The following is a 90,086-nucleotide window of genomic DNA, read 5'->3' on the forward strand; positions in this document are numbered from 1 at the left end:
TTGGAGCGTGCACGAGGGCGTGGTGAACTTGATCGCATAGAACAGGCAGGAATTGCATTTTTTGAGCGTACGCGAGCTCGTTATCTCGCTTTAGCTGAGGCTGATGAAAGTATTATTGTTGTAGATGCAATGCAGCCTATGGCCATGGTACACAGCGATGTGTCGAAAGTCATCGCAGGATATATAGCCTAATGCTACCGTGGTTCTCGACTATAAAGCGCCAGCTAGAACAGCGTGCTAGCCAGAGCTCGTTGCATCACGCACTGTTGTTTTCGGGCGCAGCCGGTATCGGGAAGCACGTGTTTGCAAATAGCGTGGCGACAAGTTTGTTGTGCAAATCCCTCGGTGACCAAGGGGCTTGTGGAGAGTGTCAAAGTTGTGAACTGATTACAGCAGGAAGCCACCCTGATTTTCATATCATAGAAAGTGAAAAACAAATTGGGGTCGACAGTATCCGAAACGCGATTCAGAAGCTCAGCGGTACAGCACAACTCGGTCACAACAAAGTGTTGATTGTTGTTGCGGCTGATACTATGACGGAAGCTGCAGCAAACGCATTACTTAAAACCTTAGAAGAGCCAACCGCGAATACCTATTTAATCTTACTCACAGAATCCCTTAATCGATTGTTACCAACTATCCTGAGTCGTTGTGAGAAGATAAAATTACCCACACCATCACATAGTGAATCAATGGCGTGGTTGACAACACAAGGACATTCAAGTGTCGATGACGAACAGTTATCAGCGTACGGTAGTGCTCCATTCAAGGTAAAAGCTGCATTAGAAGAAGGCGAAGGACTCACATTCTCGGACTTTTCTGAAAAAATGTCAGAACTCACTTCACAACAAACCGATGCATTGACCCTTGCCAATAAATGGCAAAGTGATGCACAACATGTAGTAAGTTGGTGCCAACAGCTTGCACATAAAAATTACGTAGCAAGCCAAACCAAAAATAGTTTCACCCAGTATCAAGCCTGCACTGAAGCGCAAAAGCATTTGTTACATCCCGGTGTGAACAAAACGTTAGTATTAGTCACCGTTTTAAAATTGTTTTCGTAACTTGTCATTGAAATTGTTGAGAATTTTGAGAGCGGGGCGAGGTAACACTTGAAACACGCTTTGAACCCATCCATGGGCGCTCTGCAGCGGCATCCATGCCGCTGAAGGTTTCAAGTGTTACCTCGCCCCGCTCACGTTAGATATCATTTTACATAATGAATTAGAGGTTGTTGAAAAGCGTGTTTGTAGATTCACATTGTCACTTAGATCGATTGAAACAGTCACCAGAGGAATTGGCAGAGACACTGGCGTTTGCTCGCAAGCGTGGGGTAGAACACTTTTTATGTGTGGCAGTGTCGGTGAAAGAATATGATGACATGTTAGCCACGGTAAAGGATTTTCCGGATGTTTCTGTGTCTTGTGGCGTGCATCCTTTGCATCAAGACGATGCGTGTAGTTACGATGAGCTACTCGAAAAAGCTCAGCGTGATGAGGTAGTCGCGGTGGGTGAAACTGGACTGGATTATTTTTACAGCCCAGAGAGTAAATCAGTGCAGTTAACCTCGTTTGTCGATCACATTAAAGTGGCTAACGAAACGGGTAAACCTTTGATTATCCATACTCGTGATGCCCGTGAAGATACAATTGCATTGCTAAAAGAGCACAAAGCAGAACACACGATTGGTGTACTTCATTGTTTTACCGAAAGTTTGGAAATGGCTCAAGCAGCAATAGAGATGGGTTTTTACGTCAGTATTTCGGGCATTGTTACTTTTAATTCTGCCGACGAATTACGTGAAGTGGTTAAAGCTATTCCATTGGAGAAACTCCTGATTGAGACGGACTCTCCATGGCTGGCTCCTGTGCCCCATCGAGGTAAACAAAACCAACCTGGATATGTGGTGGAAGTGGCAGAGTTTATCGCCAATCTGAAAGGTGTTTCGGTCGCAGAGCTGGCTAGGCAAACCACTGAAAACTTTTATCGTTTATTTTCTCTGGCAAAACACGCATAGTAGAGAAAATATCGCACCAAAATACTGAGCAGTATATGGATTCATCAACCCTCCAAATACCCGTAGTTGCCCCTTGGCGGCAGCTTCTACTCGCCAGTTTACAGCGAACCAAAGACATACCTGAAAGCCGTTATTTCCAATTAGCAAGTGTAGATAATACGGGAGCGCCGCGCTGCCGAACACTCGTGTTCCGGGAGTTACATCAAGACAATGAAATCATTATTATCTCAGATACACGCACTGAAAAATTCACCGAATTTTCGTCGAATCCCCGCGGTCAAATATGTTGGTATTTTGCTCATACCCGTGAGCAATATCGATTTGACGTGACAGCGCAAGTCACCACGTTTATCGACAACGAATTATGGCTCACAGAGCATTGGTCCCGATTATCGGATGCGGGTTAAAAAACAATTTCTCTGGGGCACACCAGGCACACCTAGGCGTGACCTTTACCCTTTAGAAAGTATTGAACCGGATAATGTAGTGCCTAGCCATTTCTGTGTAATATCGCTGGCCGTTTCAAAAGTCGATTATCTCAATTTGCGCGGCAACCCGCAGAACCGTATTGTGTTTGATAAACGAAGTGACGGGAGTTGGGGTACATCAGAAGTTATCCCGTAACTTTGTAAGTAATAATGAACTTAGTATAGGTTTAGTACCTGTGATTGTTTGCAAAGTTGTTTTTCTGAACGCTGTTAATCTTTGCAAATTCAATAACGCCGACGTATCGTTACTCTCTATAACTAACTCAGAAGTATAAGCAAAAAAGGGAATTTAGATGCACATTGTTTTAGGGATTTTGGGGACTCTCGTGACCCTTCTTATCTTAGTGAATCGACTTCAAGAAAACGGTGTAGATATTGGTTGGCTCAATCCATTCAGTTGGCATCGTCGCAGAAAGTTTAGAAAGGCTTACCATTTACCGGCGTCATACAGCTTAGACTCACCCATGGATGTTGCTGCATTGTTTATGCTTGCAGTGGCAAAAGCGGACGGTGATATAACGAAAAAACAAAAAGACACCATTTTAGATATCTTCCAGACAGATTTTAAGTTATCTGCATCTGAAGCTAACAATTTGCTTGGTTCAAGTGCGCATATTTTAGGGAATGGCGCTGATGTGAAAGATAGTCCCAAATCTGTAGTGGCTAAAAGTGAGGATAGCTTCACAACGGCCCAGGTCGACTCGACACTTAATCTGATTCAACGTGTTGCCAGTATTGAGGGAGCACCTAGTGATGCTCAACAAAAATTGGTTTCAGCTATTACTGCGGCGTTACCTAAAAAAGAAAATCAACGCTGGTAGGTAATATCAATGTAGTTGTACACGACCGGATTTCGGTTACAGGGGAACAGTAATGAGTATGTTTTTACTAGCAATTTTTCTCGTCACAGTTGGCACTATAAGCTTAGCATCTGACAAAACCAACATTATTGGCTGGGTGGCTTTTGTTGTTGGGTTTCTGCTATTGCTCGTAAAACTCTCGCGGTATTCAAAACGTTCAGGTAACGATAGTCACGTTTACTTTGTTGGTTCATCAAAAGACTCTCATTCAGATTCATCAGGAAGTGATGGTGGCGGTGGTGGTGAATAGATGATTTCGCTTAGAGATTTTAAGCACAATGATGCTAATCGATTGGTCGAAGTGCTGAACGATAGCAGCGTGAACCAATATTTATCAACGAAAATTCCCACGCCTTATACACAAGACGATGCGCTTTGGTGGATTGAAGAAGGGAGTCGCGGCGAGCTCATTAAAGCTATTACTTTCGACAACGTAATTGTGGGCTGTATTGGCGTAAACCGCGGTGATTTTGAGTATCAAAAGTCGGGCGAGATCGGCTATTGGCTCGACAGTCAGTATTGGCGTAAAGGCATTATGCTGCAAGCGATTGAAATGATGACCGAACAGGTGTTTTCTACTACGGATATTTGCCGTATTTTTGCTTGTGTATTTTCCTCTAACACCCCGTCTAAACAGTTATTGCTCAAGGCGGGCTTTTACGAAGAAGCAGTGCTAAAGAACGCGATATTCAAAGGTGGACAATTTTACGACAATCATATTCTTGCAAGATTGAAGTAGTTGAATACAGGAGTAAATATGCTCACTTATAGAGAAGCAAATCTTAGTGACATTGACATGCTAAAAACACTTGAGCAATGTGTCATTGAAGCTGAACGCCCTTTTAATGAGAGTATTAAAACAGAGGGTGCATTTTACTACGACCTAGTTGACCTTATCACTCAGGAACGTTCGGCTGTAATGGTTGGCGAATCAGAGGGAAAGATAGTAGCAACTGGCTATATTCAAATTAGAGCTTCTAAGCCTTCTCTTGACCATGATGAGCACGGATATTTGGGTTTTATGTATGTAAAGCCAGAGTTTAGAGGGCAGGGAATTAATAAGATCATGCTTGAAAGCCTTATAAATTGGGGTAATGCAAAAGGTATTTCTGACTTTTACCTTGATGTTTATGCCGAAAACGCCTCAGCAATTTCCGCTTATGAAAAAGCAGGATTTACGTCTTCTATCATCGAGATGAAACTCAACACTAGCGATTAGTTGTATTCATAGTTGGCTTCATATTGCTTTGTTGCTAGTGTTACCCCTACCTAAGAAAGCAGCGTTATGAACGTTTTCAGCCTTTCAAAATTAAATGGATGTATCGATGTATAAATTGTTTATTACGTGTGTTTTGTCGTTTTTCTCTTTCTTCGCTGTTTCCAGTGATGAAGCCATCGATTTAGATAAACTCGCTCAGGGCTATTTCTCGGCTATGGTGGCTTCCCAAGCACCAGATGCCAATCAGGAAGCGCTTGAAGCTTATCTTATCTTTTTAACTGATGATGTGGGGCATACCCATTTACCGTGGTTTGCTGATGACACCCGAGATCCAGAAGGCAAAGCACGTATGCGTGAAGGCATGACGTTCTATTTGGGAGCGCACACTGAGTATTCTGCCACTATGCTTAACACCTTTACTTTTAATCAATCGGCAATCGCCATTCGATACGAACACAGTGCAAAGGGAATACACCCAGAAAGTAAGCAGGCCATTGAGTACACAGAAGTAATTATGGAAGTCCTGGAGATAGAAGACGGTAAGGTTGCAGTAATCAGGAAGTACCACCAATGAAACTTAAAATAAATGTTGTTGATGCTTTTACTGAAGAGCGTTTTAAGGGGAACTCTGCTGCGGTTATCATCACTGAAAGTTGGCTTTCAGATGACTTGATGCAGTTGATTGCTATGGAGAACAATCTCTCTGAAACGGCCTATTTAGTGAAGAGTAGTGATGGTAGCTATGAAATTCGTTGGTTTTCACCATTGAGCGAAATCGAGTTTTGTGGCCACGCTACCTTGGCTGCAGCATCTGTTATTTTCCAACAAGAACCAACTGCGCAAGCGATAACCTTTACCGCCGATGCCGTTGGGTCCATGGTAGTGGTGCAATCGTCAGAGGGTTACATTGAAATGGACTTTCCCTCAAGAGTGCCAACGCCCGTAGACGATATACCAGAGCACTTAATGAATGGGTTATCCATTCCTCCAGTTAAGGTGTTAAAGAATCAACAGGCGTACTTTGTGGTTTATGAGAATGAAGATCAGATTCACAATGTGGAACAAGATCCCAAGCTAATCGCAGAGTTAGGACCATTGGATGTGGTTGTTACTGCTAAAGGCGAGCACTATGATTTCGTATCTCGCTATTTTTGGCCTGCTAACGGTGGAGATGAAGATCCAGTGACTGGTTCTATTCATACGGGACTTGCGCCCTATTGGGCAGGTGTTTTGAATAAGCAGGTTTTGTTCGCCCACCAAGCGTCAAAACGTGGCGGTGTATTGCGCTGTGAGGTGAGAGAAAACAGAGTCATTGTTGCCGGTAAAGCAGTGCATTACTTAGAAGGCGAAATAACCGTATAGTGCCGTAAAAATGGGTTCCTCGACGAATGAACATCGCCATCAGCGTCGAGGAACCTCACTATTTATTTAAAATCTAGTGAATGAGATGCCTTCTCCCAATCAAATTTTACATAAGTTAGCTTGTTATCTGCATCGTAAAAAATCCCTTGATTCTGCCCAGCTAGCTTATCTATTGACGATACCCTAGCAAGAGTCTGAGTATCAAAAGTAACTTCCGTTTTATCCCAATTGTGAAGTACTAGCGTGATCGAACGTGACTCTGGTTTCCCTTGATAATCAAACCCTGCTCGATTAAAGGTAAATTGAGCTGTGTCGTTTACAACAGCACTAAACTCCAGTAATTCGTACGCTTGTTGTTCTATGCTACCAAAGGTTTTGCCATCATCCTCAAACATCTCACCGCTAGCATGCGTCACACTGTCATCGTGATAATAATGTACTTTGAGAGACTCAGAGCTGTAGGCTTGCGTCGTCATGAAGGTATCAACCATAGGCACGAAGGCACCAGCTTTCACTAACACAGGAATAGTATTGAGATCTACGGGAAGGCTATGGTGCATTCCACCTTCATAACGGGTTTCTCTCCAGTAGTCGAACCAAACCCCTTTAGGTACAAAAACCTCTTGTTCTGAAGTACCCGAATCTGTGACTGGCGATACAAGGAAGGCATCTCCCCAAAGGTAAGCCTCTTTATTGTCGATGAGTTCCATATTCGACTCATCAGTGAAGAACAACGGACGCATCAAAGGCATACCGGACGTAGTGTTTTGATAAGCTAAGGTGTAGTTATAAGGCATTAGCTGGTATCGCAAGCGGATATAGTCACCGACAATTTGTTGCACTTGTTCATCGTGAAAAACAGGCTCAGGAGCGACTTGCTCTTGGGCATGAGGACGATAGATGGGTTGAAACACGCCATACTGCAGCCAGCGAATGTACATTTCTTTGTCCCAATTATCACCGGCAAATCCACCTAAATCCGAATGAGTATACGCCATACCCAATAAGCCCATTTGCAACGACAGTTCAACTTGTGGCTTTAAACCTCCCCATGAGCGGCTAACATCTCCTGTCCAAGGAACTAAACCGTAACGTTGTGAGCCTGCAAATCCTGAGCGCATAAGTATAAAAGGGCGTTCATTGGGTGCAATTTTACGATGGTTTTCATACACCATTTGAGCCCACACATGGCCGTAAACATTGTGTATTTCGTCGGCTGTACCCACCGCATGTAACATATCATGAGGATGAACCTCAGGCTCGCCCAAATCTCCCCACCAACCAGCGATGCCTTGTTCGTGAAGCTTAGCGTAGTACTGCCAAAACCATGCTTTGGCGTTTTCATCAAACACATCAACTAATCCGGTTTCACCGAAATAAAAGTCAAAAACCCTAGGCTCACCGGCAAGGTTAGTGGCAAGGGCATTAGCGTCTACCGCACTTTGCCATTGCTTTGAAGAAGTTAAAATGAATGGTTCAGTGATCACGATAGTGTTTACACCTTCTTTGGCGAAATCACTAATCATGGTTTCTGGAGTGGGGAATGTTTCTGGATCCCACGCAAGATTACCCATGTGACCTTGAATGTCTTTGCCAAACCAAAAGAGATCAAAAATAATCGCATCGAGTGGAATGTTGGCAGCCTGGAACTTTGCAACAACGTCACGAGCCTCTGCTTCGCTGTGATAGCCGAAACGAGATGCAAAATTACCTAATGTCCATCTCGCAGGGAGAGGCTGTCTTCCCGTCACTTCCGTATATGATTCTATGATTTGAGGGTAGGTATCGCCAGTGGTGACAATATACGCTGTGCGCCCGCCAATGGCCTCAAACTGCATAACGTCTGCTTGGGTATGACCCAAATCCATAGCTCCTTTCGCCGTATTATCAAATAACAACAGATACTTGTTACTAGAAAGTACTGCAGGCATGGAGTAATTCATCTGATTAGATTCTGTGGTGTAACCATAGTGAGCACGATTGTACAAAGGCATACGGTGCCCGCGACGATCCATGCCGAGTACGCGTTCTCCGCCGCCAATGAGTTTTTCATTATCTTGTAGTTTGAACCGAAAACCCACAAGCGCTTGATGGCCAAAATAGCCGCTCTCTTCCTCAAGAATGAGAATGTCGTTCCTAAAATATCGAATATTCAACGACGCCTTATCGATCACAGCAACTAAATCACCATTGATCAACCTTAGCTCTTTGTCACTCTCTATGAGTGTCACCTCCGCTCCGGGAGCATCGTTGGAAATAGCATAGGAGGGGAGTTGTTTAATGCCATTCATTTTGTAATGGACTTCGAAAACGTTTTCCGCCAGTGCCGAGATACGGAGGTCTCCCGAGTCTGTGACTATCGTTACTTGGTTGTCGCTGGTGAAGTGGCTTTGGTAATCAACTGCAAGTATTTCTAGACTTGCAAGAAGTGTAATTACGCCGAAAAGTATCGGTCTCAAATTCATAGTAGTATTGTTCTCGTTATTATTGCTGCATTAACGCGAAAGTGAGCGAGTGTAGCGTAATTGTTACGAAGTATCACCATCGAGTAAGTACGAAACTTAATATCCAAATAGGCGGACTACTTACAAAATACATCGACGTGGTTTAACGATGTTCGAAGTAACACATAGGGAAATAATTGGATATGGCTAACGCTTTAATTAAATGCTTTTTCTTTGTTGTAATGACGATATTATTCAGTGTCACCAAGTATGCCTGCGCTGACACTGCGCCTCTCGAATTCGACCAATGGGTCGTCAAGGTATCAAATGGGCGTATTCAGACCATACAATTTTCATCGCACCCTATGGGGGAGGCACTGGAGAGCAGAGTTCAATCTGAACGAGGCCAGCCAGTCAATTTTGCAGGGCGCTATCATCTATTCTCCTTTGGGTGCGGTACTATGTGCCAGTCGTTCACTGCGGTAGATGTCTATTCAGGAAAGATTATTGATAGCGTAACCGCAAGCGCTGGAGCCTGCTATTTCCCCGGCAGTAGTATGATTGTCGTCAACCCAGAAATTTATCAAATGTACGATGGGCAGCTCCCAGATTGGGCATCTACTCGATATTATCGAATGACACCTGAGGGATTCGTAGAGCTCTATGAGTCAAAGGAGCCCTACACTGGTAGATGCAATAACTAGAGGCTTTTTATTGCTGAGCATTGATCCTACCGTTCGATTTCTTCAACTCAGCTAAAAATGTGTCCCAAGCCAAAGGTTGTGAAAAGTAAAAGCCTTGAACTTTGTCACAACCGTGCTCGCGCAAATAACTAAGTTGGTCAAAAGATTCAACACCCTCAGCAACGGTTTCCAACTTGTAAGATCTCGCGATAGACAAAATGGCATTTATAGTGGTTTTTGGCGTATCAGAGTCTTGCGAAAGACTATCAATAAAAGACTTATCTATTTTCAAACAGTCTACGGGGTAGCGAGTAAGTTGACTAAACGCCGTGTAGCCAGTCCCAAAATCATCCAAAGCGATGGATACCCCAGTCTTTTTTAACTCGTATAAGATCGTTATGCTCGTTTCCCCGACTTCTACTAGGCTAGTCTCCGTAATCTCAAGTATGAGCGCGGATGGTCGCACATGGTATTTCTTAAGTAAGTTGAGCAACATTTTTGGAAACTGTTTATTGTGAAGTTCTGTGGCTGAAATATTGACGTTAAATGTAGGCAATTGACTCTGTAGTGAGTGTTCAACTCTTGAAATAGTCTGTAACGTTGTTTCAATCACCCACAAATCGATATCCTGAATAAGGTCATATTGTTCGGCTATGGGAATAAAAACGTCCGGTCTTGTGTCTTGCAAATCATGTGACTTACAGCGAATCAGTACTTCGCATCCTGTGATTTGTTCTGACTGGCAATGGTAAATAGGCATGAAGACAAGATTGAATAAGTTTTCTTGAATTGCTCTTTTTAGTTTTCTGCGACTTGCTTTCGAAAAAATATCTCTCGAGCTGCCCGGTCATCAAAAATTTTAAACTGGTTCTTTCCCTGTTTTTTCGCCAGATACATCGCAGAGTCTGCCCGCATCATTAAATCAGAAAAAGGTTGTTTGCCATCCTGACTATTAGCGACACCCAGACTAACTTTTAGTGGGATTTTATGGCTAGTCAGTGAGAGCGGGTTTACTAATGATGTCATCATAGATTGTGCGATAGGAGAGACCAAATTAGCCGGAAGGTTTTTGACGATGAGCGCAAACTCATCTCCCGCTAGACGAGAAAAACCATATTTGTATTTACCTTTAAAGGTTTGCTGAGCGACTTCGTTTACTCTGCCACAAAAACCACACAATAGTTCGTCGCCAACTAGGTGACCAAAGGTATCGTTAATCTTTTTGAAGTCATCAATATCAAAGTAGAACATGGTTAGCGTGCTGCTTGACGATAAGTAGCTTTTTGATTTAGTTACCCAATCACTGAGGCCTCTACGATTTAAAAGCCCGGTAAGTGCGTCTGTGTTTGAAATGGCTTTTAATTTGTGACGTTGTATCGAGACCCATCCTATGATTATTAGTGCCCACGCAACCAGTAATGCTCTGAGCAGTGCGGCCTCTGAGATGAGTTCGCCGACTAAAACGACTTTTTTTATGTCGATTTCGTAAGCGCCTGCTTGCGGCATGGAATTGGATAATATTTCTATGTATGCAACATTGCTAAAGTCGAGCTGAGCATTCGAAAAATCCACCTCAAATTGTTCAACCCACCATGATTCAACATAAAACGCGTTTAGCGGCACATTGATAACACTCGGGTGACTCGCCGGTTCATAAGTAATGCTGTTAAACTTAAGAGAAACGTCGTCGTCAACTGTGGAGTAGAGTGGATTAAAGTTTCTAAAGGACACTCTCAACCGCGGATTATCGAGCGGCGCACGATATGACGCACTTAATGAAATAGTGTGAAAGGCACTGAGATCTTCTCCATTGGCGATATCTTCTGTGAGATGGAAACCAATGCCGCATACACTGTAGCCTACCGTGTTTTCTAAGGTACACCTAACGAGATAATTGTCATTCAATCGCTCTATATTCCCTTGAGCATGCTCCCCAAGGATTACGCCAATGATAGGAACGGAATCATCAAGTATCAAATTGCGCTGAATGTTCATCGCACCAAACTTGTGTGCACAAAAAACTGACACGGTGATGAGCAACATGATGGCAATGACTTTTACATTAGAGTCAGAAATTGGTGTCTCCTGATTACCAATCAATTAATACCGCTGAGGTAATTAATCTTTCATCTCACTATCGTTAAGAACGCGAAGAGATGAGCGTCTCTCACAGAGTGCTATGAAACCTCTAACGCAGTGGGAGCAAGCTTTTAAACACGACGACTACAACTTAAGAATAGCTGGTTTTCACCAGTGCACCATGATGAAAATATTTTAATAGGAGAGTGGTTATACTAAGTTGATGCGAGAGAACATGTAAATGCATAGAGGTTGTTATAATGCGAATGAAGACTCGAGAAAAAAAGCCCAGCAAAAGCTGGGCTTAAATAGTTTTCAATTATGAGTTACCAGCCACACATGCGATCTTTGTTTTGCTCATCCAACCATGTTTTTAGCGGCGCAAAATAGGCAGCAATAGTGCTCGCGTCCATATCTGGTGAACCGGTAAGTGTTGTCATAGCGTTTTGCCAAGGCTCACTCATTCCCATTTCTAGCATTTTGTTAAGTGCTGTACCGGCTTCTTCGCTGCCATAAATAGAGCAGCGGTTTAGCGGGCCTTCGTCACCAGCAATATCACACAATGCCTTGTGGAATTGGAACTGAAGGATATGGGCTAAGAAGTAGCGTGTGTAAGGCACATTGGCAGGTACGTGATATTTTGCGCCTGGGTCAAAAGCATCGTCATCACGGTCTACGGGTGCTTGAACACCTTGATATTTTTCGCGCAGCTCCCACCAAAGCTTGTTGTAATCTTCAGGTGCAACCTCGCCAGACATTACCTTCCAGCGCCACTGATCCACCATTAATCCAAACGGGATGAAAGCAATTTTATCAAGGGCTACTTGCATTAGCATGCCAATGTCGTTTGACGCATCTGGGATCTCGTCGATTAATCCAATTTGCTTCAAGTATTTGGGGGTAATTGATAAAGCAATGGTATCGCCAATGGCTTCATGGAATCCGTCGTTGGCAGAACCGCGATAAAGCAAAGGTTGGTCTTTATAAGCGCGCTGATAATAGTTGTGACCAAGTTCATGGTGAATAACGTTAAATTCTTCACCAGTCTTCTGAATACACATCTTAATGCGTAAGTCTTCTTGGTCATCTAAGTTCCAGGCCGAGGCATGACACTGCACATCTCTTCCTTCTGGTTTTTGAAACATCGAACGTTCCCAAAAGGTTTCAGGAAGTTGCTCAAAGCCCAACGAAGAGAAGAAAGACTCGGCTTGCTTAACCATGGCTAATTCGTCGTAACCCTGTGCTTTGAGCGCCGCCGTCACGTCTGGTACTTGCATTTCTTGTTCTGGCTTCACTACGTCGTAAATGTTACCCCAGGTTTGTGCCCACATATTGCCTAAAAGATGCGCCGGTATAGGCTGATCTTGAGGAACGGTATCTTCACCATAGTGCTCGCCAAGTTTGGCGCGAACATGGCAATGAAGCGATTCGTAAAAAGGTTCAACTTGAGACCATAAGCGGTCAAGCTCTTTAGGGAATTCATCGGCCGGCATGTCGTACTTGCCTCGCCATAATTCGCTAACGTTTGAGAAGCCAAGGCTTTGTGCACCTTCGTTTCCCAATCCTACTTGTTCTACATATAAAGGTTTCATTGGCACTGCCACTTCGCGCCAACCTTCCCAATATACGAGAAGTAAGTCGGCATCACGAGATGTCGCCATTTGCGCACTCACTTCAACCAAACTTAAACAGGTACCGTCTTCACGGCAATACTGGCCAGAACCGTACATCGAGCTTAGCTCAGAGCCTATTTGAGCCAAGCGAGCTGCTTTTTCCCTGTTTGCTGGCGGAGGAATAGTCAAACCGCCTTTCAACAACTCAAGTTGACGACGAGTATCCGCATCGACTTCTACATCATTGAACATAGCGGCCTCTTTGGCGAGGCTCGCCACTCTCGTTGATAGTATTTCGCTAAAATAGGCGCTTACTGCAGCTGTGTCATAGGTAATATTGGTTGCATAGCTCCACTGTGCATGGGCAGCAGGCGTCTACATTTTGGCGATTTCAGCCTGCGCTTGGGCTAGAAAAGCTTTTGCATCAGCTTGTGTCAGTGTTGGTTGAGTGGCCTGTGAATTCTCACTCTGGTTATCGTTAGAGCAGCCGACGAGCGTAAGCCCCACTATTGCGGCTACTAAAGTGCGTTTAGCGTTGAACATGTATTGTCCTTATTGTTGTGGATGGCCGGCAAAAACAGCACCAGCCGTTGATAACTGTATTAGTGTGATAGGCGAATGGTGAATTGTAAAATAACACCCGCCTTATACTGTAAAAATAGCTGTACTCAGAATAGTCAGAACTACTTTATGTCTGACGCACGAAATGCGTGGGGCATTAACTCACCGATGGTTGTGGTATGAGTTTCGTCTTGTTGGGTGACCATAATTACGGGTACATCATCGGTAGCAAATTCAACAATTTTTTGCCTACAGCCACCACATGGAAAACAAAAATCGTCATTAGGGCTGGCAATAACAATGGCTGTAATTCGTTTGTGCCCTTGTGTCACCATGTTGCCAATAGCACTCGCCTCAGCGCATTGTCCTAGTGGGTATGCCGCGCTCTCCACATTACAACCACCGAGAATTTCGCTACTAGATGTTAATACTGCAGCACCAACATGAAATCCGGAGTAGGGGGCGTGTGAGTGTTTTTGCGCGTCTTTCGCAGTGGAAATGAGGGCGTCGAGAGTTTTTTTATCCATATTAACCTTCGTGTGGCAATGTGCTGCTCTTTACTTTTATGTACAAATGAGAGAAGGTTGCGAGTCTACTCATCGCGTTCTAGAGTTTTCAGAGAGCGTCATTTTTTTAATTGTGAAATCTTTTTATCATGCACAGAACAGTTCGTCCTCTCTTTTTTCTGATGTTCGTGGCAATCCTAGGTGGATGTGCGCAAACAACCGATGTCTCACAGCGCCCACAAATGGGTAATCTGTTACTCGCGGAGCCCGCACCTATAAACCCCCGTTCTGAAATGGCAATTGCTCGCTACAATCAGGTGATCATGAATGACGGATTAAGTGAAGAAGATCGCGCAGAGCTGCATTTTCAGCGTGGCATGCTGTACGACAGTGTGGGGCTGAGCGGGTTAGCTCAGTACGATTACAGTCGTGCAATTCAGCTTAACCCAACACTGGCTGAAGCCTACAACTCTATTGGAATTCATTTCATACAACAGTTGGATTTTATGCAGGCGTATGATGCCTTCGACTCCACGTTGGATATCGACCCCGAGTATGACTTTGCGTTTCTCAACCGAGGTATAGCACTTTATTACGGTGGCCGCGCAGAGTTAGCGGTGGAAGACCTCGATACTTTTTACGTCAAAGACGACAAAGACCCTTTCAGAGCGCTATGGGCTTACTTTGCAAACTATGAAGTTTCACCTGAACAAGGCCAACTATATTTGGCTAGAATTCGACCCGAATTAGCCAAGAATCACTGGGCGACGTCGCTGGTAGATTTATTTATGGGCACCGTTGGTGAGACTGACGTGCTGAATGAACTTCTTGTTGGTGTGCAGAGCCAAAAGGCGCTTACCGACCGACTGTGTGAAGCTTATTTTTATCTTGGTAAATACCACCGACAACAAGGTAACCGAGGTATTGCGTCTAATTACTTCAAGCTCGCTCTTAGTACAAATGTTTACGACTATGTCGAACACCGCTATGCACGCTTAGAATTAAACATCCTACGTGAAGCTAGCGCTCGAGCAGCGGCACAACCTAACTAAGTAATGCGTGGTTTAATTCTTGCCTTGCTATCACTACTTTTTATAAGTGGCGACTCGGGGCAATATCTCCCTCAACTGTTAGCAAACGCATCATCAATTATTCAGCGTGAGGGGCCAGCTAATAGGGTTTATCCATTATTGTGGAATGGCGTGAGTCAAGATTCCATAGAGGCGAAGGAAACCTTTGTTGGCTACGCTAAACAACAAGAACAATCCGCACAAACAGCTTATTGGTTAAACAAGCTAGTAGAGCAAGATGCGCCAGAAGCAGCTTGGGCACTCTACCAACAAAACAGACACATACCGTCCTATGTAAAGTATTTGCAAGTTGCTGCTAAAGGCGGTGTACCAGAAGCTCAGCTGATATACGCCATGAGCTTAAACGAACCTGCACAACGAGAATTTTGGCTCAAAGAAGCAGCCGAAAAAGGTTTTGTCGCCGCCCAAACGGCGTTGGCTGATTGGTATCTTTTGCAGCAACAACCTCAAAAAGCAAAACCTTGGCTGGCAAAGACAGCGTCGCTTGATACCCAGAGTGCTTTTAAATACGGTAGGCTGCTATGGAGTGAGCAGTCTTTTGACGAAGCTCGAGAATGGTTGAATCGCTCTGCGCTAGAGGGTAACACTCAAGCTAAGAGATTCGTTAGTCTGATCAATTCATATCAGATAAACACGCCTGAGCAGGTAGGGGCATACACCTGGCCTGAGGACAAACAATGTCATCAGAGGATTCAACTGTTTGCTACTTCGTTATCAACCCTCGCTCGGGCTGATGACCTTTACAACAAGTACCAAAACGACCCGCGTTTAGTTAGTCTCTCCCTATGCGTGGCGCCCCCTGTTTGGCTGGAACAAGATATTCTCTCATGCTCTGATAATTTCCAAGGTCAGGGACGGCTGGGGTGCGATATAACGCCCTTAGCCCCCGCAATTGATCAACGAAATATAAGTCACGCGGTTGTCGTCGCTGACCAAGGAAAAGCCAACATCAACAACGGCGTTATGTACTTAGATTTAAGTGATGCTTATTCTGTGTTTGTGCATGAGCTTGCTCACTTTGCCGGCTTCATCGATGAATACCCACTGAGTCGAATGGCGGCTAGACGTTATTGCAGTGATGGCTTCGGCATTCAAAATTTACCTATACAACCACCCAATATTGTTTTCGATGGGCAACTTACCTATATGCCTCAGTCGACGCTAAACCAATGGGTGACGCTACGGCCCTCAGTCGTGATCGCAGAGAGCAAAACCTGCGATGCAATTGGTATAAAAGCATATAAACCTAGCGGCGAGATTACGTTCATGGAGCACCATGACAGTGGAGTGATACCTCCTTTGTATTTAGCGTTGTGGGAAGCGCAATTAGCGATACCAGAGGTTCAAAGACCCATATCAATGAATCTCTTTCAAAGTTTTCATGCCAAGGGCCAGCAGGTGGAAGCGGGGTATTGGCTTGGGCGCTATCAAATCGCGACCAAGCCAATCACAGATGAAGAGCACACAGCGGGAATAGAGTCCGCTATTTAGTTCTGCGTTGTGCTCATCAAGGCATCTTTTTTGAGTTCGTCCACCCACATTGCGGTAGCACCACAAATGGCTACAGGCATCACGATAAAGTTAACGATGGGGATAAGCGAAAATATATTCACCATGATACCAAATGGCATCACTAGCCCTTTGCGCGTTGCCAAATGAGTGCGCATCTTCTTGAAGTCGACTTTGTGATTATCATAAGGGTAGTCACAGTATTGAATCGACATCATCCATGCTGAAAACAAAAACCAGATGACTTGCCCGATAACAGGAAGAAAGAAAAACATCAGTAAAAATAGAATAGCGCGAGGTAAGTACCAAATGAATTTCGCGAGTTCCCGTTTGAGCATACGTGGTACATCTTTAATTAAAGACATAAGCCCATCATCACCCAATGATTGACCCGTAAGATGACGTTCAACTTTCTCAGATAAGATGCCGTTAAATGGTGCCGCAATCCAGTTGGCTAAGGTGCCGAATATAAGCGCAAACATCAACAACACACTGATCACAGCCAATGGCCAAAGAAAATAAAGCAACACCGTTTTGAGTCCGCCAAGCCAGTCAGGGACAAAACCCACCAAATATTCGATACCTGCCGAGATTTGACCAAACAGTAAATAAAATGCCGCAGCAAACAAAACTAAGTTTATCGCTAGCGGAACAAATACAAAGCGCTTTAGCCCTTTAGTACGGATTAGCGTAAACCCTTCAGTAAAATAGTAAATGCCACTGCGTGACGACATGCTAACTCCTTAGCTATTCAAACAAGACTCGCCCAGTATACCCGTGGTGAGTTTAAGAGGTGAAATGGTAATTGTTACAAGCTATTAGATTTGATAGAGTCAAAAATAACAATAACAATTATTAGAACACGCGCGGCATGTACATTGCCAAATTTGCGAGAACTCCGTTTCCAAATAGTAACTTATCAATAAGCCTTCAATGCTTGCTTTTTTTCTTTGGTAATAGCAGGAGACTACCTTGCGCCTGAAGAAAATTAAGCTCGCCGGCTTTAAGTCTTTTGTAGAACCCACTTCTATTCCATTTCCAGGTGAAATGACAGCCATTGTGGGTCCAAACGGGTGCGGAAAATCCAATGTTATCGATGCCGTGCGTTGGGTTTTAGGCGAAAGCTCGGCTAAAAACCTCCGTGGTGACGCAATGACCGACGTTATTTTTAACGGATCGTCTTCTCGCAAACCAGTAGGGCAATGTTCGGTTGAGCTTGTCTTTGATAATTCATCCGGACGTATCGCCGGAGAATTTGCCGGATACAATGAATTAGCGGTTAAACGCTTGGTGACTCGTGATGCGACGTCTACCTATTTTCTCAACGGGACTAAGTGCCGTCGTCGAGATGTTACTGATTTGTTCCTTGGCACGGGTTTAGGTCCTCGCTCATACGCAATTATCGAACAGGGAATGATTTCTCGATTAATTGAATCTAAACCACAAGAGCTTCGCGTATTTATTGAGGAAGCGGCGGGTATTTCAAAATACAAAGAACGTCGACGAGAAACAGAAAATCGCATTAGGCACACTGTCGATAATTTAGACAGGCTCAATGATGTTCGTGAGGAGCTTGGTCAGCAAATAGAAAAACTGCGCCGCCAGGCGGCTGCTGCGACCCGTTATAAAACCCTTCGCGCGTCCGCTCGTGAGCTGAAAGGCCAACTCACTGCACTTAAATTCTTAAAGAATAGTGAACACATTGAGACGTTGCAAAAGCAGCAACAATCTCAGCAACAAGAATTAGACACACTGATTGCAAAACAACAGGGCGATGAGGCTGGACTTCACTCTTATCGAGAGCAACAAAATCTGCTTAAAGTTTCCATCGATGAAATTCAGCAAAAGATCTTTTCGTTAAGCACTTCAATTACTCGTATAGAACAAGATACGCTGCATGGTCAGCAGCGCAAAAAAGATATCAATACTGAGCTCGATGGATTGTCTTCGCAGTTACAGGCACTGTTAGCATCCATGGAAGAGGCTGAACAAGCATTGAATGTGTCGAACGAACAACTCGAACTCATAGAGCCAGAACTCGCTCTGAAGGAAGCTCAGTTAGAACAGAGCAAGGATAACTTGGAAGACGCTGAAGAGTCTCTTAGGCATTACAATACAGAGGCTCGGGAAAGAGAACAAACCTTTCATCGTTTAAAACAAGAAGTACAGCAGTATCACAGTAAAATCCAGTCGATAATGAGCATGCAGTTACGCACAACTCAACGTATCAGCGAGCTTAAAGAAGAACAACGTTCTGTATCTGATGATACGTTATTAATGCAGATAGAAGAGGCCCAAGCACTAAAAGAGAGTGCACAGGAACAGTATGAAATGGCCCGTCAGTCCCTTGCCGAGAGCGAGGAAGCAGAGCGCCTTGCTAAAGCTTCTCTTGAGCATGTTTCGCAACAGTATCAATCGACAAATGGCGAACTTCAGGGAATCAACTCCACACTAAAAGCCTTAGAAGCCCTGCAGCAAGATGCATCGCAAAATAGTAAACCGCTACACGACGACTTGTCGTTAATATGGACACATTTAGGGGTACCAGAAGAGTGGGCCTTTGCTACCGAGGTCGTTTTAAACCATTTGCATCAGCCTTACATGGCTTCGTCATTAACTACACCAGAGTTGGCTGATTTAAATAATCAGCTTCCAACGGGGCGACCCGTTTTTTCAGCAGTGTCATTTACCAACGTAAAACAAGCAGGCACCTTAGCATCTGTAATGACGGCTGATAATATTCCTGCGTTCTTTAATCGTATCTGGCTTAGTGAAAACCTTGATGAGGCTAAGCAAAAAGTCACTTCTTTTTCACCGCAGCATCAAGAGCGAAGCGCTATTACTCGTCAGGGGGAATGGTTCAATAGTGACTGGATAGTCTGTGGGCAAGAGTCGCAGGGCGAGGGCGTACTGCAGCGAGCGGCTAAGATTAGAGAGTTGCAAGCAGAGCAAGCCGTGGCTGAGGAGCGCTTATCACATTTACATGATGAAAAAGCGCTAAGCACCGAAATGTTAGATAACGCGAGCGCAGTAAAAAATTCAGTCTTTAAAAGCAGTCAAGACGCGCAGTATGCAGTTCAGCAAGCGTCTCATAGTGTAGGGTTATTAGAGCACCAGCTCAAGCAACAAACCGCACGTCTTACGAATATTGAAGAATCATTAATCAAACAAGAAGCGCAACTTGAAGAAGAGAAAGAGCAGCTAGAAATCTTGTCTGAAACTCTTGAGATTCAAGAAGCGGAGTTGATGGAGCATCAAGAACTAGTAGAGTCCTCGCTTAATCAACGAACTGAGCTCGAACAAAAAGTTGCGAACTACCGTGGAATTGTTGAAAACACCACACAAGAAAATCATACGCTGGCATTGAAGTGTCAACAGCTTGAGAATCAACGTTTGTTGTATCAACAGCAAATAACTCGAAACCAACGACAAAAAGACGAATACCTCGCTCGCCAAACAACCTTGTCAAAAGAGTTAGAAGCGCTAAATGCGCCTCAAGCTTCACAGCAGGAACAGTTGCAACAACTGCTAGAGGACAAAGCGATTGAAGAGGAAAACCGCGCAGAGCTTCAAATACAACAAGAAGAGATTGGTAATCTATTGCGCCAAACCCAAAGCGATCATCAAATAATCGCAAAGGACATACAAGCAAGAAGCGCGCAGCTGGAAAAATTGAATATTGATATTGAAGGCTACCGTGTTCGCGGTACCACTATCCTTGAGCAACTCGAAGAAACCAAACAGTCTCTTCGCAGTGTCCTCGATACATTACCCGAAAACGCCGAAGAAGACGCGTGGCAGCAAGAATTAGACAAAGTGCAAGCCGGCCTGGCTAGATTAGGTGCTGTAAACCTAGCCGCAGTAGAAGAATTTGAAGTTCAATCGGAGCGTAAAAACCATCTAGATACTCAGCATAATGACTTGAGTGAAGCTCTGGATACATTGCAAACGGCTATTCGCAAAATAGACAAAGAAACTCGTTCACGGTTCTCAAACACGTTTGAACAAGTTAATGAAGACCTTAAGAACTTGTTTCCGAAAGTCTTCGGCGGTGGTTCAGCTTACCTGGCATTAACTGATGACGACCTTTTAGAAACCGGCGTAACTATCATGGCTCGTCCTCCGGGTAAGAAAAATAGCACAATTCATTTGTTAAGCGGTGGAGAAAAAGCGTTAACCGCTTTATCATTGGTATTCGCGATTTTTAGACTGAATCCGGCACCCTTTTGTTTGCTCGATGAAGTTGACGCTCCATTGGATGACGCTAACGTGGGGCGCTTCTGTAAGCTTGTGTCTGAAATGTCACAAACCGTACAGTTTATCTATATAACCCATAATAAAATAGCGATGGAAATGGCAAGTCACTTAACTGGGGTTACCATGGCAGAACCTGGTGTGTCACGTATGGTAGCAGTTGATGTGGACGAGGCTATAGCCTTCGCAGAAGCATAAAAAAGGGCATAAAAGCTAAATGGAAGATGAATTACGTTTGTCACTCTTGTTTATCGGTGCATGTTTTATTGTTGCCGTGTTGGCGCACGGGATGTGGAAAATCAGAAAAAATGCTGCGCAAGAACGACAATCTAGAATAGAACCCAAAGATCTTTCTAGTGATGAATATGCGTCTGAAGATACAGAATCGCTAGATGAGACTGAAAAGCCTCAATTTGATGATTTAGGTATAGGTGCGGTGCGAGTTGTCTCGCAAGAAACAGTGCTTGAACCTGAGATCGAAGAAGAAAGTGAGGCATCAGTGGTAGATACACCACCACTAGATGATATTCCTTCAATTGACGATGAGTCACTCGCCTCATCAATTGATGAAGAGAAAACTGCTGATACTGAAATCAAGGAAACGGTAGCTGAACCCAAGCTATATGGTTCGGTAGTTTCCAACCCAAAACCTCATATGCGCGGTCAATCAGAGAATGTTGACTCGTCTAACGTAGCACAGTTTCCTGAACCACCAGGCTATCTGCTTAAAGAAGAAGCATCGGCTCCCATTGAAACACCGCCAGAGCCAATAATTGAAACTATTGAAGACGATTTTAGCCTAGACGCACAGTCAGCAAAACCTGCAGAGCGTACCCCAGATGGCTTGGGCGAAAGAGCAAAACGATTGGTGAAAGGTAAGCGTCAAAAGGCAACGTCACGTCAAAGACAGGAGCCGTCATTGGGTGACGATCAAATGAACATGTTTGAACAAGCAGAAGAGCAAACAGAGCACGCGAAGCGAGCGAATAGCGCTCCTTCAAAAGCGCCAAGTGCACCTGTTGCAGACCAAGAAGTCTTGGTGCTCAATGTAAGAGCGCCAGACGGCGAGGCAATCGCAGGCGCAGCTCTGTTACCCATGCTACTCACGCTAGGCTTAAAGTTTGGAGATCAAGACATCTTTCATCGACATGCAAATGCTAATGGAAAAGGTCCTGTATTGTTTAGTTTGGCCAATATGTTCAAACCTGGCGTGTTCGACATAGACAATCTTGAAAACTTTTCAACACAAGGCGTGTCGTTGTTCATGATTTTGCCTATTGAAGGCGATCCACATCAAGTATTTAACATGATGCACAATGCGGCGCGAAAACTCGCTGATGAATTCGGCGCTCAAGTCCTTGACGGCAGGCGTAGTGTGCTAACGAAGCAAGGTTTACAGCAATACGTAGAGAAAATTCGTGAGTTTGAACGAAAGCGAATGATAGCTAAGCACTAGCTGGTTCTATTAGCACGTATAATAATCGTACGTGCTATCGTATTCTTCGTTATCAAAGGTTCAGACCTGAATAGGAATAGGGTAAAATTACTTAAGCAATAATTTTTACTCGGTTCATCACGCCTACATGTCTGACTTTCATTTCAATTCAACCCAACTTAGCATTATCGAAAAGTTTGGGTTTACACCTGAATCACTTTCATCTGTACTGGTTACTCTACCCACGATTGTTGACGAGTTAGTAGCGCTCTTAGAAGTTACTAATGGACTTTACAGAGCTGGGTTTCCAGTCATTGATGACCAGAAGTACGACGCCATTAGACAGTCTCTGATTGACTTGGAACCGAGTCACCCGTTTGTGAATAGCGTTGAACCTGAATTGGTGGTCGATAGCAAAACTGTTGCACTTCCACAAAAGATGTTATCCACCGATAAAGCATATTCCTTTGAAGAAATAGGTCGCTGGATCAACCGTCTTAAAAAAGCAGCATCGGAAATCGACGTGGACGACGGCGAAATAGAAATTCGCGTAACACCTAAGTTAGATGGGTACGCAGCATATGATGATGGAACCCGTCTTTATACCCGTGGTGATGGTGTTCGTGGTCAAGATATTACACGAGCGTTTGAGAGAGGGTTACAGGTTGCCAATAATGCGGGGCGAGGGTTAGGCGCTGGTGAAATTGTAATTAAAAAAGCTACTTTGATGAGGTGCTTAGTGAGCACTTCGAAAATTCACGGAACATTCAAGCGGCTATCATTGCTGAGAAAAAAGTAGACAAAAATGTAAAGAAAGCTATTGAAGACGGCGCTTGTGTCTTTTACCCATTCTCAGCTATCGAGAACTGGACTGGTCATTATTCAGAAATTCTCGCTGACTTTGACAACATTGTTGAACGCATTTGGAATGCGGTGGATTTTGACATAGATGGCGTAATTTTGGAGACGACTCAAGACGCTATAAAAGCACACATGGGCGCCACTCGACATCACCATAAGTGGCAAATTGCGTTTAAAGTGAATGATGAAACTGCTGATGTTGAAGTGGTAGACGTTATTCCGCAAACTTCCCGCACAGGCAGAGTATCACCTGTGGCGGAGCTGGTACCCACCAAATTAAGTGGAGCAACCATTAGCCGTGTTACCGTGCACCATTACAATATGGTTAAAAGTAATGGCGTTGGGCCAGGAGCAATTGTTCAGCTTGTACGCAGTGGCTTGGTGATTCCCAAGATAGAAAAAGTGGTAAAAGAAGCGGAGCCAAAACTGCCAGAAAACTGCCCGAGTTGCGAGTCCCATCTAATTTGGGAAGCCGATCACCTAATGTGCCCCAATAAAAGTGATTGCCCAGCGCAGACCGAAAATACCTTGATTCACTTTTTTAAAACTTTGGGTAACAACGACGGTTTTGGTCCAAAGGTTATTGAAAAACTGAGTCAGAATGGTATTCGGCACATTCACGAGATATATAACATCCAAGTGAGTGAGTTTGTAAGCTTCGGCTTTGGTGACAAAACATCACAGAACTTGTTTGACCAACTTATTGCAAGTAAAGAAATTGAAATAGAGGATTGGCGATTTTTATCCGCATTTGGCGTAAGCCGCTTGGGTGGAGGGAATTGTGAAAAGTTACTTCAACATCATGATTTACCGGCGCTATTTGATATTTCGGTAGAGCAAATGGTGCAAATTGACGGCTTCGCACAGATTAGTGCAGAAGCTATTGTAGAAGGCCTTAAAAACATCAAAGAAGAGTTTTTCAAAGTGTATGAGCTGGGTTTTAATCTGGCAGCCACTACTAAACTTTCAGAGCAAGGCGAGGGCGACTCACCTATTGCAGGTAAAACCGTTGTTTTCACGGGTAGTATGGTGCAAGGCTCTCGTGGTGACATGGAAAAACAGGCGAAAGCGCTCGGTGCTAAGGTTGCGAAATCGGTTACCGGCAAAACTGATTACCTAGTAGCTGGTGAAAAAGTAGGAGAAACAAAAATTACTGCAGCGCTAGCCAAAGGCGTCGAAGTGATTTCTGAGCAGGATTATTTGCAGTTAATCGCCTAATGAATTGAGAGAGTGGTGCGTTTTGATGACGTTAAAAAGGTTTAACCTGCGCAGGTTGAGTCATCATCAAAATGCACTTGCTTAGAACGAAATTTATACTCTATAGTGGGGGGTTGAGGAATTCCATTAACGGGATTTTAACACACTGAAGTGAGAGTAAACAATGAAGTTTAACCAACCCAACAAAACCACCTTTGCTTTTTTAGTAACCTTATTACTTACCCTAGCTTACGCAGCAAAAGCGTCAGCCTCTATTGTCACATTACCTACTGGGATCGCCGCTGGTGATTCATATCGTCTTATGTTCGTCACGTCACTGACCACTACTGCGAGTGATTGGGGACAAGAGTCGTCTCGTACTCGTATGAATAGCTTTGTGACAAGTATTGCCAATACTCAAGCACAATTAGTCGCATTGAATACCACGTGGAATGCAGTTTGGAGTACGCCTACTGTTAGTGCAAAAGACAATACTGAGACTAATGAGACAAATGCGTCGCACGAGAGTGCACCTATATACCTTCTTGACGGCACTACGATCGTAGCAGACGACAACGCTGATTTATGGGACGGTTCTGTCGATAACTTTATTAATATCACAGAGACAGGCTCAACAATTAGCGCATGGGTGTGGACGGCAACTGACCGTGGCTCCGATGTCTTTGCGGGGTATGGCGGTCTGGTTGAATTTGGTTTAACTAACAACACGACTGGTTATTGGGTCGAAAGAAATGTACGACCACGCACTGAGTCGTATCATGTTTATGCTATTTCAGATGTTATTACTGTCGCTCAAGTACCTACACCAGCAACGTTTACTATGATTTTTGCGGCACTACTTGGCATCTTTATCAGAAGAAGCTGTTAATGTTTATAGTTTAGATAATCGACTGGGCGCATGATTACATGTGCCCACAGGATTATGAAATTTGTCTGGCAAACATCTCTATATTCAGAGTCTCATGCTCAATGAAACTTTGCTGACAATGAAGCGCGCCACCATACTTAATACCCAGATAATCGAATGTCCGTTCAAAAATACTCACAAAAGTGGCATCTATTGATATTTGGCTGGAGGTTGTAACCAGATAGGCCGTCTTATTTCTTAAAAGCTTTCCTTTTTCTTTCAGGCTGGGAATATCTAAAAAGTCGGTAAATCTGTCCAAGAGAGTTTTCATTTGTGATGTTGGAGAGTACCAGTAGATCGGAGAAGCGAAAATTAAGTTGTCACAGCGTAACATTCTATCGAGAACACGCTGAAAGTCATCATTTGTGTTCTTATAGTCGTAGTCATACGGAAGCAGGTTGAGCGCATTTAAATAAACAACGTCGAGTGGTGTTTGCTTTTCAATTGCATTAAGTAACCTGCGTGTATTCCCTTGTTCTCGTGCGCTACTGAATAACACTAAATTGTTTGGCATGATTACATTCTCCTATTTGTTGCTCATCGTGTGGTTAAAGATATTGATAAGCATGACCACGAAAGGTCTACGTTGAATTTCTAACTCTCGATTTCTACTAGCCATATTTTCTTGTTGCATATCTTTCGTCCTTTTTGATAGTTTCAAATACATCATAAAACCTCAAGTTAACTTGAGGTAAAGGGCTTTTTTCAGGAATATTTATGGGTGACAGAGAATTAAGTGTTGGTAGAGTGGCAGAACGATGCGGTGTTAAGGTATCGACCCTACATTTTTATGAACAAAAAGGGTTGATAAAAAGCTTGCGTAATCAGGGCAATCAGCGCCGTTACAAACCTGATGTATTGCGCAGGGTATCAATTATCAAAGCGGCCCAAAAAATGGGAATTACGCTAGACGAAATCAAAGAAGCACTATCTGCTTTACCCAATAATAGAACACCAAACAAGAATGATTGGGAACGAATGGCGATGTCTTGGCAAGCAGCGTTAACGCTTAGAATCGATAAGCTGACACGGTTAAAAGACAGTATGACGGGTTGTATTGGGTGTGGATGTTTGTCTATGGACGTGTGTCCAATATATAACCCAGGCGATAGAGTCGGACAACAACACACTGGGCCAGTTTTCTTGGACAATTCAGGCGAGTAAAACTGTGAATCAGTACGTAGGCTGAGATAGACCTTTAAAAATAAAGTACATACCCTTGAGTTGTCCTTCGGTGGGGGATTTGGCTTTCGCTAATCTGTCGAGTACAACAAAACTGTCAGAGTTCTCTGTATTAATGTCCACGTTGACCATAGACCATACTCCAAACTCATAGTCGCTCAATACCTTGTTTGAAAGTATCCTCAATTCGCTATGTCTTGTGTCGTTTTCAACACGAGTCATTAACTCACTTATGTTTTTAGAGGGGCCTTCAACGACCTGAAAAAAGTATTCAGGTAGTACTAATAACACCCCTTTTATTCCGCACTTGTCATTATTTTTGCGAGATATCTCTAGAATGGATCGAGCTTCTGAATCGTCAACAGCACTGCTGCGCTTACTTACATAGATGAGTTGGGTGAGATGATGTTGGTTACTTGTCGAGGCCATTCTTTATGTGATGATTTATTTAAACTTCACATAACTATAGTCACGCTATACTACATTGCACAAAAATTGTTGCTTACTGTTGTGCTCTCAGGCGCGATAGTCTTCTTTTATCCCACGCTCGTTTGACTTGTAAACGCCAGAGCCAATTTAAAGAGATATAGCCAAGTGCACTAAAAACAATTGAGCAAATCGCACAGCCAACAAGAAATGCTGGGCCTATGGTAGTTAAACTTTCCACGACCCAATGCCAACTAAATTGAAATTCAAAATGCCTCGGCGTGGACCCTAGTACAGTGGTTCCTACTTTGTAGGCGCCGTAAAATATCGGAGGAATTGTAAATGGATTTGTTATCCAAACTGTTGCTACCGATACTGGCAAATTAGCGCGAAAGGGTATTGCTACTGCGGCGGAAAGCCACATTTGAAAAGGGACTGGCCAGAATGCGAAAAACAGTCCAATACCGAAGGCTCCTGCTGCAGAACGACGATTTAAATGCCATAGGTTAGGTTCGTGAAGTACCTTACCAAAAACACGCAGCAACTTGTTATTTTTGACTTTTTGATGGTCTGGAAGGACCCGTCTAATAAACTTCTTTGGCATAAATAGTGTTTCTAAACCAATCTCTAATGGCTGATGTCAATCATGGCAGACTCGCAGAAAATTAACCTCGCTGCCAGACTGTTCATCGTCTTTTGCTACGGCTATTGTTTAAGCTGTCTTAGTGCTTATTTCTGGCCTAGCTTACCATGTCCACAAATCTTACGTTACTCAATTGCGACACTTTGCATATTATTGCTGTTTAATCAGAACATCTGCCTTCGTTGGAGTTGTGTACGGAGAAAGTGGTTTTTCACCTCAACTCTATTATTCACGATTGGCTTGCTATGCGGCGCATTACAGGTCGCGAGTGTAGGGTATAGCTACCTGTCTTGGCAACTCCCTTCGAGCAAAATTCAACAAGATGTCACATTGACTGGACAGGTAATATCCAGTCAATGTGATTTTCAGCAAAGAAAGCTTGGCGAAATTGATGGTGAGGTATCTCGCTTTTTCCATCGCTATGTAGTGGGAAACTTTGTTTTGGACGATCTTATTGCTGAAAAACAGTGGAAGCTCTCGGTAAGTGAGTCCACATCGCTGCATTGTTTCCAGCCGGGGGATACTATTGAGGCGTTAGTGCGAATAAAACCCTCTTATGCCACTGCAAATCCTGTTGGTTTTAGTGGTCAGCGCTTTTACGCGAGCAAGGGAATTGTGGCTACCGGTTATATAAAACGCCGCGATACTGAACCTCTAGAAGGTACTTGGGGTCATCGAACACGCATTTCCCGTTTTCTCGACGACTTGGATTTAAGTGAGAATGCGATTTTTCAAGCCTTGCTACTGGGCAACCGACAATATCTAACACCTGAACACTGGAGTGTGCTTCAAAAAACCGGCACGTCACATGTATTTAGCATTTCTGGTATGCATTTGGGAATAGTGGCGATGGGCATTGGACTTCTATGTGGAGTTTTTTTGGTGCTTTTTCGATTCCTTAGGTTTCCAATTGTTGAGTCCTCCCTTTCAAAAACCAACATTTTCATCGTTGTCGTTCTAACATCAGGTGCTTACGCCTGGCTTAGTGGGTTAGGTATACCTGTTATTCGTGCATGGTGTTTGTTGCTTATCGCGGTGATGTTGGCTTTTGCACGCGCAACATGGAGACCTCATCAAATAGGCGTAGTCATGCTGGGGTTTTGCATAACTATGAACCCACTGTCGGTGCTCGATAGTAGCTTATACCTGAGTGTTATCGCGGTTTTCTTAGTGTGGCTATTATATTGGCGCTTTGCGTTGCGTCGTTTTAATTGGTTGATTAGTCTGGTGATACTTCAGTTGGCGCTCAGTGTGATGATTGTGCCAATTACGCTACTTTGGTTTGGTACGTTTAGTGTTTACTCCATTATCGCTAATTTGGTGGTTGTTCCACTTGTTACCTTGTTTCTTCCCCTAGGTTTATTCGTGTTTCTCACATTTTATTGGTTGAGGGAAACAGCTCTGAGTGGCCTTTTTTCTGATGCTATGAGTTTGCTAAATTGGGGGGTGACACACGTTATGACATTCTTACAGTATTTGTCTGACGTAGAAGGCAACTCATTTTCAATCGCTACTTTTACACCACCGCTTTTAAGTTTAATTGCTTTCTTAGTTGTGATTGTATTAATGCCAAACCTGCGACGATGGTGGGTGGCATTACCGTTACTTGCACCCTTTGCCGCAATAGATTTACCTAGCGCACCGACGAACTGGTATATCCATGTGCTAGACGTAGGGCAGGGAACGGCTGTCGTTGTTAATCGAGGCAGTCAAGCAATTCTGGTCGATACAGGGCCGTCGTATAACCAAAACCCAGTCATAGCTAACATCATTCCCACACTATTTGACAGGTTAAATATAAACAAAATGGATTATGTGATTGTCAGTCATGATGATTTAGATCATTCTGGAGGCAGTGATTTTTTAAGGGAATGGTTTGATTCACACCATTACACATCAAGGTGGATATCACCAGTCAATGGTTGCGAACAGGGGCGTGAAATCCAATGGAACGGCCTTACAATCCGTTTTTTATGGCCATTACCGCAGAACCGAGACAACGACAACGCCTCATCGTGTGTAGTGCATATATCTGACGGTAACCATAGCGTACTTTTTCCAGGCGACATTGGAAAAACAAGCGAATATGCAATCCTCACTAGAAAGGTTAATGTTAGAGCCAACGTTATGCTCTCAGCTCATCATGGTAGTTCTACTTCTTCCACCAATATTTGGGTGAAGCGAGTTGCTCCTGACGCGGTAATTCATACGCAAGGTTATGAAAATAGATGGCAATTCCCTCACCAAAATGTAGTAGAGACCTTCCAACAAAATGATGTGAAACAGTATCTAATGAGTGAGTCTGGATATATTCGGGTGTCTTTTAAACCACAAAGCTATAGCATAGAGACGTTACGCAATGACTTATTACCGCGCTGGTATTTAAGAGCTCTTGCGCCACGTCATTTATCTCTTGGTGACTTGAAAAAGTAATCCATCGTTGCCACATTTGCGCTACAATAAGCCCGAAAATTAATTACTAGCATTAACAGGTTAATCAATTTCAATGCAACAAACCGATACGTCGGCGACACAGGTAAAACGTTTTTTCGTTACCTCCGCGATTTCAAGTTCCCTTTTTTCATCGCCGTCATTGGCATGATTGGCTATTCTGCAGTAGATACGTTCGTCTTTGCTCAACTTCAACCTATGATTGATGAGTCTCTTGGGAACAACGATCACGATTATCTGAGATTGGCTGCATACGCTATTGTTCCATTGTTTTTATTGCGAGGTTTTTTCAACTTTTTAGGCTCGTACACGCTTAACTGGATTGGTGCGCAAGTCGTCATGAAAATGCGACAACAGTTATTCGATAAGTACATTCATTTACCTGTCTCATTCCACGACACTCACTCTGTGGGTAGCCTCATAAGTAAAGTAACTTACGATACAGAACAAGTTGCCAATGCTTCAGGTAAAGCCTTACTCACCTTGGTAAGAGAGGGGGCTCTGGTGGTTGGCTTGCTTGCAGTAATGTTTTACTACTCTTGGCAGCTGTCGTTGATCTTTTTGTTGATTGGCCCTTTGGTTGCTGTGATTGTGTCGTTAGTGAGTAAACGTTTTAGACATGTCAGTCGCAATATTCAACAAGCCATGGGTAACCTTACCTCTGCTGTAGAGCAGGCAGTGAAGGGACATAAAGTTGTCATTATGTTTGGCGGTCAAGACAAAGAGCAAGCGCGCTTTGCCAAGAAAAACAACCACAACCGACAACAAACCATGAAGCTATCAGTAACACAAATATTGAGTGTGTCCTCTATTCAAGTCATTGCCTCCATAGCATTGGCCGTGGTGCTATTTATAGCGAGCAATCCAACCATGCTTGAAAGCTTGAGTGCTGGTGTGTTCATCAATGTAGTGTTTTGTATGGTGATGTTGCTGAAACCCTTAAAACAGCTCACTACTATCAACAACGAATTTCAAAAAGGCATGGCAGCATGCACCAGTATTTTTGACATTCTAGACCAGCATAACGAAGTTGACGACGGTGCAGTTACTATTGACAGAGCCAAAGGCAAGATAGAGTTTAGCGACGTTACTTTTACCTATGCAGGGAAGAATACTCCTGCGTTATCCAATGTTTCGTTTGTGGCGCAGCCTGGACAAACCGTCGCATTAGTCGGTCGTTCAGGGAGTGGTAAATCGACGATTTCTTCCTTGTTAACCCGTTTCTATCGCCCTGATAGTGGTGAAGTAAGACTAGATGATAAAGCACTAAACACCATTGGTTTGAAATCGCTCAGAGAACAGATTGCCGTGGTATCTCAGCATGTCACTTTGTTTAACGACACCATAGCGAACAATATCGCTTACGGGGCAAAAACCAAAGTCACTGAAGAAGCACTCGCTCAAGCAGTTAAAATAGCACATGTTGATGAATTTCTAGATCAGCTACCCAATGGTTTAGACACTGTCATCGGTGAAAACGGGCTAATGCTGTCGGGTGGGCAGCGCCAGCGCATAGCGATTGCTCGCGCCATTGTCTCTGACGCGCCTATTCTGATCCTCGATGAGGCTACTTCGGCGCTTGATACCGAGTCAGAAAAGCTCATCCAAGATGCCTTAGAAACATTGCAGCAACGATGTACTAGCTTGGTCGTCGCACATAGACTATCGACCATTGAGAGTGCAGACAAAATCATGGTCGTAGATCAAGGTCGTATTATTGAGCAGGGAAAGCACGAAGAACTTCTTCAACAAGGTGGACAATACGCTCAGTTGCACGCGTTGCAATTTGGAGAAAGTTAGGTGGATTCATTTCTGCGCGCCTGGTATCGCGGTCATGTTGGCTTTTACCTTGTAGCCCCGCTAACCTTGTTGTTTTACCTGCTGTCAACGCTCAGGCGAAAGCTATACAAAGCAGGAGTGTTAAAGAGTACTAGTTGTAGTGCGAAGGTCATCGTTGTTGGTAATATTTCGGTAGGCGGTAATGGTAAAACACCTGTGGTGCTCGCACTAGCATCCTATTATCAAAACAAAGGTTTGGATGTGGGGATTTTAAGTCGTGGCTACGGCGGAAAATCGCCAAGTTATCCTAAAGAAGTGACATTAGCGACACCTGCGAGTGAAGTCGGGGACGAACCAAAGTTATTAAAATCTAGAGCAAACGTTACGGTAGTTGTGGACCCAGTAAGAGCAAGAGGAGCAGAGTTTCTGGCTTCTGAATTGGGGTGCGACATCATTATTTGTGACGACGGAATGCAGCACTATGCACTTCAACGAGATGTTGAAATAGTGGTGATGGATGAACGGCGTTTAGGCAGTGGACTATTGCTGCCAATGGGTCCTCTGAGAGAAGGGCGTTGGCGATTGGATACAGTCGATGCGATTATTCACAATACGTCATCAGTTTTTGAGGAAATCTCCCCCCGTACTAAAGAATTCGGAATGGTACTCGAGGGAAATGAGTTTGTCTCGGTGGCGTGTCCAGAACGGGTGAAAAGTGTTGACAGCTTTGTTGGTGGGACTCTTTCCGCTATCGCGGGTATTGGTTATCCTCAACGCTTTTTTGACACGCTCAAATCGATGGGCTTAACCATTAAGCAAGCGATCCCCTTTGTTGACCACCATAGTTTTGAACCGAGTGATATACCTTCTGGTACTGTGCTCATGACTGAAAAAGATGCGGTAAAGGTGACAGATTTTGCTCACGAGGATTGTTGGTATTTGCCAGTGACCGCAACAATAGCTCCAGAATTTTACGAACACATAGATAATTTATTGGCGTTTTCGGCCAATGAGGTTAAGGAATAGAAATGGCATTTGATAACAAACTACTCGATGTAATTGCCTGCCCGGTATGTAAAGGAAAGCTTGTACTAAATAGTGACAGAACAGAGTTGTTGTGTCGGTTCGATAGGTTAGCCTTTACTATTGATGAAGGAATTCCCGTACTTATCGAAGCCAAAGCGAGAAGTTTATCATTAGAAGAAGTCGAAGCGAGTCGGTAGGGGGAGTTATGGCATTTACCGTAGTCATCCCAGCACGATTTGGATCTACTCGTTTTCCCGGCAAACCATTAGCCAGTATTCAAGGTAAACCCATGATTCAACATGTGGTTAACCGCGCCAACGAAGCAGGTGCCCAGCGCGTTATCGTTGCAACTGATGATACGAGAATAGCTGACATAGCATCAAAATTTACTTCGGTGTGTATGACTTCAGCATCTCACCAGTCGGGTACCGAACGCATCGCTGAAGTTATTCAGAATGAAAACCTGAACGACGATACCATCATTGTGAACGTCCAAGGTGATGAACCTTTCATTCCTGCAGAGAACATTCGACAGGTAGCGACAAACCTAGAGCGTTGCAGCGAGAGTGCGATGGCAACCTTGTCTACGCCTATTCTAGAGGTTGAAGACGTTTTTAATCCAAATATTGTTAAAGTTGTGACTAACGCCCAACAGCATGCACTGTATTTTTCTCGATCTACTATCCCATTTGACAGAGACAAAATGATGGATGGCGCGAAAGAAGCGGATATTGCACTGTACCAACGGCATATTGGTATCTATGCTTACCACGCTCGATATGTAAAACAGTATGTGGCCTATGCACCAAGCCAACTTGAACATATAGAGTCATTGGAACAGCTTCGTGCCCTTTGGTACGGCGATAAAATTCATTGTGAGCAAGCCAAAGGCCAGCCACCTATCGGAATCGATACGCCTGAAGACCTTGAGCGACTGCTCAGCACGCTAGACTAAGATGATCAACTTACTGGATTGAAGGAATCACTATGAATGTTGTGATTACAGGTGGTAATCGTGGAATTGGGTTGGCCCTCGCAAAGCAATATTTGGCAAGAGGGGCGAAAGTTTTTGTAACCTGTAGAAATGCATGCGATGACCTCAACAAGTTGCCCGTGACTGTAGTGAAAGGCGTTGACGTTTCTAATCCTGATATGTTGGCCGATACGTTAATGCCACTCTTGAGTACTAAGATAGACCTTTTAATAAACAATGCAGGGGTTCTAGGTAGGGAAGGCGTCGAAGACTGGGACCCAAATACTATTGATTATCAATTTCGAGTCAATGCGCTAGGGCCACTGTTAGTAACGCAAATTTTACTCCCAGCATTAGCAACTAACGCAAAAATTGCCATGATCACCAGTCGAATGGGATCAATGGAAGACAACACATCTGGCGGCTACTATGGCTATAGAATGTCAAAAGCTGCGCTTAACGCGGTCGGAGTATCATTAGCGAACGACCTCAAACCAAAAGGTATCGCTGTGGGGTTATTCCACCCAGGTTTTGTACAAACTGATATGGTAAACGGAAATGGTGATATTGATGCCGATACATCCGCAAGTCGCTTAGTATCTCGTATCGATGAACTAACACTCAAGAACACAGGAAGTTTTGTTCACTCCAATGGCGAATTGCTTCCTTGGTAGTTTTGTAACTGACTGAAAAAGGTCGTTGTCGACCTGTGCCTATCATCTTTTATCAAGTGATTTTGTCGGCATCCCAGTGAGGGTAGGCAACGACTCTTTACCGCACGCCGTGAACACGTCCGTGTGGGCTCGGCTTCGGCATCCATGCCTCAGACGGCTGTAAACAGTCATTGTCTACCCTCACATCTCTAAAACCAATCGCGCTAGCCTAGCCATTGGCATAAGTCGACAACAATTTTTTGATTCTTTACTGTTGTTCTTCGGAGTCATCTTGTTCTTCGCTAAGTACGGCCCACACATCATGTTCGTTAGCGTGAATCACTTCAGCCCAAACCCTGTCACCGGGTTTAACGTCGTATACGCCATTGAGGTGAACAACACCGTCAACTTCTGGTGCATCGGCGTAAGTACGGCCTACGGCCCCTTCGCTGTCTACGCTATCAATCACTACTTGATACTCGTTGCCAATACGGGCTTTTAATCGCGCAGCGCTAATTTCACCTTGCACTTGCATAAAACGAGCGAGTCGTTCTTGCTTTATGTCTTCTGGTACCGGATCAGGCAAATCATTGGCTCGAGCTCCTTCAACCGGAGAGTACGCAAATGCACCAACCCTATCTAACTGAGCTTCACGTATGAAGTCGAGTAGTTCCTCAAACTCTTCTTCTGTCTCACCAGGAAAGCCAACGATAAAGGTTGAGCGAATAATCAGAGTGGGGCAGATTTCACGCCATTTTTTGATGCGCTCAAGGGTTCTATCGGCGCTACCGGGGCGTTTCATTAATCGCAGAATACGTTTATTCGCGTGCTGAAACGGAATATCTAAGTAAGGCAGCACCTTGCCTTCATTCATCAACGGGATAAGGTCATCTACGTGCGGGTAAGGGTATACATAGTGTAGGCGTACCCATATGCCCATCTCACCAAGCTTTTCACATAGTTGCTGCATGTGCGCTTTTACTGGCATGCCATTCCAGAAGCCAGTGCGGTGTTTAACATCCACGCCAAACGCACTGGTGTCTTGGGATATGACAAGTAATTCTTTTACACCAGCCGCTTGTAATCGTTTGGCTTCATCTAAAATTTCTCCGACTGGACGGCTCACTAGGTCGCCACGCATTGAGGGGATAATGCAGAAAGTACATCTGTGGTTGCAGCCTTCAGATATTTTCAAGTATGCGTAATGACGAGGCGTAAGTTTTACACCATGGTCGGGAATTAAGTGTTCAAAAGGATTATGCTGAGGTTTAGGCAAATGGCTGTGTACTTGCTCTACAACGCTCTCGTAGGCGTGAGGGCCTGTTATTGCGAGTACATTGGGGTGTACTTCGCGAATTTCATCTTCTTTAATACCCAGGCAGCCGGTAACGATCACTTTACCGTTCTCTTTTAGTGCCTCACCAATGGTATCTAAAGACTCTTGCACGGCAGCATCGATGAATCCGCAGGTGTTAACAATAACGAGATCGGCGTCATTGTACGTAGGCACCACGTCATAACCTTCAGTTCTAAGCTGGGTAAGAATACGCTCGGAGTCAACGAGATTTTTGGGGCAGCCTAAGGATACAAAACCTATTCTGGTCCCGTTACTGCTACTAGTATTGAGTTCCTTTGACTGCTGCTCTAACACCTTGCTGGGTGTTTCCATTGTGGTAGTTTGGTTTGGATCAAATGTTTCAACAGCCATGGCGCTAATAAATCCTACGTAATAAATGAGCTGGTGTAATTTCGCGGGTGCGGATTATACAGAAATGCTGCTGCATCTGCACTAGGTAAACTTAGTCGTCTAATTGGACGAAAGCACGATAAACATCGTTAAATTTTGCCCGACTAATCGGTATGGCAGTGTTATTCGTTAAAATCGCTTCCCCTTGACGGCCAAGTTTCTTGATATCAGCAATATATTGAGTAGCCACCCAATGAGAGCGGTGTGTTTGAATGCCTAAGTCGTCAGGCAGCTCGTCAATTGCCGTAGCGAGAGAATACAAAACAAGATGCTTTTTATCTCTCGTCGCTACCTCTAAATAATGTAATTGAGCTGACAGACTCATCACATCAGAGAGCGTTGTTATGGGTGTATTCATCAAAAACGCTGGTAGTTGGTGTAAGCGGTTTTTTGACTCATCTTTCGGCGTTTGAATTTCTGGATCATTACTAGCCTTCTTCTGGTATTCCAAGCCGACGAGCCAAGGTAGATTGATCAACATCCAAAATACCGTTACGGGAGGTATTACCGCGGCAGCCTCATCACCTAATTCATACCAAAAATCTGCTGGGAAGCCCTCACCGACAATAAAAATATCAATCGTAAGTGCCACAGGAGCGAAGGCAATACTGCCAGTAATACCCGACACCAATAGCTGAATCCACTGATGTTGCTTGCAGAATACTTGTGTTTTCAATAGCGAGATATGCGCAACAATAATCAGTGAAATGGGTATAAATGCTTGTAGTTGCCAGTTGAATATGTGCAACAAAAAGGGAATGTTCTCTACTGGTGCAATAAGTGCAAATAGCACTCCGGTTACCGATGCAACCAGATAAAAATACTTAATTGGGTTGATATCACCTAAAGGAAAGTGACTGTTCATGAATATTATAAAGCCCACTGATGTATTGGGTTGCCCATTCGTACATTATGATGCCAGTTCGTACATAAAAGTCTAATAAATAACGCTTTAATAAAATCCGCTGCGTATAGAGAAGTACTTTTAACTACGAGTATATTCTAAATGAAAAAACTAAATCACATGGGTATCAAGCTTCTATTAACGGTTTCATTGGTGGCATCAATGTCATGTTTTGCTGAAGGGTGGTACATCAAGCCCTATGTTGGACTGAGTAGTATGTCTGATGTTGCAGGGAAAGCTGAAAACATTGAAATGGTATCTGGGAGTACAGATGTTAAGTTGGGTGAAGGATTTAACGCTGGCTTGAGTACAGGATTTTACTACAACGAAAATGTTGGTGTAGAACTCGGCTGGGAATATCGAACCAACAGCTCAGAAACATTGATAGCAAGTAATATGATTTATCCCGAGGGGAACTATGCGTCTAATACCTTCTTCCTAAATGGGCTCTATCAATTTGACGTCAATCAACGTTGGAAGCCATATGTAGGTGCAGGGGTAGTGTGGGTTCAAGAGATCGATATTGACTTGGAGTCAAATGGCAACGAACTGTCCTATTCGGGAGATAGTGATATCGGTTATCAAGCCATGCTTGGCGTTAACTACCACATGAGTGATACTTGGAGCGCACAATTTGAAGCACGCTATCTAAGTCTGAGTGATGTTGAACTTAGTGGAGAAACCACGGTGGGAGCTATTAGTGGTTTAGACTACGAGCCGATTACATTGCAATTGGGTTTGGTGTACAAATTTTAGTAAGTAACTTACGAATGAATGAAAACACACAAAGCTCAAAAGCTAAGTGTGTTTTTCATTAAATTATCGTTTTCAGTTTAATTTTCACAACTCACCCCGATATACAAAGCAGCCGCTTAAAAATTTCTTAATCATGCTCAAATTGCCCCTAAATTGCTACGATGAATCAGGCCGAATACTTCCACCTAAATGGTTTTATTGGCTTTGTGGTTTTTTGTGTATTGATTGGTTGGTGTTTGTTTTTTCTCTAGCGTCTCGAGAGCACACTACCGAGCTATTGTCGTTTTTTTATCCGAACCGTTCAGGTTTGATAGTGTCGTTACTGACCTCTATGCCAATCTTAATGTCTCTACTTTTGGTGAGTCAGCGAGAACGCCTTTGGAAAAAGTCGTGGCTAAAGTGGTCGTCTGCTGTTATCCCTTTCGTGGTTTTAGGGGCTGCAGGACTAATGACTGCTCAGCTGTACCACTTGTCTATGGCACATTGGGACTTTGAGTGGGTGAGCGCCATTCGTATTGTAGGCGCCGCACTATGCATTTATGTTGTTCTCAAGAGCCGTCACATACGCTACATGAAAAGTGACTGGTTAACGCTTTGACTAAAAAGATTTAATTACTATTGGCGGTGATTAGACAGCGCGTTATCGAAGTAGGATTTTACGCTGACTTGGCTATCGTTCACTAGGCGCTCGTAACAAATACCTGCAAAGGCGTAAGAATTAGCGCCTATGACCAATAAAACATAGGGAGCATCTGGGTTACTTTGGTCGTAAAGCCATTCACCACCTAAGGTCTCTCTGCAAATTTCTCCGATATAAGCACCGAAGATATTACAGATGGTAAATACAGCTTCATTCTCAAGCACTTGATCATGATATTTGTCTACAAAACTCAACAGAATGTCGTCGACTAAAGTGACGCTCTCTGCCGAGTGATCTAACTCAATATTGAATTCTTGCTTAGCAGCTTCAACGGCATCGTTAGCACATTCACTCATCAACGTCTTAAGTTCAGAAGGGGTCATGAGGGGTCCTTTTTATGGTGTGATACAATAGCGCTAAGCAATTGAATTCAATTAATTAACATTCATTGCCTACAATACTACGCAAGGCTATGTAAATTGTCTAATTAGCGTCAGTGAGTTTATTGATAATTGACGCTGCGGCAAACATGCCAAAGGTGGCCGTTACTGCCATACTTGCGCCAAATCCACCTGCGCAATCCAGCCTGGTGCCATTTTCCATCGCAGATTTGTTATAGCATACACTGCCATCAGGCTGGGGATAACGAAGTTGCTCTAATGAGTATATACATTCAACCCCAAAGCGTCTTTTGGGGTTTTTACTAAAGTTATGAAATCTACGAAGTTCACTTCGTAGTTTGGCAGCGAGGGGATCTTGTGTCGTTTTAGCCAAATCTCCACGAGTAATTTGAGTCGGGTCAATCTGCCCTCCAGCACCACCAATAGTGACTATTCGAATTTTATTGCGCTTACAATGCGCTACCATTGCAGCTTTCGCTTTTATGCTGTCAGTGGCATCTACAACGGCATCAAATTCCGGTGTAATCAATGAGGTAACGTTTTCTGGTAGGACAAAGTCTTCGATACAATGCACGATACAGTCTGGGTTAATTTGTTTTATTCGTTGAGCCATTGCATCTACTTTGGGCTCGCCGATAGTCTTCTCAGTTGCGTGTATCTGTCTATTGGTATTGGTTATGCAAACATCATCAAGGTCAATAAGTGTTACAGTTCCAACACCCGAGCGAGCTAAGGCCTCTGCGCACCAACTCCCCACACCTCCAATTCCGGCGACAGCCACATGACTCTGTTGTAACTTTTCCATCGCGTGGGCGCCATAGAGTCGTTGAATTCCGCCGAAACGAGGGTTATCACTCATACCTTTTGATTCTCTGAAGTAACGTGTTGATGTCAAAGACGCGCATCATCCCAGACCCCCATAAGATTGCAAGTTCTTTGCGCCTCGAATACCATACCACCCAAAATATAAAAACACATTTCGCGCGAATTTTACCCTTAAGGACGCGTGGCAATACGAATTTTAAAGGAATACACATTAATGATAAGTATTGATTGCTTTAAAGCTTACGATATTCGTGGTGAGCTAAACAGTCAGCTGGATGAGTCTATTGCATATCGTATTGGGTATGCTTTCGCTAAAGAGCTGTCGGCAAAAACCGTAGTGGTAGGCAGTGATGTTAGATTAACGTCAGTGCCTTTAAAGTTAGCGCTGAGTGCGGGGCTTATCGATGGCGGTGCTACAGTTACAGATATCGGTATGGCGGGCACAGAAGAGATATATTTTGCCACTAAGCATCTTGGTGTAGACGGCGGGATAGAAGTCACTGCTAGTCACAACCCGAAAAACTACAACGGCATGAAATTAGTTAAAGCAGGTTCAGTACCGATTAGCGGTGACACTGGATTGTTTGCTATAAAAGCTAACGCTGAACAGTTGGATAATAAATGGGTTGCGGAACGTCTGGCACATTATTGTAACGAGCAGAGCATTGATGCTGAGGCGTTTTACAATGGTAAAGCTCATGTCGAATCATCTAAACTTGAAGGTACTGGGCAGTACAATGAACAAAGTTGCATGCCCGAGTATATCTCACATATTCTCTCTTATATCGATACTGCCAACCTAACTCCGCTTAAACTCGTTGTTAACGCGGGGAATGGCGCTGCTGGCCATGTGGTTGATGCCATGGAAAATGCTTTCAAGAAGAGCAGTATTCCCGTCGAGTTCATCAAAGTGCATCACCAACCTGATGGTACTTTTCCTAATGGCATTCCGAACCCATTATTGCCAGAAAATCGTGCAGATACAGCCGAAGCTGTTAAAGCCCATGGTGCTGATTTTGGTATTGCTTGGGACGGTGATTTCGATCGCTGTTTTTTGTTCGACGCAGATGGCGAATTCATTGAAGGATATTACATCGTAGGATTGCTCGCCGAAGCGTTTATTGAAAAAAACAATGACTGCAAAGTGATTTATGATCCACGTGTGTATTGGAATACTGAAGACATCGTAGCACGTGCTGGTGGTACGCCGATTAAATCAAAGACAGGTCATGCATTTATCAAAGAGCGTATGCGTAAAGAAGATGCCGTATATGGCGGTGAAATGAGTGCACATCACTATTTCCGCGACTTCGCGTATTGCGATTCGGGCATGATCCCTTGGTTATTGATCGCTGAGCTAGTATGTACCAAGAAAATGCCGTTGGCCGATATGGTATCTGAACGTATTAAAGCCTTCCCATCTTCGGGCGAGATAAACAGTAAACTAAAGGATGCAGATGCTGCGTTGGCCCGTGTTAAAGCTAAATACGAGCCAATGGCTGAAGTCATCGATACCACAGACGGTTTGGGTTTGGAATTTGGAAACTGGCGCTTTAATTTGCGCAAATCAAATACCGAGCCTGTAATTCGTCTAAACGTTGAGACTAAAAACGATATTCCATTGATGGAAGAAAAAACTGCTGAGTTACTTGCAGCCATTCGCGATGAATAAAATAGCCTAGACGCTTGAAAGGCTCACTACCAATGTAGTGGGCCTTTTGTTTTAAGTGTTTGTTTGATATTGAGATGCTTTTTAAGCTTTGATGTTAACCTGCAACGAGAAATATCATCCAAGCGTGGGTAATGACCACCACACTGGTGAGCAACATTCTTAAACTTATGTAACTTACGATTTGTGATTTGGGCAACGAGAGCGCGTATTTATCATAAAAAAGAACAGCGACATAAGTCGCAGATAATATACCTAATACTTTCACGTCGCCTGCAAACACTAAACATAACCACCCAATAATGGTTGGTAGCATTCCAACATACATTTTTGTGCCATAGTCTTGCTTACTTATGGCATCCCACCAATATATACCACCGAAGAACGATAATAAAACTGCAGAATACGCAGTAAAATAACGTGCAGATTCGCTGATAGGAAGCCAATTGAATATATATGCAAGAGGCATAGCCACAAAGGGTATGAGTCCAGCTAAACCAAGAATCACCGCAGAGTAGGGCATATGTTTTCCTTAAAAAAATAGCGCCGAGGGGCGCTATTTATACTGTTTGTTTAGCAACGGGGATTACTTCTTGTTGATTGGCTCGTATTTACGCTGGCTTTCACCGGTGTAAAGCTGACGAGGACGACCGATTTTTTGCTTCGGATCGCTCATCATTTCGTGCCAGTGTGATATCCAACCCACGGTACGAGACAAGGCAAATATACACGTAAACATGTTTGTTGGAATACCAATCGCTTTGAGCACGATACCAGAGTAGAAATCAACGTTCGGGAAGAGTTTCTTCTCAGCAAAATACGGGTCGCTTAGTGCAATACGCTCTAATTCCATTGCAACGTCAAGAAGCGGATCTTGAACGTTAAGTTCTGCTAGCACTTCGTGACAGCTTTCACGCATTACTGTTGCGCGCGGGTCGTGGTTTTTGTATACACGGTGACCGAAGCCCATTAGGCGGAATGGGTCAGCTTTGTCTTTCGCACGATTAATAAACTCTGGGATACGATCAACCGAGCCGATTTCCTCGAGCATTGTTAGGCATGCTTCGTTAGCACCACCGTGAGCAGGGCCCCACAAAGAAGCAACACCAGCTGCGATGCACGCATAAGGGTTTGCACCAGAAGATCCCGCTAAGCGAACGGTTGATGTTGAAGCATTTTGCTCATGGTCAGCGTGAAGCGTAAATATACGATCCATTGCTCGCTCAACAGCGGGGCTGATCTTGTACTCTTCAGCAGGTACAGAGAACATCATGTTCAAAAAGTTCGCCGCGTAGCTTAAGTCGTTACGTGGATAAACGAACGGCTGACCGATGTTATATTTGTAGCACATAGCTACCAGCGTCGGCATTTTCGCAATAAGGCGGTGAGCACTGCGCTTGCGCTGAGCTTCGTTAGAAACGTCAAGATCACTGTGGTAGAAAGATGACATAGCACCAACGGTGCCGCAAAGCATTGCCATTGGGTGAGCGTCATTACGGAAACCGTGGAAGAACATATTAATTTGTTCGTGGACCATGGTGTGACGAGTGATTGTAGACTTGAACTCTTCATATTGTTCTTGAGTCGGTGCATCGCCATGAAGCAGCATGTAGCAAACTTCTAAGTAATCAGCGTCACGTGCTAATTCTTCGATAGGGAAACCGCGGTGAAGTAACACACCCTCAGCACCGTCAATGTAGGTAATTGCCGACTCGCAAGATCCAGTCGCCATAAAGCCAGGGTCATAAGTGAAGTAACCGTGTTGGCCAAGTGTGCGTACATCGATTACGTCTTGTCCTTCTGTGCCAGACAATATAGGAAGTTCGATTTCCTTATCACCAGCTTTAAGAATGGCTTTCTGATCTGCCATAAAATGCTCTCCTCAGAATGATACTGTTTGCAGCGAAAACGGCTAGAATTGACCGTCTCGTTGGGAAAAGTGGCGTATTTGTACTTTATTATGCACCTATAAGTCAATTTAATTGCATATATGCACAATAAATATTCTAAATTTTACACAGTGATATTTGTGATTTTTAACAAAAAAGATCACTCACTCAGTGTGAATTTAATATATATTACCAATTGTTTGCCAATTTTGTTACCAAATGGCAGAATAAGTTATTACCAAATTCAAATGTGAGCGGGTTAAAAATCAGACTGTTATTCGGGCGTTAAGCTTAAAATGCATTAAAAGCCCTTAATTTACGCGACTAAAGCGTAGTTATTCTGTAACAGTACTGCTACACTCAGATGCCCTTTGGATGTCGTGGTTATTGAGATGGCGTCACAGCAGATTTAGCCGTTTATTGTCTTCAATACTTAGTTATATCGCTAAAGACTAAAGTCTTATCGCCGCACAAAAAATTGTAATTGTATACTGTGCTGGATATACTCAGCGCTGCTTTTTAACTGGAATAATTATTCTGTTAATGGCATTAAAATATAATTCACAAATAGTTAACATCTCATTGGACGAGGCACTTAACAGGTAATAAACGAATTAACTTACTCAGGACATAAAAATAGTAAGTAATTCATTATCCCTACGGATTAAACAGGCATACATTGTGAAAAAGCAAAGACCAGTAAATTTAGAACTCAATACTATTAAATTTCCGCCTTCTGCTATTTCTTCAATTCTCCACCGTGTTACCGGCGTGGCAATGTTCTTCGCACTTCTTTTCGTTATTTGGGCGTGGGCAGTTTCTGTCTCGTCTGCGGAAGGTTTTGCTAATGTTCAAATGCTAATGGACGGTATCATTGGAAAATTGATAGCTATCGGCACCGCATCTGCACTTACTTACCACATTCTTGGTGGCGTAAGGCATGCCATTATGGACATGGGTCATTTTGAAGAGTTGAAGTCAGGCAACGTAAGCGCGCAGGTTGTTATCGCACTATGGGTTGTACTGACAGTAGTATTGGGAGTTGCACTATGGTAACTAATGAAGCTAGCATCAAGCGTAACGGAGTCCAAGATTACGTTTCTCTGCGCGCTACCGCGTTAATTATTCTCGCTTATTCTCTTTTCATGGCGTGGTTCTTTATTACCACCGACAGTATTACCTACACCGTTTGGAGTGAGCTTTTCTCCGGACTGGCAATGAAAGTTTTCACATTGGCTGCACTTGTCGCAGTAATGATTCACGTGCGAATTGGTCTTTGGCAAGTCCTTACTGACTATGTGAAGGCGGCAGGTCTACGCGCTGTTTTGCAATATGTTTTGAACATTATTGCGTTCGGCTACGTAGCTGTTGGACTGTTTGTATTGTGGGGAGTGTAATATGAGTTTACCCGTTCATGAGTTTGACGCAGTAGTTATTGGTGCAGGTGGCGCGGGTATGCGTGCCGCGCTTCAGATTTCACAATCAGGTAAGTCCTGTGCGCTACTGTCAAAAGTATTTCCAACCCGTTCTCACACTGTTTCAGCGCAGGGTGGTATCACGGTAGCATTAGGTAATTCCCACGAAGATAACTGGGAATGGCACATGTACGATACAGTTAAAGGTTCTGATTACATCGGTGACCAAGACGCTATCGAGTACATGTGTAAAACCGGCCCTGAAGCAATTATCGAAATGGAAAACATGGGTTTGCCATTCTCACGCTTCGAAAACGGAAAGATCTATCAGCGTCCTTTCGGTGGCCAGTCAAAAAACTTCGGTGGAGAGCAGGGCGCTCGTACGGCAGCTGCTGCAGACCGTACAGGCCACGCGCTACTTCACTTGCTTTATCAGCAAAACGTAAAGAACAAAACCAAAGTATTTTCAGAGTGGTACGCACTGGACTTAGTGAAAAACCAAGACGGTGATGTTGTAGGTTGTACTGCCATAGATATCGAGACTGGTGAAGTCGTGTACTTCAAGTCGAAAGCTGTTGTGCTCGCAACCGGCGGTGCTGGTCGAATCTATGCGTCAACCACTAATGCGCACATCAACACAGGTGATGGTGTTGGTATGGCACTACGTGCTGGTGTCGCAGTACAAGATATGGAGATGTGGCAGTTCCACCCAACAGGTATCGCAGGCGCGGGTACATTGGTTACAGAAGGTTGTCGTGGTGAAGGTGGTTATCTTCTCAATAAAGACGGCGAGCGTTTCATGGAGCGCTACGCGCCAAACGCCAAAGACCTTGCAGGCCGTGACGTTGTTGCTCGCTCGATGATGACCGAAATCCGCGAAGGTCGTGGTTGCGATGGTCCATGGGGTCCGCACATCAAGCTTAAACTAGATCACCTTGGAAAAGACGTACTTGAGTCTCGTCTACCAGGTATTCTTGAGCTTTCACGTACTTTTGCTCACGTTGATCCAGTGAAAGAACCTATTCCAGTTATCCCAACCTGTCATTATATGATGGGTGGTATTCCAACTAATGTTGACGGTCAATGTCTAACTGTAGATGCAGACGGCAATGACAAGGTGGTTAATGGTTTGTTTGCTTGTGGTGAGATCGCATGTGTATCTGTACACGGAGCAAACCGCTTAGGTGGAAATTCACTTCTTGACTTGGTTGTATTCGGTCGTGCAACTGGACTACACCTTGGTGAATCACTTTCTGAAATGGGCCCATCTCGCGATGCGTCTGAGTCAGACATTGACGCAGCGATGGCTCGTTTCAATCGCTGGGAAAATTCAGAAAAAGGCAAGGGCGAAGACCCTGTTCAAATTAAGAAAGACTTGCAGGAATGCATGCAGCTTAACTTCTCAGTATTCCGTGAAGGTGAGGCTATGGCCGAAGGTCTTAAGCAGCTTGGCGAAATCCGCGAGCGCCTACAGAACGCACGCCTAGACGACAAGAGCTCTGATTTTAATACTCAACGTATTGAATGTTTAGAACTTGATAACCTAATGGAAACCGCGTACAGCACAGCAGTAGCAGCGAACTTCAGAACTGAAAGCCGTGGCGCACACAGCCGCTTCGACTTCCCGGATCGCGATGATGAAAACTGGTTATGCCACAGTATCTATCGTCCAGAGTCTGAAACTATGCTTAAACGTGATGTAAATATGGCGCCTAAGCTCAGGGAAGCTTTCCCTCCTAAAGTGCGTTCATATTAAGGGGCAAAAGACATGCAATTATCTTTTTCAATTTATCGCTATAACCCAGACGTGGATAATGCGCCACGCATGCAGGATTACACTCTAGAAGTAGAGGGTGAACGTGACATGATGGTATTGGACGCCTTGCTAGCACTTAAAGAGCAAGATCCAACTCTGTCGTTCCGCCGCTCTTGTCGCGAAGGGGTTTGTGGTTCTGATGGTGTAAACATGAACGGCAAAAACGGCCTTGCATGTATTACTCCATTGTCTGCTTTGGGCAAAGGAAAGATTGTGGTACGTCCATTACCGGGCCTACCTGTTGTTCGTGACTTAGTAGTAGACATGACTCAGTTCTACACACAGTACGAGAAAATTAAACCTTTCTTGATAAACGACAACAAACAGCCACCAGCGCGCGAACATCTTCAGTCACCTGAAGAGCGAGCGAAGCTGGATGGCCTTTACGAGTGTATTTTGTGTGCATGTTGTTCAACATCATGCCCATCTTTCTGGTGGAATCCAGACAAGTTCATTGGTCCAGCTGGTTTGCTTCATGCTTACCGTTTTCTCATCGATAGCCGTGACACGGCGACAGATGAGCGTTTGAACGACCTCGATGACGCATTTAGCGTGTTCCGTTGTCACGGAATCATGAACTGTGTGAGTGTTTGCCCGAAAGGACTAAACCCGACAAAAGCCATTGGCCAGATTAAGTCAATGCTTCTACAGCGGGCTGTTTAATATACTATCTCTGTTTACTTTTTGTGACAGTTAGTAATGATTTAAATGGCCATCCCCTTTGGATGGCTATTTTTTTGTGTATTCATTGGCTCAAAGCTTGGTTATGCCAAGAATAGCCTTATAATACAAATCGATGGTAAATACTTTTTACGAAACGTAGCAAGGCAAAATAATGCAAGAAAGCGTGATGAAAGCGTGGTGGGATTCCTCGCACATGGCTGGTGCCAACGCTGCCTATGTTGAGGAATTGTACGAGGCGTATTTGGAAGACTCGCAAAGTGTTTCAGATACGTGGCGTCAAATCTTTGATAACCTTCCCAAGGTTGATGGCGTTGAGCTAGAAACAAATCATACAGCAATAAAAGAACAATTTAGGAAACTTGCTTCGCTAGGCCCTACAGCCAGAATGACAAGTGCTCCGGCGCAAGCTAATACAGTTAGTGATGACCGTCAGGTCAAAGTGCTACAGCTAATAAATGCATATCGTTTTCGTGGACATCAACATGCCAATCTTGACCCACTTGGGTTGTGGAAACAGGCACGTGTTCGCGACCTAGAACTTTCGCATCACAATCTTTCCGAATCTGACTTTGATGCTGTTTTTAACGTTGGTTCATACGCCATCGGGAAAGACGCTATGTCTTTGGGCGAGTTGTATAAGTCACTTAATCGCACGTATTGTGGTTCTATCGGTGCTGAGTACATGCATATTACCGATACGGACCAAAAGCGCTGGCTACAAAACAAGATAGAATCTGTTCAGGCCAAACCAACTTTTTCTAAAGATGAAAAGCTAAGCATCTTAAAGGGGCTTACCGCTGCTGATGGTATGGAAAAATACCTAGGTGCGAAGTTCCCTGGAGCAAAGCGTTTCTCATTAGAAGGTGGCGACGCACTAATCCCTATGCTCAAAGGGCTTATCACAAAAGCTGGTACTTCTGGTACTAAAGAAGTCGTTGTAGGTATGGCTCACCGTGGGCGCTTAAATGTTCTTGTTAACGTATTAGGTAAAAACCCGTCTGTCCTGTTCGATGAATTCTCTGGTAAGCATGACGATTCACTAGGAGCTGGTGACGTTAAATACCATGCGGGCTTCTCTTCAGATTTTGCAACGCCTGGCGGTAATGTTCACCTAGCATTGGCCTTTAACCCTTCTCACTTGGAAATTGTAAATCCAGTAGTTATGGGATCAGTTAGGGCGCGTCTAGGGCGTCGGGAAAACGATACCAACAGTGTGTTACCTATTACCATTCACGGTGACTCTGCTATCGCTGGGCAAGGGGTTGTTCAAGAAACCTTTAACATGTCACAAACCCGTGGTTTCGCGGTCGGTGGTACTGTTCGTATCGTAGTAAACAACCAAGTTGGCTTTACTACTTCTAAAACAGAAGATACTCGTTCGACACAATATTGTACTGATATAGCGAAAATGGTTCAGGCGCCGATTCTTCACGTGAATTCAGACGACCCTGAAGCGGTTGCTTTTGTTACTCAATTAGCGTTGGAATACCGCAATAAATTTAAGCGTGATGTGGTCATTGACCTTGTGTGTTATCGCCGTCATGGTCACAACGAAGCTGATGAGCCGAATGCTACTCAGCCACTGATGTATCAAAAGATCAAAAAAGCACCCAGTACCACGTCAATTATATGCAGATCAGCTTATCGCTGAAGGCGTAATTGAACAGCGTGATGCCGATCGCTTTGTTGATGAATATCGCGCGGCCCTAGATCATGGTGCATGTGTGGTAGAAGAGTGGCGTCCAATGACAGAACATACTGTCGATTGGAGTCCATATCTTGGCCACGATTGGGATACTGAATACGACGGTTCATTGTCGGTTGAAAAACTGAAATCTTTGGGTGAAGCGCTAGTTGACTTCCCAGAAGAGCATAAACTCCAGTCTCGTGTTAACAAGTTGTACCTTGATCGAAAAGCAATGGTCGATGGCGACAAGAAGCTCGATTGGGGTATGGCAGAAAACTTAGCTTATGCAAGTATCGTAGACGAAGGCAATGATATACGTATTACAGGTCAGGACTCTGGCCGTGGTACCTTCTTCCACCGCCATGCAGTGCTTCACAATCAGAAAGATGCTACGACACATATGCCACTTCAGCATATACGTGACGGACAGGGTCAGATAGAAATCTATGACTCAGTACTTTCAGAAGAAGCCGTAATGGCATTTGAATACGGCTTCGCTACTGCCGAGCCAGGATGTCTTACAATTTGGGAAGCGCAGTTTGGTGACTTTGCCAACGGTGCACAAGTTGTATTTGACCAGTTCTTAAGCTCTGGTGAAGCTAAGTGGGGCCGCTTGTGTGGTCTGACTGTGCTGCTACCTCACGGTTATGAAGGTCAAGGGCCAGAACATAGCTCTGCTCGTCTAGAACGCTTCTTGCAAATGTGTGCTGATCACAACTGGCAAGTATGTGTGCCTTCTACACCTGCACAGGTGTATAACATGCTTCGTCGCCAAGTGGTTCGCCCAATGCGCAAACCTCTTATTGTTATGTCACCTAAGTCGTTACTTCGTCATCCATTAGCAACGTCGACTATTGAAGAGCTTGCCGAAGGTCAATTCCAAAACGTTATTGGCGAGATAGATGACATAGACCCTAAAGGTGTTAAGCGTGTAGTCATGTGTTCAGGTAAAGTTTATTACGATTTGCTAGAGCAGCGTCGTAAAAATGAACAAACTGACGTGGCAATTATTCGTCTAGAGCAGCTATATCCGTTCCCTGAAGCGGAGTGTGCTGAAATTATGGCTCAGTACAGCCATGTAAAAGATTGGGTTTGGTGTCAGGAAGAACCGCAGAACCAAGGTGCTTGGTATTGCAGTCAGCATCATTTCTGGAACGTAATTCCAGATGGCGCCAAATTAGCATATGCAGGTCGTGAAGCTTCTTCTTCGCCTGCAGTAGGTTACGTATCCGTTCACAACCAGCAACAGAAAGCCCTGGTTGAAGACGCACTTACAATTAAATAAGGAACAAAAATGACAATTGAGATAAAAGTTCCGGTTTTACCTGAGTCAGTTGCCGATGCCACCATTGCAACCTGGCATGTAAAGGCCGGTGACACAGTAAAGCGCGACCAGAACCTAGTTGACATTGAAACTGATAAAGTTGTGTTGGAAGTTGTTGCTCCAGCTGACGGTGTTATCGGTGATATCCTGAACGAAGAAGGTGCGACTGTATTGGGTGAACAAGTGATTGCTAATCTTACAGAGGGCGGTGCCGCTCCAGCTGCAAAAGCTGAATCTGCGCCAGCTGCTGCACCAGCAGCCACTGCAGAAGCAACTGACATTAAGGTACCTGTTTTGCCAGAATCAGTTGCTGACGCAACAATCGCTACATGGCATGTTGCGGTAGGTGAGGCGGTATCTCGCGACCAAAACCTTGTAGACATCGAAACAGACAAAGTGGTTTTGGAAGTGGTAGCGCCTGCGGACGGTTCACTATCAGAAATCATCGCTGACGAGGGTGCAACGGTAACTGCGGAAGAAGTAATTGCAAAATTCGTTGCTGGTGCTGCTTCTGGTGCTTCTGCCGCAGCGCCTGCAGCAGAAGAAGCCGAAGAAGGTAGTGATGCGCTAAGCCCTTCTGTTCGTCGTTTACTTGCAGAAAAAGGTGTAGACGCTTCTAAAGTAAAAGGTACTGGCAAAAACGGCCGTATCACTAAAGAAGATGTTGAGAAGTATCTAAAAGCTGGCGACAGTGCACCGGCAGCAGCCCCAGCGGCAGCAGCTTCAGAAGTAGCACTGCCTACTGGTGACCGTACCGAAAAACGCGTACCAATGACTCGTCTTCGCAAGACCATCGCCAACCGTCTTCTAGAGGCGAAAAACTCAACTGCGATGCTAACAACGTTTAACGAAGTGAACATGAAGCCTATCATGGAACTTCGTAAGCAATATCAAGAAGGTTTTGAGAAGCGTCACGGTATTCGCCTTGGTTTCATGTCTTTCTACGTGAAAGCTGTGACTGAAGCCCTTAAGCGCTTCCCAGAGGTGAATGCGTCTATCGATGGTGATGACATTTGCTACCACAATTACTTCGATATCTCTATTGCTGTATCTACACCTCGTGGATTGGTAACACCAGTACTGAAAGATACTGATAACCTTGGTATGGCTGGTATCGAGAAAGGCATCAAAGACCTAGCAATTAAAGGCCGTGACGGTAAGCTTTCGCTAGCTGAACTTCAGGGCGGTAACTTCACTATCACTAATGGTGGTGTGTTCGGCTCATTGATGTCTACACCAATTATTAACCCACCGCAAAGCGCGATTTTGGGTATGCACAAAATTCAGGACCGCCCAATGGCAGTTAACGGTAAGGTTGAAATCTTACCAATGATGTACCTAGCTCTGTCTTACGACCACCGTATTATCGATGGTAAAGAGTCAGTTGGCTTCCTGGTAACGGTAAAAGAGATGCTAGAAGATCCAACACGCCTACTATTGGACGTGTAGCTTTAAACTCTCTTGAGAATTGTGGAAGGGCGGTAAATGTAGTAACCGCCCGACACAACGCAGATATTTGCCCTATAATATCTGTCAAACTAATCAAGTCGCGAGAGCGGCTTTTGTCTAAATAAAAATCGGATAGAAACACCATGAATTTGCATGAATACCAAGGTAAGCAGCTATTCAAAGAATACGGCTTACCTGTTTCTGAAGGATACGCAGCAGACACTCCTCAAGGTGCTGTAGAAGCCGCTGACCGTGTTGGCGGAGAAGAGTGGGTAGTTAAATGCCAGGTCCACGCAGGTGGTCGCGGTAAAGCGGGCGGCGTTAAGTTAGTTAAAAACAAAGACGATATTCGCGCGTTTGCTGAAAACTGGCTAGGCAAAAATTTGGTGACTTTCCAGACTGACGAAAACGGTCAGCCTGTGAGCAAAATCCTAGTAGAATCTTGCACAGATATCGCTAACGAACTTTACCTTGGTGCTGTTGTAGACCGTACAACCCGTCGTGTTGTATTTATGGCGTCTACTGAAGGTGGCGTTGAGATTGAAACTGTTGCAGAAGAAACACCAGAAAAAATCCTTAAAGCTGAAATAGACCCGATTGTAGGTCCTCAGCCTTACCAAGCACGCGAAATGGCGTTCAAACTTGGTCTTTCAGGTGTACAAATCAAGCAATTCACTAAGATCTTCCTAGGTCTTGCTAAAATGTTTGAAGAACTAGACGTTGCACTTATTGAAATCAACCCACTTGTCATCAAAGAAGACGGTGACCTTCACTGTCTAGATGCGAAAGTCGGAATCGACAGCAATGCGCTATATCGCCAGCCTAAAGTAAAAGAGATGCACGACCCTTCTCAAGAAGATGCTCGTGAAGCTCACGCTGCGCAATTTGAACTTAACTACGTTGCACTAGACGGTAATGTTGGTTGTATGGTTAACGGTGCGGGCCTAGCGATGGGTACCATGGATATCGTAAACCTGCACGGTGGTAAGCCAGCTAACTTCCTTGATGTTGGTGGTGGTGCAACTAAAGAGCGTGTTGCTGAAGCATTCAAGATCATCCTTTCTGATGACAATGTTTCTGCGGTACTTGTTAACATCTTCGGTGGTATCGTACGTTGTGACATGATTGCAGAAGGTATTATCGGTGCGGTTAAAGAAGTTGGCGTTGAAGTACCAGTTGTAGTTCGTCTTGAAGGTACTAACGCTGAACTAGGTCGTGACGTTCTAGCGAACTCTGGTCTTGATATCATTGCAGCTGAGTCGCTTACTGATGCAGCTCAAAAAGTTGTTGCTGCAGCGGAGGGCAAATAATGTCTGTATTAATTAATAAAGATACTAAAGTTATCTGTCAGGGCTTTACTGGCGGTCAGGGTACTTTCCACTCTGAGCAAGCGATTGCATACGGTACGCAAATGGTTGGTGGTGTTACACCAGGCAAAGGCGGAACTGAGCACCTAGGTCTTCCAGTATTCAATACTGTTCGTGAAGCGGTAGAAGCTACTGGCGCAACAGCGACAGTTATCTACGTACCAGCACCTTTCTGTAAAGATTCAATCGTAGAAGCGGCAGATGCAGGCATCGAGCTTATCGTTTGTATTACTGAAGGTATTCCTACGCTAGACATGCTTTACGTTAAAGAATACGTTGAAGCAAAAGGCGTGCGTATGATCGGTCCAAACTGCCCAGGTGTTATCACTCCGGGTGAGTGTAAGATTGGTATCATGCCTGGTCATATCCACAAGCCTGGTAAAGTAGGTATCGTATCTCGTTCTGGTACACTTACTTACGAAGCGGTTAAGCAAACTACTGACGAAGGTTTCGGTCAGTCTTCTTGTGTTGGTATTGGTGGTGACCCAATCCCAGGTTCAAACTTCATCGATATTTTGAAGTTGTTCCAAGACGATCCACAAACTGAAGCGATCGTAATGATCGGTGAAATCGGTGGTACTGCGGAAGAGGAAGCGGCTGCGTTTATTAAAGAAAACGTAACTAAGCCTGTTGTGTCTTACATTGCTGGTGTAACTGCACCTCCAGGTAAGCGTATGGGTCACGCTGGTGCAATTATCGCTGGCGGTAAAGGTACTGCTGACGAGAAGTTTAAAGCACTAGAAGCTGCTGGTGTTAAAACTGTTCGTTCACTTGCCGATATCGGTAAAGCACTTCGCGAAGCTACAGGTTGGTAATCAACCTCGCTTAAAGCACAATAAAAAGCCCGCTAATGCGGGCTTTTTTGTAAGTGAAGACATTAAGAAATTTACTTAACCTCAATACCTGCTGCCTGTTGATCGGCATGGTAACTTGAGCGTACCATAGGACCACATGCTGCGTGTGTGAAACCAATTGATTTCGCATAGTCACCTAAGGCATCAAATTCTTTAGGATGTACATAACGCTTAACAGGGTAGTGGTGTTTACTTGGCTGTAGGTACTGACCAAGGGTTAGCATGTCTACATCATGTTCGCGAAGGTCGCGAAGTACACCTTCCATTTCTTCAGCATTCTCGCCCATTCCCATCATAAGCCCAGACTTAGTCATTACTTTAGGGTGCTGTGCTTTAAATTTCTTAAGAAGCTCCAAAGACCATTTGTAATTCGCACCAGGGCGACATTCACGATATAAGCGGGGAATGGTTTCAAGGTTGTGGTTAAATACGTCAGGAACGCCGTTCTTGAAAATCTCAAGTGCTTTGTCCATGCGACCTCTGAAGTCGGGGACAAGTACTTCAATCGTGGTTGAGGGGCTATGTTCACGAATCGCATTAATACAATCCACAAAATGCTGTGCACCGCCATCACGTAAATCATCACGATCTACTGACGTTATTACCACATATTTTAGCTTCATTTCCGCAATAGTTTTTGCAAGCTTAAGAGGCTCTTCTGCGCTAGGCGGGAGTGGCTTGCCGTGAGCTACATCACAGAAAGGACAACGTCGAGTACAGATGTCTCCTAAAATCATAAAGGTAGCCGTACCTTTATTGAAACACTCCGCTAAGTTAGGGCAGCTCGCCTCCTCACATACTGAGTGAAGGTTATTTTTGCGCAGTGTTTTCTTGATATGGTCAATGTTCTCGGTGGTACGAGGCAGCTTAATTTTGATCCATTCTGGTTTGCGTAACATTTCCTCTTTTTCTGTAGGGATGATAGTTACGGGAATGTGTTTAACTTTTTCGTCGTCGCGGAGTTTTACACCCGCTTGCGGTCGTGCGTTACTCATCAAAACCTTCTTTGTATGTTATGTCGGTGATTGCAAGTTCATTCAACAGCAGTGAAGCCAGTTGCTCTCCTGCAACCTCCAAAGAATCAGGTCCACCCAAACGGTGCGTATCAATCATTTCCATACCTGCATAACCACAAGGGTTTATGCGCTGGAACGGCGAGAGGTCCATATTAACATTTAACGCTAACCCATGGAATGAACAGCCATTACGAATACGTAATCCAAGGGAGCATACTTTTCTTTCATCGACATAAACGCCAGGAGCATCCGGTTTGGGATAAGCCTCAATATCATATTTTGCGAGGAGGGCAACCACAGCATTTTCCATTGCCGTTACCAAATGTCTTACACCCAATTTGCGCCTACGAATATCTAACAGCACGTAAATAACTTGCTGCCCTGGTCCATGATAGGTGACTTGTCCGCCGCGGTCTACTTGTACCACTGGAATATCACCTGGCATCAGCACGTGCTCTGCTTTTCCGGCTTGCCCTTGGGTAAACACAGGATCGTGTTCAACGAGCCACAGTTCATCCGGTGACTCTGAACTGCGATTGTCGGTGTAGTTTTGCATATGTTGCCAAATTGGCGTATACGCTTGACGCCCAAGTTGGCGTACTACTATTGAAGTGTTCAAGGTAGGGTCCTACAGCACAACACGTACTAACTCTAATTTAGAAAGCTCGGTGTAGATAGATTCCATATGCTCTTTACTAGTCACCAAAACACTTAAAGACAGCGAGTGGTAATTGCCTTTACTACTTGGCTTTATCTTGGGGGAGTAATCACCTGGTGCGAGCTGTTGAAGACGAGAAATTACCTGATCAGGTAAGTCGTCGTGGGCAACCCCCATGATTTTAAACGTTTGGCGAGTAGGGAATTCGAGAAGTTCGTCGAATCGGGTATCCATGCGATATCCTTGATACTATCAATAAAAACAAAACGGCCGGATTATACCAAATCCGGCCGTTTTATAGAAAGCTTTACACCATCAAATGGTAGTAGAATTACGCGAGCTATTCGTCTAGCCCCAGTTGAAGCATGATGTAATCTTTAAACTGGTCAAACATACCGCCTTCATTAACTTCTTGTAATGTTACTAGAGGGTAACTTGCTACATCTTCGCCATCTAGTTGTAAGTAAAGCGTGCCCACCACTTGGCCTTTTGCCAATGGTGCCTCGAGTTGGCTATCTAACTCAAAGTTAGCTTCAAGGTTTGCTGCTTGACCACGTGGAATGGTAATTGGCGTTGACTGGTTAATACCCAAATCTACGGTTTCTCTGTCGCCCATATAAATACGTTGAGCCACAAAGCTTTCTCCCGCTGAATACGGTGTTACTGTTTCATAAAAACGGAAGCCGTATTTCAGTAGCTTTTTGTTTTCGACTTTACGGTCGCGTTCTTGTTCGGTACCCATCACCACTGAGATCAGACGCATATCACCTTGCGTTGCGGAAGTGATAAGACTGTAGCCCGCATCGGAGGTGTAGCCTGTTTTTATTCCATCAACGTTTAGACTTTTATCCCACAACAAGCTATTGCGGTTATATTGCTTAATACCGTTGTAAGTAAACTCTTTCTCGCTGTAAATTGCATACATATCTGGCGTTTCTTCAATGAGCGCACGAGATAGGGTTGCCATGTCTCTGGGTGTAGTAAAGTGGTCAGGATCGTGTAAGCCGTGTGCGTTAACATAGTTAGTCGCCGTCATACCAAGTGCCGCTGCGTGGGCATTCATCATGCTGGCGAACGCAGACTCTGAACCCGCTACGTGTTCAGCCATTGCTACACAAGCGTCGTTACCAGATTGAACCACAATACCGCGGAGCAAATCGCGCACAGGCACTTGTGTTCCGACTTCAATGAACATCTTTGAGGAATCTGGGAATTTTTTCGCCCAAGCATTCTCAGAAATAGTGACCTCGTCATCCAAGCTAATGTTACCCGCTTGCAATTCTTTACCAATGACATAAATCGTCATTATTTTAGTAAGGCTCGCCGGAGCTAATTGCATGTCGGCGTTTTTAGAGGCAATGACGTGCCCTGTTTCATAGTCAGTCAGCAAAAAGCCTTCTGCTGCTACTGATGGCGCTGGAGGAGTGATAACTGCGGCATGGCCGGTAGACGTCAACGAAGCACATAGTAAGCATGCGGACGTAGAGATAACTGAGATAGCGCGATGAAATTTTTTAAGCATGATTATTTTTCTTTATGCAGTTTTCGGTACGTTCGATATCACACGAGTTATTACTTCGTGCGATTAGAAATGAGCGTGATATACACGATGCACAGGATTCTATCCTATGGTAGTAACTAGGACTAGGCTTTAGCGAAAAAGTTTAACAAGAATCTAAATTTATCGAACAAAAATAGCAAGCTAGCTTGTTGGGCAAAACGCCTATGATGATGGGCGAATCGTGTACGCTTGAGGATAGCCGCTCTGTTTTAATTGATTTACTAGCGACACTGCGTGGGTTTCATCAACAAGTGGACCTAATTGAAGCTTGTAGACATTGTTCACCTGAGGCAAAGCCACATTAACTTGATACAAGGCGGTAAGTACTTTCGAAATAGACTCGATGCGTTGTTTATTAGAAGAAGCAACCACTTGGACATAATACGCCGATGGGTCCACGTTGCTTGTTAGTCTTGGAACTGGTTTGGGTAGGGGCGTTACGCCTAAATACTCATCATACGATTGGGTGGGTTGGTTACCAATGGTGACATTTTTATCTTCGTCGAAGTGGATAACCTCTAGCTTTACTCGGGCAGTACCTTTGTTTTTGTAATCAAGATGAACGGCAGCGGCGTAACTCAGGTCAATAACTCGGTTGTCATGAAATGGCCCTCTATCGTTAACTCTTACAATCACTTGCTTGTTGTTATCTAAATTTGTTACTCGAACATAGGAGGGTAAGGGAAGTGTTTTGTGGGCAGCAGTCATAGCAAACATATTGTATGTTTCGCCGTTCGAAGTTAAATGGCCGTGAAACTTTTGACCGTACCAACTCGCATATCCAACGGTTTCATAACCTTTACCTGTGCGTAACGGCGTATAGGATTTTCCGAGTACTTCGTATGGGCGCAGTGTGTATTGAGTATAGGGTTCGTACTTGGGCACTGCACTCGACGGTAAAGGAATGTCAGCGATGTAGTTAGGAGCAGAATCCTGATGCTGGGTATACCGCCCTTGAGGCGTTGAAGAGTTGCTTTGACAGCCAGTGATAAGCACCAAAAGACAGAGAAAAGCGCACACTGCATACAAACTCTTACTGTTTTTTGATACCACTTCACTGCTCATCGAGACATTAACCGCGCTTGTGTTGCAATTGACATTAACACACCAAAACCTGCCATCAAGGTCACCATAGAGGTCCCCCCGTAGCTAACTAAAGGCAGTGGCACTCCAACGACGGGTAATATACCGGAAACCATGCCCATGTTGACGAATACGTATACAAAGAAGGTAAGTATAATACTGCCTGCAAGAAGCCTACTGTATGCGTCTTGCGCCCGCGAAGCAATAATGAGACCGCGCAAAATTATACAGAGGTAAATGGCAAGTAAGACAATTACGCCTCTTAAACCGAATTCCTCACTAAACACAGAGAAGATAAAATCGGTATGACGTTCAGGTAGAAACTCTAACTGAGACTGAGTTCCTTGTAGCCAGCCCTTGCCATCCATTCCTCCAGAGCCTATGGCAATTTTTGATTGGATGATGTGATAACCAGCACCAAGAGGGTCACTCTCTGGATTCATGAAAGTGAGTACTCGTTGCTTTTGATAGTCTTTCATGAGGAAGAACCACATGATAGGCAAAAATGCACCACCTAAAAGCGCAAGTACACCAATAAGCCGCCAGCGCATGCCCGCGAGAAATATTGCGAAGACCCCAGAACTTGCAATAAGTAAGGATGTGCCTAAGTCTGGTTGTCTAGCAATAAGCACGGTAGGTATTGCCACTAATACGAAGCCAATAACTACATTAATGGTCGTTGGCGGTAGGGTAAATTTACTGATGTACCAAGCGACCATCATGGGTACTGCTAGCTTCATAAGCTCTGACGGTTGAAATCTCACCACACCTAAATCGAGCCATCGCTGGGCTCCTTTCCCCATATCACCGAAAAAAAGTACGGCAATCAACATGAGTAAACCAACCACATACGCGTAAGGGGATAAACGCCGATAAGCACCCGTTGGTATTTGTGCCACTACGAACATAGCGACAAAACTGATCGCGAGCCTTATCAGTTGTCGCGTCATTTGGCCTTGGTCTTGTCCAGATGCTGAGTAGAGTGTAAACAAACCTACTGACATTAACGCGAGTAGTCCCAATAGCAACCATCCGTCGATGTGAATACGGTGAAGGAACGATGTTTTGTTAGGTGATAAGGTTTGGTTCATTGTTCAACAACATCCTCATCAGGGTAGATTGACTCTCTGTCTCTAAAATAGAAATCAAGTATTTGCCGAGCCACTGGGGCTGCGTTTGAACTTCCTCCACCCACGTTCTCTAAAACTACGGTGACAGATACTTCGGGTGATTTGAAAGGGGCGTACCCGACATACATGGCGTTGTCTCGGTGGCGCTCATCTATCTTATCTGCGTCGTAATCCTCTCCCTGAGCAACCGCGATAAGTTGTGCAGTGCCCGTTTTACCCGCGGAATCATAATGGGAATTGGCAAAGGCAAAGCGCGCGGTTCCCTCGCTACCGCTCACCACATCATGCATGGCATTGAGAACAATATCTAAGTTCTCTTGATTCTGAATCACAACAGGCTGAAGTGATTTTAGCGGAATAAGAGACGTTGAACCGTCGGCTTCAACATATCCTCTTATGATCTGCGGGATATAGCGTTCACCGCGGTTAATTAACGTGTTAATAGTGTGGTTCAATTGAATCGGGGTGGTAGTCCAATAACTCTGCCCTATACCTACAGGAATAGTGTCACCGACGTACCAAGGCTGATTGAAACGGGCTCGTTTCCAGCCTCGGCTTGGCATATTGGCATCTGATTCCTCGTAAAGGTCGATACCGGTGTAATCACCAAAACCAAATGCGTACATAGCATCGCTTATCTTATCAATGCCAAGGTTATAGGCTAAATCGTAGTAGAAAGTGTCACAAGAGACTTCTATTGCTTTTGCGACATTCACATCGCCGTGACCTATTTTTTTCCAATCGCGCCAAACGTGTGACACGTTGGGTAGTTGGTAGCGACCTCTATCTTTTATGGTGTAGTCGGGGGTAATAATACCTTCTTCTAACCCCAACAGACCCAAATGAGGCTTAACGGTTGACGCTGGCGGATATTGTCCTTGAGTAGCTCTATTTATCAACGGCCTATCGGGAGAATTGAGTAACTCTGCGTAGTTGTTCCGGCTAATACCATGTACGAAAAGGTTGGGGTCGTAACTTGGATTAGAGTACATCGCGAGTACGCCACCCGTGCGAGTGTCTGATAACACTATCGCCCCTCTTGTTTGATCAAGAATACGCTGGCTTTCAAGTTGAAGTTCGATATCGATGTTTAGCACTATATCTCTGCCCGGTACTGGCGGAGTAACATCAAGGACACGAATAATACGCCCCTGATTATTGACTTCTACTTGTTGATAACCAACCGAGCCGTGGAGAATTTCTTCGTGATATTTTTCAATGCCCAATTTACCTATGTAGTGACTGGCAGCGTAGTTAGCTTCTTGACCTGCTTCAACTATTTTTTGCAGGTCTTTTTTATTGATTCTTGCTACATATCCCAAGAGGTGTGTTAGCGAATCTCCGTAGGGGTAATGACGGGCAAGACGCGCTTCTATGCTAGCACCAGCATACAAGTGCTTATGGGCCGAGAATCTAGCCACATCTTCCTCACTCAATTGAGTGCGAAGCGATACAGGCTTGAAGCGACGTTGACGTTTCAAACTGTCGTAGAAGTCGTCTACCTCCTCCTGCGTTATCCCAATGAGCTGTTGCAGTCCAAGTAACATTGCCTCTAAATCTTCGACCTCTTCAGGAATGATCTCCAAACTGAAAACAGGCTTGTTTTCGGCTAGGAGCACACCGTTTCTATCGTAGATTAATCCGCGATTTGGCGCGACAGGGAGGACTTTAATTCGATTTCCATTAGACCTGGTTTGATAGTCTTCAAACTGCTCGATTTGCAAAGAATACAAGTTTCGTAGTACGCCACCTAAAACAACTACCACAATAAAAAACGCAATCGTTGCCCTGCGAGCAAATAGATTTGACTCAGCAGTATGGTCTCTTATGGCTTGGCGCTTCCGTTGCATTTAACGTTTTCTCACTCGCGATGATAGGGGTGATTTTGTGTTACTGACCACGCGCGGTACAAGCTTTCTGTGAGAATAATTCTAACCAGCGGGTGAGGAAGGGTTAACGCAGACAATGACCACTTCTGCTCTGATGCAGCAATACAAGAGGGTGCTAGCCCCTCTGGACCACCAATGAGCAAACTTACATCTCTGCCATCCATTTTCCAGTTGTCGAGCTGCTTAGCCAGGGTTGGGGTATCCCAGGGCCTTCCTGTGACTTCAAGAGTAACAATTTTATTGCCCTTGGGAATGGCGGCGAGCATTTGATCACCTTCCTTGTCCAATATACGCTTTATATCGGCGTTCTTACCTCTCTTTCCAGCCGGGATTTCAGTAAATGATACTGGTAAATCAGAGGGAAAACGGCGCAAGAATTCATCCACACCAGCGGTAACCCAAGCCGGCATCTTAGTTCCAACGGCAACTATTTGTATTCGCACGCTTTAGCTATTCCTTTTTATCAAAAAGCACAATGGGTTTACTAACCATTATGCTCCGACAACAAAAATCGCGAGTTTACGCCCACAATTTTTCTAATTGATAGAAATCCCGTGTTTCATCTTGCATCACGTGCAGGATGACCTCTCCAAAATCAACCAATACCCACTCGCCAGTATCCTTTCCGTCAAAGTTACTCGGCGCAATTCCAGCGCGCTTAGCTTCTACAATGGCATTCTCTGCAATAGCTACCACGTGGCGTTTCGAATTACCTGAGCAAATAATCATCGTATCGGTAATGCTCGATTTTCCGCGTACATCTAGTTCAATAACATCGCGGGCTTTCATGTCGTCTATTTTGTCTAGTACGAATTGTTTGAGTTGTTGACTCTCCAAAAGTTTTCCTCGTCTACTTCTTTTTATACAGTTTGTGATGACGTATGTAATCAAGTACAGGCTGTGAAAGCCATTGCTGCATATTATCATCGTCTTCGTGTTGAATCTTGGTACGGAGTTCGGTTGAAGAAACCGTGACTAACCCAGAATTTGCCAGATAGACGTACCCATTTTCTGCCGTATGCAGTGTGTTCACGTCCGTGGTGGTATGAGCCTCTAGCCAAGGCAAGATGTGGTCAGGTGGCGAATATTGCTGATCATCACGACGCATCACGACGATATGGCAATAGTCGAGTAGCGTCTCCCACACGTACCATTTATGCAAAGTATACAGGGAATCTGCCCCAATGAAAAAACAGATTGTGTGTTTGTCTCTTTGTTTGAGAGCTTTAAGGGTTTTTACGGTGTATGAGGGACTGGGCAGTTCCAATTCAATGAGTTCAGGGTACAACCGCTGATCGGTTTCACAGAGCACTTTAACCATATTCACTCTGTGTTTTTGCTCAACTTGAACCGGCTTGTGTGGCGCTATTTTACATGGCATGAGCCCTAGCTTTTTGATACCTAAGTGAGTTGCGACTTCGAGGGCTGGGGTAATATGACCATGGTGAGGTGGGTTGAATGTACCCCCTAAAATGGCTGATATGCTCACTGTTGTGTTAGGTCCATAAAGGGAATATGAAAAACACTGAGCCCCATAAACATCATGCAAAGGTGACTCAGTTTTACATAGGGTTTAGCAATTGATTCTTGTTTAAATGCCAAATCAGCTTGGCTAAGTGCTATGTGAATATGGTCAAGATTGTCTTGGCTAAGGCGGCGAAGGGCAGTCTCATATCCGCCTTGTCTGTTGCGCCAAATGCCAAAACGTTGCCATTGCACTTGTTGGCCTGATGACATTACAAGTTTAAGTTTATTTAGAGTTTCCCATTCTCTTACCAGGGCCCATATCACAATGTTAGGCTCTAACCCTTCGCTTTCTAGGCGTCCGAGCATTTTTATACATTTATTAGCATCGCCTGCCAGCATCACATCGACGAGTTGAAAAACGTTGAATCGAGACTGATCAACCATAGCGGCTTCAATTTGCTGCTCAGTAACAGACTGTCCGGGGTAGAGTAGCGCTAATTTATCAATTTCTTGTCTCGCAGCCATCAAATTACCCTCGCAAAAATCAGCTATCAGGCTAATACCCGCGGGTGATACTGTGAGTTGATGGGATTGGACATGCGAACTTATCCATGCTGAGAGCTGTCTTCCTTCTAACGGATAACAGAGGGTATGCACCCCAACATCATCAAGGGCCTTAAACCATTTTCCTTTCTGTACGTCCTTGCCAATCTTCGGGCCATGAACCAATAGAAGGGTATCGCGGTTGAGCGTTGATGCCACTTGCTGTAGTACTTTACTGCCCTCAGTTCCGGGCTTGCCGGTAGGTAGCTCTAATTCGATAAATTGTTGCTGAGAGAACAAAGAAAGACTTTGTGTAGCCTCAATCAATTGTGACCAAGAAAAATCTTTATCTGCTACTAAAACCGTGCGTTCTTCGAAACCTTCCGATTTTGCTTTTGTACGAATTTGACCGATGACATCAAACTTTTGTTGAGGCTCATCTCCGAACACCATATAGCAGGACTTGAGTCCTTTACTGATGTCATTGGTGAATTGATTTGGATAAACCTGCATTGAGAGGTGAGTTACGTTGACGCAGGTGAAACAAGAGTGGCTTGGTTAGCCAATCGGCGAATAATGATATCTGCAGCTTCTTTGCGCATCTCTTCCAACACAAGTTCGAGCTCACGTGTTTTCGCCAACACTTGGTCAGGATCATCTTGATAATCTCTGACGATTTCAAATTGTGTGTCTAGAGGAGCTTTTCCTGGAAAGGTCACTCTATATCGAACGTTAAAAACAAGTTCGTATTCAGCAACTTGTCCAGATGCGTAAACAGATAGCAATTGGCGTTTTAAGTCCTCTGGTGCCAAATGAATAGCAATAGCCGGTACATCAGCGTCTTCAACGTCTTCTATTGATAGGTCATTCAAGCCATAGAGTTGTAAACGCTTGCGCAATGTGCGCTCCATAGGAGCGTGCAGCACAAAGCTAGTGACAACCACGTTATCAACATTGTCGGGTAGTGCAGGGGCACCACGAAGCTGAAAACCGCATCCTGTTGTCGCTGCCGACAACAGGATAACCAGCCCTAACCAGAGGAGTTTACGCATTTTAGTTCGCCACAATATTGACAAGTTTGCCCGGGACAACAATGACTTTACGTATCGTTTTACCGTCGATGAACTGTTGAACATTGGGCTGGGATTTAGCTGCGTCTTCGATAGCGTCTTTACTCGCATCCGCTGCCACTGTCATCTTGGCGCGAACTTTACCATTAACTTGAACGATAATGAGTTTTTCGTCCTCTACCAAGGCACTCGGATCAGCCTTTGGCCATGCTTCGTTCTCGATGTCCTTGCTGTGACCCAAAGCTTGCCACAAGGTATGTGAAATGTGCGGGGTAATTGGGTTAAGTATCAAGAGCACAGATTCCACAGCTTCGCGCATAACCGCTAAGTCTTGCGCATTGTCTTGAGGTGCTTTTTGTAAGTGATTTAGCAATTCCATCACCGCAGCTACCGCAGTATTAAAGGTTTGACGGCGACCTAAGTCATCAGTGACCTTTTGGATAGTTTTGTGTACTTCACGACGTAAAGCTTGCTGGTCTTTCGACAGTGTTTTAACGTCTAGGGCCGCAACATCACCTTTCGCGATGTGTTCTGAAACGAGTTTCCATATACGACGCAAGAAGCGATTCGCGCCCTCAACACCTGAGTCTACCCACTCCAATGTTTGCTCTGGTGGTGCAGCGAACATGGTAAATAGTCGAACGGTGTCTGCACCGTATTGGTCGATAACCTGTTGTGGGTCAATACCATTGTTTTTCGACTTAGACATTTTAGTCATGCCACCATGAAGCACAGGCTCACCGTCTGCAGCTAACCATGCTTTTACAATGCGACCTTTTTCGTCTTTCTCAGTTTCTACATCGGTAGGTGAAAACCAAGTTTTCTTACCTTTTTCGTCTTCACGATAATAAGAATCAGCAAGCACCATACCTTGACACAACAAACGTTTGAACGGCTCATCTGACTCTACTAAGCCCTCGTCACGCAACAATTTGTGGAAGAAGCGTGAGTACAATAAGTGAAGGATAGCGTGCTCAATTCCACCGATATACTGATCCACCGGTAACCAGTAGTTAGCAGATGTTGGGTCTAGCATTCCATCAGTGTTTTGTGCACTCGTGTAACGTGCGTAGTACCAAGAGGACTCCATAAAGGTGTCGAAAGTATCCGTTTCACGTAGCGCTGGCTCACCATTGAAGGTGGTTTTTGCCCACTCCGGATCTGACTTAATAGGTGACGTAACGCCATCCATCTCAACGTCTTCAGGTAATACTACTGGCAACTGATCGGCTGGAACTGGTACAGATTCACCATTCTCAAGATTAAGCATTGGAATGGGAGAACCCCAATAACGCTGACGACTAACCCCCCGAGTCGCGAAGACGATAGTTCACCTTGCGCTCGCCACAACCTTTGGCTTCCAATTCACTCGCAATACTGTCAAAGGCCTCTTCAAAGGCTAATCCGTCGAACTTATCAGAGTGGATCAGTGTCCCTTTTTCAGTGTAAGCGGATGCGCTTAAGTCACACTCTTCTTTGGCGTCAGCCGCAGGAGCGATAACCTGTTTAATGTTTAAATCGTACTTAGTGGCAAATTCCCAGTCCCGCTGATCGTGGCCTGGTACTGCCATTACCGCACCCGAGCCGTAATCCATCAACACAAAGTTTGCTACCCAAACAGGTAATGTTTCACCGGTTAGTGGATGAGTGACGGTAAGGCCCGTTGCACAACCCTTTTTCTCCATAGTGGCAAGCTCGGCTTCCGCCACTTTGGTGTTTTTACATTCGTCAATAAAGGCAGCTAATTCCGGATTAGATGCCGCCGCAAACTCAGCAAGAGGATGCTGCGCAGCTACTGCTACATACGTTACGCCGTAAAAAGTGTCCGGGCGAGTGGTGTAAACCGTTAGGTCAGTAATGTCGCTATCATTCGCTTCGAGTGGGAAGGTAATCTCAACACCTTCAGAACGACCAATCCAGTTTGCTTGCATTGCGCGTACTTGATCTGGCCACTCTTCCAACTGCTCGAGGTCAGACAAGAGTTCTTCAGCATAGTCTGTAATTTTAATGAACCACTGTGGAATTTCTTTTTGTTCCACTAGAGCGCCTGAGCGCCATCCGCGACCATCAATGACCTGTTCATTCGCTAATACCGTTTGGTCAATAGGATCCCAGTTAACCGTGGAGTTCTTTTTATACACTAAACCTTTTTCGTAAAGGCGAGTGAAGAACCACTGCTCCCAGCGGTAATAATCAGATTTACATGTGGTTACTTCGCGGTCCCAATCATATCCAAAACCCAAAGAACGAAGTTGACCTTTCATGTAATCAATATTGGAATAAGTCCAGTTTGCAGGAGCCGTATTGTTGTTAATAGCCGCGTTTTCTGCTGGCAAACCAAATGCGTCCCAACCCATAGGTTGCAGTACATTTTTACCCTGCATACGCTGGTAACGACTAATCACATCACCAATGGTGTAATTACGAACGTGGCCCATATGGAGTCGGCCACTTGGATACGGGAACATAGAGAGACAGTAAAACTTCTCTTTTTCAGGTTCGTCGTTCGCTTTGAATGATTGATTGTCTTCCCAGTATTGCTGAACTTTTTGTTCTATATCTTTCGGGTTGTACTGATTATCGGCCATGAAACTGAGGCTTCCGCTTTAGTAAAATTAAATATTTGTCTTAAAACAGCGAGTGAAAACGCAGGCAACGTTTAATTTTTTGCTGTTTCTAAAAATTATAGCGCCATAGAATAACCTAGCGACGATGAACGCCTCAATAGATTTACCCATATTGACGACAAAATCTTGTATTGTGGTTGAAAAATTGAACAAGCAGCGAGAATGATGGTGTTCTACCGCTTGAGTTAATCGACCTGTTGCAGTTCACTGTAGGTCACCAGCGCAGAAAGTTGTTGAAGTTGCACTTGGTCTACAATAGCGGCCAATCCCTCTGCGTTGCTCTCAATGACGCCGTTGACAGTGTAAGTCAGAGTAATGCGAGTACCCTCGTCAAATGGGGTTATTGACCAGACCAATGCCCCTGACAACCCCATATCACGAAGTGGACCTAAGCCACCAATCATTACCAGTTTTTGATTGGGTACAACCATTGAGACCCGCATATGTTCGGCTGATTGATTATCGGAAGTTTCACAGAAACAGCCGCCGGCAAAAGCATCGATTCGCATTGTACCTTCCCACCATGAATGATCTTTTGGCCACCATTGGTCTACACGGTTTACAAGCGCTTGATATAACGCTTTGTCACTGGCTTTTGTATGGATACTGTTAGTCAACGAAAAACCGTAATTTGAAGATCGTGTAACTTCTGAGAAGCAGACTGGCGAGATTACTATCAACGTTGCTATCAAAAAGTTGAGCGCTGAGCGGTTTATCATAAAGACTCCAGTGTAAAGACGCTTGAATATCACTTGAAAATCAGGGTTTGACTGTAGCTATGTTAAATTTGGCTATTTGTTCATCATTTACCCAGCTAATACAAGGGTTTGACTGACTAGCGTTTGACACATTAGTCAATTAGGGTTTCACTTAGCGTAAAGTACTTTATAAAGAAGACCATGCCAAGCCAGATTCAGTATTCGGCACTAAACTCCAGTGCCTTGTCTCCCGGTATCAATCGCGACCTAGTAGAGAGCGCATTACATGATGACGACGTGTTGCAGGCAACCTTTATTGGGCAGGAGCGTGCCCGAGAAGCGTTGACTTTTGGATTGGGCATTAATGCAAAAGGTTACAATCTATACGTCATGGGGGAACCCTCTACAGGTCGTTTTACACTGGTTAAAGACTACATCGAACGGCAAGTCGCAGCGTTATCTGCGCCTGATGATTGGTGTTATATCAATAACTTTGATGACGAGAGAGCACCAATTGCACTGCGCTTCTCACCCAGTGGTGCAAAAGCGTTCCGCAAAGATATTGCTCAACTTATCGACGATGTTCTAGATACTTACCCCGTAGCGTTTGATAACCCGGGGTACCAACGCAGAAAAGCATCAATTACGCGAGATTTTGAGCAAAAATACGATAAAGCCATCGAGAGCGTAGAACGCTATGCTCAAGCTAACGACGTTGCAATGTATGAAGAAGACGGTACTATCAGTTTTTCTCCCATCGTAGAGGGTAAACCACTCAACGACAAAGAGTTTGCTCGTTTCGATGACAAATCACGTCAGTATTTTTACGATTTAATCGATGAGCTGGAAAATCGGCTGAGTGAGAGCTTACTGAGTTTGCCAGCTTGGAAGCGAGAAAACGCGGGTGCATTGAAAACGCTCGACCGTACTACTGCTGAACAAAGTATCAAACCGTTGTTAAAGGCGTTAGAACATACCTATGCAGGTGAGTTGGGTATTATAAAGTATCTTCGCCAGCTAAAAGTCTCCCTTGTCGATGCCATGTTGCTTTTATTAAGTGAAGAGAGAAAAGAAGATAAGAGCGACGAATTCGACAAAAAAGGCTTTCTGGAAGAGCAGTTTTTGCCAAATGTGTTGGTATCTCACAAAGTCGGGGATGCTGCACCCGTCATATATGAGGCAAATCCAACGTATCAAAATCTCTTTGGTAAAGTGGAGTACACCAGTAATCACGGCAGCGTGTTTACCAACTTCAGTATGATTCAACCAGGGGCATTGCACCGGGCTAATGGCGGCTATTTGTTACTGGATATGGATCAACTTGTCGAGCAACCTTTTGTATGGGATACCCTTAAGTTGGTGGTGAAGTCAGGTCAGTTAAAAATGGACTTACCTCAACAAGACGTGGGCATGGTTAATGCCATTACGCTCAACCCCCAACCTATCGATGTCAATGTCAAAATCATCCTTTTGGGTTCGCGGTCACTGTATTACACCCTTCAAGATTATGACGATGAATTTGCTGAGTTGTTCAGAGTTCTCGTTGATTTCGATCAAGAAATTGGCATTTCAAAATCATCAACTTTTGATTTTATCGGTAAGGTAAGGTCTCACATCACAGGATTGGGCCTAGAGAGTATATCAACAGACGCTATGTGCAGGCTGGTGGAATATTCACAGCGCATGGCTGAACATCAGGAAAAACTATCCGCTCACTTTGCTGATGTTATAGAACTCGTGAATGAAGCCCATTATTACTGCGTAAAGGCTCAACAAACTGAACTCCAATTAGCGCACCTTAATGTAGCTCTGAATGCAAAAAAACGCCGAACCGGCAGAGTCAGTCAAACATTGCTCAACGACATCAAAGAAGGTCATGTACTGATTGCTACGGAAGGGAAAGCGATAGGAAAGGTCAATGGGCTAACCGTGCTTGATGTTGGTGATACGGCTTTCGGTACACCAGCACGCATTACATCAACCGTATTCGCCGGAGCGAGTGGGGTAGTCGATATTGAGCGAGAAGTGGAACTAGGGCAACCTATTCACTCAAAAGGTGTGATGCTACTTAATGGGTATTTAGGTAACAAATACGCACAACACTTTCCGCTGACCCTCTCGGCTAACATTGCTCTTGAGCAGTCCTATGGTCATATAGACGGCGATAGTGCCTCTTTGGGTGAGCTTGTGGCACTGATATCTGCGTTAACGGAGATCCCTTGTCTACAGACGCTGGCCATCACCGGATCCATTAATCAATACGGTGAAGTACAAGCAGTAGGTGGTGTTAATGAGAAAATCGAAGGCTTTTTTGATTTGTGTTGTCATCGTGGATTGAACGGTGATCAAGGTGTGGTCATTCCTCACTCTAATGCGATTAATTTAGTGTTGGACAAAACCGTAGTTGAGGCGGTAGAGCAGGGGCTGTTTAGCATTTACACGGTTAAAACTGTCGACGAGGCGTTAGAGCTACTCATGCAACAAGAGGCTGGCAAACTCAGCTCAAAGGGTAGGTATCCTAAAAACTCCATCAACTATCACGCAGTTAATCGTCTTTATAATATTGCACTGATGGTAAATGGTGGTGAAGGGGAGTAGCCCGTCACCGCCTCTATTGAAAACACTAATTACGATACCTGCAAGTATTTACTTCGGTGGCATTCTCAGGCCGCCATCTAGCCTGATGGTCTCTCCGTTCATGTAGCTGTTTTCCGCGATATGCATGACTAGTTTGGCATATTCTTCAGGTAACCCTAGGCGCTTAGGAAATTGAACATTTTGCGCGAGGGCATCTTGAACGTTTTCAGGCATGGCAAGTAGCATGGGGGTGCCCATGATGCCTGGCGCGACTGTGTTTACTCGTATTCCTAAAGGAGCGAGGTCACGAGCCATAGGTAGGGTTAAACCTATAATACCGCCTTTACTCGCGGCATAGGCACATTGGCCAATTTGTCCCTCATAACCCGCCACAGATGCCGTGTTTACTATGACTCCACGTTCACCCTCGCCGTTGCAAGGCGCTTGTTCTGCCATCGCTTGGGCGACAAGTCTCGCCACATTAAAGCTACCGACTAAATTGATATCAATGGTTTGCTGAAAGTCTGCCAAAGGCATGGCTTTTGAATCGCGATTTAGCAGTCGTTTTGCAGGAGCAATACCTGCACAGTTAACAAGTAGGTGAATATCGCCAAACGTTGATTTTGCGAGTGCTAGACCTGCCGTAATGTCTTCTTCGTTGCGAACGTCCACTTTTGCAAATAAGGTTTGTGAACTACCGAGTTGCTCAACACAAGCGTTACCCGCTTCTTGGTTGATGTCGAATAGGCAAACATTCATGTTGGCGTTTCTAAGTGCTGTGGCAGTGGCCAAACCAAGGCCAGAACAACCACCTGTAACAATCGCAGTACTACATTGAAGTATCATCAGCTTCCCATGTGTAATAATGAAGTGATGACTATGTTAATGGGATGTTTGTGGGAAAGCTACGGTGCGCCAAAGCCTGCGCACCGATATATCTGCTATTTTGGCAACTGAATTTTACACTCGTCGCTTTGACGGAATAGAATCAGTGTATGCCCAATCACCTGTAACTTCACGCCATTGGTCTCACGCACGATTGCATCCATGATTAACCCTTTCTCTTCCCTGTCTTCAGAAGGCACCTTAACTTTTATCAGTTCATGGTGACTCAAGGCGTTGTCGATCTCAGCTACAACGCCTTCTGTAAGGCCGTTTGCGCCAAGTTGAACAACAGGCTTAAGCGGGTGTGCTAGGCCTTTGAGAAATTGTTTTTGTTTATTTGAAAGTTTCATGTATTCAATTTTCTTGAAATTAATCTATAAGTTAAAGCTTGAAAACGCGTATTCTAACGCCATCTTCTCTACAATCCTAATGACATTGTACTGGAATGACAAAAAAGAAGCACTCTGCCAGCAGTAAACGTTGGCTAAAAGAACATTTTGACGACCATTATGTGCAAAAAGCACAGAAGGAAGGTTGGCGCTCCCGTGCCGTGTATAAACTCGAAGAGATTCAGCAAAAAGACAAGCTAATCAAACCGGGCATGACACTGGTAGATTTGGGGGCAGCGCCTGGTGGATGGTCGCAACTGGCTGCCCAGCTTGTTGGCGACAAAGGTCAGGTTATCGCTTGCGACATTTTGGAAATGGACCCAATTGTGGGTGTCGATTTCCTTCAAGGTGACTTTCGTGAAGAGGCGGTACTCGATGCATTACTGAATAGAATCGGCGGGAAAACCGTCGATGTTGTATTCTCTGATATGGCACCTAACATGTCTGGGAACGCATCGGTAGACCAAGCAAGGTCCATGTATTTGTGTGAGTTAGCGTTAGATATGTGTCATCAGGTACTCAAGCCCGGTGGGAATTTTGTAATAAAAGTTTTCCAAGGCGAGGGATTTGATGAGTATTTTCGTGAGCTAAGAAGCGCGTTTAAGAGTATAAAAACACGTAAGCCTGATTCTTCTCGCTCCCGTTCCCGAGAAGTCTATTTGGTGGCTTGCGGTTATAAAGTGTAGTAGGCTTAAGGTAACGAGATTCGTTGCGAGTGATTCATGAACAATACGGTGTAAAAACCAACATTGGTCGATAAGAATTAGTCGTTTTTTTAGAGGTTAGTAGCATTGAGCGATATGGCAAAAAATTTAATCTTATGGTTGGTTATCGCCGTTGTGTTAATGTCGGTTTTTCAGAGCTTTTCACCCAGTGAATCGTCTCGCTCGCAAACTGACTACACAACATTCCTAAAAGAAGCTGAGCAGGGCAATATTCGTGAAGTACGCATAAATAACAGCGGAGAAATTCGCGGTACTAAGCGTTCTGGCGAAACCTTCAGCACCTTTGTTCCTTATTTCGATGACAAGTTAATTTCTGACCTTGTCCGTTACAACGTGCGTGTGTATGGCGAACCGCCAGAAGAAACATCGTTCCTAACAACCTTGTTTGTTTCATGGTTCCCAATGCTATTGCTTATCGGGGTGTGGATTTTCTTCATGCGTCAGATGCAAGGCGGCGGTGGCCGCGGCGCAATGTCATTCGGTAAGAGCAAAGCGCGTTTGCTAGGCGAAGATCAAATTAATACGACTTTTGCCGATGTTGCAGGTTGCGACGAGGCAAAAGAAGACGTTGCTGAATTGGTTGACTTCCTACGTGACCCTTCTAAATTCCAAAAGCTTGGCGGTAAGATCCCTAAAGGCGTTCTCATGGTTGGTCCGCCAGGAACAGGTAAAACGCTGCTTGCCAAGGCTATTGCTGGTGAAGCAAAAGTACCGTTCTTCAGTATCTCTGGTTCTGACTTTGTTGAAATGTTTGTGGGTGTGGGTGCATCTCGTGTTCGCGACATGTTTGAGCAAGCGAAAAAGTCAGCTCCATGCATCATCTTCATCGACGAGATCGACGCCGTTGGTCGCCAACGTGGTGCAGGTTTAGGTGGTGGTCACGACGAGCGTGAGCAAACACTTAACCAAATGTTGGTTGAGATGGATGGTTTTGAAGGCCACGAAGGTATCATCGTCATAGCTGCAACTAACCGCCCAGACGTATTAGACCCAGCGCTGCTACGACCTGGTCGTTTTGACCGTCAAGTAGTCGTTGGTCTTCCAGATATTCGCGGCCGTGAACAAATTCTTAAAGTTCACATGCGTAAAGTGCCGATCGCTGACAACGTGGAGCCAGCGCTCATTGCCCGTGGTACACCTGGTTTCTCTGGTGCTGACTTAGCTAACCTTGTCAACGAAGCTGCTCTGTTTGCTGCTCGCAGTAACAAACGCTTGGTTGCAATGGAAGAGTTTGAGAAAGCCAAAGATAAGATCATGATGGGCTCAGAGCGTAAGTCTATGGTGATGTCTGAGGAAGAAAAAACCAACACGGCGTATCACGAAGCAGGTCACGCTATTGTTGGGCGTTTGGTTCCTGAGCATGATCCCGTTTACAAAGTGTCAATTATTCCTCGCGGTCGAGCGCTTGGTGTAACTATGTATTTGCCAGAGGAAGATAAGTACAGCCATAGTAAACAGCATTTAGAGAGCATGATTTCTAGTTTGTATGGTGGTCGTATCGCTGAAGAGATGACGCTTGGTGAAGCGGGTGTAACGACAGGTGCTTCAAACGACATTGAACGTGCGTCAAGTATTGCTCGTAAAATGGTGACCCAGTGGGGACTATCAAGCAAAATGGGGCCCTTGTTGTACGCAGAAGAAGAAGGCGAGGTATTCTTAGGTCGCTCTTCATCGAATTCAATCAGAATGTCGAACCAAACTGCGTTAGCCATTGATGAAGAAGTTAAAGACATCATTAATCGCAACTACGCTCGCGCTGAAAAAATACTCGAAGAGAATCGAGATATTTTGGAAGCAATGAAAGATGCGTTAATGAAATATGAAACCATCGATGCTCAGCAAGTAGATGACTTAATGGAACGTCGACCTGTTCGTCCACCATCAGATTGGGATGACAGAAAACCGTCTAGCGACGACAAGCCAACTGGTGGTGAATCTGCGACTAAAAGTAGCGACGATACTAAGCCGTCAGTAGGTAATCCGGGTGACGTACCTAGCTAACTGCTAACAGCTATAAAGCTTTTGAAAACGCCAGAATTAACACTGGCGTTTTTTTTATCTTGTTTCAATCAGATTGTCCTAAGGTTTTCTATGCAATTTGGCTCTCATAATTTAAATCTTTCGTTTCCCCATGTAATGGGGATCCTCAACGTAACGCCTGATTCATTTTCTGATGGTGGTAAGCACAATACATTTACCAGTGCGGTGAAACACGCCAATAAAATGATAGAGCAAGGGGCAACGTTTATTGACGTTGGCGGTGAGTCCACTCGACCTGGCGCCGCACCGGTAAGTGTCGAAGAAGAGTTAGATCGCGTTATTCCTGTCATAGAAGCCCTTCGAAACCACACTGATTGCGTAATCTCTGTCGATACTAGTAAACCACAAGTCATGAAAGAGGCAGTTTCAGCAGGCGCTGGACTTATCAACGACGTAAGAGCACTGCAACTTCCCGGTGCCATTGAAGTAGCGAGTGAAGTCGGCGTACCTGTGTGCTTAATGCATATGCAAGGCCAGCCGGATTCAATGCAAGACAATCCCTTGTACAATAACGTTGTTGATGAGGTTACCGACTTTTTGCTTGGCAGAGTAAGCGATTGTGAGAGGGCTGGTATAAGCACAGATAGAATACTTCTCGATCCTGGATTTGGTTTTGGTAAAACACTCGAACACAATTATCTTCTGCTCAAAAAACTTCCAGAATTAATGAAACACGGGTTTCCGTTGCTGGTGGGTATGTCAAGAAAATCAATGATTGGACAATTACTTGACAGAAAGTTGGATGAACGCTTGGCTGGAAGTATTGCTCTCGCTACAATTGCTGCACAAATGGGAGCACAAATTTTTCGCGTTCACGATGTTCAAGAGACGATGGACGCAGTTCGTATTGTTAAGATGATGCGCGAAGTAGAATAAGGATAAAAAGTATGGGCGAACGCAAGTATTTTGGAACTGATGGTATTCGTGGCAAGGTTGGTGAAAGCTTTATCAACCCTGAATTTGTAACCAAACTTGGTTGGGCTGCGGGTAAGGTACTCGCTGGCCGTGGCACCAATAAGGTGTTGATCGGAAAAGACACGCGCATTTCAGGATATATGCTCGAGTCTTGTCTCGAAGCTGGGCTTTCTGCGGCAGGCATCGATATTGGTTTGTTGGGTCCCATGCCAACGCCAGCAATTGCATACCTTACGAAGACGTTTCGCTCTGAGGCGGGCATAGTTATCAGTGCATCGCACAATCCATACTATGATAATGGCATTAAGTTCTTCTCTTCTGACGGTTTCAAACTAGACGATGAAATAGAGTGCGCCATTGAAGATCTGCTCGATGAGCCGATGACGTGTGTTGCCTCTGACAAGTTGGGTAAAGCCACGCGAATCAATGATGCTGCTGGCCGTTACATAGAATTTTGTAAAGGTACCTTCCCCACAAAATTGTCCTTAACCGGTTTAAAGATTGTTGTGGACTGTGCTCACGGTGCAACTTATCACATTGCACCAGATGTACTTCGCGAACTCGGTGCTAACGTCATTGAAATAGGCACTTCACCCAATGGACTCAATATCAATGACGGCGTCGGTGCAACGTCTATGGGCGGGGTAGTTGAAGCCGTTCTCGAAACACAAGCTGACTTAGGTTTTGCTCTTGATGGTGACGGTGACCGTATCATGATGGTCGATCACCTTGGCAACATTATCGACGGTGACCAAATTGTGTATATGTTGGCCCGTGACGCCCTTAAAAACGGGCGTCTTCAAGGCGGCGTGGTAGGGACGCTCATGAGTAATCTAGGCCTTGAACTCGCTCTAAATAAGTTAGGTGTGCCATTTGCACGCAGCAAAGTCGGCGACCGCTATGTAATGGAACTATTGCAGCAGAAAGGCTGGCTCATTGGCGGTGAAAACTCTGGACATGTGCTTAATTTATCTACCTCTTCAACCGGAGACGGTATAGTCGCTGGGCTACAGGTGATTGGCGCCATGTTGCGCTCAGATATGGATCTGCATGACTTAAGCTCGGGTTTTGATATGTATCCACAAACCCTAATTAATGTTCGATACAAAGATACGGGTGAAGATATTCTTGCGAATACTCATATTCAGCAGGCAAAAGCTGAAGCTGAAGAAAACTTAGGAAAACACGGTCGAGTTTTACTGAGAAAAAGCGGCACTGAACCTTTGATTCGAGTTATGGTAGAATCTGATAACGAGAGCGAATCAAAGAATTGGGCGGAACACATCGCACAAACTGTTCGTAAAGTCGCCAATTGATTGGCATATCGAGAAATTTCGAGTTTTATACTTGTATAATCCAATTGAAATAGTTAATATCACGCCCGCTTTGAGACAGGGCTAAGGTCTGAAGTTTGAATAAAAAATAAGAACGCCAATGGTAGCCGGTAACTGGAAAATGAATGGTAATTCGTCATTAGTTACTGAGTTTGAAAACGCATTTAATGAGATTACATTCGATTTTGATGTGTTAATTTGCCCACCTTCTCCGTATCTTAATTTATTCAAAAGCGACAGTTTAGCTACTGGCGGTCAAGACGTAAGTGAGTTTGATAGCGGTGCACATACAGGTGACATCTCGACTTCAATGCTCAAAGAGTTTGGTTGCAAGTATGTGATTGTAGGTCACTCAGAGCGCCGTGAAGATCATGGCGAATCAAATGCACTTGTTGCATTAAAGGCGAAAGCAGCGATAAATGCTGGGCTAATACCATTAATATGTGTAGGCGAGCCCCTAGATGTGCGCGAAAGCGATACAGTTGAAGCCTTTATTAGTGCACAATTAGATGCATTAAAAGATAACTTAAGTGTTGCTGAATTCGAGCAATCAGTCATTGCCTACGAGCCAATATGGGCTATTGGGACTGGTAAGACAGCGACACCAGAGCAAGCGCAAGAAGTTCATCAGTTTATCCGTGGCTATTTTGCCAGCATAGACAGTGAACTCGCTCAAGGCCTGCGTATTCTATACGGTGGAAGCGTAAAGCCTGATAATGCGCAAACATTATTTGCTCAGCCAGACGTAGACGGTGGTCTTATTGGCGGCGCAAGTTTGAAAGTGGACGATTTTGTTTCAATTTGCCAAGCGGCAAACTGACGAGGTAATTATGATTTACGAAGTACTTCTTGTTGCTTACTTGATTGTAGCGTTATTGCTTATCGGGTTCGTACTTATTCAACAAGGTAAAGGTGCAGACATGGGCGCGTCATTTGGTTCAGGTGGTTCAAACACTGTGTTTGGTTCATCGGGTTCAGGTAATTTTATGACTCGCACTACAGCAATCTTAGCAACGCTATTTTTTGCAGTGAGCTTATTTTTAGGTAATCTTACTGCAAATCGCGATAGTGCAGAAGATGAATTCGAAGTACTTCAAGCGCCGGTAACAGTGGAAATTCCTGTTCCAGCAAGTGAAGATGTTCCAGTAGTTGAAGCGGCATCAGACGATGTACCCGCCGCTGAAGATACTGACGTACCAGACGGTAATTAATAGCAAGTTTTCGCGGAAGTGGTGGAATTGGTAGACACGCCATCTTGAGGGGGTGGTGAGCATAGCTCGTGCGGGTTCAAGTCCCGCTTTCCGCACCAATCTGAAAAGCCCGGTTTTCTAACCGGGCTTTTTTTTGCCTAAAATTAGTATTCTATATTGTTAACAATAAACTGTTGAATTTGTTGATGTTGTGTGTAATCGTAATTGCATTGTGTGCAATTACAAAGGCCATCGGTGCTTAAACCAGTTAGCAATCATCATATTATTTCGGGAGTTTCCGTTGCTTCCGAAGATTCCCTATATCACAAGCTACTCGAGGATATCGCGAGTGGAACGTTGAAAAGTGGCGACCGTCTGGTCACAACGTCAATCGCTGAACAACACGGAACGAGCATCAATCCGGTAAGAGAGGCCTTGAAGCGGTTAGAGGGTGAAGGGTTTGTCACGTTCAAGAAGAACAGTGGTGCCCGTGTAGCAAGGTTTGAATATCAAACTATGAAGAATGCCTTTGAACTGCTGCAACTTTTAGAACCTTATCTACTCTCGTGGTTTGTAGAAAATGCTAGCTCTGCGAATATCGAAGACTTGAAACAAACGTTACGTGAAATGAAAAACTTAAGCGTTGATGATTCTTATCGATTTCGCACGCTCGATACAGAGTTCCATTGGCAAATGTACTCTAGTCACTATAACGCTGATGCAGTTTCCCTCTGGCGAAGAAAAAAGCACATTTTGCAGGCACTACATGTTGGATTAAGCATTAGCCCTAAACGTATAAAAGATGCAATTACAGAGCATGAACTGCTCCTCAATTGTATAGAACAAGGAGATGTTGACGGAGCGCTTTTAGCACTGCGAAGTCACCTAGATCAGGGGGGGGAGTATTGGTCGAATTCTTTTCCAATGGCGTTGGAACGAGTACAAGGAAGTCATCAAGTATGAAGATTACCGCCATCAAGCCTTATGCCTTTTGGCTTGGGCACAGAAACGTGCTTCTAGTGAAAGTAGAAACGAGCGAGGGTATTTGTGGTTGGGGAGAGTCAGGCCTCTCAGGACGGGAAAAAGCCGTAGTGGGTGCCATAGAGCACTTTCGTGAATTTTTAATCGGCAAGTCTGCGTTACATATTGGTGCGCTCTGGCAAGAGATGTATCGAAGCCAATACTTTGAAGGTGGAAGAGTACTTTCCGCTGCAATATCAGCCATAGATATCGCCCTCTATGACGCGTTAGGTAAGCTTTTAAATCAACCGGTATATCAACTCATTGGTGGCAAGCAGCGTGATTCAATTCCGTTATTTGCAACGGCTACTAGCGCTTATGATCGGTCACTTATTGATGAAGTTGATAGCTTAGTCGCAAACGGGTGGAAAGTAGTCAGAACCACCACTGGCGTTCATGGAAATTTAAAAAACTCTACTGAGTTCTGCTCAAGAGGCTCTATTGCACAAAGTGCTGAAATTCTGACGGAAATAAGAAAAAGAGTAGGGAGTAGCATCGTACTGGGTGTTGATTATCATCACAGGTTAACGGTGCCAGAGGCCATTTCGTTTGTTAACAAAATGCCTTCAGGTACACTGGACTTTATCGAGGAGCCAATCCGAGCTCAGGCTCCGAGCGCCTACCAAGCATTGAGAGAGATGACAGATGTCCCACTCGCTATTGGTGAAGAGTTCTCGAGTAAGTGGGAGTTCCTGCCTTTCATTGAACTTGGTATCACTGACTTCGGACGAGTAGATATCTGTAACGCCGGAGGTTTTACAGAGTCTCTTAAAATTGCCGCATTATGTGAGTCGAAGTATATCGACATGATGCCACACAATCCCCTAAGTCCATTATGCACTGCTGCTTCAGTGCATTACTGCGCTGCTATTCCCAATTTAGCTTGGCTAGAGTGGCCCCCTTATGATGGCGACTTAACGGGTTATGACGCTGTTTTCAATTCCCGACCCATCGTTAAAGAATGTTCGCTTTCTATTCCGGATTCACCGGGATTAGGCATCGAAGTGAATGAAGCAGAAGTCATTAAACGTCAGTTCAATTTCTGGGAACCACCTCGTTTACACAAGCCTGACGGCAGCTATCAAAATTGGTGAAACAAATGCAAAGAACACCCCGTAAAAAGTATGCCGTATTGGCGCTGATTTTCATTAGTGTCGTCATTAACTATATGGATAGAACTAATATTTCTGTTGCCGCATCAGCAATGACGAAAGAACTTGGCTTAACGCCGATCCAGATGGGGCTCATTTTTTCTGCATTCGCATGGACCTACTCCATAATACAGATCCCCGGGGGAATGTTGGTGGATGCGATTAAAGTGAGAATACTGTATCCGTTCATACTAGTTGCCTGGTCTATGGCCACAATTGTGCAAGGTCTTGTGAGTTCGGTTTCAGCAATTGTTGGTTGTCGCATGGCGATAGGTTTTTTTGAAGCGCCTTCATATCCAGCTAACAATAAGATAGTCACCGAGTGGTTTAGTGCTAATGAAAGAGCAGGTGCCATTGCTGTATATACCTCCGGTCAATTTATCGGGCTTGCTTTCCTCATGCCTGTTCTCGCCCTTATTCAACACACGTTTGGGTGGAGAGGACTATTTATTATTTCAGGTCTGGTGGGTATAGCATGGGCGGCAATCTGGTACTTTGCTTACAAAGATCCCTCTGATGCAGAAGCCAGCCATTCTCCGGACTCTACGCACGCCGTGACCTATTATTCTGCTTCTGAAAATTGGTCGCGTTTGGCGTTTGCCTTTACTCAAAAGAAGTTGTGGGGTGTGTACATTGGCCAATTCTGCTTGGGCGGCACCATGATTTTCTTTCTTACTTGGTTCCCGACATATTTGGCGGAGTATCGCGGCTATGGCGAGCTTAACACCGGTTTTATTGCATCCATACCATTTTTAGCTGCGTTTTGTGGTGTGCTGTTGTCTGGATTTCTATCAGATAAGCTGGTCAAAAAAGGGGTTTCGAATGAAGTGGCCCGCAAAACACCTATTATGGCGGGGTTACTTCTTTCAAGTACGATTGTTGGCGCTAATTTTGTTGAAAACCAAGCATTGGTGACGCTTTTTCTATCTATTAGTTTTTTTGGTAATGGACTGGCGTCAATCAATTGGGTGTTTGTCTCTCTTATTGCACCTAAAAGTATGGTTGGTCTTGTAGGAGGGTGCTTCAATTTTATTGGTGGTTTGGCTGCAGTAATCGTTCCTGTAGCTATTGGCTACCTTGCGAAAGATGGTGATTTCAGTGGTGCATTGATCATGATCACTGGACTGGCGTTGGTCGGACTTTTTTCCTACGTGTTTCTGGTGGGCAAGGTGGAAGTACTGGAAGAGCCTGTGCAACATCAATCATCTAAAAGGGTTATGCCATGAGTTTCGTTTTTTTTGGTGAAGTCATGTTGCGGCTTACACCTAGTCAACCTCATGCGCTTCTTGTCGCCAGCGACAGTTTGTCTGTAGATTTCGCGGGCGCCGAAGCAAATGTTGCAGCAAATCTCAGTCATCTTGGCCATGACTGTAATATGGTCTCAGTTTTTCCCAATAACCTTATTGGCGACAAAGCCATAAGTGTTATGTCTAAATACGGCATTAGCACGGAAGGTTGCTCACGGGATGAACACAGAATAGGTACTTATTTTATTGAGCTTGGGTATTCGGTAAGACCTACCAAAGTGGTTTACGATCGCGCTGACTCCTCATTTGCAGCGCTCAGCGCAGCTAGCTTTAACTGGGATAGCATACTCAACAATGCATCTACCTTATTTGTTGGCGGGATCACTCTGGCGCTCTCTGAACAATGTCGATTGGCCACATTGGAAGCAGTAAAAACCGCGAAACGTCGGGGTGTGAAAGTGGTCTTTGATATGAATTTTAGACGCAGCCTATGGGATAACTGGCAGGATGCTAATCGATACTTTTCTGAGATCTTAGAATACACCGATCTAGTCTTCGGTAACGCAGGGGTAATGAGTGATGTTTTCAGCTTTACCTTTAATTCAAGCGATAGCGCGCTTGAATCTACGAAAGCGTCAATGGAAATACTCGCCAATCAATTTGATGTTGATATTGCGTTCACAGTTAGACAACAGAGTGATGCCAGTTCCAATATCTTACAGGCGGTATATAAACCATCGAGTGGTGATAAATACCAAGTATCTGCTGAGGTAAGAGTCGGCGTGCTTGACCGATTGGGAACCGGAGACGCTTTCGCAGCAGGAATGCTTCATGGACTGGCCAAATATTCAGACCTTCAACAGGCTATAGATTTTGCTAATGCAGCGTTTGCGTTATCTCACACACAATATGGTGATCAAAACTTGTGCAGCGAGACAGATATTTTGTCGATTGCCCAAGGCAACACCTCTGGCTACGTAATTCGCTAAGGAGCAACAATGCGTATTGAGCGACTCAACAGACTTATTGAACAAAAGTTGGTTATGATCATACGGGTAAAAGACCCAGAGGAAATCTTACCTATTGTGGACTACCTGGTTGAAGCCGGCGTTAGTGCAGTTGAGGTAACCAGCAATACCCCAAAATACGAACAGTATATTCCTAAGATTAAAGCGCAAAATCCGTCACTTCTTGTAGGCGCAGGTACGATAACCAATACAGAATTAGCCAAACAAGCAATAGACGCAGGTGCAGAATTTTTAGTCACACCAAATACTTCAGAGAGTGTTGTGAAATTTGCTCACGACAACCAGGTACCAGTAGTTATGGGCGTACTTACTCCCACAGATATTGTTGCCGCAAAAGAGGCTAACGCAGACATCATTAAGCTGTTTCCTGCAGAACCCCTTGGGCCAGAATATCTCAAAGCATTAGCCAAAGGCCCGTTTCTCGATTTACCTTTCTTCCCAGTAGGTGGTTTGGATGAGAAGAATACCCCTCTTTATCTTCAAGCGGGTGCTGCAGGTGTTGGCATTGGTGGTAGTCTAACTTCACCTGTTAATAGTGATGAAGAACGAGCGGAGGTCATAGAGCGCATCAAAGTACTCTTGAGTCATTTGTCTAGATAGCCCTGACATTCTCTCTTCGGGCGTATTGCATCTAACAATACGCTCATCTTCCACCATTCTAATATCCGAAGCTTCGTTAACAATATTCAAACAACCTATACGAATTGATAACTTTTCAATTGACAACACTTCCTATTAACAATATAAAGGTATGATGTTTGTTTTATTGTGATGTGAGAGTTATGAGGTTGAACAGCAACAAGCACATTTTGCCGTTAAGTTTGCTCCTTGTGATGACAGTGCTCGCTATAAATGGCTGCATTGTTAGTCAGCCGTCAAAATCACATCCTCATGTTTTGTTCATTTCTATCGACGACCTTCGCCCTGAATTAGGAAGTTATGGAAGTGATCAAGCAATAACACCAAATATTGATAGGCTTGCGAGTGAGGGCATTAAGTTCACCAGAGCATATGCGCAGCAGGCCATATGTGGTCCTTCCAGAGCCAGCGTCATGACCGGATTGCGACCGGACTCTGTTGGTGTTACTCATAATTACGTCAAGTTCCGAGAAAGCCAGCCTAATGTAGTGACTATTCCACAGTATTTTGTAGAACATGGATATCAAGCGACCTACGTGGGCAAGATTTTTCATCATGGAGACTTAGATGATGATTTATCTTGGACCTGGCTCCCTTCTCGCGATTTGCTTAATGGTGTAACCAAGCCATCTCGTTACGCAGATCCTGTGAATACTGAAATACAGCGTGAAAACAAACAGAGGATGATTGCTCAATATGGTGCACAAGCACGTTTTGGTTTTGGTAGCGGCCCCGCAATAGAGGGAGTAGTTACTCCCGACAATTCCTATCACGACGGATACAACACAGAATTGGGTATCGCAGCGTTGGAGCATTTACTAAATTCATCTAACAAACCTATATTTTTCGGTTTTGGAATGAATAAACCTCATCTTCCTTGGGTCGCGCCAAAGCAGTATTGGGACTTGTATAATGCTGAAGATATATCACTTGCTATTGATAAAGATGCTCCCATCAATGGAGCCGCCATGGGACTACACGCATCTTTTGAACTACGCACATTTTACGATATTCCAAAATACGGTGATATTTCTGAAGCGCAAGCTAGGGAGTTAAAGCACGCCTACTTGGCAAGTGTGAGCTACGTTGATGCTCAGATAGGTCGGTTGCTTGAAGCGTTTGAAAATGCCGGGGTATTAGATAACACCATTATTGTATTGTGGAGTGATCATGGATACCACTTGGGTGAAAAGGGAATTTGGGGTAAGGCATCAAACTATGAAATAGCCACACGAGTTCCTTTGGTATTTTGGACCCCAGAATTAGCACAAAATCAGCGAGAACCTGTGACTTCAGATGCACTTGCTGAGCTGATCGATATTTTTCCTACGCTCGCTGAAATGGCTGGCTTACCACAACCCTCAGCAAAAGATGGAACTTCATTGGTTTCACTGTTCAACTCACCAACGACGAATTTAAAGCATGCTGCATTTAGCCAGTTTCCGACTCCAGCGTTGAGAGAGTGGGGGGCTTTTCCATTGCGTAGAGGGATGCGAGAAACCTACTTTGGACCCCTCATCGAGGACGTCGAGGAGAATATCGCGGTTCAAATGGGAGACCGCTGGGACAAAACCTTATTTGAAACTGGTGTCATGGGTTACACCATGCGGACTAGTGATTATCGATTAATTGCTTGGCTAGACCAAACGTCGCCAGATGCGCCACCTCTGTTTGTCGAGTTGTACGATGAAAACTCAGACCCACTCGAAACCAACAACATAGCTGCCGAAAATCAGATGCTTGTATCAGATTTACTCAATCAACTTTATGTGAGTTTATCGCTCCCACAACAAGGAAGTAGTCACTAATGGAACGTAGAAGCTTTTTTAAATTTGGTGCAGCAAGTGTTGCTGCTGTGGGTATGGCTCCAGGGTTGGCAAGTGCTTCTCAAGATCAGTCACTGGCTGCTCGCACTACTGATAAATGGTTTCATTTGGGAAAAGGTGAATCTGTATCGCCTGGTAGACAACAAAACAAAGATGTGGATGTAGCGGTTATTGGCGGAGGTGCGGCTGGTATTTGTGCAGCCGTATCGGCTGCCAGAAACGGCGCAAAAGTCATTCTAGTGCAAGATCGCCCAGTCCTTGGGGGTAATGCTTCCAGCGAAATGCGTGTGCATCTCAACGGTGTAAATCACTTAAAAAATGGTCTTCCAGAAAGGGAAACCGGCATCATTGAAGAAATACTGTTGCACAACCGTTTCGAAAACCCGCAAGAGTCTTTTCCCGTGTGGGATCATGTGCTTTACGACTTTGTGATCCGCGAGCCAAATATTGAATTACTGCTTAACACTCAAGCCATTCAAGCCATCACGCTTGATAACAACATAGTCACCGCGCGTTGCTGGCAACTCACTACAGAAACTGAGTTTATGATAAACGCTAAGTTTTTCATCGATTGTTCTGGTGATGGCTTACTTGCCGCAAGCGCTGGTGCTGAGTATCGTACTGGGCGAGAGGGTAAAGCTGAGTTTAATGAGCAGTATGCGCCGGAACAACCCGATGGTTGGCAGATGGGAGCATCGTTACTCATGTCGGCCAAAGATATGGGTAGGCCCATGCCGTATTCACCGCCAAGCTGGGCTATTGCGTACGACCCAGAAAAGAATGGGGCCCATAAAAAACGTAAATTCCACGCTTATCACGAGGGTATTTGGTGGATTGAAGTGGGTAGTGACGACGATATTATTGCCGATGCAGAAGTAAATCGTCACAAGCTCATGGGGTACTTACATGGCGTTTGGGATTACATAAAGAATTCCGGAAACTTCCCTGAATCTGAGAATTTGGCGCTTGATTGGGTGGGTTCTCTGCCTTCACGGCGGGAATCTCGACGTTTTATTGGAGACTACATCCTTTCCGAGCCTGATATGTTGGGTTACAAAGATTTTGAAGATGCAGTGGCTTTTGGTGGCTGGTCGTTGGATGAACACAACCCTGGGGGTATCGAAAATCCAACCGAACCACCCAGCTATTTTCACGCACACTTTGAGAATATTTATCAGTTTCCGTTTCGAAGCCTATATTCGAGAAACATTCAAAACTTATTGTTCGCTGGCAGAAACGTGAGTCAAACTCACATTGCACTGTCGTCATCACGAATCATGGCAACCTGTGCGCTTCAAGGTCAAGCAGTAGGTACCGCAGCGGCACTTTGCTGCGAAAAGGGAATATCTCCAAGAACCTTGGCAAATACCTTTATTGATGAACTACAGGAACAACTTCTTAGAGATGACGTTTACATTCCCAAGCGTCCTGCAAAGGACCCTGACGATTTAGTTAATAAGGTATCTGCAATATTTGCAAACACGACTAAATCAGGGAACGCAACTAACTTAACAAACGGTATTTCCAGAGATATCGACGGTAACATCAATCATTGGGAGTCTATTGATTTACCCGCTACCATCCAACTTGAATGGGAGAGCCCGGTAGAAATATCACGGGTTTTGATGAAATGCGACACTAACGTTAAGCGCAACATCATGATGCGCAAAGATTCTAAAAATGACGGTATCTATCGCAATGATGTACCAGAAGAAATGCTCAAAGCGCTGCAACTTGAAGTACGAGTAAGAGGGCAGTGGCAATCCGTTGGCACAATAGCGGGTAACCGTACGAGGCTCATCACCGCAGATTTTCCAAAACAAACGGTTACTGCTCTACGAGTAACCTTGACAGAAACCTACGGGAAAACCTCAGCACGTTTGTACGAAATTAGAGCTTACACCTAATGATGCAAATGCTTGTAACTAACTTCTCACGTATTGGCGCGACTTTACTTTTAGCTGTTGTTTTCACGATTGGCGGATGCAGTGAATATAGAACAACCGCTTCTCACGATGAGAACTCAACATCCACTACTTCAAAATCCATAGTCGTGGAATTTGAACACATCGCTAACACTGAAGGAGAGTCTGTGGCTAAGACTCTCACCATGCATAAGGACTCGGATGGCGATATTCAAAGTTACAGTATGACTGTTGAATCAGTTTATTGTGGTGAGGACGTTTGTAAGGTGGATCCGGTTACCATGTACTGGAATCCTTATGGGCAATATACGCATTACTCTTTAATTGAAGGAATAGAGCTAGAAAAGGGAAATGCGCTGCCATTTGAAGCTGCCGACTACGACAAGCTTCACGACATCTTGCTAAATCCAGAAAACAGTTTGCGTTACCTTGTTAAAGAAGAACTTGTTTCCGAAAAACGCGGTGGAAATGCTGTAGATGCGCTCTCAGGTGCAACTATCGCGATGAATAAGAACGATTATGTGGAGCAGGCAATATGGACATGTTTCACCTTATGGCACTTTGCCCATGGTCCTGTATCTCAAATAGCGCGTGATTTTACGGGAGCACAGCTGGGTGAAGAAAAACTGCTTGCGCTTGTAGCGTCTGGTGTGGATGCTGAAGTTACTTTTGCATTGGAGCAATTGACTCTTCATCAGGCTAATAATGAGCGGGTGATCAGCGTTGTATTTAACGCTCTATCTCAGAGATTGAATCAATCCAATGCTAGCCCTTTGGATATGGTGTTGCTTCAAGCATACCTCAACTATCTGAGTCAACTACAACACTCAGAGTTTCACCAGCACGTTATTGTACTTTTTGATCGAAAGCAGAATTGGTTGTACCCACATTTATTAAAGGTGCTATCCGACCGTAACGCCGATGATGAGGGGATTTTATCCAGCTCAGTATCACAGATTGCGATGAGTATTGATAACACTTGGAAGCCTCAACACATTCACCAATTCCTAACGTTACTCAATGGCAAGCCATATGACTTCAGCCAGATAAACCAAGCACTGACAAATGTCCTCAACACATTAGATTTTATCAGTGCTCGCTCATTGTATTGGTTCCTAGTCAACCAAACACTCAGCGACGAACAAAACCTCACTTTGGTGCGTTTTTCACAAAGCAATAGGGAGAGGTTATAGCAATATTTAACTATTTCTTTCATCAATCGAATTCAATTAACGTAAAATCACTCTCGAGACAGCAATTGCTACTGGTCTCGTGCTTTAAGGAGAATTAAATGAAACGCCAAATACTCGGAGCCACCCTTGCTCCATTGGCATTACTCGTGTCAGCGTGTTCCCAACAGGCGGCTACACCACCTCAACAAACCAGTATTGAACCTGCACCAGTCGTTCAAACGAGTACGAATGTGTATGAGCAGGAAGCCTTGGTTAAGATCGCCAAACTTAAAGGTATGATGGACGAGGCGGAGCAACGGGGCTTTGATACACAGCGAGAAAAAACCATCATTTGGTTCTCTGAACAGTTTCTTACCTTTGCACAATGGGATGAAGATAACTACGACGCAGTGGTTGCATTATTCGGATACGAGCGTTATTACGCGCCGGACAAAGAGCGACTAGCGCGAGAGCTACCGGATTTCGAGCGTAAAAAAGTCATTCAAATATTAGACGTGGGTATAGAAAGTTTACGACAAGTACTCGCTGGTGAAATTACTCGTCGTCCGGTAAATCTTGTTGACTGGCAAAACACCACTGCAGAAGACAATATGTTTGTAAGTAACGGTAAGCCAATTTTCCCTTACGACTACTTCTCTAAAACTGTTGGGCAGCCGCTAACTAACACCGATGTATATAACGACCACCTCGGTGCGTTGTATCATGGCGGTGAGAATCTTTATCCCGTTGACCACGACCGCGCAATTAACTCTTTCTTGCTCAAAGAAGACGGTACGTTCGACGAAGAATTAATGAAAGAACTCACGTCTATTCCCGATACAAACATCGGCTTTTTGGTGTATTGGATCATGGGGATCCCTGAATGGGTTGAAGCCCGTGAACCTGAAGTGCGTAAAGGTCGTTCTTTGTTCACAGGTTTTGACGTTGATAACCCGCTAGCGCGCGAATTGTGGGGTAAAATTATCCGTCGTACCGCTGAGTTGACGAAAGGTAAAAAGGTCACCGAGTTAGGTTTTGTACTCGCCAACGAACCTCACTGGTACGCTGAAAAAGGACATTGGACCCAGCGCTACAAAGAGATGAATAGCATTTCTTCTTACACGCTGAATAAATTTAGAGATTGGCTAGACAGGAAGTATTCAGGAGATATCTCATCCTTAAACACCAACTGGGGAACGTCTTTTACCAATTTTGGTGATGTAGAGATTGAAATTCCTATCGATCCAGTATTGTTGGGCACGCCAAAGTGGTACGACTGGAGCCGCTATAACATGGATAGAGGAACCGATTGGTTTACCTTTATGCAAAGTGAATTGCACGCAGTTAATCCTGAGGCTGATACTCACATAAAAATCATGCCGCGTATGTTCATGTACAATGAGCGTTCGGGTGGTATCGATGTTGAGGCACTCACTGAATTGACGACTATGATAGGGCACGATGCCAAAGCATTAGGTAGCCCAAATATCCGCCCCGGCAGATCTTCAGCATGGATCGAGCGATACGCGTACTATTGGAACGGCGTTGGCATGTTCCATGATTTCATTGAGTCAGTGGCGCCAGACAAAATTAACGTAAACTCCGAATCTCACTTCTTGTCTTCTGGCCAGTGGAGAGACCTTGAGATGCGTACCAGTTATGTACGCAGTGTCTACTGGTTAGCCACGCTACAAGGAATGGATGCAAACATGGGGTGGTTCTGGGCTCGGGACCCAGATGGTTCTCCTGAAGATCGCTTAGAGGGTGAGTTAAACTTCTTTGATCCTGCCCTCGCTGGCTCGTTTGCGGGTTCTAACAATATGCAGCCACACGTAACCAATGAAGTTACGCAGGTTATGTATGACTTGAACAGTTTCTCTGAAGAGATTGTGGCGCTGCGTGAACAAAAACGCCCCTTGCGATTCTTCTATACTGAGACTACCGCGATTAACACGAAAAACTACATGACTGAGCGCTTTAAGCTTTATGAAGAGTTTTTCTTTGAAGGCTTCCCGCTTGGCTTTGTGACTCAGAATATTATTCAAAAGCAAGATAACGGACTTTGGGATGTGGTGGTAGTTTATCAAACTAGTCACGTTACTGATCAAGAGTTTGAAGCACTTCAATCTTACTTAGACAATGGCGGTACAGTCGTTCTTGATTCGTTAGAGAGCTTATCACTCAACGAGTACGGCCAAGCTCGCAACGCACAACTACAGCAAAGCAAAGGTAAGCTTGTGGTAATGCCAGAGGGCAGTGGAATTGCGGAAATTAAACAAGCTGCTATGGCTTATGTCGGCAACGAATCGCAAGACATTATTATTGAAGAAGACAACGGCGAAGCGTTTAAAACCACTATGTGGCGTCAAGTTCAGCGTGAAGACGGTTCCTATCTAGTTAACGTGCTAAACCTTGGACACAACGAGGCTAAATTGTCATTGACATTACGTAGCGGTCAAGATGTAACGATGACCGATATGATGACAGGGAACGCCGTTAACTCTGACTTTACACTACCTTCAGAAGGTGTGTTACTGCTTGAAGTAACGCCAAAATAATGTGTTACCGGTGGTATCACCGGTAACCCTTATAAAAAAGCACGCTACTGATCACA

78 protein-coding genes, 1 tRNA gene and 4 pseudogenes (1 of these 83 only partly in view) are annotated in these 90,086 nt (G+C 44.5%); 52 read left to right on the forward strand and 31 right to left on the reverse strand.

What is annotated here, in order from left to right:
• From tmk to EYS00_RS17815, 10 genes are all read left to right on the forward strand, one after another.
• Nucleotides 1-192, forward strand: partial view of a dTMP kinase gene (tmk, locus tag EYS00_RS17770; protein WP_130639047.1) — the end only. 426 nt of this gene lie to the left of the window's left edge; only the last 192 of its 618 coding nucleotides appear in the window; the start codon falls outside the window, past its left edge; the stop codon is at nt 190-192.
• Nucleotides 192-1,064 carry a DNA polymerase III subunit delta' gene (gene holB / locus EYS00_RS17775; RefSeq protein ID WP_130639049.1) on the forward strand — a complete coding sequence of 291 codons (873 nt, stop codon included), beginning with the start codon at nt 192-194 and terminating at the stop codon, nt 1,062-1,064. The genes tmk and holB overlap by 1 nt, the downstream gene beginning before the upstream one ends.
• Before the next feature lie 179 nt (nt 1,065-1,243).
• Nucleotides 1,244-2,017: a TatD family hydrolase gene (locus EYS00_RS17780; protein ID WP_130639051.1), complete on the forward strand. Its 774-nt coding sequence runs from the start codon at nt 1,244-1,246 to the stop codon at nt 2,015-2,017.
• Between the two features lie 35 nt (nt 2,018-2,052).
• Entirely contained in the window at nt 2,053-2,424 is a 372-nt protein-coding gene (locus tag EYS00_RS21090; protein WP_242618820.1) for a pyridoxamine 5'-phosphate oxidase family protein, read from the forward strand.
• Nucleotides 2,425-2,798: 374 nt separating this feature from the next.
• Nucleotides 2,799-3,326 (forward strand): TerB family tellurite resistance protein, encoded by a 528-nt coding sequence (locus EYS00_RS17790; protein ID WP_130639053.1) that lies wholly within the window; start codon nt 2,799-2,801, stop codon nt 3,324-3,326.
• 52 nt (nt 3,327-3,378) lie between these two features.
• The gene (locus tag EYS00_RS17795) at nt 3,379-3,615 is read left to right on the forward strand and encodes a hypothetical protein (protein WP_130639055.1); all 237 of its coding nucleotides are present in this window, start codon (nt 3,379-3,381) and stop codon (nt 3,613-3,615) included.
• A complete protein-coding gene (locus tag EYS00_RS17800; RefSeq protein WP_130639057.1) occupies nt 3,616-4,104 on the forward strand; it encodes a GNAT family N-acetyltransferase in 489 nt (162 codons plus the stop codon).
• 18 nt (nt 4,105-4,122) lie between these two features.
• Entirely contained in the window at nt 4,123-4,584 is a 462-nt protein-coding gene (locus tag EYS00_RS17805; protein WP_130639059.1) for a GNAT family N-acetyltransferase, read from the forward strand.
• 106 nt (nt 4,585-4,690) lie between these two features.
• Nucleotides 4,691-5,158, forward strand: a complete 468-nt coding sequence (locus EYS00_RS17810; RefSeq protein ID WP_130639061.1) for a nuclear transport factor 2 family protein — start codon at nt 4,691-4,693, stop codon at nt 5,156-5,158.
• Nucleotides 5,155-5,946: a PhzF family phenazine biosynthesis protein gene (locus EYS00_RS17815; RefSeq protein ID WP_130639063.1), complete on the forward strand. Its 792-nt coding sequence runs from the start codon at nt 5,155-5,157 to the stop codon at nt 5,944-5,946. Before EYS00_RS17810 ends, EYS00_RS17815 begins: the two co-directional genes overlap by 4 nt.
• Nucleotides 5,947-6,008: 62 nt before the next feature.
• Here EYS00_RS17815 and EYS00_RS17820 read toward each other — a convergent pair whose 3' ends face one another.
• Nucleotides 6,009-8,411, reverse strand: coding sequence for a TIM-barrel domain-containing protein (locus EYS00_RS17820; protein WP_130639065.1), 2,403 nt, complete (start codon nt 8,409-8,411; stop codon nt 6,009-6,011).
• 182 nt (nt 8,412-8,593) lie between these two features.
• Here EYS00_RS17820 and EYS00_RS17825 point away from each other — a divergent pair, with 182 nt between their 5' ends.
• Nucleotides 8,594-9,094 (forward strand): hypothetical protein, encoded by a 501-nt coding sequence (locus EYS00_RS17825; RefSeq protein ID WP_130639067.1) that lies wholly within the window; start codon nt 8,594-8,596, stop codon nt 9,092-9,094.
• Nucleotides 9,095-9,101: 7 nt separating this feature from the next.
• Here EYS00_RS17825 and EYS00_RS17830 read toward each other — a convergent pair whose 3' ends face one another.
• The 4 genes and pseudogenes from EYS00_RS17830 to cdd all read right to left on the reverse strand — a co-directional run bounded on the left by EYS00_RS17830 (nt 9,102) and on the right by cdd (nt 13,853).
• Entirely contained in the window at nt 9,102-9,833 is a 732-nt protein-coding gene (locus tag EYS00_RS17830) for an EAL domain-containing protein (RefSeq protein ID WP_242618821.1), read from the reverse strand.
• A 38-nt stretch (nt 9,834-9,871) separates the two neighbouring features.
• Nucleotides 9,872-11,173: a GGDEF domain-containing protein gene (locus EYS00_RS17835; protein ID WP_130639071.1), complete on the reverse strand. Its 1,302-nt coding sequence runs from the start codon at nt 11,171-11,173 to the stop codon at nt 9,872-9,874.
• Nucleotides 11,174-11,478: 305 nt separating this feature from the next.
• Nucleotides 11,479-13,308, reverse strand: a pseudogene (locus EYS00_RS17840) (M2 family metallopeptidase).
• A 140-nt stretch (nt 13,309-13,448) separates the two neighbouring features.
• A complete protein-coding gene (gene cdd / locus EYS00_RS17845; protein WP_130639073.1) occupies nt 13,449-13,853 on the reverse strand; it encodes a cytidine deaminase in 405 nt (134 codons plus the stop codon).
• Between the two features lie 128 nt (nt 13,854-13,981).
• Here cdd and nlpI point away from each other — a divergent pair, with 128 nt between their 5' ends.
• Together nlpI and EYS00_RS17855 are read left to right on the forward strand one after the other, a co-directional pair.
• On the forward strand, nt 13,982-14,884 hold the full coding sequence (gene nlpI, locus EYS00_RS17850; protein WP_130639075.1) for a lipoprotein NlpI: 903 nt from the start codon (nt 13,982-13,984) through the stop codon (nt 14,882-14,884).
• Nucleotides 14,885-14,887: 3 nt separating this feature from the next.
• Nucleotides 14,888-16,414 (forward strand): tetratricopeptide repeat protein, encoded by a 1,527-nt coding sequence (locus EYS00_RS17855; protein ID WP_130639077.1) that lies wholly within the window; start codon nt 14,888-14,890, stop codon nt 16,412-16,414.
• On the opposite strand, the gene cysZ is transcribed toward EYS00_RS17855, so the two are convergent.
• On the reverse strand, nt 16,411-17,166 hold the full coding sequence (gene cysZ / locus EYS00_RS17860; protein ID WP_130639079.1) for a sulfate transporter CysZ: 756 nt from the start codon (nt 17,164-17,166) through the stop codon (nt 16,411-16,413). The two genes, EYS00_RS17855 and cysZ, sit on opposite strands and share 4 nt — an antisense overlap.
• Nucleotides 17,167-17,404: 238 nt before the next feature.
• Here cysZ and smc point away from each other — a divergent pair, with 238 nt between their 5' ends.
• The 4 genes and pseudogenes from smc to EYS00_RS17880 all read left to right on the forward strand — a co-directional run bounded on the left by smc (nt 17,405) and on the right by EYS00_RS17880 (nt 25,068).
• Entirely contained in the window at nt 17,405-20,884 is a 3,480-nt protein-coding gene (gene smc, locus EYS00_RS17865) for a chromosome segregation protein SMC (RefSeq protein ID WP_130639081.1), read from the forward strand.
• A gap of 19 nt (nt 20,885-20,903) precedes the next feature.
• Nucleotides 20,904-22,142: a cell division protein ZipA gene (gene zipA, locus EYS00_RS17870; RefSeq protein ID WP_130639083.1), complete on the forward strand. Its 1,239-nt coding sequence runs from the start codon at nt 20,904-20,906 to the stop codon at nt 22,140-22,142.
• A gap of 127 nt (nt 22,143-22,269) precedes the next feature.
• Nucleotides 22,270-24,200 (forward strand): annotated as a pseudogene (locus EYS00_RS17875) (BRCT domain-containing protein).
• A gap of 163 nt (nt 24,201-24,363) precedes the next feature.
• Entirely contained in the window at nt 24,364-25,068 is a 705-nt protein-coding gene (locus tag EYS00_RS17880) for a hypothetical protein (RefSeq protein WP_130639085.1), read from the forward strand.
• A gap of 52 nt (nt 25,069-25,120) precedes the next feature.
• On the opposite strand, the gene EYS00_RS17885 is transcribed toward EYS00_RS17880, so the two are convergent.
• The gene (locus tag EYS00_RS17885; protein WP_130639087.1) at nt 25,121-25,621 is read right to left on the reverse strand and encodes a flavodoxin family protein; all 501 of its coding nucleotides are present in this window, start codon (nt 25,619-25,621) and stop codon (nt 25,121-25,123) included.
• Between the two features lie 203 nt (nt 25,622-25,824).
• Between EYS00_RS17885 and soxR the strand changes: the two genes are divergently transcribed.
• The gene (gene soxR, locus EYS00_RS17890) at nt 25,825-26,271 is read left to right on the forward strand and encodes a redox-sensitive transcriptional activator SoxR (RefSeq protein WP_130639089.1); all 447 of its coding nucleotides are present in this window, start codon (nt 25,825-25,827) and stop codon (nt 26,269-26,271) included.
• Nucleotides 26,272-26,280: 9 nt separating this feature from the next.
• Here soxR and EYS00_RS17895 read toward each other — a convergent pair whose 3' ends face one another.
• Entirely contained in the window at nt 26,281-26,718 is a 438-nt protein-coding gene (locus EYS00_RS17895; protein ID WP_130639091.1) for a BLUF domain-containing protein, read from the reverse strand.
• A 73-nt stretch (nt 26,719-26,791) separates the two neighbouring features.
• Nucleotides 26,792-27,319, reverse strand: coding sequence for a DUF2062 domain-containing protein (locus tag EYS00_RS17900; protein WP_130639093.1), 528 nt, complete (start codon nt 27,317-27,319; stop codon nt 26,792-26,794).
• A 42-nt stretch (nt 27,320-27,361) separates the two neighbouring features.
• Between EYS00_RS17900 and EYS00_RS17905 the strand changes: the two genes are divergently transcribed.
• The 6 genes from EYS00_RS17905 (at nt 27,362) to EYS00_RS17930 (ending at nt 34,261) form a co-directional block, all read left to right on the forward strand.
• Nucleotides 27,362-29,791, forward strand: coding sequence for a DNA internalization-related competence protein ComEC/Rec2 (locus tag EYS00_RS17905; RefSeq protein WP_242618822.1), 2,430 nt, complete (start codon nt 27,362-27,364; stop codon nt 29,789-29,791).
• A 165-nt stretch (nt 29,792-29,956) separates the two neighbouring features.
• On the forward strand, nt 29,957-31,609 hold the full coding sequence (gene msbA, locus EYS00_RS17910; protein WP_242618823.1) for a lipid A export permease/ATP-binding protein MsbA: 1,653 nt from the start codon (nt 29,957-29,959) through the stop codon (nt 31,607-31,609).
• The gene (gene lpxK, locus EYS00_RS17915) at nt 31,610-32,614 is read left to right on the forward strand and encodes a tetraacyldisaccharide 4'-kinase (RefSeq protein WP_130639096.1); all 1,005 of its coding nucleotides are present in this window, start codon (nt 31,610-31,612) and stop codon (nt 32,612-32,614) included.
• 2 nt (nt 32,615-32,616) lie between these two features.
• Complete coding sequence (locus tag EYS00_RS17920; protein WP_130639097.1) at nt 32,617-32,811, forward strand: Trm112 family protein; 195 nt, start codon at nt 32,617-32,619, stop codon at nt 32,809-32,811.
• An 8-nt stretch (nt 32,812-32,819) separates the two neighbouring features.
• Nucleotides 32,820-33,569 carry a 3-deoxy-manno-octulosonate cytidylyltransferase gene (gene kdsB / locus EYS00_RS17925; protein ID WP_130639098.1) on the forward strand — a complete coding sequence of 250 codons (750 nt, stop codon included), beginning with the start codon at nt 32,820-32,822 and terminating at the stop codon, nt 33,567-33,569.
• 32 nt (nt 33,570-33,601) lie between these two features.
• Nucleotides 33,602-34,261 carry an SDR family oxidoreductase gene (locus tag EYS00_RS17930; RefSeq protein ID WP_130639100.1) on the forward strand — a complete coding sequence of 220 codons (660 nt, stop codon included), beginning with the start codon at nt 33,602-33,604 and terminating at the stop codon, nt 34,259-34,261.
• Between the two features lie 247 nt (nt 34,262-34,508).
• Here the strand turns inward: EYS00_RS17930 and rimO are convergent, their stop codons facing one another.
• Both rimO and EYS00_RS17940 read right to left on the reverse strand, forming a co-directional pair.
• The gene (gene rimO / locus EYS00_RS17935) at nt 34,509-35,948 is read right to left on the reverse strand and encodes a 30S ribosomal protein S12 methylthiotransferase RimO (RefSeq protein ID WP_130639102.1); all 1,440 of its coding nucleotides are present in this window, start codon (nt 35,946-35,948) and stop codon (nt 34,509-34,511) included.
• Nucleotides 35,949-36,039: 91 nt separating this feature from the next.
• Nucleotides 36,040-36,852, reverse strand: a complete 813-nt coding sequence (locus tag EYS00_RS17940) for a LytTR family DNA-binding domain-containing protein (protein ID WP_130639104.1) — start codon at nt 36,850-36,852, stop codon at nt 36,040-36,042.
• A 141-nt stretch (nt 36,853-36,993) separates the two neighbouring features.
• Between EYS00_RS17940 and EYS00_RS17945 the strand changes: the two genes are divergently transcribed.
• Both EYS00_RS17945 and EYS00_RS17950 read left to right on the forward strand, forming a co-directional pair.
• Nucleotides 36,994-37,647 (forward strand): porin family protein, encoded by a 654-nt coding sequence (locus tag EYS00_RS17945; RefSeq protein WP_130639106.1) that lies wholly within the window; start codon nt 36,994-36,996, stop codon nt 37,645-37,647.
• Between the two features lie 133 nt (nt 37,648-37,780).
• Nucleotides 37,781-38,245 carry a DUF2919 family protein gene (locus EYS00_RS17950; protein WP_130639108.1) on the forward strand — a complete coding sequence of 155 codons (465 nt, stop codon included), beginning with the start codon at nt 37,781-37,783 and terminating at the stop codon, nt 38,243-38,245.
• Between the two features lie 17 nt (nt 38,246-38,262).
• Here EYS00_RS17950 and EYS00_RS17955 read toward each other — a convergent pair whose 3' ends face one another.
• On the reverse strand, nt 38,263-38,670 hold the full coding sequence (locus EYS00_RS17955; RefSeq protein WP_130639110.1) for a hypothetical protein: 408 nt from the start codon (nt 38,668-38,670) through the stop codon (nt 38,263-38,265).
• A 100-nt stretch (nt 38,671-38,770) separates the two neighbouring features.
• Nucleotides 38,771-39,547 (reverse strand): tRNA cyclic N6-threonylcarbamoyladenosine(37) synthase TcdA, encoded by a 777-nt coding sequence (gene tcdA, locus EYS00_RS17960; RefSeq protein WP_130639112.1) that lies wholly within the window; start codon nt 39,545-39,547, stop codon nt 38,771-38,773.
• 180 nt (nt 39,548-39,727) lie between these two features.
• Between tcdA and EYS00_RS17965 the strand changes: the two genes are divergently transcribed.
• On the forward strand, nt 39,728-41,185 hold the full coding sequence (locus EYS00_RS17965; protein ID WP_165399422.1) for a phosphomannomutase CpsG: 1,458 nt from the start codon (nt 39,728-39,730) through the stop codon (nt 41,183-41,185).
• A gap of 94 nt (nt 41,186-41,279) precedes the next feature.
• On the opposite strand, the gene EYS00_RS17970 is transcribed toward EYS00_RS17965, so the two are convergent.
• Nucleotides 41,280-41,705 (reverse strand): DUF3429 domain-containing protein, encoded by a 426-nt coding sequence (locus EYS00_RS17970; protein WP_130639114.1) that lies wholly within the window; start codon nt 41,703-41,705, stop codon nt 41,280-41,282.
• Nucleotides 41,706-41,768: 63 nt separating this feature from the next.
• Nucleotides 41,769-43,052 carry a citrate synthase gene (locus tag EYS00_RS17975; RefSeq protein WP_130639116.1) on the reverse strand — a complete coding sequence of 428 codons (1,284 nt, stop codon included), beginning with the start codon at nt 43,050-43,052 and terminating at the stop codon, nt 41,769-41,771.
• 700 nt (nt 43,053-43,752) lie between these two features.
• Between EYS00_RS17975 and sdhC the strand changes: the two genes are divergently transcribed.
• The 8 genes and pseudogenes from sdhC (at nt 43,753) to sucD (ending at nt 53,628) form a co-directional block, all read left to right on the forward strand.
• Nucleotides 43,753-44,127, forward strand: a complete 375-nt coding sequence (sdhC, locus tag EYS00_RS17980; RefSeq protein WP_130639118.1) for a succinate dehydrogenase, cytochrome b556 subunit — start codon at nt 43,753-43,755, stop codon at nt 44,125-44,127.
• Nucleotides 44,121-44,468: a succinate dehydrogenase, hydrophobic membrane anchor protein gene (sdhD, locus tag EYS00_RS17985; RefSeq protein WP_130639120.1), complete on the forward strand. Its 348-nt coding sequence runs from the start codon at nt 44,121-44,123 to the stop codon at nt 44,466-44,468. The genes sdhC and sdhD overlap by 7 nt, the downstream gene beginning before the upstream one ends.
• Before the next feature lies 1 nt (nt 44,469).
• Nucleotides 44,470-46,242 carry a succinate dehydrogenase flavoprotein subunit gene (sdhA, locus tag EYS00_RS17990; RefSeq protein WP_130639122.1) on the forward strand — a complete coding sequence of 591 codons (1,773 nt, stop codon included), beginning with the start codon at nt 44,470-44,472 and terminating at the stop codon, nt 46,240-46,242.
• A gap of 12 nt (nt 46,243-46,254) precedes the next feature.
• Nucleotides 46,255-46,965, forward strand: a complete 711-nt coding sequence (locus EYS00_RS17995) for a succinate dehydrogenase iron-sulfur subunit (RefSeq protein ID WP_130639124.1) — start codon at nt 46,255-46,257, stop codon at nt 46,963-46,965.
• Between the two features lie 172 nt (nt 46,966-47,137).
• Nucleotides 47,138-49,958, forward strand: a pseudogene (gene sucA, locus EYS00_RS18000) (2-oxoglutarate dehydrogenase E1 component).
• Nucleotides 49,959-49,967: 9 nt separating this feature from the next.
• Complete coding sequence (gene odhB / locus EYS00_RS18005; protein WP_130639126.1) at nt 49,968-51,446, forward strand: 2-oxoglutarate dehydrogenase complex dihydrolipoyllysine-residue succinyltransferase; 1,479 nt, start codon at nt 49,968-49,970, stop codon at nt 51,444-51,446.
• Nucleotides 51,447-51,589: 143 nt separating this feature from the next.
• Complete coding sequence (gene sucC / locus EYS00_RS18010) at nt 51,590-52,756, forward strand: ADP-forming succinate--CoA ligase subunit beta (RefSeq protein ID WP_130639128.1); 1,167 nt, start codon at nt 51,590-51,592, stop codon at nt 52,754-52,756.
• The gene (gene sucD / locus EYS00_RS18015) at nt 52,756-53,628 is read left to right on the forward strand and encodes a succinate--CoA ligase subunit alpha (RefSeq protein WP_130639130.1); all 873 of its coding nucleotides are present in this window, start codon (nt 52,756-52,758) and stop codon (nt 53,626-53,628) included. The genes sucC and sucD overlap by 1 nt, the downstream gene beginning before the upstream one ends.
• Before the next feature lie 71 nt (nt 53,629-53,699).
• Here the strand turns inward: sucD and lipA are convergent, their stop codons facing one another.
• The 14 genes and pseudogenes from lipA to EYS00_RS18085 all read right to left on the reverse strand — a co-directional run bounded on the left by lipA (nt 53,700) and on the right by EYS00_RS18085 (nt 67,430).
• Nucleotides 53,700-54,662, reverse strand: a complete 963-nt coding sequence (gene lipA / locus EYS00_RS18020; protein ID WP_130639132.1) for a lipoyl synthase — start codon at nt 54,660-54,662, stop codon at nt 53,700-53,702.
• Entirely contained in the window at nt 54,655-55,302 is a 648-nt protein-coding gene (lipB, locus tag EYS00_RS18025; protein WP_130639134.1) for a lipoyl(octanoyl) transferase LipB, read from the reverse strand. The genes lipA and lipB overlap by 8 nt, the downstream gene beginning before the upstream one ends.
• A 9-nt stretch (nt 55,303-55,311) precedes the next feature.
• A complete protein-coding gene (gene ybeD / locus EYS00_RS18030; protein WP_130639136.1) occupies nt 55,312-55,575 on the reverse strand; it encodes a DUF493 family protein YbeD in 264 nt (87 codons plus the stop codon).
• Between the two features lie 106 nt (nt 55,576-55,681).
• Nucleotides 55,682-56,863, reverse strand: a complete 1,182-nt coding sequence (locus EYS00_RS18035; RefSeq protein ID WP_130639138.1) for a serine hydrolase — start codon at nt 56,861-56,863, stop codon at nt 55,682-55,684.
• A gap of 201 nt (nt 56,864-57,064) precedes the next feature.
• Nucleotides 57,065-57,967 (reverse strand): septal ring lytic transglycosylase RlpA family protein, encoded by a 903-nt coding sequence (locus EYS00_RS18040; protein ID WP_130639140.1) that lies wholly within the window; start codon nt 57,965-57,967, stop codon nt 57,065-57,067.
• A complete protein-coding gene (gene rodA, locus EYS00_RS18045; protein WP_130639142.1) occupies nt 57,964-59,076 on the reverse strand; it encodes a rod shape-determining protein RodA in 1,113 nt (370 codons plus the stop codon). Before rodA ends, EYS00_RS18040 begins: the two co-directional genes overlap by 4 nt.
• Nucleotides 59,073-60,965: a penicillin-binding protein 2 gene (gene mrdA / locus EYS00_RS18050; RefSeq protein WP_130639144.1), complete on the reverse strand. Its 1,893-nt coding sequence runs from the start codon at nt 60,963-60,965 to the stop codon at nt 59,073-59,075. Before mrdA ends, rodA begins: the two co-directional genes overlap by 4 nt.
• 11 nt (nt 60,966-60,976) lie before the next feature.
• Nucleotides 60,977-61,447: a 23S rRNA (pseudouridine(1915)-N(3))-methyltransferase RlmH gene (gene rlmH / locus EYS00_RS18055; protein ID WP_130639146.1), complete on the reverse strand. Its 471-nt coding sequence runs from the start codon at nt 61,445-61,447 to the stop codon at nt 60,977-60,979.
• A 76-nt stretch (nt 61,448-61,523) separates the two neighbouring features.
• Nucleotides 61,524-61,841: a ribosome silencing factor gene (gene rsfS, locus EYS00_RS18060; RefSeq protein ID WP_130639148.1), complete on the reverse strand. Its 318-nt coding sequence runs from the start codon at nt 61,839-61,841 to the stop codon at nt 61,524-61,526.
• A gap of 13 nt (nt 61,842-61,854) precedes the next feature.
• Nucleotides 61,855-62,493, reverse strand: coding sequence for a nicotinate (nicotinamide) nucleotide adenylyltransferase (nadD, locus tag EYS00_RS18065; protein WP_242618824.1), 639 nt, complete (start codon nt 62,491-62,493; stop codon nt 61,855-61,857).
• Nucleotides 62,490-63,527, reverse strand: a complete 1,038-nt coding sequence (gene holA, locus EYS00_RS18070) for a DNA polymerase III subunit delta (protein WP_130639150.1) — start codon at nt 63,525-63,527, stop codon at nt 62,490-62,492. The genes nadD and holA overlap by 4 nt, the downstream gene beginning before the upstream one ends.
• Nucleotides 63,528-63,538: 11 nt before the next feature.
• Nucleotides 63,539-64,066 (reverse strand): LPS assembly lipoprotein LptE, encoded by a 528-nt coding sequence (gene lptE / locus EYS00_RS18075; protein ID WP_130639152.1) that lies wholly within the window; start codon nt 64,064-64,066, stop codon nt 63,539-63,541.
• Between the two features lies 1 nt (nt 64,067).
• Nucleotides 64,068-66,672, reverse strand: a pseudogene (leuS, locus tag EYS00_RS18080) (leucine--tRNA ligase).
• Nucleotides 66,673-66,896: 224 nt separating this feature from the next.
• On the reverse strand, nt 66,897-67,430 hold the full coding sequence (locus EYS00_RS18085; RefSeq protein ID WP_130639154.1) for an SRPBCC domain-containing protein: 534 nt from the start codon (nt 67,428-67,430) through the stop codon (nt 66,897-66,899).
• Between the two features lie 180 nt (nt 67,431-67,610).
• Here EYS00_RS18085 and EYS00_RS18090 point away from each other — a divergent pair, with 180 nt between their 5' ends.
• On the forward strand, nt 67,611-70,007 hold the full coding sequence (locus EYS00_RS18090; protein ID WP_130639156.1) for a Lon protease family protein: 2,397 nt from the start codon (nt 67,611-67,613) through the stop codon (nt 70,005-70,007).
• 48 nt (nt 70,008-70,055) lie between these two features.
• Here EYS00_RS18090 and EYS00_RS18095 read toward each other — a convergent pair whose 3' ends face one another.
• Both EYS00_RS18095 and yhbY read right to left on the reverse strand, forming a co-directional pair.
• Nucleotides 70,056-70,832, reverse strand: a complete 777-nt coding sequence (locus EYS00_RS18095) for an SDR family NAD(P)-dependent oxidoreductase (protein ID WP_130639158.1) — start codon at nt 70,830-70,832, stop codon at nt 70,056-70,058.
• 95 nt (nt 70,833-70,927) lie between these two features.
• Entirely contained in the window at nt 70,928-71,221 is a 294-nt protein-coding gene (gene yhbY, locus EYS00_RS18100; protein ID WP_130639160.1) for a ribosome assembly RNA-binding protein YhbY, read from the reverse strand.
• A gap of 95 nt (nt 71,222-71,316) precedes the next feature.
• On the opposite strand from yhbY, the gene rlmE reads away from it, so the two are divergent.
• From rlmE to EYS00_RS18180, 16 genes are all read left to right on the forward strand, one after another.
• Nucleotides 71,317-71,946, forward strand: a complete 630-nt coding sequence (gene rlmE, locus EYS00_RS18105; protein WP_130639162.1) for a 23S rRNA (uridine(2552)-2'-O)-methyltransferase RlmE — start codon at nt 71,317-71,319, stop codon at nt 71,944-71,946.
• Nucleotides 71,947-72,051: 105 nt separating this feature from the next.
• Nucleotides 72,052-73,986, forward strand: a complete 1,935-nt coding sequence (gene ftsH, locus EYS00_RS18110) for an ATP-dependent zinc metalloprotease FtsH (protein WP_130639164.1) — start codon at nt 72,052-72,054, stop codon at nt 73,984-73,986.
• A 90-nt stretch (nt 73,987-74,076) separates the two neighbouring features.
• Nucleotides 74,077-74,901: a dihydropteroate synthase gene (folP, locus tag EYS00_RS18115; RefSeq protein WP_130639166.1), complete on the forward strand. Its 825-nt coding sequence runs from the start codon at nt 74,077-74,079 to the stop codon at nt 74,899-74,901.
• An 11-nt stretch (nt 74,902-74,912) separates the two neighbouring features.
• Nucleotides 74,913-76,256, forward strand: coding sequence for a phosphoglucosamine mutase (gene glmM / locus EYS00_RS18120; RefSeq protein ID WP_130639168.1), 1,344 nt, complete (start codon nt 74,913-74,915; stop codon nt 76,254-76,256).
• Nucleotides 76,257-76,374: 118 nt separating this feature from the next.
• Nucleotides 76,375-77,094: a triose-phosphate isomerase gene (gene tpiA, locus EYS00_RS18125; RefSeq protein WP_130639170.1), complete on the forward strand. Its 720-nt coding sequence runs from the start codon at nt 76,375-76,377 to the stop codon at nt 77,092-77,094.
• 10 nt (nt 77,095-77,104) lie between these two features.
• On the forward strand, nt 77,105-77,485 hold the full coding sequence (gene secG / locus EYS00_RS18130) for a preprotein translocase subunit SecG (RefSeq protein WP_130639172.1): 381 nt from the start codon (nt 77,105-77,107) through the stop codon (nt 77,483-77,485).
• Nucleotides 77,486-77,497: 12 nt separating this feature from the next.
• Nucleotides 77,498-77,583, forward strand: a tRNA-Leu gene (locus EYS00_RS18135).
• A 136-nt stretch (nt 77,584-77,719) separates the two neighbouring features.
• Nucleotides 77,720-78,427, forward strand: a complete 708-nt coding sequence (locus EYS00_RS18140) for a GntR family transcriptional regulator (RefSeq protein WP_130639183.1) — start codon at nt 77,720-77,722, stop codon at nt 78,425-78,427.
• Complete coding sequence (locus EYS00_RS18145; protein ID WP_130639191.1) at nt 78,424-79,578, forward strand: mandelate racemase/muconate lactonizing enzyme family protein; 1,155 nt, start codon at nt 78,424-78,426, stop codon at nt 79,576-79,578. The genes EYS00_RS18140 and EYS00_RS18145 overlap by 4 nt, the downstream gene beginning before the upstream one ends.
• A 5-nt stretch (nt 79,579-79,583) precedes the next feature.
• Nucleotides 79,584-80,861 (forward strand): MFS transporter, encoded by a 1,278-nt coding sequence (locus EYS00_RS18150; RefSeq protein ID WP_130639193.1) that lies wholly within the window; start codon nt 79,584-79,586, stop codon nt 80,859-80,861.
• The gene (locus EYS00_RS18155) at nt 80,858-81,871 is read left to right on the forward strand and encodes a sugar kinase (protein ID WP_130639195.1); all 1,014 of its coding nucleotides are present in this window, start codon (nt 80,858-80,860) and stop codon (nt 81,869-81,871) included. Before EYS00_RS18150 ends, EYS00_RS18155 begins: the two co-directional genes overlap by 4 nt.
• Before the next feature lie 9 nt (nt 81,872-81,880).
• On the forward strand, nt 81,881-82,510 hold the full coding sequence (locus tag EYS00_RS18160) for a bifunctional 4-hydroxy-2-oxoglutarate aldolase/2-dehydro-3-deoxy-phosphogluconate aldolase (protein WP_130639197.1): 630 nt from the start codon (nt 81,881-81,883) through the stop codon (nt 82,508-82,510).
• 182 nt (nt 82,511-82,692) lie between these two features.
• Nucleotides 82,693-84,357 carry a sulfatase gene (locus tag EYS00_RS18165; protein WP_130639199.1) on the forward strand — a complete coding sequence of 555 codons (1,665 nt, stop codon included), beginning with the start codon at nt 82,693-82,695 and terminating at the stop codon, nt 84,355-84,357.
• Complete coding sequence (locus EYS00_RS18170; RefSeq protein ID WP_130639201.1) at nt 84,357-86,282, forward strand: FAD-dependent oxidoreductase; 1,926 nt, start codon at nt 84,357-84,359, stop codon at nt 86,280-86,282. The genes EYS00_RS18165 and EYS00_RS18170 overlap by 1 nt, the downstream gene beginning before the upstream one ends.
• Nucleotides 86,282-87,493 (forward strand): hypothetical protein, encoded by a 1,212-nt coding sequence (locus EYS00_RS18175; protein WP_130639203.1) that lies wholly within the window; start codon nt 86,282-86,284, stop codon nt 87,491-87,493. The genes EYS00_RS18170 and EYS00_RS18175 overlap by 1 nt, the downstream gene beginning before the upstream one ends.
• A gap of 98 nt (nt 87,494-87,591) precedes the next feature.
• Nucleotides 87,592-90,030: an alpha-amylase family protein gene (locus tag EYS00_RS18180; protein ID WP_130639205.1), complete on the forward strand. Its 2,439-nt coding sequence runs from the start codon at nt 87,592-87,594 to the stop codon at nt 90,028-90,030.
• Nucleotides 90,031-90,086: the final 56 nt, after the last annotated feature.

The organism is Alteromonas sp. KUL49, assembly GCF_006538345.1.
GTDB lineage: Bacteria > Pseudomonadota > Gammaproteobacteria > Enterobacterales > Alteromonadaceae > Alteromonas.

Bases quoted from the DNA above. Each gene is read 5' to 3' on its own strand.
- sdhA (WP_130639122.1), top strand. From the start codon at position 44,470: ATGAGTTTACCCGTTCATGAGTTTGACGCAGTAGTTATTGGTGCAGGT.
- sdhD (WP_130639120.1), top strand. From the start codon at position 44,121: ATGGTAACTAATGAAGCTAGCATCAAGCGTAACGGAGTCCAAGATTAC.
- mrdA (WP_130639144.1), bottom strand. From the start codon at position 60,965: ATGCAACGGAAGCGCCAAGCCATAAGAGACCATACTGCTGAGTCAAAT.
- EYS00_RS17940 (WP_130639104.1), bottom strand. From the start codon at position 36,852: ATGAACAGTCACTTTCCTTTAGGTGATATCAACCCAATTAAGTATTTT.
- EYS00_RS17970 (WP_130639114.1), bottom strand. From the start codon at position 41,705: ATGCCCTACTCTGCGGTGATTCTTGGTTTAGCTGGACTCATACCCTTT.
- EYS00_RS18085 (WP_130639154.1), bottom strand. From the start codon at position 67,430: ATGATAAACCGCTCAGCGCTCAACTTTTTGATAGCAACGTTGATAGTA.
- tpiA (WP_130639170.1), top strand. From the start codon at position 76,375: ATGGTAGCCGGTAACTGGAAAATGAATGGTAATTCGTCATTAGTTACT.
- sucC (WP_130639128.1), top strand. From the start codon at position 51,590: ATGAATTTGCATGAATACCAAGGTAAGCAGCTATTCAAAGAATACGGC.
- EYS00_RS18150 (WP_130639193.1), top strand. From the start codon at position 79,584: ATGCAAAGAACACCCCGTAAAAAGTATGCCGTATTGGCGCTGATTTTC.
- kdsB (WP_130639098.1), top strand. From the start codon at position 32,820: ATGGCATTTACCGTAGTCATCCCAGCACGATTTGGATCTACTCGTTTT.
- EYS00_RS18155 (WP_130639195.1), top strand. From the start codon at position 80,858: ATGAGTTTCGTTTTTTTTGGTGAAGTCATGTTGCGGCTTACACCTAGT.
- yhbY (WP_130639160.1), bottom strand. From the start codon at position 71,221: ATGAAACTTTCAAATAAACAAAAACAATTTCTCAAAGGCCTAGCACAC.
- EYS00_RS18040 (WP_130639140.1), bottom strand. From the start codon at position 57,967: ATGAGCAGTGAAGTGGTATCAAAAAACAGTAAGAGTTTGTATGCAGTG.
- EYS00_RS17930 (WP_130639100.1), top strand. From the start codon at position 33,602: ATGAATGTTGTGATTACAGGTGGTAATCGTGGAATTGGGTTGGCCCTC.
- odhB (WP_130639126.1), top strand. From the start codon at position 49,968: ATGACAATTGAGATAAAAGTTCCGGTTTTACCTGAGTCAGTTGCCGAT.
- msbA (WP_242618823.1), top strand. From the start codon at position 29,957: ATGATTGGCTATTCTGCAGTAGATACGTTCGTCTTTGCTCAACTTCAA.
- EYS00_RS18145 (WP_130639191.1), top strand. From the start codon at position 78,424: ATGAAGATTACCGCCATCAAGCCTTATGCCTTTTGGCTTGGGCACAGA.
- EYS00_RS18180 (WP_130639205.1), top strand. From the start codon at position 87,592: ATGAAACGCCAAATACTCGGAGCCACCCTTGCTCCATTGGCATTACTC.
- EYS00_RS17995 (WP_130639124.1), top strand. From the start codon at position 46,255: ATGCAATTATCTTTTTCAATTTATCGCTATAACCCAGACGTGGATAAT.
- glmM (WP_130639168.1), top strand. From the start codon at position 74,913: ATGGGCGAACGCAAGTATTTTGGAACTGATGGTATTCGTGGCAAGGTT.
- cysZ (WP_130639079.1), bottom strand. From the start codon at position 17,166: ATGTCGTCACGCAGTGGCATTTACTATTTTACTGAAGGGTTTACGCTA.
- zipA (WP_130639083.1), top strand. From the start codon at position 20,904: ATGGAAGATGAATTACGTTTGTCACTCTTGTTTATCGGTGCATGTTTT.
- rimO (WP_130639102.1), bottom strand. From the start codon at position 35,948: ATGGCTGTTGAAACATTTGATCCAAACCAAACTACCACAATGGAAACA.
- EYS00_RS17905 (WP_242618822.1), top strand. From the start codon at position 27,362: ATGGCAGACTCGCAGAAAATTAACCTCGCTGCCAGACTGTTCATCGTC.
- rlmE (WP_130639162.1), top strand. From the start codon at position 71,317: ATGACAAAAAAGAAGCACTCTGCCAGCAGTAAACGTTGGCTAAAAGAA.
- EYS00_RS17810 (WP_130639061.1), top strand. From the start codon at position 4,691: ATGTATAAATTGTTTATTACGTGTGTTTTGTCGTTTTTCTCTTTCTTC.
- EYS00_RS17855 (WP_130639077.1), top strand. From the start codon at position 14,888: ATGCGTGGTTTAATTCTTGCCTTGCTATCACTACTTTTTATAAGTGGC.
- secG (WP_130639172.1), top strand. From the start codon at position 77,105: ATGATTTACGAAGTACTTCTTGTTGCTTACTTGATTGTAGCGTTATTG.
- lipA (WP_130639132.1), bottom strand. From the start codon at position 54,662: ATGAGTAACGCACGACCGCAAGCGGGTGTAAAACTCCGCGACGACGAA.
- holA (WP_130639150.1), bottom strand. From the start codon at position 63,527: ATGCAGGTTTATCCAAATCAATTCACCAATGACATCAGTAAAGGACTC.
- EYS00_RS18035 (WP_130639138.1), bottom strand. From the start codon at position 56,863: ATGCTTAAAAAATTTCATCGCGCTATCTCAGTTATCTCTACGTCCGCA.
- lptE (WP_130639152.1), bottom strand. From the start codon at position 64,066: ATGCGTAAACTCCTCTGGTTAGGGCTGGTTATCCTGTTGTCGGCAGCG.
- EYS00_RS18090 (WP_130639156.1), top strand. From the start codon at position 67,611: ATGCCAAGCCAGATTCAGTATTCGGCACTAAACTCCAGTGCCTTGTCT.
- EYS00_RS17830 (WP_242618821.1), bottom strand. From the start codon at position 9,833: ATGCCTATTTACCATTGCCAGTCAGAACAAATCACAGGATGCGAAGTA.
- EYS00_RS17895 (WP_130639091.1), bottom strand. From the start codon at position 26,718: ATGGCCTCGACAAGTAACCAACATCATCTCACCCAACTCATCTATGTA.
- EYS00_RS18095 (WP_130639158.1), bottom strand. From the start codon at position 70,832: ATGATACTTCAATGTAGTACTGCGATTGTTACAGGTGGTTGTTCTGGC.
- EYS00_RS17790 (WP_130639053.1), top strand. From the start codon at position 2,799: ATGCACATTGTTTTAGGGATTTTGGGGACTCTCGTGACCCTTCTTATC.
- EYS00_RS17815 (WP_130639063.1), top strand. From the start codon at position 5,155: ATGAAACTTAAAATAAATGTTGTTGATGCTTTTACTGAAGAGCGTTTT.
- EYS00_RS17795 (WP_130639055.1), top strand. From the start codon at position 3,379: ATGAGTATGTTTTTACTAGCAATTTTTCTCGTCACAGTTGGCACTATA.
- EYS00_RS18160 (WP_130639197.1), top strand. From the start codon at position 81,881: ATGCGTATTGAGCGACTCAACAGACTTATTGAACAAAAGTTGGTTATG.
- folP (WP_130639166.1), top strand. From the start codon at position 74,077: ATGCAATTTGGCTCTCATAATTTAAATCTTTCGTTTCCCCATGTAATG.
- EYS00_RS18175 (WP_130639203.1), top strand. From the start codon at position 86,282: ATGATGCAAATGCTTGTAACTAACTTCTCACGTATTGGCGCGACTTTA.
- EYS00_RS17820 (WP_130639065.1), bottom strand. From the start codon at position 8,411: ATGAATTTGAGACCGATACTTTTCGGCGTAATTACACTTCTTGCAAGT.
- soxR (WP_130639089.1), top strand. From the start codon at position 25,825: ATGGGTGACAGAGAATTAAGTGTTGGTAGAGTGGCAGAACGATGCGGT.
- EYS00_RS18170 (WP_130639201.1), top strand. From the start codon at position 84,357: ATGGAACGTAGAAGCTTTTTTAAATTTGGTGCAGCAAGTGTTGCTGCT.
- EYS00_RS17955 (WP_130639110.1), bottom strand. From the start codon at position 38,670: ATGACCCCTTCTGAACTTAAGACGTTGATGAGTGAATGTGCTAACGAT.
- EYS00_RS17975 (WP_130639116.1), bottom strand. From the start codon at position 43,052: ATGGCAGATCAGAAAGCCATTCTTAAAGCTGGTGATAAGGAAATCGAA.
- EYS00_RS21090 (WP_242618820.1), top strand. From the start codon at position 2,053: ATGGATTCATCAACCCTCCAAATACCCGTAGTTGCCCCTTGGCGGCAG.
- EYS00_RS17950 (WP_130639108.1), top strand. From the start codon at position 37,781: ATGCTCAAATTGCCCCTAAATTGCTACGATGAATCAGGCCGAATACTT.
- EYS00_RS17920 (WP_130639097.1), top strand. From the start codon at position 32,617: ATGGCATTTGATAACAAACTACTCGATGTAATTGCCTGCCCGGTATGT.
- ybeD (WP_130639136.1), bottom strand. From the start codon at position 55,575: ATGGATACCCGATTCGACGAACTTCTCGAATTCCCTACTCGCCAAACG.
- EYS00_RS17800 (WP_130639057.1), top strand. From the start codon at position 3,616: ATGATTTCGCTTAGAGATTTTAAGCACAATGATGCTAATCGATTGGTC.
- sucD (WP_130639130.1), top strand. From the start codon at position 52,756: ATGTCTGTATTAATTAATAAAGATACTAAAGTTATCTGTCAGGGCTTT.
- EYS00_RS18165 (WP_130639199.1), top strand. From the start codon at position 82,693: ATGAGGTTGAACAGCAACAAGCACATTTTGCCGTTAAGTTTGCTCCTT.
- tcdA (WP_130639112.1), bottom strand. From the start codon at position 39,547: ATGAGTGATAACCCTCGTTTCGGCGGAATTCAACGACTCTATGGCGCC.
- rodA (WP_130639142.1), bottom strand. From the start codon at position 59,076: ATGAACCAAACCTTATCACCTAACAAAACATCGTTCCTTCACCGTATT.
- cdd (WP_130639073.1), bottom strand. From the start codon at position 13,853: ATGGATAAAAAAACTCTCGACGCCCTCATTTCCACTGCGAAAGACGCG.
- EYS00_RS17945 (WP_130639106.1), top strand. From the start codon at position 36,994: ATGAAAAAACTAAATCACATGGGTATCAAGCTTCTATTAACGGTTTCA.
- EYS00_RS17885 (WP_130639087.1), bottom strand. From the start codon at position 25,621: ATGCCAAACAATTTAGTGTTATTCAGTAGCGCACGAGAACAAGGGAAT.
- EYS00_RS17880 (WP_130639085.1), top strand. From the start codon at position 24,364: ATGAAGTTTAACCAACCCAACAAAACCACCTTTGCTTTTTTAGTAACC.
- EYS00_RS17825 (WP_130639067.1), top strand. From the start codon at position 8,594: ATGGCTAACGCTTTAATTAAATGCTTTTTCTTTGTTGTAATGACGATA.
- EYS00_RS17805 (WP_130639059.1), top strand. From the start codon at position 4,123: ATGCTCACTTATAGAGAAGCAAATCTTAGTGACATTGACATGCTAAAA.
- EYS00_RS17965 (WP_165399422.1), top strand. From the start codon at position 39,728: ATGATAAGTATTGATTGCTTTAAAGCTTACGATATTCGTGGTGAGCTA.
- nlpI (WP_130639075.1), top strand. From the start codon at position 13,982: ATGCACAGAACAGTTCGTCCTCTCTTTTTTCTGATGTTCGTGGCAATC.
- holB (WP_130639049.1), top strand. From the start codon at position 192: ATGCTACCGTGGTTCTCGACTATAAAGCGCCAGCTAGAACAGCGTGCT.
- EYS00_RS17900 (WP_130639093.1), bottom strand. From the start codon at position 27,319: ATGCCAAAGAAGTTTATTAGACGGGTCCTTCCAGACCATCAAAAAGTC.